This is a genomic window from Microbulbifer maximicatervae (SeqCode) (assembly GCF_052467065.1).
The window spans coordinates 4,525,375-4,640,717 of record NZ_CP174299.1; the positions used below are offsets into that span (position 1 = coordinate 4,525,375).

Sequence of the window (115,343 nt, forward strand, 5' to 3'; positions counted from 1 at the left end):
CATCGAGGAATTTGCACCAGACGGCAGCCACCTGCTGCTCTAATTTACCTCGCGGCGGGTTCTGCTTTGCCTGATGTTGCGCTATGGATTCATCGGCAAACTGCTGTAAACCGCCGCGATCAATTTTGCCATTGGCCGTAAGGGGTATTTCAGCGAGACAGCAAAGCTCACTGGGCAGCATGGCGCTGGTCAATCGCCGGGTCAGGAATTCCCGCAAGTCGCTCAAGGGTTCCTGCAATTGCTGCAAATCAACAAAGCACTTTTCTGAAGCGGTGCTGGATTTCGCCACTTTGGGCTCTGGAACTACAACCGCCACCACACCTCGCTGGGTCAGCAGAGCGACCGCTTGCGCAATCGCATTGTGCGCAGTCAGCGCGGCTTCAATCTCGCCGAGTTCGATACGGTGTCCACGCACTTTGATCTGGTTATCGGCGCGGCCCAAAAATTCCAGGCAACCATTTGGCCAGTAGCGGCCCAGATCTCCGGTACGATACCAACGTTCGCCTCCGTCTGTTACAAAACGTGCTGCGGTGATTTCAGCAGCACCTCGGTATCCAAGGGCAACGCCCGCACCACCGATCCACAACTCCCCTATCACCCAGTCAGGGCAATCTCGGCCCAGGGAATCCACCACTCTGAATTGCTGGTTGGCTAAGGGGTAACCATAGGGGATGGATCTCCAAGAGGGATCGACTTCTTTTACTTCAAAATTGTTGGACCAGATAGAAGCCTCGGTGGCCCCACCCAAAGCGATAAAGCGGCAACCCGGATTTACACGTTTTAACCTTTCCGGCAGGTCCAGGCTGATCCAGTCTCCGGAATTTAATACCAGGCGCAGCTCTCCCGCTGGAGTATCACCACCGGTGGTTAATAGCATATCCAAAAGGGCCGGTACTGTATTCCAAACAGTAACGTTATGTTGACACACCAGCTGGTGCCAGCGCTCTGCATCCCGCCGGGATTCCTCTTCAACCAATACCAGTGCACCACCTGCGGACAGCAGCCCAAAAATATCGTAAACGGATAGGTCAAAATCCAAGGCTGATACTGCGAGCACACGATCACTTTCGTTAACAGAAAAGCGCTCGTTAATGTCCGCTATGGTGTTCCAGGCACTTCCGTGGCTAATTTCAACTCCCTTGGGCTCACCGGTAGAGCCAGAGGTAAAAATGGTATAAGCGAGATCCTTTGTCTCACCCACTACGGGCCGGGATAAAGGGGCAACACCCGAGAGCACAGACAAGTCATCAATAACCAGCTTGGCCCTGGCAAGCTTGAGCACACGCTCCCTGCGAAGCGGTGGCTGGTCTATTCCCAGCGGCAGGTAAGCCGCTCCAGCGGCCATTACCCCAAGAACGGCAATAATCTGCTCCAGGCCCTTGGGCAATAAAATCCCGACCATATCACCGGGCTCAACCCCCTGAAGTTGCAGGTAAGCTGCCATTGCCAGGGCACTGTGGGCCAAGTCCCCATAGCTAATTTGCTCATCGTTCCAATACAAAGCCACGGCTTCCGGGCGGCTTTCAGCATTGTTAAAAAACTGCTCGTGTAATTGGTGGGAGTGAATTTTTTTAGCCGTGGAATTTACCCGCTGGCGTTGCTGCTTTTGCTCAGCTGGCAGTAGTGAAGGTATTGGCTGGTCCCAGAATTGTGGGTTGTCGATCAGGCGCTCCAGGAGCTGCGTAAAGGCTACAAACATGCCATCCAGGACACCGGGCGCAAAAGCGGCTTCCCGCGCATCCCAATTCACGGACAGGCCGCCTTTTAGCTCCATAACTTGTACGTCCAGCCAAACCTGTGGCCCTTGGGAAATAATCCAATTGACATCTCCAAAGGCACTGCGAACTGACTCGCCAAATAATTCTCCCAACCCAAGCGCACTGGTAAAGACAACCGGCGCAAACACCGTTTGTCCCTGTTGCCTGCTGAGGTCACGCAGCACCTCTACGCCGGAATAACTCCCGTGCGCTACATCCTGACGGAAGTTGTGTTGTAAACGCTGTGCACGCTCAACAAAGGTTCCACTCTGGCTGCCCTGCCAGGCAAGCAAGATCGAAGAAGTAAAGTCTCCTACCAGAGAGTTGACATCCCGGTGCAGGGATTCCCGGTCGAACAGGGGGAGATTCAGCAGGAAATCTGACTCTTCGCTATAGATCGTAAGCACTTCCGCAAGCGCCGCTGCCAGGGTCATGGATAAAGTAATACGGTGACGACTCGCAAATTCCGCTAGCTGGTTTTTCCGATCAGCAGACAGACTATAGTGGCGACGAACAACGCGACGAGTGTCCTTAGACTCAATACCTATTGCAGTGGGTAATTGAGGAGCGCCGGGCAAATCTGCCAGGCGATCCTGCCAGTGCGCCTTAGCCCGCAGCTTCTCAGCCTGCCGCCCTTCCTTTGAGTGAAGAGCGCTGCGGTCGGCCTGGTAGCGCGGATAACTGTAATTCAACGGAACCAGAGACTGCTCTGGTTCCAGGTAGAGCTTGGCCAAGTCATTCAATAACACGCGCAGACTAAAGGCATCTGCAGCTACCATATCCAGATTAATATGTAGGCGTGTGCCGCCAGCTTTTAATTCCGCAGGTAACAATGAGAGCTGTACATCAAAAACCTCGCCCTGCGATATATCCAGCTGCCGATGGGAGAGTTGCTCCCTAACAGCGATAAGACTCTGCTCCGCTTCTGCGGCAACCTGATGCCTGAAATCATGAACCTTTAAACCGGGCCAGCTCACTTCTGCGGGAATCTGCTGTCGACCATCATCGAGGATTTGAACACGCAGCATCCCATGCCGCTCGAATAGGGAGCGCACAGCCTGTTCCAATCGATCAGGTACTACATCCTGGCCATCAAACTCATGATAAAAATGTGCGGCAACGCCCCCTAAATATTGATTCGGGTCTCGTCCAATCCAATAGGCATGTTGCATCGGTGCCAAATCAAAGGAAGTGCCTTCATCAAAGGCTCCCGGCACAGATAAATGTTCACTGGTACTTTCTTCAGTTCCAGTAGCCAACTGAGGTAGAGAAAGCCAGGCTTCCAATTGAGGCACTGCAATAAGATCAGCAAATTTTACTTTGATCTTTTTCTGCCTTAATTTACCAGCTATCTTCATGATTTGTACTGAGTTGAGCCCCAGTGCAATTAAGTCAGCCTGCGGATGAATGCCATTAATATCGGCATCAATAGACTGACAAACTAAATCCTTTAACAAACTGGACGGACTGATTGGCTCTGATTTATTCTGCGGCTTCGGCGACAAGAGATACGCTCCTTATTGCGTCTCGGATAACACGCATTTTGATGCAACTTTCATGATACTCGTGGGTAGGAAGGGAAGCCTCAACCAGGCCGCAACCGGCAAATAGCGTTACCTTGCCCGGAGTAATAAGTGCAGAACGCAGTGCAACAGCAAACTCCCCTTCCCCCTCGGCATTGAGCCAACCAACAGGTCCGGCATACCAACCGCGATCCAGGCCTTCATTTTCACGGATATACTTCAGTGCTTTTTTCCTCGGCAGGCCTCCCACCGCAGCACTTGGGTGTAAATCCGATAAGATATCCAACAGATTTACGCCATCTTTCACAAAACCTTCCAGCGGCGTAAGCAAATGCTGAATTTGCTTTAATTTGCAGAGTTGGGGCGGTTCTGGTTCCGCTACGTTGTGGCAGTATTTGCGCAAAATAGAAAGGAGATGTTGGACAACCAGGTCGTGTTCAAATCGGTCCTTCTCGCTGTCAAGCAGAGATATCCCCAATTTGTAATCAGTTGCCAGGTCTTTTCCCCGAGGTGCGCTACCGGCCAAAGCCACTGTGCTAATACGCCCGTCTTTACCAGCCGCTAAGCGCTCAGGCGAAGCCCCAAGAAAGCAACTTTTTCCGCGGGAAAAGGCAAATAAATAGGCATCGGGGTAAGATTCTTGTAAATATCCGAGAATACTTCCCGGGCAGCAATCCGCGCTCAGTGATTCAGAACGAGCGAGAACTACTTTTTGAAACTCGTTGCGCTTGATTGATTCGACCGCACCAACTACACGCTGCTGCCAAGCTATTTGGCCTGCATAATTTTGGCTAAAATCAGACTCCACCGAAAACACATTGTCATTCGCAGAAAGGTCGGAGCTACGAGACAAAATATGCTGCCACCGCGCCTTCATCCGCTCCGCAGTCTGATTGCATTCTGTTTGATCGGTAACGATAAAATTCATTACCAGATAACTGCGACCCCCTTCACAGTAAAGGGCCAACTCGGGCAACGTAAGCGCCCCTGCGGGAAAGTCTTGCCACAAGGATGAGGAATCTTTTTGGCTATCAAAAGCAAACCCACCACACAAAACCGGCCGATGCCCCCCGCTTACCACAGCGGAGGACAGTAATTTTTGCCAATTGGCTTGGATTTCAGACCAAGATTCCCCTGGGGCACAACTAAATTCACAGGCAGAGCCAAAGGTCACAGCATATTCATCTCTAGAGGGCACACCCCACAGAGACGCGAATCTTTCATGCTGATAGCCGGTGGCAAACAACCCTATTGGGTTGCGTCTATGACATGGAGTTGAAAACGATGCCAGAACCTCTGGCTGCCCCCGGCTTACCCTGGACTTGGCTTCCTGCAAACAGGCTTCCAGGCCAGCATATTTAGAGCGGCCCTTCATACACCTTCCTCAACGGGCAAGCCGCGCTCAGCGCGCCAATGCAGCTTTTGTTGATTGATAAACCAATGAATAATCCCGGTAAAAAGCTGCTCTATATAATCTGCGGAAAGTTGTTCTTTCTCAGCCCAACGACGGCGGTCAATCAACATATCCGCAACCCGGTCTGGAGCAGGAATACTCGTTTCATCCGGCTTGAACTGGGCTGCTGACAAAACATACCCCATACGCCGCTGCAACAGCCTGATGATCTCTCGATCAATGGAATCGATACCTTGGCGGATCTCATTCAGATTTTCACACTCCATTGGTAGCTTCGTTGCTTGCATAGAAACTCCATCACCTAAGCTGTTCATCTTCCCATTAATAATGAAACGTTATAACATATCATTTATGAAATCAACGGGATGTTTGTTTTGGATTTGCGCGTCAGGGTGGAGAGAGTGTGTGCTGCTTGTTACTAAAGAGAAATAATTCGAACATCATTAAAAATAACGATCCCGGATTAATCGAAGTAGAGATCCGCCATCTATTGAACAATGGAGAATATAGAGCCGCTCAACAGCCCTATTCTCCCAACAATTAATTTCGATAGCGTTACAAGAAACAGAAATATTTTATACGGCCAACATAACTTCACATACAGTTAGGCCAAGCGGAGCTTCTGAACAATATGGCCAACCACCAGATCGGGGCAATCTGACAGATAAAAATGGTTACCTGCGTATTCATTCAATTGGAACTCACCATTGGTCCACTGCTGCCAACCCTGAGCTTCAACGGTACTCAACTCAGGATCATCCCGTCCTAGCATCGCGGTGATGGGGCAATCTAGAAGTTGGTCCGAGGACATATTGCTGGTTTCGATCAATCGATAATCCTGGCGTATAGCAGGAAGTAGTAGAGCCCTTAACTCAGGAATTTCCAATAATTCAGGAGAGGTGCCGCCAAGCTCAATGAGTTGTTGGCACAAAGATTCATCACTTAACTGGTGTATGTTTCCACTCTTTTGAAATTGTGGCGCTTCGCGCGCAGAGACAAATATGTGTTCAGGACCGTGCAATTTTTCGCGATACAAGGAGAGAGCCAATTCATGAGCAACTGTAGCTCCCATACTGTGCCCAAATACTGCCCAGGGTTTATCGATGACAGGTTTGATAGCCCTACTTAACAAAGCAATTAAAGTTTGCATATCTGCGGGCATAGCTTCATTACAGCGTTGCTCCCTACCCGGCAAACATACGAGAACCAATTCTATGGAATCTGGCAATAATTTCGCCCAGGGCCGGTAAAGTGATGCTGTACCACCAGCATGAGGCAAACACAAAAGTCGGATAGCCGCTTTAGGTTGAGGGCGAGGGATTTGTAGCCAAGCGCCGGACATAGATTTATCTCAATAAGAAATTTGAAGCCGTGAATACTAACTGTTAATTCTTAATTTAGAAATCTGAAGAAGATTCAAAAAATCACCCGCCTGCTCCACCCAAACATTTCAAGAGACCAGCATGGAAAATAATTTACTTAATGGTTACACGCCTCACCCAAAGGAACTAGAGGCTTTCTATCAGCAACAAGGAATTTGGGATAACCAACCTATTTGGGAGCTGATCACGCGTAATGCGAAAAACTTTCCCAATCGATGCGCAGTTCGGGACCTATCGGATCAATTAACTTACGCAGAATTGGTTAACGAGGCCGATAGTATTGCTGCAGGCCTGGTGGAACAAGGCTACAAAGCTGGGGAGCGGGCAATACTCCAGTGGAGCAATCAGGTAAGTTTTATCACTACTCTACTCGGTTTATTTCGAGCGGGACTGGTTCCTGTTTTAGCTTTACCTGCACATCGCCAAAATGAAATATGCCATTTTGCACAGGTCTCGGGCGCCAGTATCTATGTCGCTTCAGGAACGGAAAGTGATGAGAGTAGTCACAACATGATAGAACAAATTGCCTCGCAATCTCCGACCTTGCGAGGCATATACAGCTCAGATGAAAATGACACATTCCCTCCCCTGCCCAGAAGAGAGTGCCAAGGCTTCACCCCTGTTCCCGTAGACCCCAACGCCCCAGCTCTATTCCTCGTTTCCGGTGGCACTACAGGACTTCCGAAACTTATTCCACGCACCCACAATGACTATCGCTACAACATTACCTGCGCTACGGCTGCTTGTAATTTAGGAAAAGATGAAATCTATCTGGCAGTACTCCCCGCCGCCCATAATTTTCCACTGGGTTGCCCCGGCATTCTGGGCACGCTATCCATGGGTGGGCAGGTAATATTTACCAATGATGCAAGCCCGGACTACTGCTTCGAGCTGATAGAGCGTTACGGCGTAACCGCCACAGCCCTGGTCCCAGCACTGGCTCAAGTCTGGACTGCAGCGACAGAATGGGAAGATGCTGATTTAAGCTCTCTCCACTTACTTCAAGTTGGTGGCTCAAAGCTGAGTCCAACTGACGCCAATGCTGCGATAGATGCTTTTCCCGGTGCACTGCAGCAGGTATTCGGTATGGCCGAAGGGTTGATTTGTTACACCCATCGCGAAGATAACAATGAAACCATCACCAATACTCAAGGAAGACCTATGAGTTCCCTCGATACTCTAAAAGTGGTTGATGAGTACGGACAGGAAGTGAAAGCCGGAGAAGAAGGAGAGCTGCTTACTCGCGGCCCCTATACACTGAGAGGCTATTACCGTGCAGAAGAACATAACCGACGCGCTTTTACCCCAGATGGTTTCTATCGCAGCGGGGATCGTGTACGCATTCTGGACAATGGCAATATTGTAGTTACTGGACGACTCAAAGATGTTGTAAATCGGGGCGGGGAAACATTTGCATGTGACGAAATTGAAGAGCATCTACTCGCCCACCCCAGCATCCAACAAGCAGCTATCATCGCTTTGCCAGACCAAGAGATGGGAGAGCAAGTTGGAGCGACTATCGTATGTACGGATAAAGCGCCAAGCTTGCAAACGTTGCGCGACTTCTTAACCGAAAGGGGCCTGGCCAGCTTTAAGCTACCTGAGCAGCTTAAGGTGTTATCTCGTCTGCCGGCTACCGCAGTCGGGAAAGTTGATAAGAGGAAGCTCTTAGATCTTATCGATTAGTACTATTTGAGAGATTGAGCACCCATATTCATGAAAGTATGGCTTTAACCCATACTTTCATTTTAAATGAACAAGAAGTATAAATCAGAATATAAAGGATATACCAACTTGCAACACATTAAGGTTCCTTAAATCAAATTCTATATGGTCAAAGTCATTTATATAATACTCCCCCACCTTACCAACATTATGCAGCATGTATTCGGCACTTATACGGAAAGAGTTATTAAAGTTGTATCGCGCACCTAGACCTACATGGAAATAGCTTTTACTGAATTCATTTGACCCATAATAGTTACCACCAGCGTAAAATTCATCCATGGTATATGACCAGTCCAGCTGCGCAAAACTATAGCCCAACAACAAATACATGCAGGACCTGTCGCAATACCAAGATAAATCCAGAGTTCCTGTAATTGAAAATACATCCAAGCGATGTTTCTGATCGACCTGGTATCGCTCAACAACTGTAACTTCGTCATCAATATAATCGATATTTTCTACCGATATCGATCGCCCTAAATTTGTTCTGCCATAGCTAAAGCGAAGTTCAAACGGGTAGCCATTGAAGTCGATCCCGATATCGACGCTGCCCCAAGGCTCACTTCCTGAACTTGAGGTTTTGTAGTAACTATATTCGTAAAAATAATCGTAGTAGAAATATGGGTCATAAAATACCCCTACAGTACGATAATCCTGCTTAACCTCCAGCCTATTAACTCCACCATTCAGTGAAACATATGGACGAAACCCCCACGGGTTTTCTAGGCTACCATAGTCAGCAGCTATGGCTTCCATGGAAAAAATAAGTGTTCCAACAATGACAGCTGAGTGCAGGCGCATAGTAACCTCCTTGTCGCTTTACACAACTCAAACCCCACGCAATATCTAATACAACGATTTATCGATATGATTCATTGCCCTTTACGGCGTAACAAAACACTATTTGTCAACACTCTCATCTTAATATCGACAAATGACTTTCTTCTGCAATGAATAGCTATGGATTCAAAGCAAATCTATACTCCTATGAATTTAAAAGTAGCAGTAACTCCAAACTTCCAGGGCTCAATTTACTGCCAGGGTACCGAAAGGTCTTAACAATGTGACGAACGGGCATAAACCAACAATATAAAAGCGCAGCAATTAAATTAATACTCCCCGCCTAAACACTCTGAATTTCGATATAAACTACAATCAAAACTGACACTCTAATAGTACTGATACTTTTATATCGGACAACTCAAGGAGGAAGGCTGAAAATCGGAATACCCCGCGACCACTTATCTTTTCATGTCATTTGGCCAGCTATTTAGCACAGAGTTACACTCTATAATTAAGGTACAACTCAATAATTTCCTACACATTAAATCTTAGCAGGTGTTCTATACGCTTCAATTTCACCCTCAGACATGTCGCCAAATTGAGACAACAGATAAGCTCCTGTTTTAACACATAGAATTACCAATATAGGAAGGAGAGGGATTACAATTAAAACGGGAAAGGATTTTAGCGTATCCATATCGGCGTTAATAAATAAAAACACAATGGGTATCACCGTTAGCAACCCGCACCAAAAAACTCGATATGCCGGCATAACATTTGCCTCAGCATCAAGATTTTTTGTGACAACCCCGGTCAATGAATATGAAGTTGCATCCAAGGTTGTCACGCAAAACAATATCATTGACAGCAGAAAAATGGCTATCGCCAACTCAGGAAGCGGCAATTGATTTAAAATATCATGGGCGAGACGAAGAGGCTCTCCGTTGGAAAGCTCTTGCACTGCATTAACAGCTCCTTGATTCATAAGATCTACAGCATAAGTTCCCGCTATCCCAAAGATAAATGCGCTACTAAGCCCTCCCCCAAGGATCAAAGTTAAAATCACATCTCTCAGACGGTGCCCCTGAGAAATTTTTGTAACAAACACACCTACACCCGGCGAATAGGATATCCAGGTTGCCCAAAAGAAAATTGTCCAATACTGAGGGAAATGCGTACTCCCATATGGGTCTGTACTTAAGGACATACGGAAATATTCAGAAAACAATATCCCCAAACTATTCGTTACATTATTTGCAATAAGAGCACTTGGCCCAACAATAAACGTATATAAAAGCAGGAAAATTGCTATATAGATGGTCCACTCAGATATACGTGACATCCCCTTCTCAATGCCAATAAATGACGACAATGAAAAAAGGAGAGACAAACCTATGATAATGGCTATCCCTGTAGAAAGACTATCCGGAATACCCGTTAAGGCGCTGACATTATACGAAATCATTGGAATCGCAAGACCAAGGGTTAATGTCGTAGCCGAAAGCATGGTCACAATGAACAACAAATCTACACCTTTTTTCAACCACTCAGGCATACGATCGCCAAGCATGTTATTTAATACAGAGGACAACTTAAGGGTTCGATTCTTTTTAATATGAAAACTCACAGAAAAAGGGATCGCCACCATCAAATTGATAACCCATCCTGCCGACCCCCAGTGGAAAATATTGAAAGCCGTTGCGTACTCCATTTTAATCGATTCGGCAGAAATACCGAACTGGGGGTCCATATAGTAATGAATTACTTCAATATACACCCAATACATCGTCGAAGCCCCCATACCTGCACAGAGAGCCATAGAAAAAAGCTGAACAAGAGAATACTTTGCCTTCCCCTCTCCCAAACGAAGCTTGCCATATTTTGAAAATGCCAAAAACAAAAGGGCCAAGGTCCCTAAAAGAGTATACCAAAGAAATATTGTCCCTAAGTCAATTATAGTTAGAGCCAACATTTCTTTCATAAAGTCCTTGGTACCTTCAGGATAAATAACTGCAACAACACCAAGAAGTAAAACCAAAAAGAAACTAACCAATGTTAACTTCTTATCCATGATATATTTCTTGGCATCCGATTCCTGCATAGTCTAGATCACCCTACTCAAACACATATTGACAAAAACAGTTATCCTTTACCTTTTCCCAATCCATGGCTATTCCCAACCCATTTCCCTGAGGGGCATGGACATAACCCTCCTTATCGGTTCGAATAGACACCTTGCTCGCAAGCTCAAAAGCTTCATAAGGGAAAAACTGCTCAAAATAATTGCAATTTTTATGTGCAAGGGCAACGTGTAGGTTCGCAGCTTGTGTAAGCGTAAATCCCATACTTTGTATCTCTAACGTTTTACCAAACCCTTCCGCAATGGCAAAACATTTATTTAAAGGCGTAATACCTCCACAAACAGTGGCATCTAGGTGAACACTAGTCCAGGTATCCAAGTTCAACGCATTGGTTATCTCATGTAGTGTTAACAAGGAATTACTATCACTTAATATTCGTAAATCGAATTTATTAACAAGATCTTGATAAGTCCTACAATCAGAATCTGGAACTGGAGCTTCAAACCACTCCCAGTTGTTTTCACTCAACCACTTGGCCATGCCCATAGCTTCAGCAGGAGTATATAGAGAGGCTGTATCCAGCATGAAACGCACACACTTCCCTTCAAAACGTGCTTGAATTGCTGAAACTAATTCCATATCTCTCTCATATATACAAGAGCAATGAAATTTTATTGCTGTAAACCCCTCCGCTATACAATCTTCGATATATGTTTCGTATTCCTCCACAGTGTCAAACATAGGAGAGGATGCATAAGATTGTATTTTTGAGCGTGCCCCACCTAAAAGTTCATAAATCGGCATCTCAGCCTTTTTGCCTTTTATGTCCCATGCAGCAATATCAAAAGGCGATTTAGCAGGCAACCCGCCCCAAGTACACCGTTCCATTAACCAGTTATATAATTCCTCTGTCCTCAATGGGTTTTTACCCAAAATACCAGGTGCAATTGTGCGCATGGATTCAATAATACATCGATCAAAACCGTTCTCGGTATAACTCAATGTCGCACCAATACCTTCGATACCATTACTGGTTATAATGCGAATAACGTTGTTGGTGTATAACAACGGAGTTTGATTAGCAGTCCAACAAATTGGCGGCGCATTTTTATCGGCTATCGCATATAGCTCCACCCTGCTGATATGAAAACGATCCATATTCACATCCTTAAAAGCTATTAACTGGATCTCAAGGAGTCTAGTTCGCAATGCCCAGTTGTGCGTTGGTGGCACATACTTAGACTTACTACTAGGTAAAAACTACTCTTCGGATCGGGATACTATTTGTCAGCCAAACCTATAAGGAATAATTAAACACTCAATGTCCGCCGTAACTTCAATAGATCCTAATAACCAATGCAAACTTCGTACTCTCTTTTCCCACATCAGATTTACACAGTGATCTATAAACTAATACCCACTTGTAACTAAGTGGCAAAACTTGGCTGGCCATTAATTTTGTTTGCGCAAATCAGGTATATCATGATGCTCCCTCTCCACGGAAAGCGTATTCTTTCATTCGAAACCTGGGGCGCAGGTTCCTTTCATGGCACTTTACTAGCTTTTCTGGGCGCAGAAGTAGTCAATATTGAAGACCCCAAACAAGGTGGGAATCCACTTAGAAAAATGGGATCTATCTATCTTGATGAAGCTTGCGAAGACAATGAGACAAGTGAATCGACGCTCCACAACAAGAAGAGCTTGGCCCTGGATATCAGGGATCCCACTGGCAGGGAGGTATTCTTGAAGCTTGTGAATAACTCACATGCTGTTATCGACAACTTTAGAGGTTCTTTGCCCGAAGAGTTAGGCGTTACCTATGCTGACCTCAAAGTAGCGAACCCCAAAATAGTTTGTACCCATCTCTCAGGGTATGGCAGAGACAACAATAGAAAACACTGGCCAGGATATGATTTCCTTATGCAGGCAGAAACTGGTTGGATGTCAGTGACTGGAGAACCAGGATCTATCCCAACCAAAGTTGGCGTATCAGTAGTAGATCTCCTGGGGAGTGTCTATTCAGCCCTCTGTACAGTTTCAGGGTTACTGCGGACCGAAATCACAGGAAAAGGCGGTGATTTTGACACTAACTTATTCGATATAGCGCTAAATTGCCTCTGCTACCAAGGGTTATGGTTTCTCAACGAGGGGATAGTCCCAGGGAAGCAACCTCGCTCGGCCCACGCATCCCAAGCACCTTGCCAATTAGTAAAGACAGCAGATGGTTGGTTTTATGTGGCCTGCTTAACCCAGAAATTCTGGGAAATGCTTTGTCACGAACTAGGCTCCGATTTATTACAAACTGATGCCCGCTTTTTGACCAATGAAAGCAGGATGCAAAACAGAGAGCTGCTGACAGATGCTCTAGACCAGTACTTCCAGAAGAGAACAACAAAAGAATGGTGCGCTCAAATGGAGGGTAAAATCCCCTGTGCCCCGGTTTATGATATCGCCGAGGCGCTTAACAACCCCTATGTCCAAGATAACGACAAGACTGTATCAATTCCTTATACACGCAGTACAAGCCGTGACTCAATACAATTTATAAACGCCCCCTTCTCTATTCCCGACACTTCTCCAGTGCCTTTCCAGCAAGCACCACTTTACGGAGAGAACACTCGAGAGATCCTTGGTGACTTGGGTATCCCACAAGATGAAGTGGAGTCCCTGGCAAAAGCTGGCGTGATCTATTGCTGCTGAAATACATCGGTACTGATGAGGATAACTCCCAATTGGCCAGACCACTCTCTACCTAGGCGCCCTGTTACTACAATTTCCTCAGTTCCATCCGATACCTCACCACCCCAGGAAGACGGGATTGAACGGGAGCTACCTTAACGCTATGAACATCGGCCACCTGGATTGGAATGCCATTCTCGCCCACGCCCGCAGTCTTTCACCCTACGGTGGACCAGATATACCTGTTTCTGCCGTCTGTCTCGATGACATCCCCGTTTGTGGCCCCGTTGAACTGAAACATATCAGCCAAAATGCCGCTCAGGAACACGGAGCCATTATCATGTCTAGCGGCGGCACAACTGGAAAGCCGAAGCTGGCCTATACACCTTATCACCAGGCAATTCAAAGATTGCTGAAGGAATGGCGCCCGCTCAGCTCTCAAAGTGTTCTTCTTAATCTCTTTAATCCTGGGCGGCTATGGGGTGCACACTACTTTATTCAAACTCTGGCAGAGGCTTCCAAATGCACTATTGCACCTACAGGCCCCTTTATATCTGGTGAGGTGGAGAATTGGCTGGAACTTCTACGTAATATCGATGTGGACTCACTTGCTGGCGCACCCACAGGACTGGCAGATTTTGCCGAAGGTATACTAGATTCAGGTAGCCAACTCCCAATAAAGACAATTATCTGGATGGGGGAACCTTGGACCAAAGCAAAGTTGAAGGTCATACGTGAGGCTTTCCCTAATGCTGGGCTGTGGTGCGACTATGGATCGGTAGAAACCAATAGCATTGCTGTCAATTCCCCTGAGTGTGATTTGAACATATATCACCTTTTAGCGGACCAATTGATCGAAACTGACGATCAAGGCGCCCTGCTTACCCGTGTAGGTACAGGGTGGACGGTACCGATAGTGCGTTACCGATTAGGTGACCTAATCCAAAAAGCAACTTGTCCCTGTGGTCGTCCTAATGGCCTATCTATTCAGGGGAGAGCAGATGATAATGTCGATTTATGCAGCGCCCTTCTGGACCTCAATAAGATCATAGAGCTCACCTATGAATGTGAAGGCGTCGAAGAAGTTCAACTACTTCTCAGCGGCGGCCCCCAAACAAAAAAGTCTGCCGATTTAATAGTCGTTCAGTTCACAGGCACGGCAAGTGCCAACAGCATCTGTGAGCATATTTTGAACAACATTCACAACCTCGCCTCTGTTGTCAGACAGTACCCTCAGTCCTTCACAGTACAAAAAGCCGAGGGACTTAAGCGTATCGAACGCACCAACAAAGTTCCCCGGGTTATTTGGAGAATGAGCGATGGGAAATAGCGGTAGAACTCAAAGCATAACTCCACCTAGCGTATCCGACGGTCCTATGTGGGACCGTCTTATGGGAAACTATAATTTTGCCTGCCTGATGGTTTCTGCAAGGTTGGATATCACCGGGCTAATTGAATGCGGTTATGATTCCTGCGAAGCACTCAGTAAGGAATTGCAGCTCAGCAATAAAGGAATGGGCTTCTTTCTGCTGATTCTGAGTCATTTGGGGTATATCTGCTTCGACAAACAACAAGTGAAAAATACAGAGCTGGGGAAATGCTACCTCTCCAAGAATAGTCACTACTATTGGGGAGAAGTCTTACTCGATCCTTTTCAAATCTATGACATCAATCACCTGGATAAAAAGATACTCACCAGCTTACAAAGAGAATATGAGCTGGAATGTAAAGGTCGCTCTGTAACCGACATGTGGCAAAAAAATGAAATGGACAATGACTCGGCAGCAGCTTTTACTCATCTGATGCATTCGCAGGGGTTTGCCTCCGCAGTTGAGGCTGCTTCCTGCGGTATTTTTGAAAACGCTCAAACCCTACTCGATGCCGGTGGAGGCTCTGGAACCATTGCTCTCGCCTTCTGCGATACCTATCCTGAGCGCAATGCGCTGCTCTTCGACCTGCCGCCGGTTTGCGATATAGCAGCAATGTATATAAATAAGTTCAAGAAAGACCAGCAAATCCAGATAGTTAAAGGGGATTTCTTTAGAGACCCATGGCCTGAGGGGTTCGATGGCATTTGCTTTAGCAATGTGTTGCACGATTGGCAGCATGCTACATGCCAAATCTTAATCGACAGAGCCTTCGCACTTTTACCAAAAGGTGGGCAGGTATTTATCCACGATATGCTCTTCGATGATACTCGTTTAACGCCAAGCTTGTTCTGCTTTCATTTGTTTATGAACCACGGCTCCCAACTATACTCAGCCAAAGAGCTTTATCGGATGCTTGAGACAGCAGGATTTGTAAATCCTCAATCATACCAGGCACTCGGCTATTTCTCGGTATTATCGGCCAGAAAACCCTAGCCCTACCCTTATTATCCTATTTTACTTATATGCTATCTATCGCTACTTCCACGAGCACTTCGTTTTTTGATTACCATTTCGTCACCGACTGACTATTAGGGTATTAGATAGAAAGTGTTTAACCTTTAAATAATAGTAAATAGTTTTTGATTTAAGCATTATAAAACTATAACTTTGTGAGGTGCTTCTCGTTAATACATTTAAAGTAGCTAACAGGTTATATCTTTTCGATATCATTGCTTTCGCACTCTATTGCCCTTCAGGGGTTTATACTTGAAACATTTGAAGATTATTGAAGTTCCTGATATCCGACCTCACAAGGGAGATGTGTAGAAATAAACTTCATACGTTTAGAGACGCAAGTATTGCTGCATGCGATTACTTTTATCTCGGCAGTCGTAATAGAGAGCGCAATTAAATCTGTTTAAAAAATAACAAACTCAGGCGAACAGTAGGAATAATAATGAAAAAAAACTATTCATGGCCACTCTCGAAAGGGCTAAAGAAGATTTGTATCGCTCTATTTAGTTATATAACGTTGATGAGTACGCCTCTATTTGCAGAGACCGATCCTTATTCAATGTTGGTTCAATTCAACCTCTATTACGATTACGAGACAGAGCAAGGTACCAATGACCACGCAAAATATGCACTCGAGCTACAACGGCGCCTGACTTACTCAACACCAATTCGCTATACACAAGTCCTTGCAACACACAACAGTTATAACTCTGATGCCTATGGTGCTATCTGGGTAGGCTCTGAACAATCTGCCAGGGTTAAAGACCAAATTGATATTGGTGTTGAAATTATTGAGCTGGACCTGCATCAGTTCAGTGGTGAACAATATTTTTGTCATGGCTCATTCTATTGCAATTTCTGGCTTGATCCTCAACGCGTTCCTATCTCTACTGTATTGGGAGATTTGAGGGATTGGGCTTACAAGCAGGATCAATATGGCACTAACCGTACAGTAATCGTACATATCGAAAATGCGGTATCGTCCGGTGCCCAGGTAACTTTTAAAAATCATCTTATAGATCAGATAGGCCTGGAATACATTTACACTCCCCAAGACTATAGAGAGGACTTTCCCAATGGGGTTGAAGTCACGAGCTATAAACGAACCTCACTCCCCTCTCAAGAGTTATCACGGGAGACAGTCCGTAAACATGATGGTGTAAATGGAAAAAAGAGATTCGTATTTTTCTGGACAAAAAATGACAGCAATATTGGGGATGATAATGAGTCATTCGATGTAATATTCGATGGATGGGGTGGACTGGACAGACACTGGAAGAGTGGCGATGACGATTCCCTGGATAACTGGGATGACGGCATCAACACCGTAGAACACTATGATGTCAGTGCTACAGACAGCAGATTTCAAAATAAAGGACTATGGTCTTGGGGAGAGGGAGAACCCAATGATCATGGTAACGGAGAGGACTGCGCTGTTATCAGAAGCGACGGGCGCTTTAATGACCGCCAATGTGATCGTTCCTATTCATTTGCTTGTAAGAGACGGTTAAATGGCGAACTGCATGTAAACGACTTAAAAGATGATGGCGCTATCAATTACCCTGTTATGTGGTCACTGACTACGAGTAAGTCTACCTGGTCGAATGGAGAAAGTGAATGTCAGGCACTGGGTACTCAATGGCACTTCGATGTGCCTCGCAATATGATGGAAGCGCTCGCATTGAAAAGTAAGCTGGCAGCTGCCAGTGAGACAGCAGCCTGGATTGCTTATACTGACCAGGATAGTGAAGGTACAATTGAAGGTGACTTTATAATAACAACTGTAGATTACTAAAAAGATATTGTAGGGTTCTTTGTCTTAAGGTAATTAGAGATCTACTAACTTTCAACTTGATCTGACAGTTACCCGCTTCTTAGAAGAAGTCCTGTCAGATCAAGTTCAATCATGCCTATTTTTAATGTGAAAACATCTTATCTTTACGGCCCATCATCCTATAAAAATATTTAAAAGACCTCGTAATAAACAATCTGTGGTACAGGTAACGAGCTACCGATGACTCCTATTCTCAAGATTAACAGCAGCCCGCCAAATTTTAGCTATGAACTCTATAAGCGCTGTTCGGTCACCGGTACGCCCCTTTCCTTTATCAGCGGTGCAAACCTGAAATATGTTAAAGTTCGCCAAAACCACTCTAGCGGCCCCATACGAAATGCCTTAAGCCAAAGATCCGAATAGGCCAGCTGAAACAGACCCAGCAGCACACAGACCCCAAGTACTTCTATACGTGTCAGCTCACCATACAAACCCAATCCAAAGCCATAAAAAATATAGATGCAAATAAATGATTGAGCCAAGTAATTGGTAAATGCCATCCGCCCAACACTTTGGATCTTGCCTTTGATCCATAGGTGTTTACCTAATTTGAACCAAAGGCAGATCAAGCCAATATAACCGATACTGGTAAATGTGGACCCTACCAAATTAAAAATGGCACCATAGGTGAAGTAATCATCCATACTCCAGTCATGACTATAGTTCCAGATAAGCCCTATACCGGTCAATATCACCCCAATAGCCAACCCAGTAATAGCTAGTTTTTTGTAGGCAGACGAACTGGCTTGGCCACGTAGGATATCCAACTTAAACAGGCCCATTCCCAGCAACATCATAGCGGCAGCTTTTAAAATAATGGAGAGACTAAAGTAGGAAATAACGATTGCTGATTCCGGACTAGAAGCTAAATTACCAGCAACTAATCGACTCCCGACCAGATCCCAGAACCCTCCTCGATATATTTCTATATCTTGCTGGATCTGCGTTGTATCAGGGGCAAAAATGGCTGCCGTTGCATATCGAGCTTCTCCTGTTAGGGGTTCTATAAAAGCTCCTGTCAGATATGAGCTATATGCTGACAAGGCAAGAGTAATCACCCCCAATGCAATCAGCCAGCTTCCGCGCAACTTGCGTAACAAATAGACAAACATGGCTATAAAGGCATAGATCATCAGGATGTCGCCTTCCCAAATGAAGATGCCATGACAAAGGCCAATCAACAGTAGCCAGAAATTTCGACTGTAGTGAATTTTTGCAGCAGACTTATTCTGTTGCTCACGTTTCTCAGCTAAAAGTATGATGCCTGCGCCGAAAAGCATGGCAAAAAGCCCCATGAATTTTTGATCAGCAAACAAATGGAAAAAGCTAAAGAGAAAATCATTCAAAGGGCCATTCGGCAAATAGGCCTTTGGATTCAAATAAGCCGCCATAGGCATAGAAAAATTTATCATATTCATTAAAGGAAGCCCCAGCAAAGCGAATCCCCTTAACAAATCCAACTGTGATATTCGATCCTGCATATAAGCCCTTTTAAAACCAAAATATGATACGGATATAAAGAGGTAGAGATTACAGGAAAAGAGGACGAAATCGCGATATTTTTTCTGCTCGTAGGTACCAACTAGGGCCTTTCTAGGGAAGCTTTGATAAATGGACTTCTAGCCACCCCCATGGGATGAGAGAATGCATCTGAGAAAGAAACTTCTCGCGTGGAGCTCCATGACGCTTCAGATTATATGCGGCTTCGGCAAAGGCAGCTAGGGGCAAGATCTTGACGGATAGCGGAATACTACCAAGTTGGCTCGAAACTAATCAGAGGCTTCCTAACTAAGCTAAATATCAATTAACGTATTACTATCCAACATCGCCTTTGCCTGCTGAAATGCAGTTTCGGGTACATAAGGATGGGAGAAAATCCAAAACTGCCCACTCTCTATACCACTAGTAATTATATCAGCAGCATTTTCTGGCTTCATACCTTCAGAAACCACTTTGACAACATTGGCTTTAACTTTTTTCTCAACTTCAGACTCAGGGTGAATTACCGCTACACTTGCGGGTCTATTACGTGAAGAATCGAGAATATTAGTTTTCATAGCACCAGGACAAAATACAGAAGTTTTTATCGGCGAGTTAGCCAAACGAAGATCCCGTTCTAGACTTTGCATTAAACCTACTACACCGAATTTTGAAACATTGTAGGCCCCAAAGCACCCTATACCATATAGGCCAGATTCCGATGCTACAGACAATATGTGGCCCTCGTCATTCTGTTCGATATGAGGGAGAAATACATGAATACCGTTAATAGGCCCCCACAAATTCACCGATAAAATCCACTCCCACTCATCCATAGAGGTTTCTGCTATAGCCCCCAAAGGACCTATACCCGCCACATTACAGAGCAAGTGTACCTTATCAAAGTGCTTTAAAGCTCTATCAGCGATGTTTTGCACATCCCCAAGTTTAGATACATCTGCTTGTACGCAAATACACTCAGCACCTTCTAGTGCTATCAACTTGGCTGTTGATTCGAGATGACTTAGGGTATATCCGGCTAATACCAACTTCATTCCTTTTTCGGCCAAACGTATTGCTAAAGCCCGCCCTAGTCCACTTCCCGCTCCTATAACAACAGCAACTTTATCAGACAAATCCATAACTTTCCTTTTTACAATGTATTCAACGTGACTAGGAACTTTAGATTAAACAAATCCTTAAATAGTTGATATATAGCTATTCACAGAAATAAAAACTGAATAAATTGAACCTCTACCAATAATCTGAATAACTGCCAGGAATCTTATCCTTTAGCCCTTCAGTTAAAGTCTGTTTTGGCCATTTAAGCCACTTAAACTTTAATGAAGCTATAGATTAACAACCTAATGAACCGGGTATTGTATTTCTTTGGCAATCACCCACATTTTATAATCTGCAGGCATTTCAGATAAGTAATCGAGAGTTCGATAAATAAGATGTTTCTCCATTTCATCGACTCCAGAAGACTTGCTCCAGCCTTCTGCTGCTAACCGGTACATAAAGGTAACCAAAAGGAATTTCTGCTTGCTCGATAACCCATTTCCATGACCATTGATCATCATATGCATTGATACGAGGTCATAATCCAAGTCAAAAATTGACTCATCAACCTGGACGGATATCTGGGCCGAACGACCCGATACAGAATTCCCCCGCGCAATCACCTGCATTTCATCAAGAAAGAACGAGACATGAGCACTATTAGCGGCAGAGCTATTTTGATATCGGCCTCTTAGTGCCAAATCCCTTATCTGACGATTTGATATTTCACCCTTTAGCCAGAGTTCTGTCATCTGGGTAAACGGGTCGTAGTCCTCGCTCTGAACTATGTATTCATCTGCAAAGGGGGATAAGGAATAGAAAAGCGCGACAAGCCAAAAACAGATCCTTGTTACAGTCATTACAACTACCACTCGAAGTGAAGACCATGCCACGCGGTCGATTATGACGGGAAATCTATTAAATTAAGTATAATCAAGAATTATTGTAGGAACATTGATCGGGAGGACACTTGCACTCATTTACGGGCGAATCAACCGGGGGCTTAAATTCCACATTGATGGTAGCTTTTTTAGCCAGCCTTTTCTCTTGAAGCCTTTCCAAAGCCTCCTTCGTCATTGCGTTTATCTCTCCAGAGAGAAATTTATCGACAAACATTTCGGCTTCTTGATCCAGACTGTAATTACTACGGCCCATTCCCTCTCGTGAATTATATTTCGATAAGCTATAGGCCAGTAATATCTCTTGAGCTTCACTATCAAACTTTCTGAATAGATCTATGATCCAATTAGTTTCCAAGAGGTGTTCAAGAGCTTCAAGATTACCTTGAAGCTCTAAATAGATAGCGGCAAAGTCCTCACCGCCTTGAAGGATCCGGCCTATGTAACCAGCTTCCTCTTTGTGGAAATAATCCAATCTTGCCTGGATGTTTATTTCTTTGATGTCATTGGCGATAACATAGCGACCCAACTTTTCCACTTCAGCCACAGTCATACCAAGCTCATAAAGCTCCTCCTGATTCGTCTTTAACATATACCAAGAAGAGAGTACCCCTAGCAGTCTAAATGACGTCAGCCACGCTCGTTGCTTTCCTAAATCAATCTCGTACCACGCGGACTTTCTCTCAAGCCCATACTTACTGAGGTATGACAAGTCCTCCCCTCTATTAGCAGCTTCCCTAACAGCCCTCATTCGTTGCCAGGCAGCCCAGTTCCGCTCCCTACTCAGCACCCATTCACTGTTAATCTCTTCATTATGTTTATAGGTAGTCGCAAATAACTCCTCGAGAGATGTGCGTTTAGAATCTGCAAAAGAAGGTGCCGTCAATAAACAGATCAGAAGGAGGCAAACCGGAGGAGTTACTTTCATAGAGACACCTTGTGGTGCTGTTGTAGTGGCATTTATCGAAGGGAATCTACTAACTATCGTCAAGAAATCTCTGCCGAAGGGTTAACCTGTACCGTAATTACCCCTAATAGAAGAAAGAAAAACTTAGAAGTACCCCTTGGTCACATAGCGAAAGCAACCTTTGTCGTGCAACCGGCCTCTGGTGTATGATTTATCAGTAATGAAGAACTATTCGTCCACATTTCGCGCCAAGCTGATTGCCATGGCGGCCCTGCTCCTGCTGATGTTGCAGGTGCAGACTGTGCTCGCCTGCGAAATGATGGAGGACCCCAAGCCATCAGCGGAATGCTGCTGCGATGATATGGCCAAGGGGTCAGACTCAGATGATGACTGTTGTGGCTATGATGCCCAAGTCTCCCTGAAGACTTCGCTGGACGACCACCAAGTTGCCGTCACCGCCGCACACTTAAATCTGGAACTTCCCCAGTTGGCGCCACCGCCAACTTACCAGTGGCCCCAAATTCTCGCTCCGCCATTCGGTACGCCTGAATTATCTCCTACTGCGACAGAATCCCACCCCGGCAACCGAACCTGGCTTGCCACCTTGCGCCTGCGTATTTGATCACTCCCTTTCTCTCTGACTAGCGAAATATGCCCCAGCCCCAATTTGCTGGCGGCTTCAGAAAGATTGTTCTAGGAGTGAACCTTTTGATTTCCCAACAAGCTATAGCGGCCATTGGTAGCCTGCTCATTGCCCCGTTTATTGATAATGTGCTTTGCGCGCAGATGCCCCTTTCCTTCAATCAGGAGGGTGTCCTATGAGCCAGCAACGAACATTGAGCTTAATCGCCCTTATCCTGCTGTTAGCCGCTGCCGGCGCGGCCTTTTATTGGAAGAAAATTTCTACACAAGCCACAGCTCCAAATGCCGATTTTGTGCAAGCTGGCCCGTTCCAGATCGCCGTGTCTGTCGATCCGCTGCAACCCCAAGCGGGTAAAAACCAAATTCGAATTGAAGTTCGCAATGCTGACAATGAGCCGGTATCTGGAGCCGAAGTTCGCGCGGTAGCCGAGATGCCTGCCATGGGCGCCATGCCAGCTATGCGTGCCGTCGCCGATATCAGCGAATCCAGCCCCGGTATCTTCACCGGTGAAATTGAACTGGCCATGGTGGGCTCCTGGCCCATGGTGGTAGATGTAGCGACAGGCCACGATAAGCATGTCGATCTTGCCTTTGATATGAGCACCAATCGCAAAGGCCTGCGCCTAAAGTCTGCGCCTGAGGCCTCAGATACCGCCTATTACACCTGCTCGATGCACCCATCGGTGAGAGCTGCCGAAGCCGGTAGCTGCCCTATTTGCGGTATGAACCTGCAGCCTGTGAGCCACGATGAACTGCAAAGTGGCAGCATTGTGGTGGATAGCGGCCGACGCCAGGCCATTGGTATCAAAACCGGTATCGTCGAGCGACAGCCATTCGCTTTGCCCATTCACCTACACGGCCAGGTTACCTATGACGAAACCCGCTTGCGGGATATCAGCCTACGCTTCGACGGCTGGATTGGTGAGTTAGATGCAGATTTTGAAGGCAAGCAGGTTAAACGCGGCGAAGTACTGTTTTCTGTTTACAGCCCGGAGTTGCTCGCAGTCCAAGACGAGTATCTAAAAGCCCGCCGACGTGGCGACGCCCTGGAGAAAGCAGCACGAAGGCGTCTACTGTTGTGGGGTCTCTCTGAAGAGCAAATCGACTGGCTGGTTGAGCAACAAAAAGCGCAGGACTATATCCCGATTTTTGCACCCGCCAGTGGTGTGATTATTGAGAAGAATATTGTCGCGGGCTCTGCGTTTGAAAAGGGCGACAACCTGCTGCGCATAGCCGATCTCAGCCAAGTTTGGATTGAAGCCCACGCCTACGAAGATCAGTTGCCACTGATAGAAAAAGGCATGCCGGCCAAGGTGCGTTTAACCAACGTCTACCACGAGGAAATCCCAGCCACCCTCACCCAGATTGATCCCTTCCTTAATCACAATAACCGCAGTGCACGGCTGCGTGTGACCCTGCCCAATACCGATGGTGAACTGCGCCCGGGACTGTTTGCGGACATCATGTTGACTGCCGAACTGGGAAATCTCCTGGTGGTACCCAGGGATTCAGTATTGATCTCCGGCAAGAAACGCATTGTTTTCCGCGACTTGGGCCAGGGTCGTCTGGAGCCGGTGCAGGTACGCACCGGTTATGGCGACAGCGACAGGATTGTTATCCGTTCTGGCCTCCAGGCAGGAGATAAAATTGTCACCTCGGGTGTATTCCTGATCGCGGCGGAAAGCCGCCTGAAGTCGGGGGTACAGCAGTGGTAAATTCCGAACCCAAAGGGCTGATTGCCCGAATTATAGGGGCCTGCGCCGGTAAGCCGGGGATCACTTTGATTCTTGTAGCGATCGCAGCCCTGGCGGGATACCGGGCGCTAACCAGTGTCCCCCTGGATGCTATTCCGGACCTGTCCGACGCCCAGGTGATTGTGATGACAGACTGGCCGGGGCGCAGCCCTGACCTGGTCGAGGATCAAATCACCTACCCGCTTTCCACCGCAATGTTAGGGCTGCCCAAAGTCAAATATGTGCGGGGCCAGAGCTTTTTTGGTCTTAGCTTTGTCTACGCCATCTTTGAAGACGGCACTGATATTTACTGGGCCCGCTCACGGGTTCTGGAGTACCTCAACCAGGTAGCCGACCAGCTCCCAGAAGGTGTTCAGCCAAAGCTTGGCCCAGATGCCACTGGAGTGGGCTGGGTGTTCCAGTACGCGCTGGTTGATCGAAGCGGTAACAACGACCTGCAAGAACTGCGTGCGCTGCAGGATTTCAAGTTGCGCTATTGGCTCACTTCTGTCGAGGGCGTGGCCGAAGTGGCTTCCATTGGCGGCTACGAAAAGGAGTACCAGGTCCAAATCGACCCCCATCGTTTGCAGATGTTTAAGGTTCCGCTCGGCAAAGTGGTCGAGGCCATTCGCCGCAGTAACAACGACACCGGAGGACGAGTACTGGAGATCGCAGGCCACGAACATATGGTGCGTGGCCGGGGCTATATCCGCAGCGTTGACGATCTCGAAGAGGTGGTGATCGGGGTCAATGCGGCGAAGATTCCAGTGACTTTGGATCAGGTAGCGGATATTACCCTGGGGCCTGCAATGCAGCGCGGTATTGCCGAGCTGGATGGCGAGGGCCAGACCGTAGGTGGCATCGTAGTAATGCGCTACGGTGGAAATGCCCTCAAGGTTATTGAGAGAGTTAAAGAGCGTATCGAGCAAATCCGTGCAGGCTTACCGGAAGGCGTTGAGCTGGTAGTAACTTATGATCGCTCACAATTAATTAATAGCGCGATCGACAATCTCAAAAATACTCTGATTGAAGAGATGCTGGTGGTCGCCGCTGTGATCGCTATTTTCCTACTCCACGCCCGCTCAGCGTTGGTAGCTGTAATCACTCTGCCGATTGCAGTTTTACTGGCCTTTATTCCACTGTCCCTACAAGGGCTTACCGCCAACATTATGTCACTGGGAGGTATTGCCGTAGCCATCGGTGCCATGGTGGATGCGGCAGTGGTAATGGTGGATAACATCCACAAAAAGCTGACAATCAATGGCGATAAGGAATTGTCTCCGGGTGAGAAAAGAACGCTAATCGTTCGGGCAATGCAGGAAGTCGGACCGAGTATTTTCTTCTCCCTGATTATTATCACGGTTTCATTCCTGCCGGTATTCGCGCTCGAAGCTACCGAGGGCCGCCTATTCAAACCCCTCGCCTACACCAAAACCTACAGCATGGCTTTCGCCGCCCTATTGGCTATCACCTTGATTCCAGCGCTCGCGGTACTGCTAATGCGCGGCAAAATTCGCAACAGGGAAAACCCGATTTCCCGCGTTTTAGTCCATACACTACTGCCAGTGATCCACTTCTGCGTGCGGCAACGCAAAGTTGTAGCCACTCTCGCGATATTAGCTCTGGTTTCTGTGGCCTACCCCATTAGCAAGCTAGGTGGTGAATTTATGCCGCCGCTCAATGAGGGCAGCATCCTGTATATGCCTACCGCCCTACCCGGCATGTCGGTTACCGAAGCGGGCAAGGTGCTGCAACAAATGGACGAGGAACTGAAAGCTTTCCCAGAAGTAGAGCATGTCTTTGGCAAGATTGGCCGCTCCAATAGCGCCACCGATCCCGCACCGCTCTCAATGGTAGAAACCGTAATCACCCTGAAGCCTAAAAATGAGTGGCGCCCCGGCATGACTTGGGACGACCTGCTGGCGGAAATGGATGAAAAGCTGCGCTATCCCGGTATGCCCAATATCTGGTGGATGCCCATCCAAACCCGCACTGAGATGCTCGCCACCGGTATTCGCAGCCAGCTCGGCATCAAAGTGTTTGGAGATAACCTGGAGGAGATCGAACAGACCGCTTTGGCCATCGAAGAAGCACTGCGCAGTGACCAACGTACTTCGGAACAAACCCGAAGCGTCTTCGCCGAGCGTCTAACCGGCGGTTACTTCCTGGACTTTGATATCGATCGCGCACGGGCTTCCCGCCACGGCTTGAATGTACAAGATATCGAAGATGTGATCGCCGCAGCTGCTGGTGGCCTGGCCGCAACCCAGACCATCGAAGGCCGAGAACGTTACGATGTGTTAGTGCGCTATGCCCGCGACTACCGGGATACCCCTGAACAGCTTGAACAAATCCTGGTCCCCGCCTCTGATGGTTCCCAAGTGCCCCTAAACCAGCTGGCTGATCTGGACTTCCGTACTGGCCCGCCCATGATCCGCAATGAGGATGGGCAGTTGGTGGGCTTGGTATTTGTCGACTTGAAGGGCGATATCGGCGTTGCAGATTATGTTAATCGCGCAAAGCAGGTTGTTGCCGATCAGGTTAATCTGATTCCCGGGCAACGTATCGCCTGGGCCGGCCAATACCAATACCTGGAGCGCGCCAAGTCCCGCCTGCAATGGTTAGTGCCCCTGACCTTGTTGGCTGTGTGTTTCCTCCTGTATCTGCATCGAGGCAGGCTATCCGACACCCTGTTTGTACTCACCGCCATGCCAATGGCACTGATCGGCGCCTTCTGGCTGCTGTACCTGCTCGACTACAAACTGAGCGTTGCTGTATGGGTCGGCATGATTGCTATGGCTGGTCTCGCCGCTGAGATGGGATTATTGATGTTGCACTACTTATCTGCCGCTGGAAATAACTCGGAGCGTAGCAATACTGCGACTGTTGCCCAAGCGGCAGCTGGCCGCATACGTCCGATGCTAATGACCAGCCTGACACTGTTAATTTCATTGATACCAGTCATGGTTTCCGATGGCACCGGCGCAGATGTTATGAAACGGATCGCAGCACCAATGGTGGGCGGCACCATAACCACACTGCTGTTTGTATTGTTAGTGATGCCCGGGGTTTTCTATCAGTGGAAGGCCCGCGAAGGAAAGCAAAGCTGACGTTAGTAAATTGGGGCACCGGGTTTATGCTACCCAGTGCCTCAGTTCTCATTTCACAAGAAGATAATCTGGATAGAAGAGACTTTGACGGGAACAAGGTGATTCATAGGTTTCTTCAGGGTTAACTGTTAAAATTCCATACAGATTTTGTATCGCACAAACTGCAAAATTGCAGCGATCACAAAGGCTAAGTAGGTGACGATCACTTTCCCTACTGCTTGTGTAATACGCGTATTTGACATTTAACGACTCCAGGATTCACCTTGACTGCACCTTTTTCCGATCTTCCCCTAAACCCCGCCCTGCTGAAAAACCTGGCGTCACTCAACTACAAGTCCATGACCGAGGTTCAGGCCAAAACGCTTCCGATCATTCTTGACGGCAAGGACGTAATCGCCCAGGCAAAAACCGGTTCCGGCAAAACGGCCGCCTTCGGTTTGGGGGTGCTGCATCGGCTCAATGTCAGCCGCTTTAGGATTCAATCGCTGATTCTGTGCCCAACACGGGAATTGGCAGACCAGGTTGCGCAGGAACTGCGCCGACTGGCCCGGGCAATTCACAACATAAAGATTCTGACTCTCTGCGGCGGCATGCCTTTCGGCCCGCAGATCGGCTCCCTGGCCCATGGTGCCCATATCATCGTTGGTACTCCAGGACGCATCGAAGAACACCTGCGCAAAGGAACACTCTCCTTAGAGCATGTCGATACGCTGGTCTTTGACGAAGCCGACCGAATGCTCGATATGGGATTCCAGGACGTTATCGATACCATTCTGGCGCAGGTGCCAACTGGGCGACAGTCGTTACTATTCAGCGCTACCTACCCCGATGAAATTGAAAAGCTCAGCGCCCGAGTGATGCAAAAACCAGTGATGGTTAAAATTGACTCTGCCCATAGTGACGAGGTGATCGAACAACGCTTTTACAGAACTGAGAGTTTCGAGGATCGCCTGGAGATGACTCGGCGTGTCCTGCTCAATGATAAACCAGTCAACACCCTGGTTTTCTGCAACACCAAACGCGAAACCGATGAAGTAGCCAATGATCTGAAACAGGCTGGCTTCAATGTCCTCGCCCTGCATGGTGATATGGAGCAGCGCCAGCGCAATGAAACCCTGATTCGATTTGCCAATGGCAGCGCTTCAATTCTGGTGGCCACTGATGTGGCTGCACGAGGTCTTGATATCGACAAGCTGGATGCGGTTATCAACTTTCATATCGCCAAAGACCCGGAAGTGCACACCCACCGCATCGGACGGACCGGCCGTGCCGGTGAGCGCGGTTGCGCTTACTCCTTTTTTGCCGAGAAGGAAGGCCACAAACTGGTTCGTATGGACCTAACCCAGGACCCACTATCCGATCCAGATACACCACCACCCGCCAGCATATTAAGTGAACCCCCTTTCCAGGCACCGATGGCTACCCTGCAAATCGATGGTGGCAAGAAGCAAAAGGTCCGCCCCGGCGATATCCTGGGTGCCCTAACCGGCGGCGATCGCCCGATTAACGGTAAAGATGTTGGCAAGATCAACGTACTGGACATGACCGCCTATGTTGCGATTAAACGCAATGTGGCATCTCAAGCTCTTAAGAAAATTGAAAACGGAAAATTGAAAGGGCGCAAATTTCGGGTGCGGCGTATTCGAGGCTAAGTCGAGTGATTATCCCCTGGCAACGCCGGGGGAGGCTTCGGACGCGCTATGCTGCTCTGGGCATTATATTTCAAGAAGAATCATGAAGAATTTACTTTTTTGCTTGCTTTTATCTCAATTCCTATTCAAGCGATTGAGATAAGTAATTTCAAGTCAGGACTGATGTGTGGGATTAATAAAGATGACATGGGCTGGGTTTGTTTTGCGCAAGAGGAAATTAAAATCACAGGTCAAAGTTCATGCATTTCAAATGGAAATGAATTCAAATGTACTTGGTACGGATACTCAAACCCCCAATATTCAGTGTTAAGTGTGTCAGAAAATGCAAATATGAAGAAAGTAACCCAAGACGTTAGCTGTTCCTCTGAAGGAGTGGAGCTTTACAAATACAGGTTTATTTCTGTTTACTCGGCTGGAAAATAAGTAAATAGCAGGTCCTGCAACTCCGCTAGCCCGTTGCGGAGTGCCAATGAGAGAGCTAATTGGTGGGGGGAATATGGTATTTCTCTGTAAAATTATTGGACAGTTACCACCCAACGTTGGCTAGCAGAAAGCAAGCAGGTCGTTCAGAGAGCGCCAGGTATAACCAGGCCAGGCAAGATCGCTCAGTTGGGGGCCAGGCTGGACAATCTACGCTCTTTTTCGGTTGCCCTGTTCATAACTTTAAGCATCCAGGAGGTATTGCCCTATGTGGGGAGAATTGCACGAAGTAAAAAAAATAGTTGTTAAGTTGCCTGAATCAATTGAAGCCGGAAAAGGCAATAGATTGCTTCGTGAACTAGGGGCTACTCTTCATTACGATGTTTATAGTTTTGAAGCAAATTCAAGTGAAATTTGGCAATCGGATTCAGTTTTGTACCTCCACCTATTCAAAGAAGGCAGTGAGGTTGATGCGCAAGATAACTTCGATGAAATTCATATTTTTTATCCATTGGCAACTCGTCCAAGCTCAGATCAGTTGCTAGCGTTAGAATTATCATCAAACATTATTAGTAAATTTGGCGGTTCGGCCTCTTATCAAGACCAGTCGTTTTCGGTGCAAGGTGTACAGGCTGAATGGGATAAATGTAATAGTTTTTTACTCAAAGAGTGGGGTGAAGAGCCTGGTAGCCATTCACTCCGTAGAATGATTGAGGAAAACCATGCTTAACAAATACAAGCAGGTTACTACGGGCCTTTGGCCCCTCGCGGGACGGCTCACCTTGTACACTTTTTACAAAAAGAGCGCACAAGGTAAGCTGCCACCGTTATGAATCCGTTGAAATTACGAGTACTTAAACGAACTTGCTCAGAGTGTAAGAGAAGGACTCTGGAAATTCCATTGTTCTCGACAACTTTTATCTGCCGGAACTGTGTAACTATCTTTAAGATTCGTGGCTGGTTCAAATTTGTGCAGATTATTGGAGCGGGCTTCCTATATTTTTTGATACTTCAAGCGGCTCTGACGCTTCTAGAAGATGCAAGATTTAATCTAATTGGCTTTGTAGTGGTGACATTTTTGGTGGCACCTTTAGTCACTTCAGTTATATTAAAAACTTCGAAAATGTATCTCGCACCCTTGGAGCTAACTGGAGTAAAAAGCAAGGTGCGCGGTAATTCATAACAAGTCAATTCACTTCGCGCCTTCGGCGTCCGACAACTTACACTGAGGAGCATCATGCAAGGAATTCTTTCAGAAAATTTGATTCTTACTGAAGCGGCCATACTCGAAAGAGTCAGGCGTAACAAAGATATAAGCCTTTGCAGCCATGTCGACCATGCTAAATTAATCTATAGCAAAACTGGTGCTGAAAGCCTTAAACGAATCTACAGTGAATACATAAACCTTGCAATTGATGCAAAACTCCCTCTTTTGCTTGCAACTCCCACATGGAGGGCCAGCTCAGAGAGAGTTTCTCTAGCCAAGGCGCCTACGTCTATCAATGAAGACGCTGTTAATTTTCTTTCGAATATCTTGCCAAAAGAAGGAAATGTATATGTAGGAGGCCTAGTCGGCTGTAAAAATGACTGCTACAAACCAGAACAAGGCCTAACTTACAAAGAATCTATTTCTTATCATCGTTGGCAAATTGATAAGCTCGGAACCTCTAATGCTGACTACCTCATGGGAGTAACCCTACCAGCTGTACCAGAGGCACTTGGCATTGCATCTCTAATGTCAAAGCACTCTAAGCCATATTTTATTAGCTTTGTCATTGGCTCAGATGGTCGCCTTTTAGATGGCCATACCATTCAAGAAGCAATTTCACATATTGATCATCAGATTTCGCCTAAACCTTCTGGGTACTTTATTAATTGTTCTCATCCTTCTTTTCTAAACGCTTCAAGTCAATTACCTGACAGACTAATCGGCATACAAGCCAATGCTTCATCACTAACGCACAATGAGCTAGAAAATAGCGAATCGACGCACTCCGACAGCATATCCGAATGGGGCAACCATATGCTCCACTTAAATCAGAATCACGGATTCAATATATTGGGCGGCTGCTGCGGTACTGATTCAAGACACCTGGAATACATCATAAATAATCACAACTAACAAATTTAGCCTGCGTCTTTCCGCCTACGACTACCCTGGGCAGCCACTCTCTTGGATTGGCTATCATTGCAAACGGCATTAGCTGGACTGCTGGAATTATGAATAGGTGAAAGGAAGCAACACTGAGGCTCACAATTGCCTGAGCGCCTCAATTCTGGTGGCCACCGATGTGACAGTTCGCGGTCTGGATATCGCCAAAGGTCCGGAAGTACATGCCAACCGGACCGGCCGTGCTATTAAGTGCGGTTGCGCTGCTGAGCAAGCGGCTTCGTGTGAATCTGCCGCACTATCCGCTCCAGATACAACGCCACCGACCAGCAAATTAAGCATCCCCTTTCCAGACACCGATTGCCACCCTACAAATCGATGGTGATAAGAAGCAAAAGGTCCACCCCGAGGATATCGTGGGTGCCCTAAAGGTGGCGATCGTCCGTTAAACGGGAAAGATGTTGGCAAGTTCAACGTGCTGCACATGACCGCCTATGTTGTGATTAAGCAAAATGCGGCAGTACAAGCACTTAAGAACATTGAGAACACAAAGTTGAAAGAGCATCTGGTGCGACATATCAGGGGGGCTCTTAGCTCACTTACCAAAGTTGTAGGTCAGCTCAAAGAGGTAGGATTAGCCCAGAAAGCCTATAAATAGGTTAACCCTATCGTTTGGAGCTGCAACCGTGCCCAAAATACTGATTCCCGTCGCTGATGGTAACGAGGATATAGAAACCATTGCCATCTACGACATTTTGAGCCGAACGGATGCAGAGCTGGCACTGGCATCGATTATGCCGAGTAGACGTATAACTACCCTACGCAATCTTGTTATTGAAGCCCCCTACTCCATAGAGGATTGCTTGGACTCCACGTGGGATCTAATAGCCCTACCAGGCGGCAAGGAAGGTGCCGAGCGAATGTATAGCTCAGCCCCCCTAATAAAGCTCATCCGTGAACAACTTGAATCGGATCGCTGGCTAGGAGCAATTTGTACCGCTCCAGTGATCGTTCTTGGGCGGCAGGGGCTGATAACCAATTTTACGGCCACTTGTTACAAGACGTTTCGCGGCGAACTTAGTCAATATGTGAAGGAAACCAGTGATCAAAGAGTAGTGATCGACCGGAATTTAGTCACCAGCCAATCGCCCGGTACCGCTATAGAGTTCGCTTTTGAACTCGTCACCTGCTTATTTGGGAAAGATCTATCACAGTCAATTGCGGAGACAGTGAATGTTTATCTACCGCCTAAATAAGCCAGCTTTATGCCTGCTTTGTTTAACTCTGTAGAACTAATAAATACTCGGGTACTGCCTTAACACTATCGCCTGAGGAGAAGACTTGATTAAGGTATACCACTAATCTGAACGTAATATACCTATAGTATTGTGATGCTATCACACTGGATAGGCGTAAAAAATTGCAAGTAACTGAGCGTTTTGCATTCATCTTATTCACAGCTTTCAGCACCGTCAGGCAAAAGACCTGGATCCGGTGTATTGCGTTTCTCCGATAATGCTCGAATCTACTCGGACAAAGGTCTGCAAACCTTAAGGTCCCTTGGATAGTTCCTGGTACACACCACTGACAATGCCGACTTTAGCTCCATTTCAGCAGACGCAGTCTGCATGGAAATTAAACTAAGGCCCGCCTTTGTCGCAGGCATTTCAGAATCTTCCAAAACCATCTCTTTGAGACGACATATATCTTGTGTAGACCTCATTTTCCCCAAGCTAAGAGCAGCATAAGCTCTTGGGATTTCTATACTAGAGCCTAGCATTGATCTTACATAATTTAGGTACTTATAATCCTGGTCTCTGGCTTTTTTCCATATCAATTCAGCTAAGAGTATCTTGACTTCGTGAGACTTTACTAAATCTTCATTCCACCCGTTTTCCTCCGCACCCTTATAGTCGAACGCCTCTATTAATTCTTGTACCTGCTTATCATTAAGACTTCGATAATAACGTAAACTGACAAGAGTGCTTAAGGCTTCTTCAAGCTCTATATCAGGGTCACGCAGAACATTTATAATGCCATCAATTCTTTTTTCGATTTTTCCAGCAGACGCCCCCTGGGATTTACCCATACCTGCGATCGGAAAGATGGATACGAGAACAGAAAATATATAAACAATAACTCTCATAATTTCTCAATTTTTATTGCGTCAATAAAAGTCTAGCAGACCAATATTTTTTATCTTAAGGGATTCTATATTTCAACCGAGTCCATTTCAGTAATCGCCAAAAGTACCCACCATGCTTACAAGAAAATCAGCTTTTCTGGTATTTCTGCCTAAATTGACTGGGACTCATCCCCACATGCGACTTAAATACACGTCGGAATACTGCATCATCGGAATAGCCTAATTCTTGCGCAACACTGGCAACTTTATTGGCTGGGTTTAGTAAAAGGCTGCGAGCGTACTCCATACGGACGCTATCGATAAATTGTTTGGGTGCTTGCGCTGTTAACTGTTTTAGCCGCCTGTGTAATGTTCGCTCGGATATCGACAGTTCTTTTGCAAGCAACTGGCTGCCTAACTGTTCACCAAAATATTGACGAACCACATTTTCAGCTTCCACCAGAAACTGATCTTTTGATACCTGGTAGCCTTTTGGTACATGCAAAGTTTGCGAACGCGGGGGGGAGTCCACAACGGCGAGATCAGCAACTTTGGTAGCGACTTCATCGCCAGCTAGCATCTTGATCACTTGTAGAGTCACATCCACCCAAGATAAAGGGCCACCCGCTGTCACAATATTTTGATCTACTAATAACCCACTGGCCCATAGCGGGCAGGCATTGCTAAAGCGGGATTTCAACTCATTGTGTAACCACCAGGTGGTTGTGCATTGTCGTCCATTTAGCAAACCCGCTTCACCCAGCGCCAAAACGCCACTACAAGAACCCGCGATAATTGCCCCGCGCCTATATTGGGTTCGCAACCATTCGCAAGTCGGCTGGTCCAGTAACTTTTCAGAAGGCACACCAAACTGGTTGGGCATAAATCCGGGGACTATCACGGCATCGCAACTGGATATTTGTGATACCCCATAGCCTACAGCAAAGTGCCTGCCCTGCCCGTCTACAATGTCGGCGCCATCAGCACTGGCGACTATGATTTCGGGGGACCAGGATTGTTGATAGGCAGGGTCCAGGGAGTGCTGGCTTTCAGATAAGCGGAGGCCACCCAGGGCAAACATATCTTGAACGCCAGCAAGAGCCGACGGCAAAACTCCTGGCATAGATAAGATGACTATCTGGGCCATAAATCCTCAAAGTGGCGAATTTTGTCTGATCATTGTCTTTTTGGACACTGATAGTCAAGCCTGAGCTTCCCCTAGGATACTCATCACCAAACAACGTGAGAGAAAACAATGACTGAAGCTAAGCTGGCCATCGTGGCACTGATCGACGCCAAAGCGGATAAGGCTGATGAGGTAAAGGCGCTGCTCACCTCAGCCCAACCGCTCGCTGTGGAAGAGCAAGGAACCCTGAGCTGGTATGCCGTACAAATCAACGCTACGCGATTTGCTATTTTCGACACGTTTAGCGATGAAGACGGCTTAACTGCACACCTTAACGGCAAGATCGCTGCAGCATTGCTTGGCAAAGCGGATGAACTGCTCGCATCAGAACCACAAATTATGACTGCGGATATCCTCGCATCTAAAGTCTAAGGAAGCCTTGAAAAACCGGGAGCTGGCTTTGGATACCCCTATCGTCTTTATCCACGGAACCAATGCCGGCCCCTGGACAATGGAGAACTTCCACCAGCATTTTGAAGAGGAAGGATTCTATTGTCACAGCCCAAGCTACCGCTACCATGAAGATCTAAAGTCAGAACAAAATCAGCAACACCTTAAAGGACTGAGTATTGCCGACTACGTTGATGACATCCGGGCATTTGTACAATCTTTAAATCAAAAACCTGTTGTAGTCGGCCACTCCCTGGGCGGTGTTATTGCACAAAAATTGGCAACTATGGATTTGGCACGGGCAATCGTATTGCTTAACGGAAGCGTGAACTGGGGAATACTGCCCACCACAGAAGAAGAGCGTGCGCTGGGCAAGTTGTTTATGGCTGCGGGTGAATTTTGGAATGATGTCCTGTTACCGGATTTCGCGACAATGGCGAAATTCGGGTTGAATAAACTTAATCCAGACAACCAGCACAAGGTCTTCGATCGATTGGGTCCTGAATCTGGGCAAGTCCTATTTGAATTGTTCTTCTGGATTTTTGACAGCAATAAAACAACCAGGATTGACTATCAAAAAATCAATTGCCCCACTTTAATAGTTTCGGGAACCGATGACCTGGCAATTCCCCCTTCCACAGCACAGTTAATCGCGGAGCGGCAAGGTAAAAATACCACCTTTTACCGGGCAGAAGGTTATGGTCACTATTTAATGCTGGAGCCAAAATGGAAGCGGATTGCGGAATTCTGCAGCACGTGGGTAAGCCAACAATTTCAAAAAACCACCTCCACTAGCAATAAATCACTGTGAACCCTTTACTACACCAAACCCTTAATCTGCCTCCTCCCTTTTCTCAGGTGAGATACTCGGCTAGATAATCAATCAGCAGCCTGACTTTCGGCGCGATATATCGATTTCCGGGGTAAACTGCGTATACCCCTTCATCCCTATCTTCGAGATCACTTAAGAGGGTGATTAATTTTCCTTCAGCGATATATTGCTCGACGTAATAATCTGGCAACTGCACAACCCCCAGGCCTTTAAGCGCAGCATCTAAAAGCGCCCCACCGTTGTTGTAGCGAAGGCTACCTTTGACCCTAAGGTTTTTTTCTCCTTCCCTGGTACTGAATCGCCAGTAATCCAGTGTACCCAACAGGCAGTTGTGCCTGTTCAATTCCGACAACGAGTGTGGGGTCCCGTGCTCTTCAAGATAATCCGGTGAGGCGCACAGATGAATTCGCCGGTCCGCCAACTTTCTTGCCATCAAGGTTGAGTCCTGCAACTTACCCAGGCGTATGGCGATATCGTAACCCTCATCTATAAGGTCAACCTGGCGATTGGTGAAATAGGCATTGACCTCAATCTTGGGGTTTTGAATCACAAAATTATTGATCAGAGGTGCAACCTTCTTTTCAGCATAAGTGACCGGTGCCGTCAGTTTGATTTTGCCCTGTGGGTGGCTCTGTAATTGAGTTACTGCTCGTTCCGCCGCCTCCAGCCCATCGAGCACCCCCCGGCAATGCTGGTAAAAAAGCGTACCTTCCTGTGTCAGTGACACCTTACGCGTGGTTCGATATAGCAGTTTGACATTCAAACGGCTCTCCAAAGCACTGACCTGGCGACTGACCTTAGCAGTAGAAATAGCCAGCCGCTGCGCTGCGAGGGTAAAGCTCTCGCTTTCAGCAACATAAACGAACTCCGTAATGCCTTCCCAGTCTTTCATTATTGCAAATATGTAAAAGTAAGTTTCAAAAACACCCAATTATAATCAATTCTGCAATCAATATAATGGCTCCCCAGTCGTCACAGCGAGGCCAACCAACACCAGGCCCTGAATGACATGATTTAACAGCGAGTAATCTTATGTCTGAACAATTTTTCAAGTCGAAGGCCGCTATCGCTTGGGGGCCTGGGCAACCGTTATCGGTCGAAGAAGTGGATGTCATGCTGCCAAAGGCTGGTGAAGTATTGATCAAGGTCATTGCATCGGGAGTGTGTCACACCGATGCTTTCACCTTGTCTGGCGACGACCCGGAGGGCAAATTCCCCTGTATTTTGGGCCATGAAGGTGGCGGTATTGTCGTGCAGGTCGGTGAAGGGGTTACCAGTGTCAAAGCGGGTGATCATGTTATCCCCCTATACACCCCAGAATGTGGCGAGTGTAAATTCTGCAAGTCCGGCAAGACGAACCTCTGCCAAAAGATCCGTGAAACTCAGGGCCAAGGCCTGATGCCTGACGGCACCACACGCTTCTATAAAGATGGCAAGCCCATCTATCACTATATGGGCTGCTCTACATTTTCGGAGTACACCGTACTGCCAGAGATTTCACTGGCAAAAGTAAATCCGGCTGCACCTTTAGAGGAAGTCTGCCTGCTGGGTTGTGGTGTCACTACTGGTATGGGCGCTGTGATGAACACCGCCAAAGTTCAAGAAGGCGATACTGTTGCGATTTTTGGCCTTGGGGGCATTGGCCTTTCGGCGATTATCGGAGCTGCCATGGCAAAGGCCTCGCGAATCATTGCCATCGATATCAATGAAAGCAAGTTTGAATTAGCCCGCAAACTGGGGGCGACGGACTGCATCAACCCCAACAACTACGATAAGCCAATTCAAGAAGTCATTGTCGAACTCACCGAGGGCGGTGTGGATTACTCCTTCGAATGCATCGGCAACGTCAATGTGATGCGCTCCGCTCTGGAGTGCTGCCACAAGGGCTGGGGTGAATCGGTCATTATCGGTGTAGCTGGTGCCGGCCAGGAGATCTCCACCCGTCCGTTCCAGCTGGTAACAGGCCGAGTTTGGCGCGGGTCCGCATTCGGCGGCGTTAAAGGACGCTCCGAATTACCAGACTACGTAGAGCGCTATCTGAATGGCGAATTCCAGCTCAACGACTTTATCACCCACACCATGAGCCTGGATGACATCAATAAATCTTTCGATCTGTTACATAAAGGCGAAAGTATCCGCACCGTCATTCACTTCGATCAATAACCAGCAATGATCAATTGGGCCATCCCTTGGAGGTGGTCCAATTAGGGCTATCCATCATGTCTATTGAAAATATCAGTGCCAACCGGAGTTTTGGCGGCTGGCACAAGCAATACCTTCACGACTCTCAGTCACTTAACTGCAAAATGCGTTTTGCTATTTATTTGCCACCGCAAGCTTCACAAATGCACAAGGTTCCGGTGCTCTACTGGCTGTCAGGTCTGACCTGTACCGATGAGAATTTTATGCAAAAGGCAGGAGCCCAGCGGATTGCCTCCGAACTAGGGATAGCCATCGTTGCTCCCGACACCAGTCCCCGTGGAGAATCTGTTGCCGATGATGAAGCCTATGATCTGGGGCAAGGTGCTGGATTTTATATCAACGCCACCCAAGCGCCCTGGAGTCGCCACTACCACATGTATGATTATGTGGTGGAAGAACTGCCAGCACTTATCGAGACCACCTTCCCTGTGACAACACAGCGCGCCATTGCAGGACATTCAATGGGGGGCCATGGTGCACTGATGATCGCCCTACGCAATCCAGCAAGTTATGTTTCCGCATCAGCCTTCAGCCCCATCAGCAATCCTTCTCAGTGTCCGTGGGGACAAAAAGCCTTTGAAACCTATTTGGGCAAAGATCGGGATAGTTGGCGAGACTACGATAGCAGCGAACTGCTCAAAAATGCCGACAAGCCTGTGCCGATGTTGGTGGATCAAGGGGAAGCCGATAGCTTTCTTGTTGAACAGCTGAAACCCGAGACGCTCGAAGAAGCTGCCAAAGCAAGCAACTACCCGCTCCAACTTCGCCGTCATTCCGGTTATGACCACAGCTATTACTTTATCGCCAGCTTTATTGAGGAACATCTTCGGTTTCATGGAGGCTTTTTCAATCAAGCACTCAAGGGATAATAGTTGATGCCCTCAAGAAAACTATTGCGGTTGGCTGGAGGAGAAATCAAACTACAAGTGGGCCACAATGGGCCCATCTGCAGATAAACATTTAGGTTTCGCTATCAAACCACAAAGTGACAAACACTACCTCTGCACAATCTGAATTGAGGGCTGCCACTTGAGCTTTACTCTAACTCCTCCAACAGTTGAAGATGTTTGATTTCTGAAGACATAGAGCTCAGAGGCCTGCTGAGCTTCCTCCATAAATAAATCTCTGTATTGGTCCTGAACTTCCAAGTCAATGACCCGGGCATTAAATGGAATTCCACTGGAATTAACATCAAACTCCACGGTGGCTTCCGCACTCACGCCCATCATTTCCAACTCCTTAGAAGGGTAGCGGGGAAAATGGGATTTAATCACATATAAAGACTGATCAATATTAAAACTATGCGTTGCCTCGGAGTCAGGAATAGAGTAAGGAAGTAACTTTATATTTCTTTTCGGCATCTTCTTTAGGGCTTCATCACGAGCCTCAGCAGATGTACCGACGCCGGCATAATGATAGCGAACAATGTATTTAACATCTTCGACAAGTTTACCATTTGTCTGGAATGCTACATTCTTAACGAGGAAGGTTGCATCTTCAACAAACTGATCCTCAAATCCCCCGGAAGTAACAACTTGCAAAGCTTTAATATTCGAAACTTCCCCATCCTCGGCTACATTAAATTGTAGTAACACTTCCCCCTGTACTCCCGCGAAGAATGCTTGACGCGGGGGCTGGAGATATACAGAGGAAAAGGTTCCCAAGTTCTGCAACCTTGATTTCTCTCCCGCCACAGCTTGCCCCCAGACTATCGACAAGCACCCGACCAACAGACAAAATCCCTTAGTTGTAATATTGAGTATTTTAGAAGGTATAAACTTGTTCTTCATTCTTTCAATCCTTGTAATCATTGTTCTTTTATCTCCATAATGTGACTGAAGAATACCAAAATCAGTCTTCAACTCATTGGTTATCACCATAGTTTTGGCATATTCCAAACGGTCAGATTTTACTGCACTCGTAAGCACAATTTCGTCACATGAACACTCTTGAGATAAGCGAAATCTATATAGCACAACCCATGCCAGCGGATTTATCCAAAATGTAATAACCACAATTAAAGCTAACAAATTCCATAAGTTATCGTATCTTTTTGCATGCACCTCCTCGTGTGAAAAAATTAATGACAACTGCCTATTACTGTAAATTTGATCATAGTTCTCAGGCAGCACTATTTTCGGTGAAACAAAACCAATCAAGATAGGGCTTGATATATTCCTGGATGTGTAGAATTTTTCTCTATAATTTTCTTCAAAAGAAAAGCCTGAGCGTGGCGCCAAGGGTAAAAGACTAACTTTCAGAAAACTCATAGCCAGTATTGACAAGAGAAATACAAATCCAGACCACCAAACAACGCCTATCCAATCAACCGAGCGAGTTTCAGATACCGGGCTCAACACCTCAGATACAGAGTCAGTGACATTACTATAACCATTGCTGACGGCTTGAATTGTTGGTGCCGCTTGCTCGAACTCTAAATTAAAAGTATCAGAGGCTGCCAAATTGGCTAACACTAAGCATACTGGGATCAGCAAATACAGCTTATATACAAAAACAGAACCAAGACGTTTACTAAGAAGCTGATCACTGAGTAACACTAGAATTGCAAGAAATGAGAAAAAAAGTTGCTGCTGAAACACCCAGCTACTCATTTTCCTGCTCCCAGTTTCTAATTAACTCCTTTAATTCCTCAATATCATCTCGTTTAAGTTCACCACTGGAGGCAAATCCAGAAAAGAAAAGAGATACCCGCCCTTCAAACAAGCGGTCCAGAATACTCCGACCTTGCTTTAACTGATACTCCCCCCTCTCAATGCAAGGTGAATACAAATAACCTCTATCTGCTTTTTCAAAAGAAAGGGCGCCTTTCTTAACTAAACGGCTGATTAAAGACCTAACCGTTTTCTCTTGCCATGACTTGCGCGAATGCAACCTCTGATATAGCTCACGCGCCGTAGCAGGCGCCCCTTGCCACATCGCCTCCATAACTTCGAACTCAGCATCGGTAATCTCCATTTACGCTCCTTGATTACATTTGTAGTCCGGTGACTACAAATGTAATCCAAGTACCCAAACCCTGTAAAGCGATCTTTTGAAAATAATTCCCAAAGATCACACAAAGTTAAACTTAACTTTCTATTAAGCGAAATGATTATCCTAATAACTGCCTAAGGACAACAAAGGTAAATTTCTACATTGGGGCCAAATAGGTGTGAGGTCATATAAAAATATTGAGTTTGCACCCCTTGATGTATCTAGCCATTGATAGTAACGGCGCTCTGGTGTCGCTTTATTCCCTCTAATTAGTTGCACCGTGTTCAGAGGACGCTAATTTGAAAACTGGAAGCTCATATTCCCTTTCAAAGTAATCGCCACGGATTTCCCCGCTGACATTTAGGTACCAATATTCTCTATCCCCACAATAAACACTGGTACTAGATTCAGGTAAGCCCTCTGGGATATCAAAACTAAAATAGACCCTATTCCCCACAGCAGTAGCCTTTAGATTACCCTGTATCATTTTTTCCCAATTCACATACTCACGTTTTCTAGCATCTTTTCCCCTCCCCTCTGTTACACACGCGAACTGCTTTAATTTGACACGAATAGATTTATCGGTTAGCGCTAGTAGTGGAGGAAATTGAATATACCCGGAAACCTTACCTCCTATACGGCCAGGAAATGGCCGCATAACAATAGGCACCCTTCCAATTGCCTTATATCTAGACCAATTAATGATTGGCACAATTATAAATAAGCAACTGACAACACCTAATATCAAAGCTATTAGCCCGTCAGAATTCCAGTTCGATAGAAACGTCAACCCTATAAAAATAAAGATCAACCCAAGCAAGAATACTAATACTCCGCCCCACAGTTGTTTTTTAAGGATTACTCTGGTTTCAGATAATATACCTTCAGAACTCCACTTATTTTTTGCCAGCCATGGCTTTCTCTCAATTAACTTAGGACTCTGCCTTTGCTCCTGAAGAGTATCTATTCTAAGAACAACTACTCCGATAAGAATAAAGACAAAGCACACTGATCCTGGAACAATAATCTCTGACCATCGCAATCCTCTATCCAATACTGAGTCATAGGGATCATTTGGGTTATACCAGCCACTAAACGTGCCTTTCTGCCTCTTATACTTCTGAAGTGTGTCATACATGATTTCATGGTAGTAACCTCCTGCAGAATCATCAGACTCTGAATGAATATCAACTCGATTGCCCCAGTAGGTTTTACCGTTTATATAATACTCATAACTGGCAACAACCTGGCGATAGGTACTGTGCCCATCCTGATAAACCTCTAAATCTATATCAAGAAGTTGAGCATCCATTGGAAGCCAGGTTGACATCCTAACTTTGTCAACTATTGGTGAAAGCGCCCATAGATATAAACAGGCGCAACATAGAGTTTGATAAGTAATAAAATATAATAAAGACTTCGGTGATATCTTAGCTTTATTTTTTATCCGGTCATCCATGAAAAAACACCTAAAACAACTTCAATCACTACTGGAGGCCGTCAACTCAATTTATCTAGTCCGTAAAAGAAACTTAAAAAATAGCGAAATAATTAACAAAATAATAAAGGCTGAGTCTAAACATAAACAGCGGATTAATTATTATATTCAAAATAATTGCTGTATAGTATCACAATCGAGGCATGTCAGATATGAGGTCTAACTTATCGCTTTTCCCTGTGAGTAACATCTCAATTTAAAAAATTCTTAGGTCCTACCCTGGAGTTCGCACCACCATCAGCCTCTCCTCGGTCATATCCGCAATAGCCCAGCGTACCCCCTCCCGACCAAGCCCCGAATCCTTAACACCACCATAGGGCATATTATCTACCCGCCAGCTGGGTACATCACCAATAACCACACCACCCACTTCCAAGGTATCCCAGGCTTGCTGGGCCTTGTAAAGGTCACGAGTGAATATGCCAGCCTGCAGACCAAAGGCACTGTCATTCACCTTGTCTAAAACATCATCAAAGCTATCGAAAGGCTCCAGAATTGCAACTGGGCCAAATGCCTCCTGCTGTACAATGGAGCAGTCATGGGGCACGTTTTCCAATAGCGTTGGATCAAGCATGGCGCCATCTCGTGTACCTCCACAAAGCAGGGTTCCCCCGGCTTGAATCCCCTCTTCCACCCAAGTATGCAAGCGGGTAGCCTCTCCCTCAGAAATCATTGGGCCAATAAATGTATCTTCTGATCGAGGATCGCCTTTCTTAAGCTTTTTGGTACGCTCAACCAGACGTCGCTTCAGGTCTTCATATAGACTGCAATGTCCATAGATCCTCTGGACGCCGATACAGCTTTGGCCCGACTGATAGAAAGCACCGAAAATCAGCCTCTCTACAGCATCATCAAGATCTGTATCCCGATCGATAACGCAGGCTGCATTACCTCCCAACTCCAAAACCACTTTCTTTCGCCCCGCTCTGGCCTTTAGGTCCCAGCCCACCGCCGGTGAGCCAGTAAAGCTGAGTAGTTTGAATCGATCATCCACAGTAAACAGCTCTGCTCCCTCTCTATGGCAAGGCAATACAGAAAAGGCACCTTTCGGCAGCTGTGTTTCGGCCAGAACTTCAGCGATAATCAATGCCCCTATGGGCGTGCGGCTTGCGGGTTTCAGTACAAAGGGGCATCCAGCAGCGATGGCAGGCGCCACCTTGTGAGCAGCAAGATTCAAAGGGAAATTGAACGGCGATATAAATGAGCATGCGCCCACCGGTACTCGCCTGATATATCCACGGTAGCCCCGTGAGCGCTTGGATATCTCAAGATTGATAATCTCACCATTGATACGCACTGCCTCTTCAGCGGCCACATGAAATGTATCGATTAGACGCAGCACCTCGCCCCGCGAATCATGAATCGGCTTACCAGCTTCAATACACAACGCTTCGGCCAGCTCTTCAAACCTTTCCCGAAAACGTACAACACAATGCTGTAAAACTTCCTGGCGGGTGTAAGACGGCAAATTAGCCATCGATTTTTCTGCCAAAAGCGCCCAGTCGATGGCACTGTCAATAACCTTGGCATCAGCCATTGCAACCCGGGTAGCTACTTTCCCTGAATACTTGTCAGTAACTTCCAGATCGGTGTTGGCATGCACTGCTTCATTGGCCAGGTAGTAAGGGTAAGATTCTTGCAGCAAAGTAATATCCTTTTACTTGATGTCTTGATCTATCAAGAGCGCCCCAACGCCAGATACAGCATTGTGCCCATCGTCGGGTATAGATGACCCGCAGGCATATATCAAATGCGTGTTCATTGGCTTATTAGTTTTGCTACCGGGGAAGGACTTTCTTACTCGTACAAGCTAAATATGATGAAGAGGGGATAGAAATAGTGGAATCTTGTGAAGTTGGGGGCAAGCGCCCCACAACTTCATATTGACTGGGACACAGCTACTTTTCGGTTAACCACATGCCAACAGGCTCATAATTAAACTTCTTATATACCGCTTTTTCGGTATCCGGGTTATCACTCTTCTTATCGATGTTGTATACGGTCCAGTTCAATTCATTGACATTGAATTCAATCACTGCATATCCATAGATATTACTAACAAAATCTTTGATATGTGGGTTATTGACCTGAACCCCGCCATTTAGCAATGATGTAAACACACTGCCAACATCAATACCTTTCTCAATCGTATCGTTCATATTGGGAGAAGATATGGAAGGGGTCATCAGCTCAACGCCGACCAGGTTGTCGTAGTCCCAGTTGCTAATTTTGCTGAAATCAACTTTCAGGTATGAAGCGATACTGGAGTGGAGGTCCCCTGTCAGCACTACAAAGTTATCGACATTACTGTCCTTAACAGATGACAGGATTTTTTCCCGCTCCCACTGGTAACCATCCCAGGCATCATAATTGGCATACACAAGAGAGCGTCCCAAAATAGTACCAGCCAATTGTGCCAGCAAAGTCTGGTTCCCCCACACTTTCCAGCGGGCACTGGAGTTAACAACTCCATCAATCAGCCAATCCCGCTGAGTCTTACCCAGCATGGTTTGGGTATCTTCTTCATAATCTGTGCACCAGTAGTTTTCCCAAGCTGTACCATCCTTGCACGGCTCCTTGGTCCTATAGGTGCGGCTATCTGTCATATACAGATCAACCAAGTCACCGAACTGGAAAGAACGATAAATCTGTAAGTAGTCAAAAGCGTGGCTTGCGGATTCATCGACTTTTACCCGTGCAGGGACATATTCGATCCAGGCCTGCTGAGCATCGCGACGCAACTGGCGCAGCTGGTCAGGGTTGTTATCGCCGGTCTGGTAGGGATGAGATGGCACACCCAGAGTATCCCGCTCGTAATCCCAGTATGCATTGTCTGCAGTTTCATGATCATCCCAGGTGATGATAAATGAATGCATTTCCATCGCTCGCTGCAGGTTCTTGTCCTTGCGATACTCTCTGTAAATATGGCGATAGTCCTCAAGATCCATCGCAACAGAGCCGCCAGAAGGCAGAGAGAGCGAATGCACTATCGAGCTTTCAAAGCCTTCGTACTGGGCATATTCATAGATAAAGTCACCCAAATGCAGTACGCAATGTACATCTTCGTCCGCGATATGGTTGTAGGCGTTGTAATAACCGGTGGTGTAATCCTGACAGGTAACCACAGCCATCTTTAGATTCTCTAGGCTACCGGTAGGCAGTGTGTGACAACGCCCAACGCGGCTACTGACAGTCCCGTATTTGAAGCGGTAATAGTAACGTTGGTCAGAAGATAAGTAGCCTTCCAGATCAATGTTAACGGTGTAATCACGGTCTGCCGTGATATCACTAGCATTAATCTCAGCACTTAGAATTGGCTGAGTAAATTCCTCATCCAGCGCAACATCTACATACAGAGACTGGCCCGCGATATAGGAATCAGGGTTAATGTGCGTCCAAAGAACCACTCCAGTTTGACTGGGATCTCCCGAGGCTACTGATAAATCAAAAACAATTCCGTCGTTATCAATTTGATCAGCGAATGTGGTGCCGCCCAGTACAAAACGTGCATAGGTTTCACTATCAGTGTCTGCGAGAGAACGGACCGTAAAGGGGGTCAAAAGTGCGACACCCATGGCCTGGACAAAGGTTCGGCGGGAGATGGTCATATATAAACTTCCTGTTATCGTACGTATGAAGAATCGGAAAGGGAGCGGATTCTATAGAAGAACGTACCAACAAAGAAGTTTGACTTTTTAGCTAGTAATCTCTTTTTCTCTCAAAATTAACACTTATGGAGTTAATACACAAAAGTCATATTAAGGGAAGTAACCCCCCCCTCTCCTTCAGCTATAAACTTGAAAAACTAAGCGTTGCTAGCCATTAACAATCTGAAATCATCTCTGGCCTGAGATAAGCAAAAGCGTGCTGTACATAGTCGGCTTTACCTAAGGAGACACCTTGAGCTCTCAGGATTGCATAGGCCGTGTTGATATGGAAATAAAATTGAGGTAGCGCCCAGTCTCTGGCATATTGCTTATTAGTCATATCGAAAGTCATCCCATTCGGGAGCTTAATCGTCACAGGCTCATCGACTGCTACCATCACTGTTTCTGGCGTAACGCTTTTTAAAAATGCCAGTGCCTCTCGAATTCGCTCTTGAGCTTCGGAAATGGACCCGGGGTTTTCACCAGCTCCCTGCCCTTCACGAGCCAACTGCTCCAGAAAATCTGGAAGCGCACGCCGCCCCAATCGAAATATTGCCTCTTGCGCCTGTAAGCAACTAAACCGAACTTGGGATGATAAAGGAAACATATCTGGAGCAAGCCTCGCTTTAAGGAGTGCTTCAGACTCATCTTCTGGAAATTCTGTTTTTGCCTTATCCAACCAACTAGAAAGTGCTTCCAATAGTTGTATATACGTAGGTAACAATAAATCTGTAAGGTTCATAATGTGTTTCCACTGGTTTTTATAGATAAGCGACAAAATATATCACTGGTAGCATTCTAAAATAATAAGGGAGGCACAAGCATAATCTAGTGTCTTCTTGCCTCCATATCTAAGCTAAATTCATAAGGCGTCAACTCGAGATAAATAAATGCTCAGGATACTCAGATATATTGCTGCTAGTTTAATGGTATTGGTGTCACTAGCGAATGCTGAATCTATTGACGTCGCAGTTAATGGCACGCTAATGCGTGGATTCGCCCTCGAAAAACATATGCTTAAAAACCATGCCACTTTTGTACGAGAGGCTAAAACGGCGTCGATCTATCGCATGTGGTCAATTGGAGACAAATACCCCGCAATGGAAAGAGTTCTCAACGGCGGCACATGGATTAAACTGGAGATCTGGTCGATTCCGCAAGCCAACTTGGTCAACCTATTAGAGGAGGAAGCCAAAGGATTGGTTTTAGGTAAAGTTGCTTTAGCGGATGGAACACAGGTATTAGGCATACTGGGTGAAAACTATATTGTTCAAAACCAGAAAGATATATCCAAGTGGCATGGCTGGCGAGCCTATACGGAGAGTATGGGTATGAGTAGTAATAAAACCGGTCAGTAGCACTAATATCAAATATTTGATTTAGACAATCGAAATGAGTACACATACAGAAGTCGCAGTGAATGGACCATTGATGCGTGGCCTGGCGTTAGATAAAAATTTAATACAAAACAATGCAACATTTGTGAGAGAGGCTAAAACAGAAGCCATTTACCGGATGTGGGCAATCAAAGGCGAATATCCTTCGATGCAGAGAGTGCGCACAGGTGGAACATGGTTCAATGTTGAAATTTGGTCCTTACCCAAGGCCAACTTAATTGAAGTACTTAATTTAGAAGCGGCGGGACTAACTTTGGGTAAAGTAGTCTTAGAAAATGGCGGGCAAGTTTTAGGGATATTAGGAGAAAACTATTTGACTCAGCAACAAGAAGATATTTCCCGATTTCATGGATGGCGCAACTATATACAACAGAAATCTAAAAACTGACGTTGAAGCTGCTATTATTTGGCCCTAAACAATACCATTAGGTAGACAATCTACTCAGTCTATATCTTTGGGCGATATAGCTGCCTACCACGGCACGGTATTCCCACCCACTCTAAGCACCCTGCATCCAGAATCGTTACTACCGCCCCACCTCTCGGGTCTTCGCAAAAGGCTATATTCGTGGGTCGCTTACCACAGGTGAGTATACGTTCGGCCACCCTTCCCTCACCATCAAGAACGGTCACATCACCTTGGCCAAACACTGCACAATACAATCGCCCGTCACTACCGAAAGCCATCCCATCTGGCCCTACAAATCCCTCTGGCGCCCCAACAACTACATTGCCGAAAAGCTCCCGTTTGGGGTGCGTTAACGAAGCGAGATCGTAGCGGTAGATATTGCCGCTAATAGTCTCCCCTACATACAGCTGGCCCCGATCATCAATGGCAATACCGTTGGGAAAACGCAATCCGGAATCAAGCTGTCGCAACACATCTCCATTGCGAGGATCTATCTCTAATACCTGTCCATAGTAGCGACAAGACCGGCAATCAGCTCGAATCACCTGCCCCTGAACAAAAATATCCGGGTCAATCCCGGAGTCTGTTATGTAAAGTAAGCCATTTTCACCAAAAACCAGATCATTAGGCCATAAGTAGGGCTGATCTTTTGGTCCGTCATAAGCTTCAATAAGATCCCCATTTAGCCCCATGCGAACAAGCTGCTTACCCCCTCCATCTGCAACCAATAAATTGCCACACCCATCGATCGCCATGCCATTAGGACGTCTAGCACAATATCCTATCTGTTGATATCGCCCCTGCAAGTCAATACGGCTTATACAGTTTCGACCCGATGCCATTTCAGTGACATAAATGCGGCCATCAGGCAGACAGACGGGCCCTTCTGGTTCTTGTAAGCATCTACATAGTACTTGTCTTTCCATGCTAACGGCCACAGACTCGAGTTGGTTAAAAAGGCATCATTTGTGATACGAGGGCGTATCAACGCCAGGAGGGGCTAGTCCAGCCAACCTAATACGTTTCGCCAAAGACTCTCCTTGAACTCCTTTCGGAAAAACCCAAAGTGGCCTATTGATGTATTTCCAATAGAGCTGGTTTGAATAACCTCAATATCTGTATTCGCATTACAGTAAAAATCTCGCAATGCACGGACAGCCTTCTCTGGTGCAAAGTCCTTATCATCATCTATTAGCAGGAACTTCATATCACACTGCAAGCGCTCGAATCCCTCACGAATCGGCAGACCATGCTGATCGACAACATAATCCTTATGTCGAGCCCAGAAAGCCCATTCACGAGCTATTCCTGCAGGTAGGTTCTCTCCCCCCCAAAGTACTCCAGGCACCCATCCCAAAACATTCGATAGCAAAGGAAATGCGCAGTACCATCCGAATAATAGCTTTGGCTGATACCTTGCATCCCAATGCCCCCAATAGCCGCTCTGACAAGAAACACAATACACACTCGCAAACCGGGTATTATTTGACGCAAGACCTACAATTTGACCGCCGACACTATGGCAAATACAGTGCCACTCCAAGCCCTTAGTCCGTTTGCTACACCAATCAATCACTGCCACCAAATCGCTCTCCCCCCAGGCTCTTAAGGTCAGTCGTTTGTCCCTTTGATTCTCGATAGCGGACTTTCCGATACCTCGGTAATCATAAGTAAGAACCAAATAGCCATTCCGGGCTAAGAAACAAGCAAAATCCCGATAGTAGCTCTGCTTAACCGCCATAGCAGAATTAATAATGATGCCGGCTTTGGGCACCTCACTCGGCGAGAATAGCCTTGCACCAAGCACTATCCCATCGTTAGTGGGGATTTGCTGTGCCTCAATCATCTATTCAAAGGTTCCCCCGTGTAATTCAACACAAACTATTGGGTAAGTTAAAATTCCGCCCAATACTTCCGGTCTATCGCAAGAGATGTAATTAACAAGCTGATTCCTAACAGGTATTTCCTCCTTCCAAGAGCAGTAAATTGACTTGAATATTCACTTCTCGACATTTACCACCCCCTAAAGACTAGAGCAAGTTAAAAGCCTTAATTATATAGCCCTATATAATTAGATTTGATGTTCCAGTTTATGAATTGAAAGGAGGTAGCTTTACCAAAAAGTCAAATAACATGGCAGACTATTGCTCTAGCTTTCCACTATTTCACCTACAAATGTCCATGTGAGCTGCACAAAGATATACCCTGCCAATAATCCTCATATTCACTATCAAAAGTGCTAAAACTTCTAAGTACTCTAAAATGCAAGGATCAGGTTTGATAGTCGATCAATCCAGTCGCCAAGTTAAGGAGATTCAATTTATCGCTTATCTTATATTTCACCTGATTCACTTAAAATGATTTTGAGCTATAGACAACAGGAAGTTTAGGTGCATGTCCGATCGATTCAGTATTATCATGCCATGCTACAATGATTCTGACCTTCTGTATAACCTATTACAAGGCTACACTTTACAAACCTTTCCAAAGGAAAATTTTGAAATAATTATTATAGATAATAACTCGCAAGACCCCGATATCTTGTCATGTTACAACCAGTTTAAGAACCACCTTACATTTACTTTACTATTCAGACCTCAATTACCAGATCCATTCGCACTTAACTCAGCGCGAAACTTAGGGGTAAAGATTGCTAAACACGAGTGGTGTGTATTTACAGATAGTGACTGTATCCCCGCCCCGAACTATCTGGCAGAGATTCAAAAAATAATCAATGATTATGGGCCTGGCATCTGCATGACTGGGATAAGAGAATTTATTCACTCTAAAGATATTGTCCCAGCAGAAATGGACGGCGACGGCAAGTACCTTGACGCATGCCCTAGATTTAATAGCCCATCAAATTATGGGTTCAGTAAAGATAGGCGCCTAGGGAAAATAGAGAAATTACCCAATACAGAACACCCCTGGGGGCACTTTTATGGCTGTAATATGGTATTTAAAAGGCAGGATGTCATTAAGGTTGGTTTTTTTGATGAAAAATACGATGGAACCTGGGGTTACGATGACATAGACTTGGCTTATCGAGTTATCAATGATCTCAAAGTACAGCCAATTTTTATGAAAGAAGCCATTGTCTACCACCAAGACAACATAAATTTAACAGAGACAATCAATGGCAAGAAGAACAAAACTAAAAATTTGAGCAACCCAAACTATCAATATATCTGCAAGAGAATTTCCGGGTATTATGAGTTTAGTAATCGCGAATTCAAACGATTTGGGCTAACAACTACTGCAAGCTAACAATTGACCTGAGTGACCAACTTAAACGCGCCTAAATATTATTATACATTTTTCAAGCATCTATCAGATATCTGATAGTTCAACCTCACTAGAGAAAGTTTTCAGAAACAGAACAACCTTATCAAGAGAGAAAATGGCCTCATTAACAGCAACCTCAATATGATAACCATCAGAAGCTTTACTAATAACAAAAACCAGTGCATCTCTTGTGATTGAATAGGTCGCGATACAGTCGACCTCTCGAGCAGGCAAATAACTAAATGTAAAGTCTTCGTTAATACTTGATGTAACTTGCTTCTCAACTTTTAACATATTGAGGAGTACCATTGCATAATATGCAATATGGTACCTTTTTAATAGGTATATTTGATACCTAGAGAGTTTATTTAGAGAAAAATAGAAACCAGACGCCGTATTTCCTACCCCAGCCAGTCTTTCACCCTGATCCGGAATGTTGTGAATAAACTCTTGGGTAATCAATATGTTTGCTCGCTGCCTTTCGAAAGTACTGACAAAATTATCTATAAAAGATTTCAAAACACTTTCGAAAGATATCTCGCTAGATTCAACTTTAGCTGATACCAATACGATGTCATCGAGATCTCCTTTTATACAACCCTTTTCCTCCAAGAGAAATGGATTTGGCTTGTTCTCCTTCCTATTAAACATTCTCAGACTTAAACCTATAAATAAAGCTTGGACCAGCCCTATAACTCGGTGAAAATTTGAGTGTTGCCCATTACCCTTGTATATATGCATTATTGAAGAACAATATGCATCTGACTTTTCCTGATCTTTCTTCAACAAGCAATTGGCATATTTAGAAAAGAGCAGGCCAGTGTAACCAGAAAAAAAATCATGATTTGCTACAAAGCATACAGATGTGCTATCAAAGTGGATGTAGAAGGGGATCTTTTCAACCTCCAACCTCTTATATAGGACCTTCCTCCCAACGACACCTGTCAGCTCTTCCCTCAGCGCCTCAATCTTTTCTAAGTAAAAGCGTTTCGGGTGAGGCGCGGTAGTCAATGCAACTAAGTCATAGAGCTTGTCTAGACAATCAGTAATTTCATCTTGGTTAGTTCTAGTTACAACATTTATAAGTAAAGTAGATACACAGCCATAACCTTTTAGGTGCTGCTGAACAAAGCTCTCTGGTGCTTCTATCGGCGTGAATAATCTGGACAGAAAGTTGGATTTATCAGCCACGATATCACCTTAAAAGGGAGGGTTTGCCACTTAAGTCGATTACATATCATTTAAATTTAGTCAACTCCCCTAATGGCTACAATTACTTCAAGAGTTTCCTTTGAGTAACTTAGCATAAAGAAGACGTAGAAAAATATAAGACAAGTAATGATTATCAACCGACATCTCTTAACACACTGTATATGTCCTGGGATCCGGATCTAAATAATAATTAAAGAAAAACTACACGCCCGTAGATTCCTGATAGGGTTGTCGCAAGACGCACATTTAGTCAAGTTGATTTCTTAAATTTAAAACTGACAAAGCCTTATCCGATGATAAGTTGTATCATCCAAAAAATTGGCAGACCAAGCTGCCAAAGTGACTCAACAACTCTTTGAGATTGCCCTATCCCCACTTAGAGATAATGAAAGGAGCGATCAATATTTAACCTTAGCTGGTGAGGCTTTACTGAGACAGATTTTTAGCCTTCCCCTAAGTCAGGTTGGCGCCCCATATTGATGCTAGCTCTATAAAGGCTAGGTGGCGCCAATAAAAATTGTGAGATAGCTACACCTTGTTGCTCAAATACTGATTACCAAGCGTTCATGCTTTTAATCACTTTCACTCTAACAGTAACTTAAATTATTTCTGCAGTGGGCTCAATCCTGAATTCTGTTGCATGTGCCCACTTAGCTCCAGAAAACCTTAAAATGCTATAAATTGTTTGAGTCTGTTGAGTAAAGCATTGCTCTGCTTCAATACCGTCAAACACAATGGAAAATTGTTCTTTTATATGAAAGGTAAATATTACAATACTCAAAGAAAACATCATTAAACTCAATATATCACCTTTACTCTAACCTGAAACGCATATTGAATTATGTAGATAAGGAAGGTTTAAATTCCTTTAAATCTGGGGTGTAAGTATATTTGTGATCCTGGTAAAATACTTATAGCATATGACACCTATGCTTTCTCAGACCTACCCACACAAATACATAGGCAAGGTAGATTTCATTGAATACCAAAAATAACCAGTGGCTTCGATACCTATTAGACTAAAACACCGGTCAGTAATAATGAGCCAGAAAATAAGTAGCTGGTATAGCTCAAGCGCTAGCTGAATACCACATCTATACAGTCCAATATCCCCCCCCAGAGCTCAAACTTGACAGGTGCAAATCCTACCGAGGCACCCTCCTCCATTTTTCAATGGGCGCTCGATTACATTTTGAATGCGTCAATTAACTGGAGCGAAAAAATCATAAAAAGCAATTTAATCTACCAAACGGCGAGATTCAATGTATTTAGTTGCCTTCAGGAGTGACTAAACTAATGCACTATGGAAATGCTATTTGTTTACTTGTTGCTCGGCGTCATCGCGGGTACTGCGGCAGGCCTCTTGGGGATTGGTGGAGGCTTGATCATCGTGCCTGCTTTGGTGTTGATTTTTTCTGCCACGGGTATCTCCCCCCAGGTACTGACCCATATGGCGGTGGGGACCTCGTTGGCAACCATTATCGTGACTTCAGTCAGTTCGGTCTGGGCTCATAACGCTAAAGGTGCCGTTGACTGGCACCTATTTTGGATTATGACTCCTGGGATACTTGTAGGGTCTTGGCTGGGCGGCGTGACAGCAGACTTGTTACCTGGTGCTTGGTTGCAGCTATTAATTGGCGTATTTGCCATATTTATGGCCCTGCGTATGGGCTTAGGTGGATTGGCCCCGACAACCTCACAAGAAAATGGCGGTCACTTACCCGGGGCAGCACCCTTGATCTGTTCGGGGGGAGTAATCGGCTGGCTCGCAGCGATCTTTGGTATTGGTGGAGGGGCCTTGGTGGTTCCCTACTTATCGCACTTCGGTACAAAAATGCAGCGCGCTGTCGGAACCTCCGCTGCCTTTGGTCTGCCAATCGCTATTTCTGGTTCAATCAGCTTTGCAGTGCAAGGGTGGGACAATCAGTTACTACCTAAGTGGAGCAGTGGTTATATTTACTGGCCGGCTTTTCTGGGAATTGTACTTACCAGCGTGCTCTTTGCCAGGCTTGGCGCCAGCGTTGCTCACAGGATATCTGCTAAGTGCTTAAAGCTGTGTTTTGCCTTACTGCTTTGTATTATCGGGGTTCGTTTTATCTGGCAAAACTTCAATCTACTATCTCGGCTAGGCTAGACCTACTCTCTGGGTTGCTTTTAACGGATCGGAAGTAAATAGTCTATTCCCTCCAAGCATCTATTTTCAGATGCTCGCAATAGCCATTATGGTCTTAAAGACTCCCGGTCGAATTACTCTTGCCAGCCCTTCGGATTACGCGACTGAACCATACTTATAGGGAATTAGTAACACAATGATTGGTATTTACCCCTAATGCATGCCTACCAAACATTATGTACTCAAAGTGGCAAAGATTATTTTTAGCCATTGACAATCTCTACTTTCAAATTAGGAAAGACTTCGTTCCGCGTTAAACTTGCCAGCAGGTAATTGAAATTTTAAAGATGGAACTCTATTAAAATATAGGCACGAAAAAATCATATTGAATTTTACACTCAAGGTAGAGGACATGTAGACCTCAGACAAGAATACCGTGTTGCCGAGAGCACAGCGCCTATCTCGGCACAGCCCACTATATCAATCAGGCACTGACCATTTCTGAACCGGAATTTTTTGAGGCTTTGCGCAGACTTTGTGAGATAGTGGGAGCAGTACAGAAAACTTATATTTGGTTCAATAAATGCTGACATCTTAGCGCGGGCTATTGCCGATGCTTCCTCCCCTGCGCACGCTGCAACTTAGTTCAAACCGTTTAATACATTTACCTCCAGCCGCATCAGCTTTAATGGAATTTATTCCGGTAATAGATTAACCCCCTACCCTTTCACTCTTGAAATCCTTATCAAAGCGCTAGCCAGAATTATTGGTAAAAACTATAGAGTCAGCAATACCAATTAAGATAACAGTCGCCCTACTTGCCCTTCGACAAAAATTCTAGTGATTCCATGTAAAGCTTCTTCAGATGCTCAAACAGAGGGACTTCACCAGATTTCCTATCAAAATAATGCCCCTTTAGAGAAATTATTAAGTAATCCACAGAAAGGTAGATCAAGAGAACTAGAATGGCGCTCCCAATTCTAATAAGTCAAAAATGAGATTTTGTCGACAATTTCACAGATAACAATCGATTCCAATCGCACATTTACGGGCAAACTTATGAGCAAGCTATTCAGCAAGAAAACTTTGGCACTGGCATTTACAGTCATACTGGCTTCATGCGGTGGAGGTGGAGGCTCTTCTTCAGATTCGGACCCAGCCCAATCATCTGGCGACAATGGCGGGGGCCAAGGCTCTGGAGACGGAGGCGGTTCAGGTAGTGGTAGCGGCTCTGGGGATAGCGGATCGGGGACCCTTCCAGACAACGAACCTGGCACCGTGACTGTTGGCGATATAGAAACGGCAGATCTTGGGTTTGCACAGATTACTTCCCGGGATATCACATTGCCGAATGGCCAAACCAATGCCGAAGAAGTCCATGGACTCCCACACTATATAGCCAGAACAGATAGTAACCAGGATGACAATCTACAGTCTGTACCCATGCGAAGTTACACCACAGCTTGCGCAACCGACACTGATAGACCCAGGATGTTTGTTTCCAAAACCCTTAGCGAAGGTAGTGGAGAAGATGAAACCACTTATGGCACTGTTTATGAGCTGCAATATAATCCTGAAACTCTAAGCTTCGACCAAACCGGCAATACCACAATTCTAAAACAATGCTACGAAGCCCATGGTATCGCAGCTAGCGCTGATTGCTCACGGGTTGCGGTCTTGTGTAACACTGAATACCAGGCAAGCGAGCGCTATGATGTTCAAGGGGATCTGGTTGAGCAATACGGTAGCGACTGGATGAAGATGGAAAATAATATCAGTGCTATTGACGGACGTATTGAAAGGGATATCGGCCTGATGATATCTACCAATCACAGTCAATACATTGGCTATTTTACGGACCATCCCACACTAAAGTTCGAGGACTTCCTACCTGGGCTAAAAGAAAATTTCCCCGAGACCGACTTCGGCGATTCCCCGACCTTTAAGACAATTAAAGGTAACGAAATGCAAGAGGAGATGGCTTACATTGTCGATCAACTCTCTGATGCCGACTATAACGCTATGGTCGAGTATATTCGCGAGAATGGCTATAAATATAATGATCAGATCTGGCTAATGGAGTGGGATAACTTAGCGCTTAGCGAGAAGCCTGCGGCCTACGTTGTAAACAAGATGCACGGTGGTGGCCACGCCGGAGCCCAAGAGCTTATCTATGTCGAGAATGATAGCCAAGGCCGCACCAGCTACGCCTTCTCAGTAACTGCTCGGGTTTTTGATAGCAGCTATGGTGGCTCCCACTATTCTGCTGGAATGACTGTTATTGATCGCGATAACTGGTCCTTAAATATGAGTGGCAGTAATAACAGAGGCTGGTATTGGCTTTGCGGCTACGGTCATGTCTTGAATATCCGGGCATTTTATAATCCTGGTACCGAAAAATATGGAGCGATTTGCACTAGCGATGGTGGTCAATATAATCAATCGCGCGGATTAAATACTATTGCCATCAAAATGGAGGATATTTCTTCTACCAGTAGATTTGAAGGTTACTACAATTACCTGATCCCCTCCGACAATGCATTTTTCTCTAACGGAGGTGGACATACTGTAGTCCCTGTGGATGAAGATACTAACTTATCTCTCATCGTCTCCCCCAAGTACATTGATGATGAGGAAATGAATCGCTTCCTGCAAAGCGAATACGGCATTGATACCAGCACTGAAGGGCCTTTTGACCAGCAATGCTCATCCGATGATACGAACTGCTTCTTTTCCTACATGTCAAACAGCGATAATCCAACCATTTCAAGACAGGGGCTACGCAGTGGGGATGCTCTGGAATCCTCATCCCTGACTCGCATTGGTATTGCTAAAGTGGATGGTGAAGGAAGTATCGAGGGGGAAGGCTTTAAATGGCTTGTAGAAGAGCCCGACTGTCAAATCAGTGATCCACAACTTATCGACTTGAAAAATGGGCGTTACCTATTTGGCTATGCGCAATTTCAGTGTATTTCCGACAACCTTTCTTATAACCGGAGTTCCGCTAAAAATGGGGCAATGCGGATGCTTGTTCCGAAAGCCTACTATGTTATGGAAATTGATGCAGACCTAAATGTATTGGAAGGCCCTGTAAAGCTGACGAATTTTGGTTGGGGCGGACTTGACGAACCTGTCTTCATGGGCAACGGTAAAGTCGCTTGGTCATATATCAAGAACCCTACAATTGATAGTTACGGCGGCGGCAAGCAGAACGTTTGGCAAGCGATGATTTACCACTCAAATAGCGCCAATTGATTCATTCATAAAAAGTAAAACTAGCTGTGATAAAAATAGAGGCTTTTGCTTTCTATTTTTATCACACAACTGTTAGACCTCCAGAAGCTACAAAGATAAAGAAGTGCTATTCATCCATTTATCGATCGATGGCAAATCCTTGTCGAGTATAAACTCAAAACTATTGTTCCTTCACACAATGACTACTGGATCGGCAGAATAATACGGCACCAGATCAGTGTAATTGCCTGAAACTACGTACCCAGATGCAAGTATGCTAACCTCCCACCTAAATAAAATAAGTCACTGAACTACAAAAACTGAACCGCTCTTTCTTCATTGAGTATTGAATTTAGAAGTCGCTAAGCAATAAGGAAATGGCTATTACTGTTCATGTCTGGAAGCAAAAGACCGGGGATGTCGGACATGCTTCCATCACTATTGATAACACCTATATCAGCTACTGGCCCTCTTCAGTATCAAGGAAAAAGGACTTTAAAATCGCGCGATCGCACAGCCCTCCTTTCCAAGTGGTTATCGAGTTGATAGACGCCTCGAGGGCGGTGATGCGGATCAGAATATTCTTATCGATGAGCTGAATGAAACAAAAATGATTGAAGCCTGGGAAAACTTCAAGGTCGAGCAGAAGCATTACAATATGAAGGATCAGAATTGCTCGACGGTCGTTGCCTGGCTACTTGAGACTGGCTCAGGATTCACATCACCCTGAAAAGGTGGAATCAAGATCAGTGACTGGGCAGCGAGCCCTATTTACCGTATTCTCTTCCAGTTACGCTTTTTTGGTAATCATATTGATATGTGGACCCCCAATGATGGGTTAGCTTATGCGCTACAAATTCGAAGCCAAATAACCTCATGAGCCTACCGCTATTCTACTCGCCAAATTACAACATCAGCTTGCCGCTGCTTTCCAGCTTGCACCCTTTTGATGGCTGTAAATATGAGAAAGCATTGGCACTGATTAATGCCGAGTCAGAAGCGAAAATTGAGTTAAAAGTTGTTTCAGAGCCTCTTAGTCAAGACTGGCTATTATCTGTACATACGCAGCCCTATTTAGATAGCTTGCATCAATCGAAAACACTGGCTCGCGTTATAGAGATGCCGCTACTGCGCTTGCTGCCCGCAGGCGTATTAAATAAATATTTCATGAAGCCAATGCGCTTTGCAGCTGAAGGCACTTGCTTGGCGGTACAGGAAGCCTTGAGTAAGAAATCCTCTACCTTAAATCTCGGTGGAGGCTATCACCACGCATTCGCTGGTCACGGTGAAGGGTTCTGTGCTTTCGCCGATGTAGCCATTGCTATTAATCGTGCCCGCGAACAGCACCTGCTCTCACCAGATGACAATATCTGGGTAATTGACCTTGATGCCCATAGAGGGAATGGGTTTGCTGATTGGGCCATGGAGGACCCCAATATACATATCTTTGATATGTACAATATGCAAGCCTACCCCGGCTTGCACTCCGATGAGCAGGAATCTCGCTGGCCATTTTTAGTTCCCCTAAAGCAAGGAACAGATACTGAAGATTACCTCAGTCGGTTGGAGTCGGAATTTTCGGACTTCATTAAGCAGAGCCCACTGCCTAAACTGGTTATCTACAATGCAGGCACAGATATTATTGCCCAGGACAATCTGGGGGGGCTCCAGGTCAGTATCGATGGGGCCAGAAAAAGGGACCAATGGCTGGTTGACCAGATTCAATCGCTGGATGTGCCTATGGTCACCGTAACCAGTGGCGGCTACTCCGAAAACTCCTATCGTCTAATAGCAGACTTAGCGATTTACCAGGCAAAAAAGGTAACAAATTGAAGTTCTGAAGAGGCCTCTGTTATTGAGGATAATGGCCTAGCAAACAACCACTCCCTAACCCACCGGATTTTTGAGTATTTAGACACTTGATTGACGCAGGAGTACTGAGCGTCAGGTTACTCTTTGAGCTCTTTCGCCCGCAACCAAGCCAACCCGAGACCAGCAGCAACCGTAATACCCATGCCTATCACACCACGGATACCGAATTCTGTGCCAAACATAAAACGATCAGCTAACACACCGACGAGGATCGCACTGTAAAACAGTGCCCCAACGAGGTAAGCAGGTGCAACACGATTAGCGATCGTGTAAGCAAGATTCTGTGGAACAAACAGCAGTGCGGGAATCGCGAGAATCCATAGCGACGATGTTTCTACCTTCGCCCCCTCCCAGAATACAATAGATAAGCTAAAGACCAACATCCCAACAGCGAAATAGAACATGATGCGCTCAGGTGGCTCGGTCCGGCCTGCGACACCGGTTGTGATACTACCCGCTGCACGCGCTACTCCCGCCAGCAACGCAAGGAGTGAGTAGGGATTGAAAATGCCCTGAACACTGTGCTGGATCAAAATGAGGCATACGCCCAAGAATGCCAGTATAGCAAGAAAGATAATGGCGATACTAACCCGGTGACCGAGGAATACTCGGGCCACCAACATGGCAAAGAATGGATTCGTGCTTTCCAGCACCAGGGCATCTGCGATGGGTATGCCCTTGACCGCCCAATAGAAGGCAGCAAAATAGACAAAACCTGATATGGAGCGAAGGATAAGGATCTGGGGATTCACCGGCCTTATCCCCGCCACCCCTTGTCGCATCAGAAGAAACATACCCGACAATGGAGCAAGCAATATGACCTGTGCAGCCAATAGTAGAAATGGACTAAGGCCTGCACCAGAACCCAGCTTACCGGCAATACCAAGACCCCCCATCAACACTCCGCCGAGAAGAGCTAACCCAACACCCAGGGAATGATTTTGATAAGTAGATGGCAAACTGTCACTACCTTTGGCAAATAGAGGTCAAACCTGCCTGAGAGGTAATAATGATGACTTCATTTATGCATCGGGCAGGTCATTACAGAGCAGAGCACTATGTAACATTAGCCCTCCGATTGATTCATTTCCTGTTGGGCTGACCAAAGATTTTGGCGCAGTAATTACTTGCCTGCCGGCGTCAGTTTCCCTGTTACAAAAAATATGAACGTCATAATATGAAAGTTGAGTTTTGACCACTTTTAGATCAAGAGTATTAATCCTGTCCCCAGTTCTACCCCAACAGATATACAGCGTAAGCGACTGTCGGCACTTCCTTTCCACCAGACCTAATCCCAACCCAATATCTCGCTACTTCTCCTTGCGAAACCTATGGGCTTTATCGCACAAGGATGGTTGGTAGCCCTAAATTACTTCAAATTGGCGGTGGAGCGTAAGAATCTATAGACGCTCGCTTGAATATGGAAATTGTACCTACACCCTATTTATTAAACTCGCGTTATGCCTTGCCGATCGCTAACTTGTATAAATATCACTGCCCTCGGAAAATTCTCTTAGTGTCTTCATATATTTTTCCACATACTTTAGAGCGCTTTCTTTGCTAACTAGCGGTTCGCAATATCCAAAAACAAACACCCCTTCTCCATCTATTGTACAAGTCACTAGCATTATGGGGTGCTCTCCATGTGTTTGAACGGTCATAACCACACCAAAGTCAAATAACGTCAAAGGGCCCGTATACTCACCTATATCCCCTACATTGGATACGCAAATCCCAGATGGAAAGTAATCTTTTGCAGCACTAGAAGCTTTAGCCAAATGTTCGATCTCAACAAGGCTGTAATCGGGCACAAGTGGAGGTTTAAAAAAATGCCCACTTCTCAACTGCAAATAGACTTTTCTTTGAATTAAACGCGCGAGATCTAACAAGTCGAGACTAGTTTCATCTGAGGATAAGGATATAGTTAATACAGTTGTACATTCCCCGATAACATCTCGATCTATCTGGCGTTTACACAAGTACTGTGCATTTATAGGTAACATTAACTCTGTTGTTGAGCAGAAACCTGGTAATGACCGGGCAGCGATAACAGCAATGGCATTATAAATAGAGGTAACCTGAACATTCCCATGCTTTGAAAGTAAGTGTAAATGGGAGCATAATTTTTTGGGGAGGACACGATACATAGAACATCCCTTTCGAAGGGAAGCGTTTACTGCCTGCTCTACAGGCCACTTTGAAGAAACATCATTTTTGTCACCAACTGCCGACTTTCTTTTTTTAAGATGCTTTATGGAACTAACATAATCCACCACCGATTTTTGCATTATCGAAGCAGAGAATTTATCTTCCGCCCCCCCTCTCAAGTACCGATCCAAATCTCTAACCAAGAGTAATAAGGAGCGTCCATCCATGGCAGCATGGCTTACCATAAAAGCAATCCACTTTACTTCTTCATCCTCATTCACATAAACCGTGAAACGATAAGTATACTTATCTAGCTTAAGAACTTTACTTCCTAATCGCTTGAACTCTTCCTGATAATTTAAAGGCAATGCACCATGCTTTATTTCAAAAGGTATCGCCTTAAAAGCTACATCACAGAACCAATAAGCATGATGATTTTTTTCTATACGAGAACGGAGCATTGGGTGCAGGTTATGGAGGTATTCCATTCCCTTTAGCAATTCTTCGACGCCGAGAGACTTACATGCCCTGAAAAAGACAGCCAGTTGAACCGCACCGTTTGACTTTTCGGTCAACTCTACAAAAAGTGCCTCCTGAGCCCCAAGCTTACGAAAAGGTTTTACTTTTTTCATTGCAGGCTCTTCCCAGTAGGGAGATCACTGCCGACAGTATAGAACAAGAAAGCGCTATTGCCACATAACATCTATAAAAATCGATTCAAGATAACCACGAGACATGCACAAAAAAACATAGCTGTAAACGCCAAAAACAAGGCTCACATAGCTTAAGAAACTTGCAAATCGCCTAGAAAACCCACATCGCCGCACTCCAGATATACTCGAATATAGTTAGACAAAAATAAAACTATACGCTAAACAACCTTCACCGCCATCTACATTCAGTCGAAGTACTAAAGCTTATATCCGTATATCCTAGCAACAATAACTGGGCACGAAGTTGATCAATGGCAACTGGAGTGGGCCGATAATGGCCAGAACAGGTGTTAACAAAAACTATCTTTCCACCCTCCGCAACAATCTCACCCGCAGCTGCAACACTGCCTCCTGCCAGAAACGTCGAATGAGCAAAGACTGGCTTTGGATAAAAGTAACTTGAATATATATTCCCATTTTTATCCATAACATAGATAGCAGCTCTACCATTATAGTCTTCTGCCTGTTGTGCACGCCTAGTATCAAAAAGCTCACCAGTAGAGTCATAAATCTTCCCATCCATCACCGATAGTTTCGTCCCCTCTCTCTGGAGATCGGTGTAATAAATAACATATGCAGGACACATATATTTAAATTTTTCAAGACACCTTACATCTTCACCCTTGTATTTTGAATGAAGCTCAAAAAGCCTGTAGTTTTTTATTTTTGAATTACCATGTACCGCAACACTAGAGCTACTTTCATTAGCCCTATTCGTATCGTTCATAGTAAAAGTCCACAGGGAGAAACCTTCTGGTGCACACCTGCCCCCATTCACCCCATGATAATTACATGTATTTTCACCCGACCACCAGTCAGTTGGTCTAGGTAATACACTATTGGAAAGACCTACTTCCATTAAGTATTCTGGCATTTCATTTACTTTACTGCTCTCAACTATAAATGCCCTATCACGGTAAGTCATACCGCTTGAGGGCTGACCACAATGGAGCGCAGTCAAAAGCACAGCAATAACTTTCTTTAGATTCTTGACGACCATTAACGGTAACTCTTTCGCAACTGTAAAGGGCGGGAGAATACAGTGGTCTTAAAACGCACTGTGAATAGGTGTTTATGAGCTTTCAGCCGCCATTTATGCCTATATTGTCCCGCACGCGCTATATTTTCCTTCGCAAATTTAGGGTATTCAGTCATCAAAACCCACTTTAAGATGAGCACCCAAGACTAAACAGCAGGACCTGATACAGAAGAATAAATAGTGGGGCGACCTCCAAATCAAAATAGAAATGGTCTCCCTAGATGCTCAAGCCGCAGCATTCAACCAACTTAAAGTATCCCTCCACAAACTATCTTCGTAGCGCGCCGTGAAGAAACCAAAATGACCTATTGGCTTTGTATCCACGGCTTTAGCATTCACAATCTGTATTTCAGTATTTGCATTACAATAGAACGCCTTGAGAGCCTTCACAGCCTGCAGTGGAGCAAAATCTATATCATCATCTATGTATAGAAACTTCATATTGCACTCTAGACGGGAGAAGCCATCTCGTACGGGGCTACCTCTCTGGTCAACAATATAATCTTTATGGCGCGCCCAGTAGGCCCACTGCCGGGCAACACCTGCGGGTAAACTTTCACCTCCGAGGAAAAGGCCTGGAACCTGCCCCAAAATATTTGATAAGAGCGGTATCATAGCGAACCAAGCAAACATTATTTTGGGCCTCTGACGCAATCCCCAGTGACCCCAATACCCGCTTTGGGAGGATACACAGTAGACACTAGCAAGTTGGGTATTGTTATCTGCGAAGCCAATAATTTGGCCCCCTACACTATGCCCCACACAATGCCAGGTTAGCGTTTTGTATTGGCTAGTAGACCAATCGATAACAGTGGCCAAATCGTACTCTCCCCACGCGCTCATAGATAGTCGGGAGTCTCGTTGATTGGCAACCGCAGACTTACCTATACCTCGATAGTCATAGGTCACTACCAAGTAGCCATTCTTAGCCAGGAATTTTGCAAATTCAGCATAATAGCCCTGCTTGACCGCCGTAGCCGAATTTATGATTACCCCCGCTTTAGGCGGACCTTTTGGTGAAAATAGCGTTGCCCCGAGAGATAGGCCATCCTGAGTTACTATTCGACATTCTTCAATCATTACTTGAGACCTCCATGTCTTGGTCTAATACAAAATTTATGAGAGGACCCAGCACCACATCTGGAGCCTCCAGCTCAGGGAAATGTCCAGCTTCTGCTATGCGTAGTAGAGAGGCCTCCGGGATCATATCCAAACTTGAATGCTTACAAGTACATTTATGAGAAAGGTCCCGCTCCCCCCAAAGAAATAAGGCTCTCACTGTTAAGGGTTTGGAGAAAAGAGTACCCTGCAAAGGAGATTCGCCGACTAATAATCGTTGAAAAGCTGACGCCAGATTAAAAGTTGCTCCATGTTGGTAGGCTTGTTGGGCCAATTCATTAAACGGTGTGATCAGCTCACTCCTCCCTAGCGCAGCTTCAAACCAGGCAAGTGTTCGCTTACGTTTCAGAGCTTTTAGCAACAGCTGACTTAAAATTGGCTTGCTCAGCAATCCTCGTGGATCTCTCCCCTCCTTCCATCTCAACATTTCTCCCCAGCTCGGTACTTGAGATAGCACTATGTGGTCAAGCAAATCTGGACGCTTGTACGCAAGTGCAATTGCTCCAAAGCCGAGTACGCATGGAGCAACAAGCGTCACACATCCAAGGGCAAGGTTTTGTAAAAACACCTCGGTAAGGCTAACCAAAGATGCAAAGTTATAATCAAGACTCGTTGAAGGAATGGAAAAACCAAAGCCAGGTGGTTCAAATATTACAACGGTGAAATCACTTGGAACTTGGCTTACAAGATAGTCATAATGCTCAATAACAACTGGCGGATCTGCTTCAAAAACAATTACACGGCTGCCTCGCCCTATCTTTCGATAGCGAATCACACAAGAGCCCAAATCCATAAACTGAATACCATCTCTTGAGTGAGCTGCGTACCCTTTAAGGGTTTGACTTTTAAGCAAACTCGGCACAAAGCCATCTATAACTGCCGATATCATACTCTGGCCACCTGATTACTTTAGATACTCAATCAGATAATCCTAGGGAAGTGACAACACTGCGACAAATGGGTTTTTCCTTAGGCTCAGGCAAGAAAATCTTGTCTGGGAAAATAAAGCTAGGTGATTAACCTTCTAGGGAATGGACAACTTCTATAAACCAGCGAACAAATCCTTCAATAATTTCGTTACCCTCCAATGACTTGCTAAAGGCAAGATACAAAGGAGCCAGCTCACTGAATTTTTCAGGGTAGAGTAGTTCAAGCTCTCCAGATCTGACTTTAGGCGTTAGTGCGGGAAAGTATCCCATTGCGACTCCCAACCCTTGCTCGGCCATCTCGAGTACGGGTTGTAAGCCATCACAAGTCAGCGTCTCATTGAATTCAACTGATAAGCCCCAATCTGCCGACCATCTTTGCCAACCCAGCTTATCTGTAGACAATTGGATCTGATTTGCTCGATCGCTCTTCAAGTAACCCGGCGCGCAAACCGGTGAAATTCGCACCCTTGAGATCTCCCGGTAACACAAATCATCATTCGACTCCTTGTCATAACGTATAGCAACCTGCAGCTCGCCAGGGTCTATGCTGGCGCGGGCGATTTGAGACTCAATACTAATACACACTGTGGGGTATAGCGCTTTAAAGGATTTGATATTTGGGGCGAGTACTGTATTGGTCAGAAATGGAATACTGTGGATGGTAAGTGTTTTATTTTGATCCCGCGCAAGTAAATCCAAAGTTGCCCTTCGAATCACTTCCAGTGCCTTGGCAATTTTCAGATGGTATTCCCTACCAATACCCGTAAGTTCAATAGTTCGATTGAAACGAATAAATAGCTTGGTTTGCAACTCCGCCTCCAGCGCTCGTATCTGGTGCCCAACAGCGGAGGGTGTTACATGAAGCTCTTGTGCAGCGTCCTTGAAGCTTAAGTGCCGAGCGGCTGCATCAAAGGTTACCAGCAAGTTAGTCGAGGGAAGTTTCCGCATGAAGAATACTGTGATGCCATACCATTATTTTGTGAATGGCAGATTATCATGGGTACTACAGGCTCCCTCAACGTGTTAGCTGCCAAAATTGAGGAGAATCTAGCCCAAAACAACCCCTCCCGTTGGAGCGGTTACGCTTGAAAGCAACTCCAAACTCACCTCCCTCCTGCAAGCCCCTCTATCTGATCTAATGTAAACACATCCCCTCCCCGATCGTGTGAGCTACACCCATGAGAGATGTCGCCGTTGTTGCCTATTGCCGAACTGCCATCGCCAAAGCCAGGCGGGGTGCGTTGAATGAAACTCACGGTATTTCTATGGCTGCCCATGTCCTGAGGGAGGTGGTTTATAAGGCGGGTTTAACGCCACAGGAAGTGGAAGACGTTGTGTTGGGGTGCGGCTTACCCGAGGGAGCTACCGGGCACAATGTCGCGCGCAACGCGGCACTGTTTGCCGGCTTTGGGTCTCAAGTGCCGGGTTTTACTATAAATCGCTACTGCGGCTCTGGCCTTAACGCGGCTTCTATTGTGGCCAACCGTATTGCCGCAGGCGAAATGCAAATTGGGGTGGCCGGTGGCGTCGAGAGTATCAGCCTGGTGCAGTTCAACTTGAACCTGAACCATTTTGTCTATGAGCCCCTACAAAAGAAAGTGCCGGCAGTTTGGTGGACCATGATCCAAACGGCCGACTATGTCGCCGATCAATACAACATCAGTCGCGAAGACCAGGATCGCTATGTGGTTGAATCACAAAAGCGTGTTGCCGAAGCTCAAAAGGCCGGAAAGTTTGCCGAGGAAATCACGCCGTTTGATACAGTAATGGCAGTGAAAGATAAGGAGAGTGGCGAAACCAATCGCCTGAAAGTCACCTTGTCAGAAGATGAAGGCCCCCGCCCCGGCACAACCATGGAAGCCCTCTCTGCGCTGGAGCCCGTAAACACAGGGGGGACGATAACTCCCGGTAATGCGTCCCAGTTATCCGATGGGGCCGCAGCGGTCGTCATGATGGATGCTGAACTGGCAGCGCAGAGAAACCTGCCTATTCTGGGGCTATTTCGCGGCATGCAGCTGGGAGCGGTAGCGCCAAAAGAGATGAGTATTGCGGTGGCGCCAGCGATCAGTCGCCTTATGAAACGCCACCAACTCACCCAGGATATGATTGACCTTTGGGAGCTACATGAAGCTTTTGCCGTAACCACCCTATACAACCAGGCTGAACTCAAAACCCCTTGGGACATTACCAATGTTAATGGCGGTGCTATTGCGCTCGGCCACCCCTACGGTATGTCGGGCATCCGCTATCTGGGTTCAACGCTATTAGAATTGGGCCGGCGCGACGCCCATCGGGCAATTATTGGTGTCTGCACTGCCGGCGGCATGGCGACGGCTGCTTACTTAGAGCGATAAGGAGTCGCCCCATGAATACCTGGAAGCCTATGGCTGCCCTAGTATTATTGCTACTGCTCCCCTTGGTGGGTTATCTACAGGAAAATATGCAGGGGGTAAAATTTGACACACTGGTAGAAGCGACCAAGGATTGGGCCGGAGATACCCTACCCCAATATCCAGAGGGGCAGCCAGAGCTCTCTGTGGTGCGTGTGACAATTGAGCCCGGCGCACGGCTACCAGTGCACAAACACCCCGTACCTAATAGCGTCTATGTTGCCGAAGGCATTTTAAAAGTTACCCTCGTTGACCAGGGTAAAAGCCTAACTTTGGATGAGGGGAAAGCCTACGTTGAAGTCACCGATATGTGGCATTTTGGGCGCAATGAAGGCGACAAGCCGGCGACACTTATCATTTTTTACGCTGGTGCTAAGGGAATTCCGACAACGGTCTTTCAAAAAGATAATTAGGAAGCACCCTACTCTAATAACTTGCCAATGAATTGGCAGCTAACTGACGCGCAGCAGGGCCTCTCTAAGATAGCCAGGTAATGGGGTCTTTAGCTTTTCAGGGGATGACAGGGTGACATAGGTAATATTGGCGGTGAACGCTAGTATCCCATTATCCAAAAAGCCTTTCGTTTGAAACGTAAAAGAGTGATTACCAATATCCGCAACAGAAACATGGATACTTAATTCTTGATCCCAGGTTACAGGGGATAGAAATTCCAGGTTAAAAGCTCTTACAGGTGTAAGAAAACCCAGTTGTTTCATTCTGGCGATAGCAGGCCCTTCAAGCAGAACAGCCATTGCATCATGAGTTGCCTCAAGTGCAAACGATGAGAACCTTGGGGTGTATACGATTCCCTCGGGATCACAATCCCCGAACAGTACTTTTCGTTTGACTGTTATCATCGTATCAACCCGATATTTCTTATCTGGGCTGGAATTATATGTGAAGGTCCCCGCTCCATTCCTACCAAACCACCTACCCAAATCCATCATTGAGAGATCAAACCTCAAGGACCAAATATGGATAATACAGTTACTTCTGGTGGCACCAGGAAACGTACTGGCAAAATACTGGTCCCTACCCCAGGGCTTACATAGAGGTGTTTATCACCTTCAACAATATGCCCAATAGCAAAACGCTGCCCGTAACTTGAAGGTACTATGGGCCGCCCAATAAACGGCAAGTAGACCTGGCCCCCGTGAGTATGCCCGGCGATAGTCAATGACAGCTCCGCAGGCAGTTCGGGGAAAATATCCGGATTATGAGTGAAGGCCAATATCGTCTCACCTTCATCTATCCCCTGCATTGCTTTTTTAACATCGTGAGGCCCCTCCCAAAAATCACTGATTCCCACTAGTCGTAATTTACATTCGCTACTAACCAGACTTACTGACTTATCCTCAAGCACTGAAATTCCCTGGTTTTCAAGGGATTGCTCAACCCGCGCTGCATCAAGCCACCAATCATGATTTCCCAATACGGCAAACACCCCCATCGGGGCCTTGAGTTCTTTAAGAATTCCCGCTGCATCCTCCGGCGGAACAAATTTACCTCCAACAACCCCCTGAATAACAAAGTCACCGGGTAGGAGAATAAGGTCGGGTTGGCTTTTATTAACAGTCTCAACCAGGTTTTGTAAGCTCTTCCGCCCCTTGTAAGGGGAACCTACATGCAGGTCAGCAAGTATCGCGACCCTTAGCCCGTTACATTCCTTTGGCCAGGTATCTACGACAATATCATCTTCATTAATTCGGAAACTTGCTGGCTCAACGATAAATGCCCATACGGCCAACAACAAACCAATACAAAATAATACGATAAAAGTTATACGCCACTTACTCAAAACAAGGCCCAAAATTTACGACTAACACTCATTATTATTTGCCAGATGGCCATGACAGCTACAATCTGTCAGCTCCCGCATAATGTCACAGGCATTAATTGCCTGGCCACCCTCACATCGATTGCGTAAATCTACCAAGCTTTTTCGCAACTGCTTGAGCGATTCCAGTTGTTTTTCGACTCTTTGAATTTGATCATCAACCACGCTATCAATATCAGTGCAGCTTTGCGATGGAGTCTCTTTTAATCTCAACAGGTTGCGAATATCCTCGAGGGGGATATCCAGAGAACGACAGTGGCGAATAAAACGCAGTTGTTCCAGGTGAGACTCTGAGTAGAGCCGGAAATTACCCTCTGAGCGAGCGGGCTCTGGCAGTAGCCCTGCCTGCTCGTAGTAACGAACCGTTTCCACTTTGCAGCCCACTCTCCTGGCAGCTTCACCAATTTTGTAAGCCATGCCACTCCCTCTTGACTCTATAGTTACTAGAGGGATTGTAATACTGGCTCACCGACTGATCTATCCGAGAGTGAATAATGGTCAAGCGCGATTCCAGCTGTGGCTGCAGCGGGGCAACCCAAGCCGCAACCATGACGCCGATTCAAAACACCAATAACAACAGCGACAAAGGTGACCTGTCCCTGTTCTCCATCAGCAAGATGGACTGCCCCACTGAAGAGGGGTTGATACGCGCCAAGCTCTCTGGCATGCAGGGAATTTACCAGCTGGACTTTAATCTGGTGCAGCGAATCCTACAGGTGCGCCACGCGCCAGGTATGGAGAGCAAGATCCTCAACACCCTAACCCCTCTTGACCTGGACGCACGCCTGGCCACGGAAGATGACATCGATTCCGCGCCACCTGCCACCCATGCAAACTGGTGGTTATTGGGCGCGGCCGGTTTGGCGGCGATTGCCTCCGAGGTCGTATTCTGGTTACAGGGGGGAAACAATTGGCTGGTAATGATACTGGCCCTGGCCGCTATCGCTGGCGGCGGACTCACGACCTACAAAAAGGGCTGGATTGCGCTCAGCAATCGCAACCTGAATATGAACGCGCTGATGTCCATCGCGGTCACCGGCGCCCTGCTTATCGGTCACTGGCCCGAAGCGGCAATGGTGATGGTGTTATTCACCCTGGCAGAATTAATTGAAGCCAAATCCCTGGATCGTGCCCGCAATGCGATTCGGGAGTTAATGGACCTGGCCCCGGAAACCGCCACCGTACAGGGGCCAGATGGCGAGTGGGTTTCCATGTCAGCCAAGACTGTTCCGGTTGGCACAACCATCCGGGTGCGCCCCGGCGAACGTATCGCTCTAGATGGGGAAGTAATACGCGGCAATTCAGCAGTAAACCAGGCCCCAATTACCGGAGAGAGCCTTCCGGTAGACAAAGGCCCTGGAGATGAACTTTTCGCCGGCAGTATCAACGAATCCGGGGCACTCGAGTACCAATCTACGGCTGCTGCCAACGATAACCTGCTCGCCCGAATCATTCATGCGGTGGAAGCCGCACAAGGTAGTCGCGCGCCAACCCAGCGCTTTGTCGACCAATTCGCCCGCTGGTATACACCCCTGGTATTTGCAGTGGCACTGGCTACCGCAGTAATACCGCCGCTGATTTTTGCTGGCAGCTGGATGGAGTGGATCTATCGTGCACTCGTGCTACTGGTCATCGCCTGCCCCTGCGCACTGGTGATCGCAACTCCTGTCACCATCGTAAGCGGCTTGGCATCGGCCACCCGCCACGGAATCCTTGTCAAAGGCGGGGCCTACCTTGAGCAGGGGCGCCACCTTCGCTGGTTAGCATTGGATAAAACTGGAACCATCACCCAAGGCCTGCCAACCGTCACGGATTTTAAAGTGATAGCGCCAATGCCAGCGGAAGAGGTACAAACCCTGGCGGCGAGCCTAGCCGAGCGTTCCGATCATCCGGTATCCAGGGCCGTACTTGAGTTTGCCCAGATTCCCCACGAACGCCTACAAGAAGTGGATAGTTTTGAAGCCCTGGCCGGGCGCGGCGTCAGGGGCAGAATTCAGGGAGATCAGTGCTACCTGGGTAACCACCGGCTTATTGAAGAATTGGGCATTTGCTCCGCCGAGCTGGAGCGCCAATTGGGAACCCTTGAGGAAGAAGGGAAGACTGTTGTGATGCTGACCCGGGAGAACTCCGTTCTGGCGATATTTGCTGTCGCCGATACCGTGAAGGAATCGAGCCAACACGCCATTGAGAGCCTTCACAAGCTGGGCGTGAAAACACTGATGCTTTCCGGGGACAACCAGCACACTGCAGATGCGATTGCCAAGCAAGTCGGCATCGATCGGGCTGAAGGCAACCTACTGCCGGAAGACAAGCTCAGAGAGGTGGAGGCTCTATCTGGAAAAGGCCAGGTTGGCATGGTTGGCGATGGCATTAACGATGCCCCCGCCTTGGCACGTGCTGATATAGGGTTTGCTATGGGAGCAACGGGAACCGACACAGCAATAGAAACTGCTGATGTGGCCCTGATGGACGACAATCTGGGCAAGATCGCCACCTTTATCCAACTATCTCGTTCAACGGCCCATATTCTTTGGCAGAACATTATCTTGGCGCTGGGCATAAAAGCGGTCTTTCTAGTGCTTGCTTTTGCCGGAGAGGCAACCATGTGGATGGCTGTTTTTGCCGATATGGGGACCAGCCTGCTCGTGGTTTTTAATGGGTTGAGAGTGATGAGGAAATGAGCCGGTTTGATATACGGCTTTTCTAGTTAACCGTACTAATTCAGCAATACAGTCTTTCCGTTAACTCCGCTAGATACCGGATAGATTACTTGCTATTTAACAGCTACAGAGAAAATCTATAGGGTGTTACACTTGCCATTTCAATAAGTGCAAAGAAGATTAATAGTTTTGAACAAATTAGCCCTGATATCTATTATTTTTCTTCTTTGCAGTTGTACTGACTCTCCAACAAGCAAAAATTGCAGCTCTTACGACGAATGCCCCCAGTACATTGACTTTTATAAATCCAGCATTGAAGACAGGGAAATGGCAAGAGAGAAAGGCGGGCCTGTTTCTGTTTACAAATCACTGCCAATATACCCACAAGAAGCGCTGGAAAAGCAGATGGAAGGCTACGTAATTGTTGAGTATGACATTAATAAAAACGGCGATCCGGTAGACCCCCGAGTTATTAAAAGTAAGCCCTCGGGTTTCTTTGAAGAATCTGCTATCCAGACAGCAAAACACTTTAAATATGAAGCAACTCCAGAAGAATTCAATAACATTAGAACCAAAGTCATTTATAATATTGCCGAGAGTCAACCTGATAGCCAAGAAACATTTTTTGCATATTTATTGTGGCTAGCGATTTAGTTATTTTTATACAAGATCGCAAGTATAAGTATTTACAGCTCTAGCCTTCTATCAAATGCTTGGAGTAATATCACATGCAAATCGTAATACCCCTTATCAATTCCACCAGTGTCTAAAACTAATAAGGCTACGGGCCAGCAAAAAAGGAACCAGAAACTGGCCACTCATCTGAAGTGCAAACTTTGGCCAGAAATCTATTTCTTCAGAGAAGAATGACAGTACAAGATTGCCTGGAAATAAAAATGTACCGAAATACGGCCAACCCCCACCAATTATTTTCCAGTTATACGCAAATGCCAGTAAGCCGATAGTCAGGGAAATTCCCCCTACAACCAGCGAAAACCGTAATCCTTTATCGCTAATCAACATTGCAACCCCTTGCTTCATATAGATTACTTACCTCGAACAACCTCTTTCTTGATGTAAACACCCAACCTTTTGGCGAGACGCACCAAGTTCCCTCGGTCTACCGATAGTAATTTGGCCGCTTTACTCCAGTTCCCATCGGTCTCAGCTAGAGCACGCCCAATGAGTTCGCGCTGATAGTTTTCCGTTTCCCCCCTTAAATCAGTAGCCTCAGACAGCGACTCTACCGGTTTCCGCGGAGGCTTCTGAATAACCAAGTCATCGGGAATTTCAATTTGTGCTGCAGTAATGGCAACAATAGCTTCTGGAGAGCTACCTTTGCGGGCCCTAAGGGCTGCGCGGCTGATAATATGTTCCAGCTCGCGAACATTACCCGGCCAAGCGTATCGCTGTAGCTTATTGGTGGCCTCTGTACTGAGACGCAACTGACGAAAACCCAGCTTCCTGCGGGAGCGCTCCAAGAAGTAGTCTGCCAACAGCAGGACATCATTACCCCTCCGACATAGCGGTGGGACTTCAAGGGGATATACAGAGAGGCGGTGGTAGAGATCAGCTCGGAAAGTACCGTTTTCAATCCCTTTGCGTAAATCCCTATTAGTCGCCGCTACAATACGAACATCTACATGCTGTACCGTATCCTTACCTACCGGCTGAATCTCACCACTTTGCAATACACGCAACAATTTGCTCTGCACCACAAGCGGTAACTCGCCAACCTCATCCAGGAAAATAGTGCCGCCGTTCGCCAGTAAAAATTTACCGGGCCTCTCACGATCTGCGCCGGTGAAGGCCCCTTTTGAGTGGCCAAAAAGTTCAGCTTCCGCCAGGGTTTCAGTCAGGGAAGCGCAGTTCAAATAGACTAAGGGCTTCTCCTTGCGAGCCGACAACCTGTGGACGGTACGGGCCACCAGCTCTTTCCCCACTCCCGTTTCACCGAGAATCAGCACGTTGTAATCCGACCCAGCCACCAGCTCTATCTCACTGCGCAGGGACTGCATTTCCTCGCTCTCACCAATTAATTCACCTCCATCCCGCTCCAGAGCCTGCTGGGTCAGATCTTTCACCAATTGCTCGGCATGCTCGGCGGAGTGTGACAGGGCCTTTAGCTCTAAAGCTGTGCGTAAAGTGGCCGCAGACAGCGCGGCTATCAGCTCCAGGGTTCGATCACTGATTCGGGCATAGGCATCCGCAGACATGCTATCCACTGTTACCAGACCAATCAGATGGTTATCTGAATAGAGAGGCAAGCCCATACAAGAGTGCACGGGAAGATCTCCCTCCCTATCCAACAGCAAACCATCGAAGGGATCTGGCAGCTGACAGTCAGATGGGAAGCGGACCGGGTGTTCCGAGGCGCAGATTTGCGCAAGCCGTGGATGCTCATCAATCAGGAATCGCCGCCCCAGAGTCCTTCGGGCAAGCCCCTGAACTGCGAGAGGAGTGAGTGTATCGCCGTTGAGCCCAAGCAAGGCAACGGCATCGCATTTGATCGCTTTGCGGATAGTAGACAGCAGGCGCTCAAAGCGATCGCTGTTGTTAAGGCTGTTAGCCAGGTCCAGAGCCACTTCGAGCAGTAAGGTTGCGTTGGTATCTACCATAGCCAAATCAGTCCAAAAGACCTTTTAGAGTCATTATGACACAGTAACCATAAAGGTCAATTTGACACACAAATACCAAGAATAAACCATAACCCCTTGTTTTTATTGGCATTTATATTTGGCATAGCAGTTGCTAAAGATAGATTGACGCCGTTTGAATCTGAGGCCGATATGCTGAATACGGAAAACCCCTTACTGCGTGAGCGTTTCAAGCTTCTGCTAAAAGCCGGTAACTTTACGCTGCTTCTGTCAGTTCCCCTGCTTATTCTGACGATTGTTATCTGCTATCCCCTATCGCACTTATTTTCAATTCCCGCGCAAGTCGCAGGACATATCTTCATGGTGATTAGTGCGACGTTTCTAAAACTGGGCTACATAGGTCGTGTGGTTGCTCAATACAACCTGGACCTTGAGGTTCGATAAAGGCTGAACCACCGCCTCCAAATTCCCCCTTCCTAATAGCAGCGAATAAATCAACCCAGAGCCCCTGCTGGCTCTGGGGTTCAGCATTGCCCGACACCTCAAACCACCGTGGACTATACTGACAGTCTCAGAGATAGCATTTCCTTCTAGGGAGACTTATGGCTGCCCCTCTGGTTGAGCCAAGGTCTCTTTTACAGGCTCTATAGCATAAAGGGCCAAAGTCAGGGGGTATCAAAATTGGGCTTAGCCTTTATAAGCAGTGAGCTGATATCCCTTACCAGTGAATGGAAGCCAAGTGTAAGACCAACCTTCCATGCTCGCCCCCTAGTCCACCCAAGCGAGGTACCGCGAGACACTCGCTGTTCTCCTAATAAGATCACTACCACATCACAGATAGGTAACAGCAATAGCCGGGGTCTATATTCGCTTATTCAGGAGCAGACCTAAATGTGGGAAATGATCGATGATGGAATTACTTTCTTTGCCACTCAGAGCTACGCCACCCTCTTTACGATGTTTTGGATCGTGGTGGTATTGGAATTCCCTAGATATTTAATGTCGTTTTTTACCTCGGTATTCTTTTTCGCCACAAAACCAGAGTACGAGGAGGACATTGAATCCCTGGGCAGACTCACTGCAGTCATCGCCGGTCACAACGAAGAAAACTCTATTGAAAAGTGCGGCGAACGCTTACAGGAACAAAGCTATATCCCCTATGAAGTCATCGCAATCAGCGATGGCTCCACAGATAAAACCCGAGACGATATTCACTACCTGCAAAACAAGGGCCGCTTGGATGGCGCTCATGCAACAGAACTGCGTGGAGGCAAGGCCTCAGCCCTCAACTTAGGACAGAGATTTTCAACTGGCGACTTTATCGCATCAATTGATTGCGATTGCACCTTCGATCGCCACGCTATGAAATACGTGATGCAAGGCTTTGCAGATCCCAGGGTTGGCGTGGTTTCTGGTAATGTAATTGTCCGAAACTCCACAGAAAATATACTCAGCTCATTCCAGGCCATTGAATATGTAATCAGTATTTGCTTGGGGCGACACTCTCTAGCGATGCTCGACCAAATGTGTTGTGCCTCCGGTGCCTTCAGTGCTTTTAGGGTATCCGCAATGAATCAAATTGGCGGCTTTGATGCCGGCGGAGGAGAAGACTTAGATATCACCTTTCGTTTGCGGGATTACGGTTGGAAAGTGGAATTTGCACCTGAGGCGATTTGTTATACCGATGTTCCCACCAGCATAACCGTTCTAATGCGCCAGCGCTTTAGGTGGGAACGGGATGCTATTCGTCTTCGCTACCGCAAGTACCTGCATTTTATTAATCCGTTCCGCCAAGGAATGCAGCTAAAAGAGTTTTTTCACCAATATGAATTCCTGGTTTTTAATGTTATTGCCGCAATAGCTTTACCAGTCTATTTAATCTGGCTATTCGTGCGTTATGGCGAAAATGCCTGGTTTATTTTGGCTGGGGCCCAGGTTGTATTAATTGCGCTCGATACAATTACCTTTGCTTTAGCCTCTTATGCGACTCCAAAAGTTAAATCACTTCCCCTTTGGCCTTATATTCCAGCTTACAGCATCTTTTATGTAAACTTCATGAGAGTTGTTCGACTCTACGCATATGTGCAGGAGTGGATTTTTAGAACATCCTATAAAGATTCTTTCGCACCACTAAAAGTCCATCGTGTTCGCGAGTAGTTTTTATGAAGGCTCTGCGAAAACGATTACGCCCTGATAGTTTCGAAAGTGAACAGCGAAAAACCCGGGGTTCTGCAAGCCGTCGAATATATTTAGCCATGCTAATCCTATTTGGTATTGGCGTTATTCGCTATATATGGGGTGACTGGTTTTTACTGCGAAGCGATGGGTTAGTACTACGCGATCAAAGCGTTATTGAAATGGGCTACTTGGTAAAAGTGGTAGAGGTTGCCGTAGATGAAGGGCAAGCTGTTCGAGAGGGCGAGCTACTCTTAAGGATTGAATCAATGGAGCTACTGGAGCGAATCGCCGATCTCTCCACCCGCCAAGCTAACCTAATACAGATTTCTGCTGAATTCACTTTATTGGCAGAGACTGCAAAAAAACTACTCACTCCCGCCAAGGAGCGTAAAGTACAAATTGGCCGAATCGTAGATAGAATCAATAAACTTGCAAATAGAGGAGTAGTCAGCGAAGTCGGTTACCAAGATGTATTGAAAGATAACTTCGAGGCCAGTGAGACCCTGGTAAAATTACAAGTTGAAAGCGCCACCCTGGAAGGAAAACGTAGATCTGTTGATGAGGCAATTTATCGCTCCGAACAAGCGCTAAGAAAACTGGAGGAGCATTACAATAACGGTATTATTCAAAGCCCCACTTCTGGTCTAGTTGGGGCTTCAGTCCCCCATGTCGGCAATGTCTATGATGCTGGGGAGCCCCTTATGTCTATCTACACCGGGGAAGCCTATGTCCTAGCCTATCTACCCAATCAATATCAATTCGTGATCAAGCCTGGAATGGAGGTATTGGTTACTGGTGGACGCTTTAAAGACAAAGGGGTACTTGTAGAAATGATCCCCCTCTCAGCCGCACTACCCCAGGAGTTCCAAAATACATTCAAGCCCACATCGCGTAATCAGTTAGCGAAAATAGTCTTACTTGACCCATCAAAATTTCCGGTGAACGAGAAAGTTACCATAACCCTAAAGATTGACTGGATTGATGTCATTATTGATAAATTTATTAATTAACTTCCCCAGATGACGACTACCTTCTATGTCATACAATTATTCCTAATTCCTGCCAGGGACGTAGGGCACCTATCCCTGCCTATTGCCAATTTTTCACCTATCTTTTCTTAAATACTCAACAATCTATTCAGTTAAAGGGACGCCATATACACTACAGGCTACACAGTTACGTATAACTGGCATGAAATAAGCTAAAACACTCAGTTAATCTTTCAAACGCCAGCTGTTATATAGGTGTGGAGGAATCAGCATCTCCTTTTTAAGTGACGAATATAGCTTTTTTCGCTGGCCCGGCGACTCTAAGGTGACATCGCATACTGGTGAATCCAAAGACGCTATTTTAATTGAGGAGCCAGCATCAATAGATGACCTGACGCATATATGGCATATGCGTGGTGGCTTGTATCTACTCCCGGTTATTGATCTCACTGGAACAGTCGGCGAAAAGGCAGATCTGGATTGCTCAAAGCTTAGTGCGCAGGATATGCCCGTTGTGAGCCAGGTTATTGACGACTTTCACTATCGGCGCGCGCAAGTCCACCTGGATTTCCACACCACTCAGAAAGATAGCGACAAAATACTAGCGCGATTATTTGTATCTGGCGTAAGTCTCTCGCCGCACTATAGCCCCAACTCCAAAGCTACTGTTGATTTTAATATTATCCTCGATAGCCCGACGGTTGTGACGGAATGTGAAAAACTGATCGAATCAGGATTTCTACAGGGCAAGTTTTTCGATCGACGCCATATCTGTAACGGCTGTGGGGGTTCTCAGTTTAATGTCCGTGAAGAGTGCGCGGTATGCAGATCCTCTAACCTTACCGAAGACTTCTATCTTCACCATTTCAGCTGCGCTTATTTGGGTCGTGAAGCTGACTTCAGGGAGGGTGAAGACCTGATTTGCCCCAAATGTCGAAAGGAGCTTTTACACTTCGGCAGTGACTACGACAAACCCGGCACACTGCTTATTTGCAATGCTTGCGGCCATGCCAGCTCAGAAGTGGAGATAGGTTTTTTGTGCCTCAACTGCCAGAAAGATACCGACAGCGAATCCATACGCACCGGGGATATTCACAGCTACGACATTACGGAACGCGCCAGTAGCTACCTAAGAGCTGGCTATGCATTTCTCGATTTTACTGACCATAACCCTATGTTCGCTGACCTACCCTTCACCCTGATCGTAGAACTCAACCAGGCGGCAAGAGCATGGAAAGAGAACAAAACAAATTTTTGCTTGGTGAATATCAACTATGAACATGCTCATGAACTCGAAGTCGAGCATGGGCCCCGACAAGCAATGCAGAGCCGCCGCCAATTCATAGAGAACCTTCATGGAGTTTTATGTAGAGCTTACGAAGGTATACGGAAAGAGGACTTTATTACCGGGAAATATGAAGATTATATGGTTCTACATGGAATAGCTAAGGAGGACATACTTGAAGATCGCAGAGAAATGATCAAGATTGCCATGTCCTCCATAAGGCTGGATATTGGCCCCTACTTTAAAGTACTCGGGCCCGAGGAGCTTGTTTAAAAGAAAGCCGCCCCCCCTGTCACAATCACCTTACCCGAGCCGGCTAGCGCCTACAACTTACTCGATAACTCCCTAATTTCATGGTTCAGAATACGGTCGTTGTGACTGTAATCCACGGGCACATCCACGAGATGCACCCCACCCGCCCTACAGCATTTTTCTATCATCGGCTTAAACTCATCCGTGGCCGTTATTCTGTGGCCATGAGCACCATAGGATTTTGCATAGTCGACAAAATCAGGGTTACCAAAATCCAGACCAAAGTTATCAAACTCCATCATGGCCTGCTTCCACTTGATCATACCGTAGGCATCATCGCGCAAAATAAGTACGATAAGGTCAAGCTTTAATCGAACTGCCGTTTCAATCTCCTGGGAGTTCATCATAAAGCCCCCATCCCCACAAATTGCGACCACACGGCGGTCTGGACACACCAACTTGGCAGCCATTGCCGAAGGCAAGCCCGCCCCCATCGTTGCCAGTGCATTGTCGAGCAGCACGGTATTCGGGGCTAAAGCAGGATAATTCCGCGCGAACCAGATTTTGAACATGCCATTATCAAGCGCAATAATGCCCTTCTCCGGCATCACTTCGCGGAGATCCTTTACCAGTCGTTGCGGACGAATTGGGAAAGTGGTGGTATTTGAGCCCTCCTGGATATGCTTTTGAAGCGCGGCACGGATACGGTGCGCATCGGTAAAGCTCCAGTGATCCTGGGGTTCCAAGTGCTGGTCCAGCTGCCACAAGCTGTTGGCAATATCGCCAACCACCTCTATCTGCGGGAAGTAGACCGGATCCACCTGCGCTGAATTGAAGTTGATATGTACAACTTCCGGGCCACCGGGACGCATAAAGAAAGGGGGTTTTTCTACAACATCGTGACCCACATTGATAATCAGGTCGGCCTGCTCAATGGCCCGGTGAACAAAATCCCCATCCGATAGCGCGGTATTGCCAATAAAGTGCGGGCCCGATTCATCAATTACTCCCTTTCCCATCTGAGTTGTGACCACCGGAATACCCAATTTGTCGACAAACTTGCGCAACATTTTGGCGGTTAATTTACGGTTTGCGCCTGCTCCCACCAACAGCAGAGGTTTACGGGATGCCTCAATCGCTTCTGCGGCTTTGCGCACCGCCTTCTCTTCGGCAATTGGCCTGCGGTTATAGCTGGGTTCCAAAACCGGCATGGTGGAGTGTTCACGGGCAATATCTTCAGGAAATTCCAAGTGGGTTGCCCCCGGCCGCTCCTCTTCCGATTGCCGGAAGGCTTCACGGACATGAGCAGGCACATAGTCGCCCCCCACAATGGTCTTGGTGAACTTGGTCAGCGGACGCATCATGTCAACAATATCAATAATCTGAAACTGGCCTTGCTTGGAACTTTTGATAGGTTTTTGACCAGTGACCATCACCATCGGCATTCCACCGAGCTGGGCATAGGCTGCAGCTGTCACAAGGTTCGTGGCTCCCGGACCCAAAGTAGACATACAGACACCTGGTTTGCCCGTAAGCCGACCATAGGTAGCAGCCATAAAACCGGCACCCTGTTCATGGCGCGTGACAATTAGTTTTATCTTTGAACCCCGCAAAGACTCCAGCATATCCAGGTTTTCCTCACCAGGAATCGCGAAGATATACTCAACACCCTCTTTCTCCAGGGCACGAATAAAAAGGTCCGATGCTTTCATTGGGGAGGCTCCTGTAGTCCCGCCTTACTAACAATAAGATCCCCGCCAAAAGAGCTGCTTTTATAACTGCCTGACACGATTGCTCAATTACGCGGATACCTCTCTTACATCTCACTTTATCGGCTTGTAAGTTTGCACCCTGCACAGTAGCTCACATGGTGCCTTAGCAATGTATTGCTAAGATCAGTCTCAGGGAAAATTAATTTCTTGCGCGCTGATATCCACCATCCAAGTGATGACAGCAAACTCCCTGATAAGTCTTAAATCACTGCCTTTGTATGACACCGGATGATAAGAGTTGCAAATGGAATCTCGCTCAGAAGGCGCAAGAAAACACTGGGTTCTATCACTTGCCGCTCTCGGGGTTGTATTTGGTGATATCGGCACTAGCCCACTCTACGCATTTAAACTGATTTTCCACCCCCGGTTTGGAATTCCCCATAACACCGAGACCATTATTGGTGGGGTCTCTGCTGTCTTCTGGGCACTTACCCTCATTGTCACTATTAAGTACGTCATATTGGTAATGCGCCTGGATAACCGAGGAGAAGGTGGGATCATGGCGCTGATGACACTGGCCCTGGAAGCGACAAAAGGGCGAGAATTATTAAGAAAGCTCATTATCGGCGGCGGGATCTGTGGGGCGGCACTATTTTTTGGTGATGCCGTTATCACACCAGCCATCTCCGTTCTCTCCGCAGTCGAAGGACTGGAAATAGTCAATAAGACTCTAAAACCGTTTATCCTGCCAATTTCTATCGGCATACTCTTTGGATTGTTTTTTGTACAGCGCTTCGGCACCGAAACCGTGGGGAAACTGTTCGGCCCGATTACCGCCATCTGGTTCTTAGTTTTGCTGCTCGCGGGCCTTTACTGGGTGCTCCAGAATCCTGTAATTCTCCACTCCATTAATCCCTTGCATGCTGTTAGCTTCCTCACTAACCATGGCATGGCTTCATTCTGGATATTAGGTGCAGTATTACTGGTGTTTACCGGAGGAGAGGCCCTATATACCGACATGGGGCATTTTGGACGCATGCCTATAAGAATTGCCTGGATAGGTTTGGTTTTCCCCGCCCTGGTGTTGAACTATATGGGACAGGGCGCTCTACTTATTAGTGACACCTCTGCGGTAGACAACCCCTTTTACCGGATGTACCCGGACTGGTCGCTCTACCCAATGATTATTCTTGCAACTGTAGCAACCTGCATCGCTTCCCAGGCCTGTATCTCGGGGACCTTCTCCCTGACAAAACAAGGAATCCAACTTGGCTTGATGCCCCGTTTTGCCATCCGGCACACGTCATCAGCACTCGCGGGACAAGTCTATATGCCCGGTGTCAATTACCTATTAATGACAGCGGTAATACTGGTGGCAATTCTCTTTGGAAGCTCAGTTCACCTGGCTAGTGCTTATGGTGTGTCAGTGAGTGGCGCAATGTTGATTACCTCCTGCATTGCAGCAATCGTGTATCGCCACTACCTCAAATACAATCTGCTAATTTGCCTGGCTGTCGGCTCATTCTTTGCTTTTATTGATTTTGCCTTTGTTACTTCAAATCTGGCAAAGATTGGCCACGGGGGGTGGTTCTCTATAAGTTTAGCCGCCTTTATTGCGATGCTGATGATTACTTGGCGAGATGGAAAAAAAGCAATAAATTGTTACTTGCAGGGTAAGAATTATAAATTGGAACCCTATTTAAACTCACTTTTTGATAATCCCCCATTACGAGTACCTGGAACTGCAATATTTGTGGGAACCAATCAACTCTTTGTCCCTCATGCCCTAATATACAATTTGAAACATAACAGTGTTCTTCACGAAAAGAACCTTTTCCTAACCGTTACGTCAGCGAACACCCCAAAAGTACTCCCAAAGAACCGAGCAATCATTAGCAAGATTAGAGAGGGATGTTTCAGGCTAATATTACGTTATGGATATATGGAACGCCCAGATGTCGAAGGAGCCATAAATAAACTCAACAAAATGCACCTTTTGGATATAGATCCAAGTAAGTCTTCTTTCTTTACCTGCCGCTATAACATATTTCCTGTTAAAGGCGGCTATAGCAAAATGGCAAATTGGCGAGAGCGGATCTTTGCTGCAATGGTAAGGAATTCAAGCAGTGCTATTGAATATTATCGTATCCCGGCTAACAGGACTGTCGAAGTACAAGAGAATATAATGATCTGAATTGACAAGCTATTTTATCAAATAACTGACGAGCTTATGAAACTCACCTTAGAGTATAGAGAGAAATAGTTAAAACATGCTGATCATACCAGCCTGCTTCCTTTACGGCTAATATGGAAGCAGGCTGTAGGCCGAGGAACCCCTAAATATCTAATTAGAAAGCACAAAGATATTCAGGAGCTCCCTACCCCATAATCAGTTCGCTTCACTCTTAAGTATAGAGGCCATATCACCGGACCAACGGCCGATTACTTGTGTTAGAGCTTTATTTAGCCCTGCCATTGAAGAGGAGTTGAATTTTTTAGCTTCTGGCTGGCTCAAGAACTTCTCATATTTCGCTAAGCTTGCATCGTCGAAGCCTTGATAAGTTTGCACGAAAGAGAGAGTAACAAATTGCTCAACATTTTGACGCATCTGGGGCTTCATTGCTTCCATTTGTGCCTTATAAGCATCTAAATTGATCTCTTGGCCGGGAGCCATCACTGCCATCACTGCAGAATAGACAGCTATACCCGTAGAGGCCTGCATCTCCATCGCCATATCGGTAGCACCAACAAGCTGATCAATACGAGTTGCCATTTCAACGCGCTTTGTGTCAGCCATCAACTGCTGTGCATTAGCCATCAAATTCTGGAATGCCTCTTCAGAGCTTCCTTCCTCTTCAGCCTTAGTAATTTTCTTACCGATATCTGACTCATACCAAGCCAATAAGACCTCAACATCTTTATCGGTCAAAGAAGTACTCAGTGACGAGCGCACTTCATCCATAATGATGGACGGCAAAATTGTATTATCTGCACTTTCAAGAATCTTTTGCAGTTTATCCTGAGGAATTGGTGCACCCTGCTGTACGCCTTCCGCAAATCCAGATTTTACTAGCTCAGGAAACCCCTCAACCTGCTTGGTGAAACCCGATACAAGCAGAAGCTTATCCAAATTGGCTACTTTATCGGCGGCCAGGCATAATGAGCAAAAGGTGGTGATAAATAAAGCAAATATAACTTTTACAGTTTGAGTTCCCATAGGAAGCCCCATATGAAAGTGAATTTGATCGCCATTATGCCGATTGACTCACAACAATCAATCAAAAAGCCCTAACCATTGCAAAACAGACGTACCACAGCTTTGCTATAAAGAGCCTAAATAACCCCCAACTCAGATAGTTTCTTTCTGGCAATTTCAATTCTTTTCTTTTGTACTTCCCGAAAACTGCTGCCATCTATGTTAATCGCAAAATAATGAATATTGTTATTGGACTCTATAATTCCAATATACCAGCCTAAAGCCTTATTTTTAGCTATTGGCCCTCCTCCTGTTTTTGCATATAACTTATAGGTATCAGTCTCCTCTACCAGCATCACTTCTTTAATTTTATCTATAGCTGACTGCGATACAGGTAATTGACCAGTAAATAAACGTTCCAGGAAGTCTACCTGCTCCAACGCGGATATTTTGATACTCTCATTGAGCCAGAAGGTATCAATACCAGACGAAGCATCCCGATTACCATAATTAAAACCTGCCAAATACTGATTCATTCTCTTCGCGCCAATCTCCGTTGCTAATTGCTGATAGATCGGAACCGCTGAATTTTGAAATGCTTCGCGAATTGTCAAAGGTCTTTCTGACCAGATTGTAGGCCACCACCCTTTAGCCGGGTATTTGTCATGATTATAGGTTAGCTCTTGTAACAGGTTCTCAACTAAACCCAAGTCAAGTGCAATAAGGGTATTTGGAACCTTAAAAGTAGAGAATGGTGTGAACTGCCTGGCTGCCCTCTCCCTATTAATTACCGTATATTCTGAGGTCCGACTATTCTTGAGCACAAAAGTACATAACTTGCTACATGAGCCCCCATCTTCTGCAATCACCGAGTTGCTGACACCAAAAACCAATATTGCAGCATTGATAAACCATATAAAGTGTTTCAACCGGAATCTCCTTGATTTAGAGTGCGTAATACCCGAGGAACATCAATAAATTTAATCCGGATAAACTGGGTAATTAGCACACCGAAAAGTACCTTTCGGATATTGGGAGGAGTTACTTGGCAAGTCAAGTAACTAAGAGACTAACAAACAGTCCTTATTAAGTAATAACTGTACCATCATTTAGAATTTAGGAAATACTGCCAACTGAACAAACTAGGCTTGGCGTTTCCTATTGATAAACGCCAAACCTTTTGTGTAAAAAGCGAGCAAAAATCTAGCTTTGGGCCATCTTAATTTCTGCGGTCTGAGTTATTCCCCATATCCCACAGAATTGGCTGATCGCCACCCATAATCGTTGAAGGCATTTGACCATTCCATTGCTGCGCGCGGATATATTCAACCAAGGTATGGTTTCTGGCAATCGCATCAGCTTTTGCTTTAATCGCTGCGGCTTCCGCTTCCCCTTTCTCCAGAATCGCAAAAGCTTCCGCCTCGGCCTCTACACGAATCTTATGGGCTTCACCATCTGCTTTAGCTTTGGTGGCATCACGGCGCGCATTAGCAGTATTCACCTCACGTTGCGCTTCCAGTTTTTGACGTTCCAATTTATGCTTTTCGGCAGCCGCCAGGTTCAACTCTGTCTGCTTGGTTTCAATAGATTGGATGTACTTGGGAGGCAAGCTGATGCTCTCAATCTGTACATCTCCCAATTCCATAGGCAACCCCTTGGTTTCCTCCTCCAAGAGTTCCTCAATACGTCGAATTGCTGCATTCCGGTTCTGGATAATCTGCTCTGCCTTGAATTCAGCCAAACCAGCTTTACTGGCGCTTCTCAGCCTGGGATCGAGAATCCGCTGTTCAAATTGTTCCAAACCGCCATATTGCTTATACAAATCAATGGCTGCACTGCGAGTTACCGTCCAGTTCACCGCAGTCACTGCTTTTAACGGCATTTGTTCTGCAGTGGCGGCATTCATCGTCTCAACATTTTTCCGGGTTCTTACTTCGATTTCGACCACATTGTCCATAAATGGGACTTTCGTATGAATTCCAGGATCAACCTGTGAGATTGCCTTGCCAAATCGCTTTACGATTCCTACGTGACCCTCATCAACTGTGAAAACGGTCCCCATGGTGATAGGGATAATCAGTAATGCAACACCAGCGAAAATTCCCTTCTTAAGATTTTCCACAAACTTTCCTTTAACTACTTACATCCAAAAATGGTTCTTAACTTCAAAGATGAATACATAAGCGGATATTCTTTAATCCCTATATTTCTAAACCAGAAGGGAGTACCAAATAAGCCCCACTAAAATTCACTCAAAATGACCCGCAGGATAATATAGATAATTTTTCAATAAAAAAAGTGTGACGTTTCACTTCCACATATCAGTGGAACGAACTCTTTGAACCGAAATATAGAAGTAAGCTTCAACTATCCAACCGTGATCTTGTTTGTAGATATTTAGCGCACAATAAAATCGCATTCGCAATTTCAAATGCTAGATATACGAATAAAAACCGCCTTTTAAATTTGATCAAATACTTGAAGAGACACGTATACACAAAAATATATGTCAAAATATTTTTGGCCCTTCATGAATAAAAGATATAGGAGAGATACGCCTAAAACCACTACCAGATGAGCACTTATTACTTATGCAAATCCAGCTATGCCTCACCTAAGCAAGAATTGTGCGCCCGATAAAGCCTTGCCATTCAATCAAGCTCTCAATCAACGCTATTATCCATTGGCAATCACTTTCTCTATCAATAAGTAGAGGCCTTGACAATGAGTACTTCAGATTCATCGGACAAAAATGGCCCTGTCGAGGCCAACCCATACAAGTGGCCATATAATGGGGATCTCAGGCCAGAAAACACCGCTCTCGTGGTTATTGATATGCAGGTGGACTTTTGCAGCCCCGGCGGCTATGTCGACAAGATGGGATATGACCTGGAGGCAATGCGCAAGCCCATCGAACCCATCCAGCAAGTATTGAATGCGATGCGGGCAGAAAACTACCATATTATGTACACCCGGGAGGGGCATCGCCCCGACCTTTCTGACCTACCTGCAAACAAACACTGGCGCTCACGACAAATTGCTGCAGGTATCGGCGACCCGGGACCATGTGGACGTATTTTAGTCAGAGGGGAACCTGGTTGGGACGTGATCCCTGAACTAGCGCCCAAACCTGGTGAGGTCATTATTGATAAGCCAGGCAAAGGTACCTTCTTTTCTACAGACTTCGGGCTAATACTCAATCTTAAAGGGATCGATAACTTGATTCTCGTGGGCGTTACAACCGACGTATGCGTACACACCACCATGAGGGAAGCAAATGATCGAGGATTCGAGTGCCTGCTTCTATCAGACTGCACTGGGGCTACCGACATCGGCAACCATGAGTCGGCTCTCAAGATGATTACTATGCAGGGAGGTGTCTTTGGCGCTCATACAGATAGCCATAAACTTCTGAAGGGACTAGCGGAAGCATCTAATACCAAGTAAGTAAAAAATATATTGTAGTTGGGGAAGAGCTTGTTACTGAGATCGCTCTTCCCTAATGGCATTTGAAATCAAGCGGGCTCCGTAATTTTCAGATCGCCAGCATATGATAAAATGAATCCCACTAAAAACATGTGCACACTGACACTGAACTGATACTGCCCTTCACTCTCTGTTTCATAAGCCTTGACTTTGGGCCAAAGAAACTTTGGCAAAGGTATACCTAATAGCTTCGTTTTCGAAAACTGATATTCAAGTGCTCCGTCGACATTATGAGCGGTAAACTGTATTTCCAAAGGGCCGAGCCTTTCCACCAGGTAATTTTTTTCTAAATAAAATGATGAACTCATCTTGAACCCATCGAAATCTCTCACCCAATCCATCCGATCGGAAAAGTGTCCACAATCTACAATTAACTGCGAACTTGAACTCGCCTTCGGAAATCGAAATATTGAACAAATAGTATTCGCAATAACTCCACCTCGCTTGACCACAACAGAGCCCTCATACCTCTTCACCCCAGTGTGTGCAAATTGGAGTAGTGGAGATAATTCATTGAATGAGGACCCCATATGAGCAGAAAGTATGTTCAATATTCACTCCTATTCACTTCCTTTACCCGCAGTACCATCTATACAGGTAACTGGCAGGCTGCAAATATTCAACCTGCCAGCGCACTCTCATTCAACTCGATGACTAAATCAAGCTTATTTGCTATTCGCTCTCAGAATAGCGCTCATAGCCCGGTGGGCGTCAACGAACCCAAGCCCGGTGTTGTGATCACCTAACCAACTGCGGCGAGCATTATCTTTCAATGATTTGCTCACTATTTGAGCAGCTTCTACCCTGCTAAGGCCATAATAGTCTGCCATTTCAAGGAGCAATAGACTGACAGCCGCTAGTTGAGGCGCGGCAAAAGAGCTACCAGACTCAAAGTTTTGACTGGAAGCTGAATATACTGCATCGCCGGCAATAGCAAAGCTCTGCCTAATAGCCAAGGGGTTGTAACCCGGAACCGTCGCCGTAAGTGAGATCTCATTTGAGAATGGCTGGAGGTTGATTGCAAAAAACAAATTCTCAGCACCGGCCTGCCCTTCGTTCTGAGCAAGGAATGCCCTGATTAAATCCAGGTCATAGGTAAAGAAGCTGCCGAGTGGTGGTAGCTCCAAGCGCTCTCTCACATCGGTGTTGTTATGCTCAAGATCTGTACCTGTATTCCCCAGTGACTTGGTAAAAATCTTACTTTGTAAAATAGCGGAAAGATGCTCTGCAAACTCTGGGTCGAGTTGGTCATTGGTGATATGAAATGCACGGCTCATATTGATCACACTAATGTCATCTCGATACCGCATATAGGCCATTGCATCATTATAAGTTTTGCTCTCGGCACTAACGGGTACAATAGTCGCCTTCGGAGCAATATCCAAAATGATATCAATTACGGTGTTACCATGAAGGAAAGTAATGGGATCACCAAATGCAACTTCTGCTTCAATATTGGGATACTGTTCGCGCTGCTCTTGTAAGCGTGTCGGATCAAACAAATCAAAGACAGCAATTACCATACCCTCGCCATCAAAGCGTTTAGTCAAAATTTGCTGTTTCAGTTTATAACCGGGTACATGGGGAAGCAGTAACTCATTAATTGCCAACCTGAAGAGATTCAGGTCAGCAGTAGCCGCATCAAATTCTGACCTATACTGATTCTGGTAATCTTCTGGCTGAAACGTGTACAGAAGCTCGGCTAATACAATAAATTCTGTGATTGACTGACCCCACTTGTGCATCAGCAGCTCATCAACCATATAGTGGGATTTTGCCATTCCCGAATATTGATCAAAATCAGCTGCCAGATACTCTTCAATAATTGGAGTTACCGGCTCTTCCCAAGGCCAGGGGGTTAATTCTTTCACAATCTCTAAGGAATCTCTGGCCTGCTCAATATCTGGGGTTGAAGCAAATATATTGAGGCTACCCAGCAACATTAAGATTGTTAGTATTATCCTATTCAAAACTATTTCCTTGTCATGAAAAATTATTAGATAGTGTTTGTAGGCTGCTACAAGCCACGGGATAAAAATAGTCCCAGTGACAGGAAAAGCTCGCAGCCTGGAAATAGGATCACGAATGGTGTGGAAAGGCAACAAAGCAAATATATATAGAAATTACAAAACTAATATCGCCCATAAAATAAAAGATATTCGGTTACCTCTGACATCAAAATCTAGAGAAAGTCTTACTCTGAATTTGGCTCGGCCTCAGCTTCTAGTCAATGCAGAAGATCACTATCCCCCAAAGACTGGCGGCATGCACTTATAGCGGGAATAGCAGCCACAATTAATGTGCTTACCAGTACTAAAGCTAAAAGCACAATCGTATGTTCGCCTATAACAACGCCGTCCAAATAGATTCCAAATTTATCTGTCAGAATTGGCTCAACCAGCCAGCCTCCCATTATCAATCCAGAAACAGCAATTGTCGCACCTAAAAGTAAAACCAAAAATGCCTCAGTCTGGATCAATAGGAATAAAAACAAAGGGCCAGAACCTACAGTTCTCAGTAGTGCTATCTCCAGTCTGCGCTCGCGCATCGTGGAAAGTAGTAAGATACATAAGCCAAGCAATGCAGCCAAAACCACCATAGCTGAGACAAAAAATAATACCTTTTCTATACCACCGGATATCTGCCAAAGCTCCGATAGTGCAATGCCCGGCAATATTGCCAGCAGCGGCTCCTTCGAATATTCGTTTATTTTTCTCTGTACCTGAAATGTAGCTATAGGGGAATTAAGCCCGAGTAAGAAGGCAGTAATGTTATTAGGCACCAGATCATCGTGCTCCGCATCAGCACCATGAACGGCTTCCAGTCCCGCCAAGCTTACATAGAGTGCTCGATCTACTGGTGTACCAGTAGGCTTGAGTATGCCACTAACGATAAAGGGGTTTTCACCATGCTCTGTGAAGCGCGTTCCAACCAAACCGTGCGCCAATGTGAGAGTGTCATCAAGTTGGTAGTTGAGTTCCCGAGCGACCTCCGCCCCCAATATGACACTAAAAGTATCGATAAAATTCTGGCCGGTTGATAGCTCCAATGGCCTCTTATTCCCATACCGATAGTGATCGAGAAATCCCGTTGAGGTTCCCACCACCCTGTAACCTTGGTGCGAATCCCCCAGGGATAGGGGTATCGCCCAACGTACCTGGGGTAAGTGAGTAAGTTCCTGGTAGCTATCCCATGAAATATGATTGCTGGCATTCCCAATATGGAATACGCTGTATAACAAGAGATTCAATTGTCCCGTAGGTGCCCCAACAATAAGGTCTACCCCTGACACAGTTCGACTAAAGCTGTTTTTAGTATGGCTTCGCAACTGCTCGATCCCCAACATTAGAATCAAACTGATTGCTACAGACAATACGGCCAGTGACACACTACCCTTACGCTGCATCAGGCTTTGCCAAGCAAGTTTAAAAAACATCGGCTAAAGCCTCCGGTGCAGTGTCCCACTCGGGCCTAAGTTTCCAGGCAATATTTATTTCGCGCATATCCATAACCAGAGGGAAGTGTCGTTCCAAAGAGCTATCGTGGCTGACAAAGATCAGAGTGCATTTCTTTTGCTGACATGCAGTCATCAACAACTGGACAAAAGCATCTCTCGCTTCAGGGTCCAAAGCAGATGTAGGCTCATCAACCAGCAATAACTGCGGTTCATTGATCAATGCCCGCACGATTGCCACCCTCTGTTGCTGTCCGACACTCAAGCTGGCCACTTTCTTGGGTAAAATTTCCTCTCCTAAACAGAGTCCCGTTAGCAGCTCATTAACCCTGCCGCGAAAATCGCCACGGAAACCAGAAAAGTGGGTAGCGACACGAATATTGTCCTCCACACTCAAATAGGGAATTAGGTTAAAGCGCTGAAATACAACGCCAATATGTCTCGCCCTGAAGCGATCCCGCTTGCGCTCACTCAGTGTACCCAGTGGTTGACCCAGAACCTTAAGGCTTCCAACTTTTGTCGACAGAATACCGGCCAGGAGGTTCAGCAGTGTTGATTTACCACTACCGGAGCGGCCACGTAAAAATACCTGCTCACCGACAGGTACTGACCAATAAGGGACCTCTAAAACCGAAGGACCTGTACGATAGGCGAAGCGCAGCTGCTCCACTTCAACCGCTAGTTTCAATTTCGTAGTGAAAGCATTCATCTTGCACCTCATTTGCAGCATGGATTTTTGCAAACAGATATATAACGATATATCAAATCATTTAATACGATAAATAAACCCCAGCCATGAACAGATATCTCTTCTCATCAGCCTGCACCCTGGCAATCGTACTACTCGTAGCTGGCTGTGATAGCCCAGTTGAAACCAATCAAGTTTCAGCGCCAGTCGCTGAAGATACTCAAGTCAAACAGGTAAGTATCAATTATCGTGAAGTCAGCTGGGAAGAGTTAATCCCAAAAGATGATCTGGATGCGTTACTCAACCCACCAGAATACATAGATGATATTGTTGAAGGCTCCACTGCCGACTCAATGCCTAACTCATCAGCTATTGCCACTACGAGCGAAAATGAAAGCCGCTACCAAGCCGCTTTGACTTCCACCCGAATAAAACCAGAGTTCGACAACCAACAGATACGTATTGCTGGGTTTATAGTTCCAATTGAATTCAATGACGAATTAACAATTTCCAATTTCCTTTTTGTTCCCTACTTCGGAGCCTGTATCCACCTGCCGCCCCCACCCCCAAATCAGGTTATCCATGGCAGTTTTCCTGAGGGAGTTCAAGTTGACGCTCTGTATGAACCTTTCTCTATAGAAGGGAAACTGAGAACATTGAAAATAGAAAGCGAGTTCGGAACTGCGGCTTACAGTATGGAAGTGGATAACATTCAACCTTACACAGAATAATGTCCCAGGCGAGCGCTGCTCACCCGAGGACACTACTTCATCGATTGCCGGCTATTGGCCCATCTCCCGAACCAGGTATCCGGCACCGTCGATATTCTCCATTACCCAGAGAATGTAAGCGATGTCGACATGAATCGCCCGGGTGCTATCGGTGAAGTCCCAATCAGCATTGATGCTATCGTATGTTCCGTCAAATACGACTCCCACCAGCTCGCCGCGACCATTCATTGTCGGAGATCCTGAGTTACCGCCCGTAATATCTACGGTACTTAGGAAATTAACCGGTACTGAATCCAGCTGCTTTTCATAGTAGCGGCCATAGTTCTTCTTATCGATCGCTTCCATCAAAGCCTTGGGAGCATCAAAGGGGTCCTCGCCGGTATACTTTGCCTTAATACCACGCAATGTTGTAAAAGGTACAAAGCCTTGTTTACCGTCATTACCATCTGCTGCCTCTTTAATTGTTCCAGCTGGTGGCTCATAGCCTTTAACCAGGCCATAAGTCACGCGAAGAGAGCTATTTGCATCCGGGTAGACCGGCTTACCTAGGGAGTGGTAATAATCTATCAGCATCTCCATATACTGTGGGCGCAATTGAGCGAAGCGCCCTTTCATGGACTCCTCATGCTCTTCACGCGTAAGCATGTCTTCGTACATGGCCACTGCCAGCTGGATAAACGGGTCTTTGCTCTCTTTAAAGTCTTCAGGCTTTTTACCGATCCACGCTTCACGTACCTCGACATCGGAAAGCTCTGTTTCCTTATACATTTTGTCGAGAGTTGCCTCTAAGTCAGTATTGCCTTTGCCGATATTCAAGTAACGATCAAAGCTGGCTATACGCTGCTCCTTAGGGAGCGCCTGATAACGGTCCAGGAAGTAAAGCCAGATCTGTTTGTCGACTGATGGGTGATAGCTGCGCTCTATACGTCGCATGCCCTCTTTGAATCGGGTTAGATCCCGTTCCTGATAACCCGGCTTGCGCTCAGCATCCGGTTTTTCGTTCTCTTTGGCCAATCGATACAGTTTGCTCGCGGCACCCAGCATGGCTGAACGATCCATATAATCGATGGCCAGGTCCTGCTCACGGGTTGATTCTTTTTCTACAACCAGCGCCTCGAGATCATCGATCGTCGACTGGTATTTTTTCTCGCGGGCCTTGTCTGAATCCACCCAAGCTTGCAAATCTTTTTCCAGCTTTTCTTTACGCTGCAATAGATCGCTACGCTGGTAACCCTCCATCATGCCGGTAAAGTTTTTAGAGTAATTATTCAAACCTGCCACGAGGCTTGCATACTTTAACTCTGCATCTTTATTGTCGGCAGTTGCCGCACCAATCGTTTCCGACCATTCACCCAGCACCCGCTGCATGTTTGGGTAATACCAATTAAAGTTACTTTCCACTTCCTGGGCGGTGCGATAGCGATTAGTGCGGCCAGGGTAACCGGCAACCATCACAAAATCGCCTTCCTTAGGGCCTTTTGCCGCTACGGGCAGGTAGTGCTTGGGCTCGTAAGGGACATTATCTTTAGAGTAATCGGCCGGTTTACCATCTTTACCCACATAGGCGCGGTAGAAAGCGTAATCGCCAGTATGGCGAGGCCACATCCAGTTATCGATATCGCCGCCGAATTTGCCAATCGAAGACGCCGGCGCATGAACCAAGCGCACATCGCGGATTTCCAGCTGCTTGACCAGGTAGTAGTTCAAACCGCCGTAGTAGCTATAGACCTCACAGCGATGGCCCGGATCTTTTTCACACTCGGAAACCAGCGACTTCTCCGCTTCTTCGATTGCGGCAAAACGTGCAGCACCATCCATCTCATCTGTCAGGCGTTCGTTAACCTTGTCCGTTACTTCGTTCATTGCAACGGTGACGTAGACGCGGGAGCCCGGTGCAGCAGGCAGCTCTTCAGACAAATCTCCGGCCAGGAAACCTTCAGCCAGTAAATCCTTGGATTCAGTTGAATTGTATGAAATTGAACCGTAGGCGCAGTGGTGGTTGGTAATCACCAATCCCGTGGGGGAGACAAAGGAAGCGGAACATCCCCCCAGGCTGATCACCGCGTTCATTGGAAATTCGGTAAGCTTGGTCATGCTGGCTGGGTCCAGCTCCAGGCCATGAGTGCGAAGCTCTTTGGACAGCTCAGGCAACTGGTGAGGTTGCCACATACCTTCAGTCGAAACACTCTCTTTCTCTGCGGCGAGGCTGGCGCAACTCGCTCCAGCAAATAATGCAGCAGTTGCAACCCCGTAAACAATAGAATTATTTATTTTCATATTTACTCAGCAATATTTAAAAAATAACAGGTTAATTTTGGGTACTTCCCAACGCTAACCCTGTCTTTTCCGGTACACCGAAAATTCACTCATAAACACGGCAGGCTGACAGAGTAACACACCCTCCCCGGCTGCAGGCCGGCACGAAGCTGCACCCCTAGCTAAATCCTGCCAATCATTGCCATTATTTCCCTGGCTCCTCCACTAAAGTGGGATAAACCATAAATACACAATTGATATACTATATCATTTTGATTCAATCAAATCTGAGCAAAATGTGAATTACGACGACAGCAAGAAAGAAATCTGCGATAAACAGTTTTGCTGTTAAAAAGAACATCGCCGAATAATCTACTTGCGCCAGGCGGTGGGCAATACGCCTCACCAAGGTTCCCTCCAGCTGTCAGAACTCCCGATGAATTCGGTCTTCAAGCTTGATTCACCCCAATATTGGAAGTTGCTAGGATGACCACCCCCCAATATGATATGTTATATCATAACTTGCATTGAGGAGTGGGTAGTGCGAGTGAGGAATTTAGGTATTGCAGTGCCCGCCACAGCAAAGAGCAAAGCAATTAAAGCCTCTGAAAATAGTTTTTATTGGCCGAATTTACTTAATTGGAGATTAGTTTGAGCCTGACTGACTTTACAGAAAGAAGCCATGAGACACTTATCACACAAAATCCAAGTGCTGAACTGGCTCCGAAAGAGGAAGGACTGTCAGAGGCAGACCTGCCAAATACCCGTCGGGCCGTATCTGCAGATAATGGAGAAGTTTTAGCAGATATTTTCCAAGCTGATATCAATATGGCCATCTGGCAACGGGAACTGCCCAGTAGCATAGCCAGTGATTGCCGCACCCTCTTAAATAGTGGTGTACACCCCAACCGCAGGATTCTATTACCCACCTCCAAGATCGAGCGCCTCGGTGAAGCATTGCCAGAGCTTGCTCCCTACCCGCACTTGTGTGCTGATATCCAGCTACTGGCAGACATGTTCAGTTACCTATTTGAGCTAAGTGGAGTCGGTATTCGTTTAACAACCCTGAACGGTGCAATGTGCCCCAAGTTTCATGTAGATCGGGTGCCCTGCCGATTGATTACGACATATTTAGGTACGGGTACAGAGTGGCTGACTCCAGACTCTATTGACCCAAATACGCTCGACTTAAAGGCTAACCACGAATTCCCTCCAACTTCCATCAATCACCTGGCATGCGGCTCGGTTGCCCTTCTCAAAGGCGAACTCTGGGAGGGCAATGAAGGGGCCGGTCTAATCCACCGCTCGCCGAGTGTCGAGCCCGGCCAACTGCGACTGCTACTCACTTTCGATTTCGGGTCCGCCGACGAGTAACTAGCGTGCACTTGGACGTAAAAATCTTATAAGGAATAACTCATGAAACTTACTGCGAACCTTTTCGCACTGATGACCCTATCTAACCTGGCCCATGGGATTTCCGGCCAGGTATTAGATTCTTCTGGAGAGCCCATCTATGGCGCTAGTATTGAAGTCGCGGGAAGTAGACAGCAGGCACAAACAGATGCGCAGGGCCGATTTTCACTTGAGGTGAATACTTCACAGCTCCGCGAGATCCATATCAATGCCCCGGGGCACAGCCATAAGACAGTAATTTTACAAGCTGGTCAGGATGAGCCCCTGAAGGTTACCTTGCAACACACTGTTATCGAACAAATTGACGTAACAGCCACGCCATTACATGCTTCCACTATTGAATCAGCACAACCAGTAACAGTGGTAGCCGGTGGAGAGCTGCGTCGAAAACAAGCCTCCACTTTGGGAGAAACCCTCAAGAATGAAGTAGGGGTTCATTCCAGTTACTTTGGACCAGTAGCCAGTAGTCCCATTATCCGCGGACTCAACGGCCCCCGCGTTCTGATTACCCAAAATGGGCTCGATAGCGCTGATGCCTCCCGAGTTGGCCCAGACCATGTCGTCGCCACTGAGACCATTACTGCAGAGCAGATAGAAATCCTGCGGGGGCCTGCCACTTTATTTTATGGTTCAGGAGCCATTGGTGGCGTAGTCAATGTTGTAGATGAGCGGATCCCTACCTCTAGTGAAAACAGGACCGCTTACTCGCTGGGCAGCAATACCGTGGCAGATGAGCGCGAAGCCTCGCTGGCTCATACCGGCGGCAATGATCAGCTCGCGTATCACGTGGACAGTTTCTGGCGCAAAGGTGACAACTATGAAATTCCCACCTCAAGCGACTATGGCGAAGAATCCAGTGGGGTATTAGAGAACAGTGACTCAAAAAGCAAAGGGTTCAACATCGGTGGCAACTGGTTTTTAGATAATGGTTCAATCGGCCTTGCCTATGGACGCCTGGAGCGAATTAACAGTATTCCCGGGCACAGCCATTCGCACGCTGAAGAACATGAGGAACACGAGGAAGATGAGTCAGAGCATCATGACGAGCATGAAGAAGAGTTAGAAGTAGTCTCTGACTTGAAACAGGACCGCTGGCAATTGGCTAGCGAACTGTCACTGGATAACCCATGGTTGAGCGGCCTGGATGCCAGAATTGGCTACACAGACTACGAACATTCTGAGATCGAAAACAACGCTATCGGTACGACATTCAGTAATCAAACACTGCAAGCACGGGTCAACCTGCTGCTGCAAGATATGGCCGGCTGGCGTGGTGCAATAACCCTGGAAAGCAAAACCACCGATTTTGAAGCAATAGGCGAAGAGGCGTTCACTCCGCCGAGCACAACGGAAAGCTCAGCGATTGGGCTAATACAGGAAAAGCACACGGGGGAGCTCCTATGGCAGTTAGGAGCCCGAATCGAAAGAGTCACTATCGAAGCCACCGATGATGACTGGGAGGGGGGAAATCTCGATAAGTTAGCTTTTACACCCTATAGTTTTTCTGCCGGCTTGGTCTGGGACATTGCCGCTAATTACAATGCCGGCATCTCTTTTACCCACGCCCAGCGAGCACCCAGTGCCGCTGAACTTTTTTCTTATGGTCCCCATATTGGCACCAGCACCTTCGAAGTCGGCGCACTATTTAGACTGGATGACACAGAAGAGCCCTATTTTTACTACGAGAACAATGTTGAGGAAGAGGTTTCCAACAACATTGACCTCAGTTTTCGCCGGCATTCCGGAAATATCGGCTGGGTGCTGAATCTATTCTACAACCAGGTTGATAATTTCTACTACGAGCGAAATACGGGCTACACCAGCGAAGATATTGAAGAGCATGGTCACGATGAGGAAGAAGAGAGTCACGATCATGGCGAATTACCCGTTTATGTCTTCGATCAAGCTGATTCGACACTCTACGGGCTAGAAGCTGAATTTGCCTGGCAAATATCCAAGCCACTCACATTAACACTGTGGGGAGACACTGTTCGTGGAAAGTTAGATGACGGAGGTAACCTGCCTCGCATTCCACCTGCACGATTGGGCAGTATGTTAAGTTATAGCTCCAATGGATGGGATGCAGGAATTGAGATTACGCACGCGTTTGAGCAAAACAAAGTATCAGAACTGGAAACCAGCACCGCTGCTTACACACTTTTGAATACTGAGCTTGCATACACTTTTCAAGGAAGCCAACACGACCTCACCGTTTACCTGAAGGCTAACAATCTAACTGACGAGTTAGCTTACGTGCATTCATCCTTCCTAAAGGAACTTGCTCCACTGCCGGGGCGGAACTTTAGTGTTGGATTGCGAGGCATGTTTTAGTCAGGGAAAGGCTTTAGTCAATCAATCAAACCACCAGCAGTAATCATTGCCGGTGGTTTTTCCATTTTATAAATTGCCCTCAATAAGAACTTAGATAAATCCCTGCGTTTTCACAAGAACTTCCCTTAGGGCCCGTAGGCACCAAGAAAATAATTAGGAGTTATTATGACCCAGCCAGTAGTACCAGAGAATTTCAACGCTTGGCTACATTGCATTACGGTAGAGTGCGGCATCGAACTAACACCAGAATTTGTTGATGAGCGCATCAATGCACTGCAGGACAACAAGAATTACCACACCCGTAATTTTATTCTCTTATACGGGCAAGAACACCACCAGAAAGTACTCAGCTGGTTTAAACAAGTACGTGAAGGAATATAACCCCGGAGACAACCAAAAACCACCAAAAACAAAGGACACAATAGCCTCGACTGGCATTATGTGACTCCAGATTAATAGTTTTATAAGGAAATCCAAACACCCTACCCATCGATGCGGATAATTTAAGAAAGATTTACATCTAGCTATTACTCCAAGCTAAAACAACCATAGCGACCTCAACTCAACTGCCTTTACAAGCAACATGAAGCCGTTAATAACATCCAGAAATTGATACCAGAGATCACAGTTACTCAAACTAAAGATCTGAAACGGAAATTACGAAAATGAAACCCCTGATACCAAGTAGGGTTTTACGACTTGCCGCCCACAAAGCACGGCCATTTAATCAAAAAATATAAAATAAAGAGTCGCATCTAGAGATTGCCATTAGCCGACTAAAACACAGCATTACAAATAGCACTTTTTTCTAACAGTTAGGTCCGCCATTCATTTATCATGGCTTCAATGCGATTCATTTGGTGCATTAACATTTAGAAAACAACTTCTAAGCATAAAAATAAGGAACAAAAATGCCACTAATGACCTTAATCCCTGAGGGGCAAACACCAGGTAGAAGAACGCGTCTGTTAGCTGAGGCGATGGGAAATGCGAAACCCGCTTTCATGAACGGCACTCTGACAGGGCCAGAGCTTTCCCTTTATACAAAACTAAGCAGTTTGCAATGCTGGGACGCTGCGCTCTACTGTGCCTGGAGCGCCAAGGGTGTAAACTGCCCAAGTGTAACCATGGACAACAAAAACTATAATGTTACTGGTAACAATAACTACAATAGAATTTTTGGAGCCACCCCCAGAACCCGATCAGTTAATACTCTGCACGATTTAATGACCTTGCCGGAGGGCTGTTTCGTTGGTTTTCTATCAAATTTAGGAGTTATGAGACATGTAATGATTCATACCTCAAATGGTCATGGAGCAGGCAATAAAAGTGACTGTGTTTTTACTGATGGAAATACAGGCGGTTGGGAGCTACTAGATATGGCTCATTTTTTTGGTAAAGATAGTAATCATAACGGCAACTCCCATACAACCATGATATATATGCCGGTAACGGGGCAAGTAATTTAACTTTTCTCAAGAGTGGACGTATAGCCTATTGAGCTATTCTGCTTTTGACTGCATCAGTTCAGATTTGATCTGACAGTTACCGGTTTTCAAAAGGTCTTCTGTCAGGTCAACCCTGAACTACAGCTCTTCAGACAAGCACAAAATTAGATGCTATCTGATAAATTTCCAGCTTATAAGGCAAACTCTACCCTACTCCCACCTGGTTTTAAGGTGTAACTTTGGGTTTTCTTACCTCGATTGACATTTATAGTATTCACTTGATCCTGCTCAATTTCCATGAGCATTGATTGCTTAACACACAATTTTTTGCTGGAAATATCTACCAAAGGTATTTCCTGATATATCCAGATGTCATGAACATCGGACTCCACACCTACCCAATTGAGCTTCAACAACTCACCATTTTCCTGGCTAATCTGGAATCTTGAATTGACATAGCTCTCCATCTGTTTTTGTGCTTCATTCAATTCTTTACTGGCACTTATTGATAAGGCCTTTTCAATATCAGCAACAAAAAAACGATGGGAGACCTCCAGTGTTTGAGTGCGCTCGTTTACGGAGAGGTCGGTCAAACCAAAATGATAGCGATGTGCATTTGCCTGGAGTGTAAATATCGAGGTCGTTACTATCAACAAGAAGGAAAATAAAACTTTCATCAATTACTACCACAACACAATGAATGTTTCAGGTGGATACGTTAAGTAAAGAGCACTAAGTGCAGCTCTCCAGGCCCACTGCCGCAGAGCTGCACTTCTTCCAAGGCTTAATCTTCCTCTTTAAGCTCTACGTCCCAATCCTTCATCAAGTTACGCGGCTTCTCATCCTTAAATAGCTCCAGGCGAGACTTGATAATTCGGCGTGGGTAGAAATTGTTCTCCACATTAACATCTGCTGTTTCCCAGTGGGGGTCGAGCACTACTGACTTGAGTACCTTGCTCTTGTCCCGCACCAGCATTTTGGAAGTTTTCTTAGCATTGCGAGTCCAGATTTCCGCAGGGATACGTAAGTCCTCAATACTTCCATCTTCATATTCCAGGCGCAGGAGTAACGGCATTACCAGGCCGCCAATATTGCTAAAGTCCATTACATAGACATTGCTCTCTACTTTGAGCATGTCCTTTTCCCAGTCCTCAAGCCCTTCAAGTTGGCTTTGGTAGCTATTGCGGTCCGCATTGGAGACATCAAATTCATCGTGCTTGTTGTAGAAGTCTTCCAGCTCCGGCTTACCATCAACGATGCGAGTCAGCTTTCGTTCGCGGTTTTCAATTACAGTGATAGTGTCTGGCTCATTTTCATGCTGGGCCCGTTTCCAGGGACCTTCCACTTCAGGGTTCTTGGTGCCTACTGTGTAATGATGGACCGCATCAAGGCTGATATCGACATTATCGGTAGTATAGAACCAGCCACGCCAGAACCAATCAAGATCCATACCTGATGCATCTTCCATAGTGCGGAAAAAGTCCGCAGGCATAGGGCGTTTGAACTTCCAACGCTGGGCATATTCCCGGAAAGCAAAATCGAACAACTCACGCCCCATAATGGATTCACGCAGGATATTCAGTGCAGCTGCAGGCTTACCGTAGGCATTGTTACCAAGCTGAAGCACAGATTCCGAGTTCGTCATAATCGGAACCTGGTTTTCACTCTTCATATACTCGACAATTTTTCGTGCATCGCCACGGCGGGATGGATACTTCTCTTCCCATTCCTGTTCAGCCAAGAACTGTACGAAGGTATTCAGGCCCTCATCCATCCAGGTCCACTGACGCTCATCAGAGTTAATGATCATAGGGTAATAATTGTGCCCCACCTCATGAATGATCACAGAGATAAGCCCATACTTGGTGCGGCGAGAGTAAGTACGCTTGCTGCGGTCCTCCTCATCAATTTCAGGGCGCGGACCATTGAAGGTGATCATGGGGTATTCCATTCCCCCCACAGGGCCATTGACGGAAATAGAGACCGGATAGGGATAGTCAAAACTGTAGCGGTTATAGATATCTATTGTATGAATAATGGACTCTGTTGAGTACTTGTCCCACAGTGGAGTGCCCTCTTCCGGGTAGAAGGACATAGCCATCGTATCGGTTCCACCCTTCTTGTAACCCTGTGCGTCCCACAGGAATTTACGTGACGAAGCCCAAGAAAAGTCACGTACATTCTCAGCTTCAAATACCCAGGTTTTACGCTTATTTGAACGACTTTTTTCGTTCTCCAGCGCTTCATTCTTAGTGACAATCATCACAGGCTTACTGGCTACTCGAGCCTTTCTCAAACGCTCGCGCTGCTTGGAGGTCAATACATCCTTGGGATTTTGAAGAACACCGGTTGCAGCAACGATATGATCTGCTGGCACTTCAATAGCAACGCGATAATCCCCAAACTCCAGCGCAAATTCGCCGCGTCCCAGGAACTGCTTGTTTTGCCACCCGCTAACATCGTTATATGCAGCCATACGAGGGAACCATTGGGCTATCTCGTATAAGTAGTTATCGTCGCGCTCAAAATATTCATAACCGGAACGCCCACCCAGTGCTTTCTGCTCAATAACCTTGTAAGCCCAGTCAATCTGGAAACTCACGCTGGAACCTGAGGCCAGAGGCTGGGGCAAGTCAATTCGCATGCCGGTATCGACAATAGTATGGCGAAGCTCCCTACCCCGAGTGTCAGCCACTTTAGTAATCTGGTATCCGCCTGGGAATTCACCGGATACTACTGCACGACGAAAACTCTTAAATGGAATGGTGTCCGGTTCAATAGCTTCCATATCAACCGGCGTCGCCAAATTACCAGAGGAATTTGGCTTGAAGCGATTTTGATCCAGTTGCACCCATAAGTAACGCAGGGTATCCGGCGAATTATTGGTGTAAGTGATGGTCTCTGAAGCAGTGATCAGTTGCTTATCATCGTCTAGTGAAACCTTGATATCGTAGTCCGCCTGCTGCTGCCAATAGGCATGACCAGGGGCTCCCGACGCTGTTCGGTAACTATTCGGTGTCGGCAGCAGTTCCTCCAGCTGGCGGAACTTATCACCGGTTACATTTAGGGGATCTGCGGCAAAGCTGCCCGAGGTTCCGGACATAGCAAGCCATGCCACAGTTAAGCGGCCGAGTAATTTTATATTCATTGGTTTACTTCAGAGATTTACGTCAGATTAAAACTTTACGGAATACGGCCGCGAAAAAATGACCGAATTTATGCAAAAATTTCTAATAAGCCAGGCCAGATTTGAATACCTGGCCATATAGCTATTTGGATTCGTAAAACACTTTTGTTTCGGTACCCTGGTTATCCGCCAGGGCAGCGATCCAGGAGCTCTCCATTGCATCCCAATCCAAACGCGCTTGGTTAATCGCCTCTACCCGGCTTTCCAATGTGTCATCCAGCTCTAAAACTGTAAGCACTTTGTCAGCCTTATTAAATCCAAATACACCTTGCTCGGTAATAAATACCCCCTTGATTCTCTCAGCGTCAGTGCCACTGAATAGTGAAAAGAGCGCATCATAATCAAATATAAATTCAGGGCTAAAACGCCAGCCACAGCTGTAGTAACCCTCTCCGCTATTCTCTGAGCGGAGATAGCCACACTCCGGCAATAGCTCAATCTCATCCGCCGCCTGAGTTACTGGGTGGTGGTGGTCACTCCCCGACGAGACCTGAAAACTGCAGGGCAGTTGGAGCCAATCCAATTCGATACGCCCCTGCTCCACCACTTGCAGCGGTTTTTCAGCGCCCTCACCTAAGAACGAGAGAAATCGCTGAAGGTTTTGCAAGTCTTCGGGGCCGTAGAGATCAGACTTATTAGCCACTACCAGATCAGCAACTTCTAATTGCTGCCGAAAAGTCTCACTGCGTAAGTAGCGGTCGTCTTCAATACAGCGAGCATCGACCAAAGTTAGCGTACCGCGAAGGTCCAACACACCGCCGCGCACTGCATCAGACAAAGCCGCCAGCACCTCTCTAGGGTGCCCCAGGCCCGTCGGCTCAATTATTAATCGATGGGGCCTGGCCTTAGCCAGTAACTGGTTTAAAGCGACCTGCATCGGCAAACCAGCAGCACAGCACATACAACCGCCAGGTACCTCTCGAATATAAATATTGCCTTCCTGTTCTGGTTCAAAAAGTGCGCCATCAACGCCCACTTCTCCAAACTCATTGACCAGAACAGCCCAGCGCTCATCAGCGGGCTTACTTTCCAGGAGATGCCGGATAGCCGTTGTCTTGCCGACGCCCAAAAAACCAGTGATAACGTTGGCAGGTACCCCGCGTATTAACTGACTAGCTGCCACTAAGCTGCATCCCGGCTGCACTCATCACAAACACAATCCAGCTCCAATTGGGATGTCTGGAGATGATATCCAGCACTTTCAACCGTATCCCGCAATGCATCAATGACTTCGGGCCTAATGCCAATTTCCCGCACTTTGCTGCAGCGATTGCAGATTAAAAACTGTGGAGTCTGGTGGCTGTGGTCACAGGCAATATGAGCACAGGCCAGGTACTTGTTTTCTGAATTGAGTTTGTGAACCAGGTTCTCTGCTGCCAGAAAGTCCAGCATTCGATAGACTGACATGGCGGGAATTGAGTCGCCAAAGTCACCATTGTAATGCTCCGCTATTTCATAGGCAGAGAGCGGAGTTTTTGACCGCAACAACACGGTAAGAACGTTCTTACGCTTTTCAGTCAGGCGGGCACCTGAACTGCGACAGGTTTGTTCCGCCACACTCAGGGTCTGTTTGATTTGGGATGCTTTCATAGCCTATTTCATTTGCAATTTGTTGTCTTTACCAGTGAGCAGTTCAGCCCCCTGACGACCGGAGCTGATCCATTGCACTGCAATCCCATGAATACCGGGAAACCTCTCAAACAGGGTAACAATGACACTGTTGAACTCTGCCAGATTATCACACTTGAATTGGTAACTAGCACGGAAACCACTGTGCACTGAGTTGTCACTGGTAACTTCTGCGCTATATGGCGCCTTAACTTCCACACTTAAGGGATGGCACTGAGCACCGACAAACTCCAAAAAATGGTCTGGCTTGGATAGATTAAAAGCAACCTGTTCTAACAGCCGCTCTTGAGCATCGTTACGTGGCGCATGCTCAAATCCCACCAGGTCGACTGTGGGCGACTCCAGCTCGACACTGATTCTGTCTGCTTCGGCCACCAGGTACATCATCGCCTTACCGTGAACATGGCTTCCCACCTCTGCAGCCACCGGGCCAGCCCAAAAAAACACAACGAACAATGCTCCTGCAAGCCTCATGATCTTCACCTATTCGACAAGAGCGCCCCGATAAATCAAGCGCTGATTTACCCAGTGGGCAACAATCAATAAGCCTGCACCAAGAACACTGGCAACTAGCTCCCATACCCCCTCGATATATAGCGCACCAACCAATAGCAATGCCCCGGAGAAACCAACAATCATTACCGCGTAGCGCTGATGGCGTCGGCAAGAGGCTGGGAAGCTGGCCAAGGCCAGAATTACCACGGGTACAAGCAACAGCAAATGGAGAAACTGGTCCTCTTGTAAAGCACCCAATATCCCCAAACCTCCCAATACCGGTAACAAAGGAGTCAAAAGACAGTGCAGCAAGCAAAGCCCAGAAGCCAAAATTCCTAAAGTATCTCTCACAACAATCCTTTTAATCTACGAGAACCCAAGACAACCACATACACTTCAGCCAACATGATGATATGTTATATCATCAATTTAATATTTCAAGTCAACGTGAGCTATGGAACAGGGGATTCATGGAATGCCAAAAATCAGTGAGCAAGAACTGCTGGGGATGCCCGCCTCAGACTATATGAACGAAAAACAACTATTCTTCTTCCAGCATCGTCTAATGGAATTGAAAAGCGACCTAATGGCAGAGGTTGAACAGGGACAGCAGGCTATTGCAACCACGAACCTTGCCTTAGCTGATGACCTGGACCGAGCGGCCGCAGAGCAGGAGAACCAGCAACACCTACGCTTTACCGGCCGCAAGCATCTACTTCTGCGCAAGATCCAGCGGGCATTAGAGAAGATTAAAGATGGCACTTACGGGTACTGTGAGATAAGTGGGGATCCGATCGGTTTGCAGCGACTGCTATTAAGGCCCACTGCAGAACTCTCTTTTGAAGAAAAAAGTCGCCAGGAAATGCTGGAACGCAACTACAGCAAGCAAAGGTAAGCACCATACTCGGCCTCACGCTTTGCTGTGACTAGATATAACACGGTAGCACCTTGAGGAATGGAGGTTTTCATGCTGCCTTAGAGGATAGCCGACAGCCTTCTCAACCAAAGAAGGGGTTTAGTGGTCACTTTAGTTATTCGGCAAAACCCTAGACTCCCAACATAAGTGGCACACGCTAGCCTAGAAGAAGTACAAGCCGGCTCAAGTAATTAGTACTCATCTTGGGCGTACGCTGGTTCGAAACACAATACCTCAGCAGACTCCTAAGCCCCCTTCGCAAAACAAGGGCAAAAGTTGGAAAAGCCCTAAATTATGAACGAAGTACCCCCCAGAGCAGGTTTACAGGCAGAAGAACTGGTTGCCTATATGGCACATATCAAAGGCAAGAGAAAAACGAATAATCCTGCGAGTAAATTACGGCAACCTCCTAAAGTCAAAAACCATGAAAACCAAAGTATCTCTAATTAAAGTACTCTCCATTACCTTAACATGCTTAGCTACTTCAGCCTGCTCCCAAAGGATCGCAAGCTTTATAGACAACGCTGAAGATTATTCTTTTAACAACAGAATAACTGCCGATCAAATTAAAGACTTAGACTTCAAAAAAGACAAATATTGCCCACTGCAAAAAAAGAACTGTATTAGCTATTACTATGCTCCACCTTTAACCGATAACAAACTTCAGTACTCCGTAAAGCATGGAGAAGGCGACAAAGAGAACAATGTTAAAATCGATTTAACCAGAAACTCTATGGAGCGGAGTTACGATGGTACCGTAATCTTATTGCATGGATTTCGCACCTCCAAAGATTTTATGATCAATTCAGCTTTATACTTCCGTTTTCTTGGGTTTCAGGTTGTTGTTCCAGATCTTCTCGGTCATGGTGATTCAGGTGGCAATAAAAAATACGGAGTGGATGACAGCAATTATATTAACCACCTCATTGACAATTTAATTAAAGAGGGCGTCATTAAAGATGAGGATATTTATATTCTGGGAAATTCGATGGGTGCATTAACGGCAGCCCATATTTCTTTCCAACGACAAGACATTAGTGGAATTATCCTTTCGGCCCCAATGCCATCATTTGATGAAGCTGTGTACAATTATGCAAAACGTGACCACCCACTACTTAGCAAAATTATCCCTGAAAAAGACTTTCGCAAGGGTGCAATTCTGGCTCTAGAGAAAGCCAAAATCAATCTGGATGACACGAAGATAATACCACTCCTAAAGTCCTCCAAGGTTCCAACACTACTAATACTCTCAGATTCAGACCAAATATCTCCTTATGTGGATTATGAAAACTTGAAAAAAGACAATGTAACGTTAATTAAAATTACTGGCAGATATCACCCAAGCATGAATACAATAGGAGAAGTCGAACATAAAGAAATTATTAAATGGCTTAACAGCACTCAAAGTTAGTTACACAAAAAATTGAGAACAAATTCCTATTTTATCTTTGATGTCAGTTTAGTACTATTCCGTCGCCCCCCTTACAACCTTGCGCATCCCACGAGAGCTACCACCTGAAGTAGAAACCCCTTGTCAGACTTTCAAGTAGATTAATGCTCTATGAATTGCTCCACAAGCTTATGGTGAGCTTGACTAGATTGGAGCACCTCACTTGACTGCCGCCTGGATAAATGTATTTGTTTCCGCACACACCCTCTCTCTGTATATATTGAACACCTCAAATATACACAGAATCATCTACTTTACCTAAAAGGACCGCTCCAAGAACGCTGTTGACAACCAGCCTCCGGAGAAGTAGTGGCTACTTTTCAAGTAACCACAGACATCGACATAATAACTCTATTAAGCATTGTACCAAGGTGGAACGATCCACTGACCAAAGTGCCAGTCGCGAGGTACAAATCTTCCATACCCTTGCCCCAATCGGTCGGGCTTATTATTGGTAGGGTTCATTGCCCAACCCTCTGCCAAAGTGACATGGACACCATGTATTCTACACATTGCGATAAATTCTCTAAAAGCCTGCAAAGTTTGAATAACCGCTTCACTGCGAGCAGGAGTAAATGCAATAAGGGGTAAATCTATATCGTTCACATATGGGCGTGCGGCTTCATCACTGTGCCATAGTACATTTCTTCTGGGGAATGGCCCCCACTGGCCAGTTCCAGCTCTCGGGCTGCGGATACCACCGATAGTGGAATTGAGAGTCTGACTTACTTCATAAATCCGATTAGTTATATTACCCAGCTTGGTGCCTTGCCTGTGAGTAGTGAAATTTCTCTCCAATTGATTTTCGATATGCTGGCGCTGCGACCAAGCTTGAGCAGTGCCGAGAATACGGCGATCATCTCCATATCGATCAAACTTCTTTGCGCCCCGCTTAAATGGCCAGATAGCAAACAGATCATAATCTCCAGTAATCGCGTTGAGGGGATGCTCATTTCGAAAATGACGATGCTCAACAGGGTTAGTCATTGCCAGTAGCGGCTCATACATATCCTTGTACTTAGTGTCATACTGAACAACAATGTTGCCACGCTCCTGAATAAAGCCTGACTGCCTACTTTTTTCCTTATCAATATAGACACCCCACATGTCTCCCAAGCATGTGTTAACCCTGATAAGTGAGTAATGAAAAGTAATGCCACTGAGGTGGCTGGCTATACCTTCGTAACGATCTTGAGTTTTTCTTGTAACATTGATCTTTCCGTTCTGAATCAGCCAATCAACCCGTTCCTGATGCAAGCGAAGCGGTGTTGTTGATGCAGTCCATCCCGCGCCAGAGTTGTTATCAGTGAATGCCTCTTGATGCTGGGCGCGGTTATAGGCCGCTTTTCTCATCCCGTGTTTATTTAACCGGGGGTCTCGTAAAACAAAACCAGCCATCGGCCCCCAATCACATGACTTCCCATGAATCCTAAATCCCTTTGTATCATATCCCTGCTCAAGTAATTGAGTACACGTTGGCCCTGTTGCGCGAACGATGATAACGCAACGATGAGAAGCGGCCGTTGACTTAAATGCATCAGCATGAGTTACAGGGCAACCTATAAGGTTTTGGCGTAATGCAGCATTGTTAAATATAAGATCCATATATCAACTTCCTTTTTTTGGGGGCTTACACTTGAGTCTAATTAAGTTACACAAACATAAGTCACCGGATAAATTTGGGGAGCTTTGTGAAAGCAATAAATTAATGGGCAAGAATCCTAAGAAATTATTCTGGCCTACCCTCAATACTGGAATTCTAACTTTCACTAATAAAGACGAAGGGTTAAAACTCCATGGCCACCTTTTTAAACCTGTATCTATTTATAAACCAATATCCGTGAACTTAAACTGAACCAGACTTGCGAGCTTTAAAAACTTAAGCATTTCGATTTCCGGACTCTTTCTATGCCCTATCCTGTATGTACAAATACATGGCCAAAGCATCATTATCTATTACCCCAAATGAGCTCCAAGCCCCAATAGCCTCTCAGTTTAAAAGTTACATAGATTCCACTTTCTCGGCTTTAGAATTTGGTCAGACATTTTTAGATTTTGGTCTTTTAAATATAGGCATGTAGAGAAAAGACGCGCGTGGATTGCTCGGCGCAGGAAGCCTAAAAACTCGTAGCCACCGGCAGCTTATACCTAGAGAGCCTCTGCCCGGTAATTCTTCTCACTGCAAAAGCAGATGCCATTACGTAACATTTAAGGTTGCATGAACGCCTTCACTCATGTAACTTTTAATGTTTCTAGAGGTTGGGTTTGCAAAATTAGTCTCTGACGCTTTACGTTACCAAAGGTGCTGCAAATGACTGACAATTTAGAGATATATAACTTTTCCTGGGCGCTCTATCCGCGCAGGATACATATCTACCTTTCCGAGAAAGGGTTGGATATCAAATCAAGGGAATATGACCCCAAAGTCGAGAAGAAATGGCCCCCGCCGGAGGTACTGGAACTGAATCCCTATGGCAAACTTCCAATCCTTAAAATAGATAATGAAAATTCAATTACAGAATCCCTCGCGATCATTCACTATCTAGAGAAAGTATTCCCAAACCCAAGCATGATCGGGGAAAATGCGATCGACTATGCCAACGTTATTAGGTTAACCACCATGGCAGATGAAGCCAACACAATTTTGGCAATCTGGAACCATAACATCAGCCCGGTATTTCAGGAGCGAGAACTACAGTTTAAAGATGCCGGATATAGTGGAGCCTACTATTTCATTAAACGACTGGATGTATTAGAGACCGCTATCAATGAAAGTCACGAATTTATTTACGGGAACTCCCCCACTATTGCCGACTGTGTCACATTCCCTTTAATCATGTTCCTGGATGAATTTTATGATGTAAGGCTGCCCCGTCGTTTCAAGAAGCTCAATGCCTGGTATAAAAGGTTTAAAACGAGAGATAGCATTACTCAGCAAAACTATGTCGATCAATACCCAGATTCGCTATTAGAGCTTTCCAGGGGGCTGGAAAAACAAGGGGGATTTTTCTTGGAAGACATTTGCAACAAATTAGAAAAAGATTTATTGAATTAGCCTTACATACCCTCTGAATTCTATAGATAACACTCAAAGCTTACCGATATAGATCAGAATAAAGTTGTAGCCCAAGTGAGGAAGTCTAATTTTCTCTAGCTTCCTCATTCTTTAATCAGCCAGTTTATCGCCCCCAGATCGGAGGATTTCCGATTTTTTCAATGAGAAAATCAATAAATACTCGCACTTTGGATGTTAGAACATTGGATTTGGGGTAAACGAGCCAAATCGCCGATTGATCACTTATATGATATCCAGGGAGTACTCTCACCAAGGAACCCTCATTAAGTTCGGCCTTAATATTCCAAAAAGAACTCATACAAATCCCTACCCCGAATTTTGCAGCTATACGCATACTGGCGCCATCATCACAAATCACTCGGGGTTTACTGTTAGAGGGGGGGAATTCATAAGTGCTCCGATCACTCATTGATATCAGTTTTCTTGGCTTTGAATTAATAAAGGCCAACAGCTGATGCGCAACAAGGTCTTGTGGTTTTTCAGGAATGCCGTATTTATCCAAATAACTGGGAGAAGCGCATAGAACTCGTTTATCATCCGCCAGCTTCCTACCAATTAAACTGCTGTCTTCAACCGCATAATTGCGTAGTGCCAAATCAAAGCCGCCCTCGATAAGGCTGACTTGTGTGTCTGAGAGCTTCAGCTCTATGTTGACTCCAGGATACCTTTCCAGGAATTCAGGCAGGATAGGCGCGATAAAGCGCTGAACGAAAGTGCTCGATGCCGCAAACCTGAGGGTTCCGCTCACGGAGGAATTTCCACGCCCCAGCGCAGCAAAAGCCGCATCCTCTTGTGCGATGATCTCCCGAGCAAAAGGCAGGAACTCCTCCCCCTCTATCGACAGAGAGACCTTGCGGGTAGATCGATGAAATAGGTCCGCCCCCAAATGAACTTCGAGCTTGGACAAGCGGGCACTGGCAACAGAGGGAGCCAATCCAAGCCTCCGCCCCGCAGAGCTTATATTCAGCATCTCCGCAGCCAGTACGAATAGCCGAACCCCATTTGTATCCACTTATTATCTCCAAAAACCGAATTCTGATTCTATTTATACGCCGTTTATACATAGATTCCAATGCTTTAGCCTTTAATCACAGATCGAGCCAGCGTCGATCGATGACTGGCCTAGGCTTTCTGGGAGGTAAAAGATGAGTGTAAGAGTGCTTATGAACGGCGGCGCAAAAAATGGCCAGGTCCAAGCCGCTGATAGTGATCTAGTTAGCACCTTTGGCCGCCAAGCCTCTCCTAACCGAGAAGCATAGGAGCTACCTCAGTGCACTCTCAACACCAAGCTCAAGGTGGCTCTTTTGCTAGTATCAATGCCGGTTACAACGCTGTATTTAGGCCAGGTAAGCTCACGGTGGGACTTGTGGTTCCCATAGAGAATTACGCCACGAATCCGGTTCCAACAATGCTTAATCATGTTGAAAAGGTTCGGCTTGCGGAAGAACTGGGGTTTAGTGCGATTTGGCTTAGAGATGTCCCCTTCAATGTGCCTTCTTTTGGCGATGCGGGTCAAACTTTTGACCCATTCGTCTACCTTGGGCTGCTCTCAGGCCAGACATCGAAAATTGCCCTCGGCGTAGCCAGCATCATTTTGCCCTTACGTCACCCAGCGCATATCGCAAAAGCTGCTGCCTCTGTTGATCAAATCTCAGGCGGGCGCTTAATTCTAGGGATCGCCAGTGGCGATCGTCCGGAAGAATATCCTGCGATGAATGTTTCATATCAGGAGCGAGGGAAACTGTTCCGGGAGAGCTATAAATATATTCGCCGTGTAGCAGAGCCCTACCCCCAACTTCAGAGTTACTTTGGAGCAATTTCGGGCGAACTAGACATATTGCCCAAACCAGAAAAAACAAAGCTGCCTTTATTGATAACGGGCTCCTCTCAGCAGTCCCCAGACTGGCTCTTTAACAACGGGGATGGTTGGATCACCTATCCTCGTCCACATATCGCGCAAAAACAATTTATTGGCCAATTGAGAGATAACTCTGCCATTAACAAGCCAGTGATGGAACCTCTCTATATTGATATAACTGAAACTCCGGATGCCCTACCACACCCCATACACTTGGGATATCGACTGGGAATTAACCAATTATATCAATACCTCAAATCGCGAGAAGAGATCGGAGTTAACCATGTTGCTCTTAACCTCCGATTTAACCGGGTAAATATTGAAGAAATACTTGGAACAATTTCGGAATTAATTCTCCCACATTTTAATGAAAAGGAATAACAAGTGCGAAAGACCATTTTGTTGACAGGCGGTACTGACGGTATCGGATTAGAAACTGCAAAAATACTGGCAGCAAAGGATCATACTTTGCTCTTACATGGCCGCAGCGATACAAAACTAGAAAGTGCAAAAGAAGCAATAAAGCAAAGCTATCCCAAGGCCCATATAGATACATTCCGAGCAGACTTATCCAATTTATCAGATGTGTTAGCACTGGCCTCAATGGTAAAAATTCAATATTCAAGTATTGATGTTCTTATCAATAATGCCGGCGTATTTAAAGTACAAAACCCAATAACCGACACGGGTTACGATGTTCGTTTTATCGTAAATGCTATTGCCCCCTACCTGCTAACGAAACGGCTATTGCCGCTTTTTGGCACTGACGGTCGCATTATCAATCTGTCTTCTGCAGCGCAAGCAACTGTGAACCTCGAGGCGCTCAAAGGTCACCAACAACTATCCGACAACGACGCTTATGCCCAAAGTAAACTGGCTCTCACTATGTGGACCTTTCAACTAGCCCGCTCACTTGGCGACAAGGCCCCGCAATTTATCGCAATCAATCCCGCCTCATTTCTGGGTAGCAAAATGGTGAAAGATGCTTACGGAACTCAAGGGAAAGACTTAAGTATCGGCGCCAGCATATTGGTACGGGCGGCACTCGATGATGAGTTCTCAAACGCTAGCGGTAAATACTTTGACAATGACATAGGCAACTGGTCCCAGCCACATCCAGACGCGCTAGATGAGAAAAAGAGAAAGGTACTTATTGAAGAAATTGAGAACACTCTCGACAAACTCAGCATTAAAAATACCTAAGACGTTAACGCAATCAATTAAAAGGAATTCACCATGAAATATGAAGGTTTTACCACATTCTCGGCGATGCAAGATGACGGAATCCTAACTGTGACATTTGACTTTGGTCCCGTGAATGTCCAAGGGCAAGAAATGCTGGCCGACTTAAACAGCCTGGCAATGCGCCTGGAACGGGATCGAGAAACCAAAGTCGTTGTGTTTCAGTCGGCAAATCCGGAAGTTTGGGTATGTCATTACGATACTGAGTTACTGAAAGATATGTCTGACGAAGCTGTATCTCGCGAAGAAGCCCAACTATTGGATTTACAGGCTATCTGTGAACGCATCAGTAAGGTGCCCCAAGCAACGATCGCCAAACTAGAAGGCTTCGCTAGAGGTGGTGGCCATGAACTGGCCTTGGCACTCGATATGCGTTTCGCAGCCCGAGGAAAATATAAATTCATGCAAATGGAAGTGGGTATGGGAATCCTCCCCTGTGGGGGAGGCGCATCAAGGATGGCTCGGCAGACAGGACTGGGTAAAGCGCTGGAGATTATTCTCAGCGCCCGTGATTTCGATGCTGACGAAGCGGAAAGCCTCGGCACAATCAACAAAGCACTAGAGCCAGATGAAATTGGCGAGTATGTCGATAGCCTAGCGAAGAGAATCGCTCAATTTCCAGCAGAATCAATCAATGCTTGTAAGCAGGCGGTCTATGAGTCCA

General features: G+C 46.2%; 96 protein-coding genes (2 of these 96 only partly in view). 45 read left to right on the forward strand and 51 right to left on the reverse strand.

The window, feature by feature from the left end:
* The 4 genes from ACJJI1_RS20040 to ACJJI1_RS20055 form a co-directional block, all read right to left on the reverse strand.
* Window positions 1-3,262, reverse strand: partial view of a non-ribosomal peptide synthetase gene (locus ACJJI1_RS20040; protein ID WP_444957779.1) — the beginning only. Its footprint begins 3,362 nt before the window's first position; 3,262 of the gene's 6,624 nt are visible here — the first part of the coding sequence; the start codon lies at window positions 3,260-3,262; its stop codon lies off the left edge, out of view.
* Window positions 3,240-4,655: an isochorismate synthase gene (locus ACJJI1_RS20045; RefSeq protein WP_444957780.1), complete on the reverse strand. Its 1,416-nt coding sequence runs from the start codon at window positions 4,653-4,655 to the stop codon at window positions 3,240-3,242. The genes ACJJI1_RS20040 and ACJJI1_RS20045 overlap by 23 nt, the downstream gene beginning before the upstream one ends.
* A complete protein-coding gene (locus ACJJI1_RS20050; RefSeq protein WP_020415350.1) occupies window positions 4,652-4,981 on the reverse strand; it encodes an isochorismate lyase in 330 nt (109 codons plus the stop codon). The genes ACJJI1_RS20045 and ACJJI1_RS20050 overlap by 4 nt, the downstream gene beginning before the upstream one ends.
* A gap of 317 nt (window positions 4,982-5,298) precedes the next feature.
* Complete coding sequence (locus tag ACJJI1_RS20055) at window positions 5,299-6,036, reverse strand: thioesterase II family protein (protein WP_444913889.1); 738 nt, start codon at window positions 6,034-6,036, stop codon at window positions 5,299-5,301.
* A gap of 121 nt (window positions 6,037-6,157) precedes the next feature.
* Here ACJJI1_RS20055 and ACJJI1_RS20060 point away from each other — a divergent pair, with 121 nt between their 5' ends.
* A complete protein-coding gene (locus tag ACJJI1_RS20060; RefSeq protein ID WP_444957781.1) occupies window positions 6,158-7,762 on the forward strand; it encodes a (2,3-dihydroxybenzoyl)adenylate synthase in 1,605 nt (534 codons plus the stop codon).
* Window positions 7,763-7,846: 84 nt separating this feature from the next.
* Here the strand turns inward: ACJJI1_RS20060 and ACJJI1_RS20065 are convergent, their stop codons facing one another.
* From ACJJI1_RS20065 to ACJJI1_RS20075, 3 genes are all read right to left on the reverse strand, one after another.
* Complete coding sequence (locus tag ACJJI1_RS20065; RefSeq protein WP_444957782.1) at window positions 7,847-8,605, reverse strand: putative outer membrane beta-barrel protein; 759 nt, start codon at window positions 8,603-8,605, stop codon at window positions 7,847-7,849.
* A 523-nt stretch (window positions 8,606-9,128) separates the two neighbouring features.
* Window positions 9,129-10,688 (reverse strand): BCCT family transporter, encoded by a 1,560-nt coding sequence (locus ACJJI1_RS20070; RefSeq protein WP_444957783.1) that lies wholly within the window; start codon window positions 10,686-10,688, stop codon window positions 9,129-9,131.
* 13 nt (window positions 10,689-10,701) lie between these two features.
* On the reverse strand, window positions 10,702-11,826 hold the full coding sequence (locus ACJJI1_RS20075; RefSeq protein WP_444957784.1) for a mandelate racemase/muconate lactonizing enzyme family protein: 1,125 nt from the start codon (window positions 11,824-11,826) through the stop codon (window positions 10,702-10,704).
* Between the two features lie 324 nt (window positions 11,827-12,150).
* Between ACJJI1_RS20075 and ACJJI1_RS20080 the strand changes: the two genes are divergently transcribed.
* The 4 genes from ACJJI1_RS20080 to ACJJI1_RS20095 all read left to right on the forward strand — a co-directional run bounded on the left by ACJJI1_RS20080 (window position 12,151) and on the right by ACJJI1_RS20095 (window position 17,526).
* Window positions 12,151-13,368 carry a CaiB/BaiF CoA transferase family protein gene (locus ACJJI1_RS20080; RefSeq protein WP_444957785.1) on the forward strand — a complete coding sequence of 406 codons (1,218 nt, stop codon included), beginning with the start codon at window positions 12,151-12,153 and terminating at the stop codon, window positions 13,366-13,368.
* Window positions 13,369-13,486: 118 nt separating this feature from the next.
* A complete protein-coding gene (locus ACJJI1_RS20085; protein WP_444957786.1) occupies window positions 13,487-14,677 on the forward strand; it encodes an AMP-binding protein in 1,191 nt (396 codons plus the stop codon).
* Window positions 14,678-14,738: 61 nt separating this feature from the next.
* Window positions 14,739-15,710 carry a methyltransferase gene (locus tag ACJJI1_RS20090; protein WP_413662071.1) on the forward strand — a complete coding sequence of 324 codons (972 nt, stop codon included), beginning with the start codon at window positions 14,739-14,741 and terminating at the stop codon, window positions 15,708-15,710.
* A gap of 463 nt (window positions 15,711-16,173) precedes the next feature.
* Window positions 16,174-17,526, forward strand: coding sequence for a lectin-like protein (locus ACJJI1_RS20095; RefSeq protein WP_444957787.1), 1,353 nt, complete (start codon window positions 16,174-16,176; stop codon window positions 17,524-17,526).
* A gap of 272 nt (window positions 17,527-17,798) precedes the next feature.
* Here ACJJI1_RS20095 and ACJJI1_RS20100 read toward each other — a convergent pair whose 3' ends face one another.
* From ACJJI1_RS20100 to ACJJI1_RS20115, 4 genes are all read right to left on the reverse strand, one after another.
* On the reverse strand, window positions 17,799-19,046 hold the full coding sequence (locus tag ACJJI1_RS20100; RefSeq protein WP_444957788.1) for a DUF418 domain-containing protein: 1,248 nt from the start codon (window positions 19,044-19,046) through the stop codon (window positions 17,799-17,801).
* A 312-nt stretch (window positions 19,047-19,358) separates the two neighbouring features.
* Window positions 19,359-20,186: an SDR family NAD(P)-dependent oxidoreductase gene (locus tag ACJJI1_RS20105; protein WP_444957789.1), complete on the reverse strand. Its 828-nt coding sequence runs from the start codon at window positions 20,184-20,186 to the stop codon at window positions 19,359-19,361.
* A 222-nt stretch (window positions 20,187-20,408) separates the two neighbouring features.
* Complete coding sequence (locus ACJJI1_RS20110) at window positions 20,409-20,966, reverse strand: hypothetical protein (protein WP_282932883.1); 558 nt, start codon at window positions 20,964-20,966, stop codon at window positions 20,409-20,411.
* A 73-nt stretch (window positions 20,967-21,039) separates the two neighbouring features.
* Window positions 21,040-21,933 carry a hypothetical protein gene (locus ACJJI1_RS20115; RefSeq protein ID WP_413662075.1) on the reverse strand — a complete coding sequence of 298 codons (894 nt, stop codon included), beginning with the start codon at window positions 21,931-21,933 and terminating at the stop codon, window positions 21,040-21,042.
* A 199-nt stretch (window positions 21,934-22,132) separates the two neighbouring features.
* Between ACJJI1_RS20115 and ACJJI1_RS20120 the strand changes: the two genes are divergently transcribed.
* The 9 genes from ACJJI1_RS20120 (at window position 22,133) to ACJJI1_RS20160 (ending at window position 32,835) form a co-directional block, all read left to right on the forward strand.
* Window positions 22,133-22,534, forward strand: coding sequence for a hypothetical protein (locus ACJJI1_RS20120; RefSeq protein ID WP_413662076.1), 402 nt, complete (start codon window positions 22,133-22,135; stop codon window positions 22,532-22,534).
* A gap of 196 nt (window positions 22,535-22,730) precedes the next feature.
* Window positions 22,731-24,269, forward strand: a complete 1,539-nt coding sequence (locus tag ACJJI1_RS20125) for an efflux RND transporter periplasmic adaptor subunit (protein ID WP_413662077.1) — start codon at window positions 22,731-22,733, stop codon at window positions 24,267-24,269.
* Window positions 24,263-27,397 carry an efflux RND transporter permease subunit gene (locus ACJJI1_RS20130; protein ID WP_444957790.1) on the forward strand — a complete coding sequence of 1,045 codons (3,135 nt, stop codon included), beginning with the start codon at window positions 24,263-24,265 and terminating at the stop codon, window positions 27,395-27,397. The genes ACJJI1_RS20125 and ACJJI1_RS20130 overlap by 7 nt, the downstream gene beginning before the upstream one ends.
* A gap of 263 nt (window positions 27,398-27,660) precedes the next feature.
* Window positions 27,661-29,049, forward strand: a complete 1,389-nt coding sequence (dbpA, locus tag ACJJI1_RS20135; RefSeq protein ID WP_444957791.1) for an ATP-dependent RNA helicase DbpA — start codon at window positions 27,661-27,663, stop codon at window positions 29,047-29,049.
* 48 nt (window positions 29,050-29,097) lie between these two features.
* Window positions 29,098-29,472 (forward strand): hypothetical protein, encoded by a 375-nt coding sequence (locus ACJJI1_RS20140; protein ID WP_444957792.1) that lies wholly within the window; start codon window positions 29,098-29,100, stop codon window positions 29,470-29,472.
* 265 nt (window positions 29,473-29,737) lie between these two features.
* Window positions 29,738-30,199 (forward strand): hypothetical protein, encoded by a 462-nt coding sequence (locus ACJJI1_RS20145; protein WP_444957793.1) that lies wholly within the window; start codon window positions 29,738-29,740, stop codon window positions 30,197-30,199.
* A gap of 507 nt (window positions 30,200-30,706) precedes the next feature.
* Window positions 30,707-31,591 carry a homocysteine S-methyltransferase family protein gene (locus ACJJI1_RS20150; protein WP_444957794.1) on the forward strand — a complete coding sequence of 295 codons (885 nt, stop codon included), beginning with the start codon at window positions 30,707-30,709 and terminating at the stop codon, window positions 31,589-31,591.
* A 106-nt stretch (window positions 31,592-31,697) separates the two neighbouring features.
* Window positions 31,698-31,964 (forward strand): hypothetical protein, encoded by a 267-nt coding sequence (locus tag ACJJI1_RS20155; RefSeq protein ID WP_444957795.1) that lies wholly within the window; start codon window positions 31,698-31,700, stop codon window positions 31,962-31,964.
* Window positions 31,965-32,265: 301 nt separating this feature from the next.
* The gene (locus tag ACJJI1_RS20160) at window positions 32,266-32,835 is read left to right on the forward strand and encodes a DJ-1 family glyoxalase III (protein WP_444957796.1); all 570 of its coding nucleotides are present in this window, start codon (window positions 32,266-32,268) and stop codon (window positions 32,833-32,835) included.
* A gap of 269 nt (window positions 32,836-33,104) precedes the next feature.
* On the opposite strand, the gene ACJJI1_RS20165 is transcribed toward ACJJI1_RS20160, so the two are convergent.
* Both ACJJI1_RS20165 and ACJJI1_RS20170 read right to left on the reverse strand, forming a co-directional pair.
* A complete protein-coding gene (locus tag ACJJI1_RS20165) occupies window positions 33,105-33,725 on the reverse strand; it encodes a hypothetical protein (RefSeq protein ID WP_444957797.1) in 621 nt (206 codons plus the stop codon).
* A gap of 127 nt (window positions 33,726-33,852) precedes the next feature.
* Window positions 33,853-34,851, reverse strand: a complete 999-nt coding sequence (locus ACJJI1_RS20170) for a GlxA family transcriptional regulator (protein ID WP_444957798.1) — start codon at window positions 34,849-34,851, stop codon at window positions 33,853-33,855.
* 108 nt (window positions 34,852-34,959) lie between these two features.
* Between ACJJI1_RS20170 and ACJJI1_RS20175 the strand changes: the two genes are divergently transcribed.
* Window positions 34,960-35,262, forward strand: coding sequence for a putative quinol monooxygenase (locus ACJJI1_RS20175; protein WP_444908198.1), 303 nt, complete (start codon window positions 34,960-34,962; stop codon window positions 35,260-35,262).
* Between the two features lie 28 nt (window positions 35,263-35,290).
* Window positions 35,291-36,091: an alpha/beta hydrolase gene (locus ACJJI1_RS20180; RefSeq protein WP_444897431.1), complete on the forward strand. Its 801-nt coding sequence runs from the start codon at window positions 35,291-35,293 to the stop codon at window positions 36,089-36,091.
* A 43-nt stretch (window positions 36,092-36,134) separates the two neighbouring features.
* Here ACJJI1_RS20180 and ACJJI1_RS20185 read toward each other — a convergent pair whose 3' ends face one another.
* A complete protein-coding gene (locus tag ACJJI1_RS20185) occupies window positions 36,135-37,004 on the reverse strand; it encodes a LysR substrate-binding domain-containing protein (protein ID WP_444957799.1) in 870 nt (289 codons plus the stop codon).
* Between the two features lie 140 nt (window positions 37,005-37,144).
* Here ACJJI1_RS20185 and ACJJI1_RS20190 point away from each other — a divergent pair, with 140 nt between their 5' ends.
* Together ACJJI1_RS20190 and fghA are read left to right on the forward strand one after the other, a co-directional pair.
* A complete protein-coding gene (locus ACJJI1_RS20190) occupies window positions 37,145-38,275 on the forward strand; it encodes an S-(hydroxymethyl)glutathione dehydrogenase/class III alcohol dehydrogenase (RefSeq protein ID WP_444957800.1) in 1,131 nt (376 codons plus the stop codon).
* Window positions 38,276-38,331: 56 nt separating this feature from the next.
* A complete protein-coding gene (gene fghA / locus ACJJI1_RS20195; RefSeq protein ID WP_444957801.1) occupies window positions 38,332-39,183 on the forward strand; it encodes an S-formylglutathione hydrolase in 852 nt (283 codons plus the stop codon).
* A 126-nt stretch (window positions 39,184-39,309) separates the two neighbouring features.
* On the opposite strand, the gene ACJJI1_RS20200 is transcribed toward fghA, so the two are convergent.
* The 6 genes from ACJJI1_RS20200 to ACJJI1_RS20225 all read right to left on the reverse strand — a co-directional run bounded on the left by ACJJI1_RS20200 (window position 39,310) and on the right by ACJJI1_RS20225 (window position 47,195).
* The gene (locus tag ACJJI1_RS20200) at window positions 39,310-40,926 is read right to left on the reverse strand and encodes a M56 family metallopeptidase (RefSeq protein ID WP_444957802.1); all 1,617 of its coding nucleotides are present in this window, start codon (window positions 40,924-40,926) and stop codon (window positions 39,310-39,312) included.
* The gene (locus ACJJI1_RS20205; protein ID WP_413662093.1) at window positions 40,919-41,290 is read right to left on the reverse strand and encodes a BlaI/MecI/CopY family transcriptional regulator; all 372 of its coding nucleotides are present in this window, start codon (window positions 41,288-41,290) and stop codon (window positions 40,919-40,921) included. Before ACJJI1_RS20205 ends, ACJJI1_RS20200 begins: the two co-directional genes overlap by 8 nt.
* A gap of 283 nt (window positions 41,291-41,573) precedes the next feature.
* Window positions 41,574-42,767, reverse strand: a complete 1,194-nt coding sequence (locus ACJJI1_RS20210; protein WP_444957803.1) for a DUF3592 domain-containing protein — start codon at window positions 42,765-42,767, stop codon at window positions 41,574-41,576.
* A 253-nt stretch (window positions 42,768-43,020) separates the two neighbouring features.
* Complete coding sequence (locus tag ACJJI1_RS20215) at window positions 43,021-44,451, reverse strand: aldehyde dehydrogenase family protein (protein ID WP_444957804.1); 1,431 nt, start codon at window positions 44,449-44,451, stop codon at window positions 43,021-43,023.
* 253 nt (window positions 44,452-44,704) lie between these two features.
* A complete protein-coding gene (locus tag ACJJI1_RS20220; RefSeq protein ID WP_413662096.1) occupies window positions 44,705-46,414 on the reverse strand; it encodes an alkaline phosphatase D family protein in 1,710 nt (569 codons plus the stop codon).
* Between the two features lie 214 nt (window positions 46,415-46,628).
* Window positions 46,629-47,195, reverse strand: coding sequence for a DUF1993 domain-containing protein (locus ACJJI1_RS20225; protein WP_444957805.1), 567 nt, complete (start codon window positions 47,193-47,195; stop codon window positions 46,629-46,631).
* Between the two features lie 148 nt (window positions 47,196-47,343).
* Between ACJJI1_RS20225 and ACJJI1_RS20230 the strand changes: the two genes are divergently transcribed.
* Window positions 47,344-47,811, forward strand: a complete 468-nt coding sequence (locus ACJJI1_RS20230) for an allophanate hydrolase-related protein (RefSeq protein WP_444957806.1) — start codon at window positions 47,344-47,346, stop codon at window positions 47,809-47,811.
* Window positions 47,812-47,845: 34 nt separating this feature from the next.
* A complete protein-coding gene (locus ACJJI1_RS20235; protein WP_444913137.1) occupies window positions 47,846-48,238 on the forward strand; it encodes an allophanate hydrolase-related protein in 393 nt (130 codons plus the stop codon).
* Between the two features lie 59 nt (window positions 48,239-48,297).
* Here ACJJI1_RS20235 and ACJJI1_RS20240 read toward each other — a convergent pair whose 3' ends face one another.
* Together ACJJI1_RS20240 and ACJJI1_RS20245 are read right to left on the reverse strand one after the other, a co-directional pair.
* On the reverse strand, window positions 48,298-49,185 hold the full coding sequence (locus tag ACJJI1_RS20240) for an SMP-30/gluconolactonase/LRE family protein (protein ID WP_444957807.1): 888 nt from the start codon (window positions 49,183-49,185) through the stop codon (window positions 48,298-48,300).
* 74 nt (window positions 49,186-49,259) lie between these two features.
* Window positions 49,260-50,105 (reverse strand): alpha/beta hydrolase family protein, encoded by an 846-nt coding sequence (locus tag ACJJI1_RS20245; RefSeq protein WP_444957808.1) that lies wholly within the window; start codon window positions 50,103-50,105, stop codon window positions 49,260-49,262.
* Between the two features lie 548 nt (window positions 50,106-50,653).
* Here ACJJI1_RS20245 and ACJJI1_RS20250 point away from each other — a divergent pair.
* Entirely contained in the window at window positions 50,654-51,526 is an 873-nt protein-coding gene (locus tag ACJJI1_RS20250) for a glycosyltransferase family 2 protein (RefSeq protein WP_444957809.1), read from the forward strand.
* A 63-nt stretch (window positions 51,527-51,589) separates the two neighbouring features.
* Here the strand turns inward: ACJJI1_RS20250 and ACJJI1_RS20255 are convergent, their stop codons facing one another.
* Window positions 51,590-52,735, reverse strand: coding sequence for a hypothetical protein (locus ACJJI1_RS20255; RefSeq protein ID WP_444957810.1), 1,146 nt, complete (start codon window positions 52,733-52,735; stop codon window positions 51,590-51,592).
* A gap of 1,324 nt (window positions 52,736-54,059) precedes the next feature.
* Here ACJJI1_RS20255 and ACJJI1_RS20260 point away from each other — a divergent pair.
* From ACJJI1_RS20260 to ACJJI1_RS20270, 3 genes are all read left to right on the forward strand, one after another.
* On the forward strand, window positions 54,060-54,890 hold the full coding sequence (locus tag ACJJI1_RS20260) for a sulfite exporter TauE/SafE family protein (RefSeq protein ID WP_444957811.1): 831 nt from the start codon (window positions 54,060-54,062) through the stop codon (window positions 54,888-54,890).
* 1,038 nt (window positions 54,891-55,928) lie between these two features.
* A complete protein-coding gene (locus ACJJI1_RS20265; RefSeq protein ID WP_444917256.1) occupies window positions 55,929-58,124 on the forward strand; it encodes a hypothetical protein in 2,196 nt (731 codons plus the stop codon).
* An 855-nt stretch (window positions 58,125-58,979) separates the two neighbouring features.
* Window positions 58,980-59,936, forward strand: coding sequence for a histone deacetylase family protein (locus ACJJI1_RS20270; protein WP_444957812.1), 957 nt, complete (start codon window positions 58,980-58,982; stop codon window positions 59,934-59,936).
* A gap of 116 nt (window positions 59,937-60,052) precedes the next feature.
* Here the strand turns inward: ACJJI1_RS20270 and ACJJI1_RS20275 are convergent, their stop codons facing one another.
* From ACJJI1_RS20275 to ACJJI1_RS20300, 6 genes are all read right to left on the reverse strand, one after another.
* Window positions 60,053-60,871: a DMT family transporter gene (locus ACJJI1_RS20275; protein ID WP_444957813.1), complete on the reverse strand. Its 819-nt coding sequence runs from the start codon at window positions 60,869-60,871 to the stop codon at window positions 60,053-60,055.
* Between the two features lie 579 nt (window positions 60,872-61,450).
* Window positions 61,451-62,755: a hypothetical protein gene (locus tag ACJJI1_RS20280; RefSeq protein ID WP_444957814.1), complete on the reverse strand. Its 1,305-nt coding sequence runs from the start codon at window positions 62,753-62,755 to the stop codon at window positions 61,451-61,453.
* Window positions 62,756-63,005: 250 nt separating this feature from the next.
* The gene (locus ACJJI1_RS20285; protein WP_444957815.1) at window positions 63,006-63,836 is read right to left on the reverse strand and encodes an IQM protein middle domain-containing protein; all 831 of its coding nucleotides are present in this window, start codon (window positions 63,834-63,836) and stop codon (window positions 63,006-63,008) included.
* Between the two features lie 264 nt (window positions 63,837-64,100).
* Window positions 64,101-64,955: an alpha/beta hydrolase family protein gene (locus tag ACJJI1_RS20290; RefSeq protein WP_444957816.1), complete on the reverse strand. Its 855-nt coding sequence runs from the start codon at window positions 64,953-64,955 to the stop codon at window positions 64,101-64,103.
* Window positions 64,948-65,883, reverse strand: a complete 936-nt coding sequence (locus ACJJI1_RS20295) for an alpha/beta fold hydrolase (protein ID WP_444957817.1) — start codon at window positions 65,881-65,883, stop codon at window positions 64,948-64,950. The genes ACJJI1_RS20290 and ACJJI1_RS20295 overlap by 8 nt, the downstream gene beginning before the upstream one ends.
* 127 nt (window positions 65,884-66,010) lie before the next feature.
* Window positions 66,011-66,871, reverse strand: coding sequence for a LysR substrate-binding domain-containing protein (locus ACJJI1_RS20300; protein WP_444957818.1), 861 nt, complete (start codon window positions 66,869-66,871; stop codon window positions 66,011-66,013).
* Between the two features lie 230 nt (window positions 66,872-67,101).
* On the opposite strand from ACJJI1_RS20300, the gene ACJJI1_RS20305 reads away from it, so the two are divergent.
* Window positions 67,102-68,277: a thiolase family protein gene (locus ACJJI1_RS20305; RefSeq protein WP_444957819.1), complete on the forward strand. Its 1,176-nt coding sequence runs from the start codon at window positions 67,102-67,104 to the stop codon at window positions 68,275-68,277.
* A gap of 11 nt (window positions 68,278-68,288) precedes the next feature.
* Window positions 68,289-68,726, forward strand: coding sequence for a cupin domain-containing protein (locus ACJJI1_RS20310; protein ID WP_444957820.1), 438 nt, complete (start codon window positions 68,289-68,291; stop codon window positions 68,724-68,726).
* Between the two features lie 39 nt (window positions 68,727-68,765).
* On the opposite strand, the gene ACJJI1_RS20315 is transcribed toward ACJJI1_RS20310, so the two are convergent.
* The 3 genes from ACJJI1_RS20315 to cadR form a co-directional block, all read right to left on the reverse strand.
* Window positions 68,766-69,170: an acyl-CoA thioesterase gene (locus tag ACJJI1_RS20315; protein ID WP_444913153.1), complete on the reverse strand. Its 405-nt coding sequence runs from the start codon at window positions 69,168-69,170 to the stop codon at window positions 68,766-68,768.
* 104 nt (window positions 69,171-69,274) lie between these two features.
* A complete protein-coding gene (locus ACJJI1_RS20320; protein ID WP_444957821.1) occupies window positions 69,275-70,111 on the reverse strand; it encodes a metallophosphoesterase in 837 nt (278 codons plus the stop codon).
* 21 nt (window positions 70,112-70,132) lie between these two features.
* Window positions 70,133-70,567: a Cd(II)/Pb(II)-responsive transcriptional regulator gene (gene cadR / locus ACJJI1_RS20325; protein WP_444957822.1), complete on the reverse strand. Its 435-nt coding sequence runs from the start codon at window positions 70,565-70,567 to the stop codon at window positions 70,133-70,135.
* A gap of 77 nt (window positions 70,568-70,644) precedes the next feature.
* On the opposite strand from cadR, the gene ACJJI1_RS20330 reads away from it, so the two are divergent.
* Together ACJJI1_RS20330 and ACJJI1_RS20335 are read left to right on the forward strand one after the other, a co-directional pair.
* Window positions 70,645-72,831, forward strand: coding sequence for a heavy metal translocating P-type ATPase (locus ACJJI1_RS20330; RefSeq protein WP_444957823.1), 2,187 nt, complete (start codon window positions 70,645-70,647; stop codon window positions 72,829-72,831).
* A 168-nt stretch (window positions 72,832-72,999) separates the two neighbouring features.
* Entirely contained in the window at window positions 73,000-73,464 is a 465-nt protein-coding gene (locus ACJJI1_RS20335; RefSeq protein WP_444957824.1) for an energy transducer TonB, read from the forward strand.
* A gap of 96 nt (window positions 73,465-73,560) precedes the next feature.
* Here ACJJI1_RS20335 and ACJJI1_RS20340 read toward each other — a convergent pair whose 3' ends face one another.
* A complete protein-coding gene (locus tag ACJJI1_RS20340) occupies window positions 73,561-73,833 on the reverse strand; it encodes a hypothetical protein (protein ID WP_444957825.1) in 273 nt (90 codons plus the stop codon).
* 23 nt (window positions 73,834-73,856) lie between these two features.
* Window positions 73,857-75,428 carry a nitric oxide reductase transcriptional regulator NorR gene (norR, locus tag ACJJI1_RS20345; protein WP_444913158.1) on the reverse strand — a complete coding sequence of 524 codons (1,572 nt, stop codon included), beginning with the start codon at window positions 75,426-75,428 and terminating at the stop codon, window positions 73,857-73,859.
* Window positions 75,429-75,572: 144 nt separating this feature from the next.
* On the opposite strand from norR, the gene ACJJI1_RS20350 reads away from it, so the two are divergent.
* The 4 genes from ACJJI1_RS20350 (at window position 75,573) to ACJJI1_RS20365 (ending at window position 80,132) form a co-directional block, all read left to right on the forward strand.
* Window positions 75,573-75,851, forward strand: coding sequence for a hypothetical protein (locus tag ACJJI1_RS20350; protein WP_444957826.1), 279 nt, complete (start codon window positions 75,573-75,575; stop codon window positions 75,849-75,851).
* Window positions 75,852-76,298: 447 nt separating this feature from the next.
* Entirely contained in the window at window positions 76,299-77,564 is a 1,266-nt protein-coding gene (locus tag ACJJI1_RS20355) for a glycosyltransferase family 2 protein (protein WP_444894014.1), read from the forward strand.
* 5 nt (window positions 77,565-77,569) lie between these two features.
* On the forward strand, window positions 77,570-78,595 hold the full coding sequence (locus tag ACJJI1_RS20360; RefSeq protein ID WP_444957827.1) for an HlyD family secretion protein: 1,026 nt from the start codon (window positions 77,570-77,572) through the stop codon (window positions 78,593-78,595).
* A gap of 304 nt (window positions 78,596-78,899) precedes the next feature.
* Entirely contained in the window at window positions 78,900-80,132 is a 1,233-nt protein-coding gene (locus ACJJI1_RS20365; protein WP_444957828.1) for a TackOD1 domain-containing metal-binding protein, read from the forward strand.
* Between the two features lie 50 nt (window positions 80,133-80,182).
* Here the strand turns inward: ACJJI1_RS20365 and ACJJI1_RS20370 are convergent, their stop codons facing one another.
* On the reverse strand, window positions 80,183-81,823 hold the full coding sequence (locus ACJJI1_RS20370) for an acetolactate synthase large subunit (RefSeq protein WP_413662143.1): 1,641 nt from the start codon (window positions 81,821-81,823) through the stop codon (window positions 80,183-80,185).
* A 304-nt stretch (window positions 81,824-82,127) separates the two neighbouring features.
* Here ACJJI1_RS20370 and ACJJI1_RS20375 point away from each other — a divergent pair, with 304 nt between their 5' ends.
* The gene (locus ACJJI1_RS20375; protein ID WP_444957829.1) at window positions 82,128-84,017 is read left to right on the forward strand and encodes a potassium transporter Kup; all 1,890 of its coding nucleotides are present in this window, start codon (window positions 82,128-82,130) and stop codon (window positions 84,015-84,017) included.
* Window positions 84,018-84,212: 195 nt separating this feature from the next.
* Here the strand turns inward: ACJJI1_RS20375 and ACJJI1_RS20380 are convergent, their stop codons facing one another.
* From ACJJI1_RS20380 to ACJJI1_RS20390, 3 genes are all read right to left on the reverse strand, one after another.
* Window positions 84,213-85,040 carry a DUF2059 domain-containing protein gene (locus ACJJI1_RS20380; RefSeq protein WP_444957830.1) on the reverse strand — a complete coding sequence of 276 codons (828 nt, stop codon included), beginning with the start codon at window positions 85,038-85,040 and terminating at the stop codon, window positions 84,213-84,215.
* Between the two features lie 116 nt (window positions 85,041-85,156).
* On the reverse strand, window positions 85,157-85,948 hold the full coding sequence (locus tag ACJJI1_RS20385; protein WP_444957831.1) for a penicillin-binding transpeptidase domain-containing protein: 792 nt from the start codon (window positions 85,946-85,948) through the stop codon (window positions 85,157-85,159).
* A 290-nt stretch (window positions 85,949-86,238) separates the two neighbouring features.
* Window positions 86,239-87,141, reverse strand: coding sequence for a prohibitin family protein (locus tag ACJJI1_RS20390; RefSeq protein ID WP_444957832.1), 903 nt, complete (start codon window positions 87,139-87,141; stop codon window positions 86,239-86,241).
* A gap of 602 nt (window positions 87,142-87,743) precedes the next feature.
* Between ACJJI1_RS20390 and biuH the strand changes: the two genes are divergently transcribed.
* Window positions 87,744-88,466, forward strand: coding sequence for a biuret amidohydrolase (gene biuH / locus ACJJI1_RS20395; RefSeq protein WP_444957833.1), 723 nt, complete (start codon window positions 87,744-87,746; stop codon window positions 88,464-88,466).
* A gap of 68 nt (window positions 88,467-88,534) precedes the next feature.
* Here the strand turns inward: biuH and ACJJI1_RS20400 are convergent, their stop codons facing one another.
* From ACJJI1_RS20400 to ACJJI1_RS20415, 4 genes are all read right to left on the reverse strand, one after another.
* A complete protein-coding gene (locus ACJJI1_RS20400) occupies window positions 88,535-89,035 on the reverse strand; it encodes a DUF4166 domain-containing protein (protein WP_444959402.1) in 501 nt (166 codons plus the stop codon).
* Window positions 89,036-89,170: 135 nt separating this feature from the next.
* Complete coding sequence (locus ACJJI1_RS20405; protein WP_444917271.1) at window positions 89,171-90,475, reverse strand: S8/S53 family peptidase; 1,305 nt, start codon at window positions 90,473-90,475, stop codon at window positions 89,171-89,173.
* Window positions 90,476-90,732: 257 nt separating this feature from the next.
* On the reverse strand, window positions 90,733-91,941 hold the full coding sequence (locus ACJJI1_RS20410) for an ABC transporter permease (protein WP_444957834.1): 1,209 nt from the start codon (window positions 91,939-91,941) through the stop codon (window positions 90,733-90,735).
* Window positions 91,931-92,668 (reverse strand): ABC transporter ATP-binding protein, encoded by a 738-nt coding sequence (locus tag ACJJI1_RS20415; RefSeq protein WP_444908153.1) that lies wholly within the window; start codon window positions 92,666-92,668, stop codon window positions 91,931-91,933. Before ACJJI1_RS20415 ends, ACJJI1_RS20410 begins: the two co-directional genes overlap by 11 nt.
* Before the next feature lie 86 nt (window positions 92,669-92,754).
* On the opposite strand from ACJJI1_RS20415, the gene ACJJI1_RS20420 reads away from it, so the two are divergent.
* The gene (locus ACJJI1_RS20420; RefSeq protein ID WP_444957835.1) at window positions 92,755-93,378 is read left to right on the forward strand and encodes a DUF3299 domain-containing protein; all 624 of its coding nucleotides are present in this window, start codon (window positions 92,755-92,757) and stop codon (window positions 93,376-93,378) included.
* A gap of 51 nt (window positions 93,379-93,429) precedes the next feature.
* On the opposite strand, the gene ACJJI1_RS20425 is transcribed toward ACJJI1_RS20420, so the two are convergent.
* Window positions 93,430-95,655 carry a S46 family peptidase gene (locus ACJJI1_RS20425; RefSeq protein WP_444957836.1) on the reverse strand — a complete coding sequence of 742 codons (2,226 nt, stop codon included), beginning with the start codon at window positions 95,653-95,655 and terminating at the stop codon, window positions 93,430-93,432.
* Window positions 95,656-96,285: 630 nt separating this feature from the next.
* Here ACJJI1_RS20425 and ACJJI1_RS20430 point away from each other — a divergent pair.
* The 4 genes from ACJJI1_RS20430 (at window position 96,286) to ACJJI1_RS20445 (ending at window position 100,847) form a co-directional block, all read left to right on the forward strand.
* Window positions 96,286-97,008 carry a DUF1826 domain-containing protein gene (locus tag ACJJI1_RS20430; protein ID WP_444957837.1) on the forward strand — a complete coding sequence of 241 codons (723 nt, stop codon included), beginning with the start codon at window positions 96,286-96,288 and terminating at the stop codon, window positions 97,006-97,008.
* Between the two features lie 42 nt (window positions 97,009-97,050).
* Window positions 97,051-99,378, forward strand: a complete 2,328-nt coding sequence (locus tag ACJJI1_RS20435) for a TonB-dependent receptor (RefSeq protein ID WP_444957838.1) — start codon at window positions 97,051-97,053, stop codon at window positions 99,376-99,378.
* A gap of 165 nt (window positions 99,379-99,543) precedes the next feature.
* Window positions 99,544-99,759, forward strand: coding sequence for a hypothetical protein (locus tag ACJJI1_RS20440; RefSeq protein ID WP_413662157.1), 216 nt, complete (start codon window positions 99,544-99,546; stop codon window positions 99,757-99,759).
* Window positions 99,760-100,289: 530 nt separating this feature from the next.
* The gene (locus tag ACJJI1_RS20445) at window positions 100,290-100,847 is read left to right on the forward strand and encodes a hypothetical protein (RefSeq protein WP_157953999.1); all 558 of its coding nucleotides are present in this window, start codon (window positions 100,290-100,292) and stop codon (window positions 100,845-100,847) included.
* A gap of 170 nt (window positions 100,848-101,017) precedes the next feature.
* Here the strand turns inward: ACJJI1_RS20445 and ACJJI1_RS20450 are convergent, their stop codons facing one another.
* From ACJJI1_RS20450 to ACJJI1_RS20475, 6 genes are all read right to left on the reverse strand, one after another.
* The gene (locus ACJJI1_RS20450) at window positions 101,018-101,503 is read right to left on the reverse strand and encodes a DUF6702 family protein (RefSeq protein WP_444897483.1); all 486 of its coding nucleotides are present in this window, start codon (window positions 101,501-101,503) and stop codon (window positions 101,018-101,020) included.
* Window positions 101,504-101,610: 107 nt separating this feature from the next.
* Window positions 101,611-103,974, reverse strand: a complete 2,364-nt coding sequence (locus ACJJI1_RS20455; RefSeq protein WP_444957839.1) for a M1 family metallopeptidase — start codon at window positions 103,972-103,974, stop codon at window positions 101,611-101,613.
* Between the two features lie 121 nt (window positions 103,975-104,095).
* The gene (locus ACJJI1_RS20460) at window positions 104,096-105,136 is read right to left on the reverse strand and encodes a CobW family GTP-binding protein (RefSeq protein ID WP_282933006.1); all 1,041 of its coding nucleotides are present in this window, start codon (window positions 105,134-105,136) and stop codon (window positions 104,096-104,098) included.
* Window positions 105,136-105,603 (reverse strand): Fur family transcriptional regulator, encoded by a 468-nt coding sequence (locus ACJJI1_RS20465; RefSeq protein ID WP_282933007.1) that lies wholly within the window; start codon window positions 105,601-105,603, stop codon window positions 105,136-105,138. The genes ACJJI1_RS20460 and ACJJI1_RS20465 overlap by 1 nt, the downstream gene beginning before the upstream one ends.
* Before the next feature lie 3 nt (window positions 105,604-105,606).
* Window positions 105,607-106,116: a ZrgA family zinc uptake protein gene (locus ACJJI1_RS20470; RefSeq protein ID WP_282933008.1), complete on the reverse strand. Its 510-nt coding sequence runs from the start codon at window positions 106,114-106,116 to the stop codon at window positions 105,607-105,609.
* A 9-nt stretch (window positions 106,117-106,125) separates the two neighbouring features.
* Complete coding sequence (locus tag ACJJI1_RS20475; protein WP_413662162.1) at window positions 106,126-106,488, reverse strand: MerC family mercury resistance protein; 363 nt, start codon at window positions 106,486-106,488, stop codon at window positions 106,126-106,128.
* Window positions 106,489-106,612: 124 nt separating this feature from the next.
* Here ACJJI1_RS20475 and ACJJI1_RS20480 point away from each other — a divergent pair, with 124 nt between their 5' ends.
* A complete protein-coding gene (locus tag ACJJI1_RS20480) occupies window positions 106,613-107,032 on the forward strand; it encodes a TraR/DksA family transcriptional regulator (protein WP_444913174.1) in 420 nt (139 codons plus the stop codon).
* A gap of 445 nt (window positions 107,033-107,477) precedes the next feature.
* Window positions 107,478-108,464, forward strand: a complete 987-nt coding sequence (locus ACJJI1_RS20485; RefSeq protein ID WP_444957840.1) for an alpha/beta hydrolase — start codon at window positions 107,478-107,480, stop codon at window positions 108,462-108,464.
* A 393-nt stretch (window positions 108,465-108,857) separates the two neighbouring features.
* Here the strand turns inward: ACJJI1_RS20485 and ACJJI1_RS20490 are convergent, their stop codons facing one another.
* Window positions 108,858-110,108 carry an anthrax toxin-like adenylyl cyclase domain-containing protein gene (locus tag ACJJI1_RS20490; RefSeq protein ID WP_444957841.1) on the reverse strand — a complete coding sequence of 417 codons (1,251 nt, stop codon included), beginning with the start codon at window positions 110,106-110,108 and terminating at the stop codon, window positions 108,858-108,860.
* Window positions 110,109-110,814: 706 nt separating this feature from the next.
* Here ACJJI1_RS20490 and ACJJI1_RS20495 point away from each other — a divergent pair.
* Window positions 110,815-111,558, forward strand: a complete 744-nt coding sequence (locus ACJJI1_RS20495; protein ID WP_444908139.1) for a glutathione S-transferase family protein — start codon at window positions 110,815-110,817, stop codon at window positions 111,556-111,558.
* 124 nt (window positions 111,559-111,682) lie between these two features.
* Here the strand turns inward: ACJJI1_RS20495 and ACJJI1_RS20500 are convergent, their stop codons facing one another.
* Window positions 111,683-112,591, reverse strand: a complete 909-nt coding sequence (locus ACJJI1_RS20500; RefSeq protein ID WP_444908138.1) for a LysR family transcriptional regulator — start codon at window positions 112,589-112,591, stop codon at window positions 111,683-111,685.
* A 258-nt stretch (window positions 112,592-112,849) separates the two neighbouring features.
* Here ACJJI1_RS20500 and ACJJI1_RS20505 point away from each other — a divergent pair, with 258 nt between their 5' ends.
* The 3 genes in view from ACJJI1_RS20505 to ACJJI1_RS20515 are tightly spaced (at most 33 nt apart) and all read left to right on the forward strand, a layout consistent with a single transcriptional unit that may run on beyond the window.
* Window positions 112,850-113,818, forward strand: coding sequence for an LLM class oxidoreductase (locus ACJJI1_RS20505; protein WP_444917282.1), 969 nt, complete (start codon window positions 112,850-112,852; stop codon window positions 113,816-113,818).
* A 3-nt stretch (window positions 113,819-113,821) separates the two neighbouring features.
* Window positions 113,822-114,640, forward strand: coding sequence for an SDR family NAD(P)-dependent oxidoreductase (locus tag ACJJI1_RS20510; protein ID WP_444957842.1), 819 nt, complete (start codon window positions 113,822-113,824; stop codon window positions 114,638-114,640).
* Window positions 114,641-114,673: 33 nt separating this feature from the next.
* Window positions 114,674-115,343, forward strand: partial view of an enoyl-CoA hydratase/isomerase family protein gene (locus tag ACJJI1_RS20515; protein WP_444957843.1) — the 5' portion only. Its footprint extends 176 nt past the window's final position; 670 of the gene's 846 nt are visible here — the first part of the coding sequence; its start codon is at window positions 114,674-114,676; its stop codon lies off the right edge, out of view.

Coding starts and splice junctions, on each gene's coding strand:
- ACJJI1_RS20375 (WP_444957829.1), top strand. CDS start 82,128: ATGGAATCTCGCTCAGAAGGCGCAAGAAAACACTGGGTTCTATCACTT.
- fghA (WP_444957801.1), top strand. CDS start 38,332: ATGTCTATTGAAAATATCAGTGCCAACCGGAGTTTTGGCGGCTGGCAC.
- ACJJI1_RS20220 (WP_413662096.1), bottom strand. CDS start 46,414: ATGACCATCTCCCGCCGAACCTTTGTCCAGGCCATGGGTGTCGCACTT.
- ACJJI1_RS20495 (WP_444908139.1), top strand. CDS start 110,815: ATGACTGACAATTTAGAGATATATAACTTTTCCTGGGCGCTCTATCCG.
- ACJJI1_RS20065 (WP_444957782.1), bottom strand. CDS start 8,605: ATGCGCCTGCACTCAGCTGTCATTGTTGGAACACTTATTTTTTCCATG.
- ACJJI1_RS20410 (WP_444957834.1), bottom strand. CDS start 91,941: ATGTTTTTTAAACTTGCTTGGCAAAGCCTGATGCAGCGTAAGGGTAGT.
- ACJJI1_RS20235 (WP_444913137.1), top strand. CDS start 47,846: ATGAGTACACATACAGAAGTCGCAGTGAATGGACCATTGATGCGTGGC.
- ACJJI1_RS20485 (WP_444957840.1), top strand. CDS start 107,478: ATGAAAACCAAAGTATCTCTAATTAAAGTACTCTCCATTACCTTAACA.
- ACJJI1_RS20190 (WP_444957800.1), top strand. CDS start 37,145: ATGTCTGAACAATTTTTCAAGTCGAAGGCCGCTATCGCTTGGGGGCCT.
- ACJJI1_RS20230 (WP_444957806.1), top strand. CDS start 47,344: ATGCTCAGGATACTCAGATATATTGCTGCTAGTTTAATGGTATTGGTG.
- ACJJI1_RS20465 (WP_282933007.1), bottom strand. CDS start 105,603: ATGAAAGCATCCCAAATCAAACAGACCCTGAGTGTGGCGGAACAAACC.
- ACJJI1_RS20110 (WP_282932883.1), bottom strand. CDS start 20,966: ATGACTGTAACAAGGATCTGTTTTTGGCTTGTCGCGCTTTTCTATTCC.
- ACJJI1_RS20360 (WP_444957827.1), top strand. CDS start 77,570: ATGAAGGCTCTGCGAAAACGATTACGCCCTGATAGTTTCGAAAGTGAA.
- ACJJI1_RS20205 (WP_413662093.1), bottom strand. CDS start 41,290: ATGGAGATTACCGATGCTGAGTTCGAAGTTATGGAGGCGATGTGGCAA.
- ACJJI1_RS20370 (WP_413662143.1), bottom strand. CDS start 81,823: ATGAAAGCATCGGACCTTTTTATTCGTGCCCTGGAGAAAGAGGGTGTT.
- cadR (WP_444957822.1), bottom strand. CDS start 70,567: ATGGCTTACAAAATTGGTGAAGCTGCCAGGAGAGTGGGCTGCAAAGTG.
- ACJJI1_RS20245 (WP_444957808.1), bottom strand. CDS start 50,105: ATGATTGAGGCACAGCAAATCCCCACTAACGATGGGATAGTGCTTGGT.
- biuH (WP_444957833.1), top strand. CDS start 87,744: ATGAGTACTTCAGATTCATCGGACAAAAATGGCCCTGTCGAGGCCAAC.
- ACJJI1_RS20380 (WP_444957830.1), bottom strand. CDS start 85,040: ATGGGAACTCAAACTGTAAAAGTTATATTTGCTTTATTTATCACCACC.
- ACJJI1_RS20425 (WP_444957836.1), bottom strand. CDS start 95,655: ATGAAAATAAATAATTCTATTGTTTACGGGGTTGCAACTGCTGCATTA.
- ACJJI1_RS20060 (WP_444957781.1), top strand. CDS start 6,158: ATGGAAAATAATTTACTTAATGGTTACACGCCTCACCCAAAGGAACTA.
- ACJJI1_RS20310 (WP_444957820.1), top strand. CDS start 68,289: ATGAATACCTGGAAGCCTATGGCTGCCCTAGTATTATTGCTACTGCTC.
- ACJJI1_RS20225 (WP_444957805.1), bottom strand. CDS start 47,195: ATGAACCTTACAGATTTATTGTTACCTACGTATATACAACTATTGGAA.
- ACJJI1_RS20455 (WP_444957839.1), bottom strand. CDS start 103,974: ATGAATATAAAATTACTCGGCCGCTTAACTGTGGCATGGCTTGCTATG.
- ACJJI1_RS20280 (WP_444957814.1), bottom strand. CDS start 62,755: ATGAAAAAAGTAAAACCTTTTCGTAAGCTTGGGGCTCAGGAGGCACTT.
- ACJJI1_RS20175 (WP_444908198.1), top strand. CDS start 34,960: ATGACTGAAGCTAAGCTGGCCATCGTGGCACTGATCGACGCCAAAGCG.
- ACJJI1_RS20145 (WP_444957793.1), top strand. CDS start 29,738: ATGTGGGGAGAATTGCACGAAGTAAAAAAAATAGTTGTTAAGTTGCCT.
- ACJJI1_RS20275 (WP_444957813.1), bottom strand. CDS start 60,871: ATGGGGGGTCTTGGTATTGCCGGTAAGCTGGGTTCTGGTGCAGGCCTT.
- ACJJI1_RS20075 (WP_444957784.1), bottom strand. CDS start 11,826: ATGGATCGTTTTCATATCAGCAGGGTGGAGCTATATGCGATAGCCGAT.
- ACJJI1_RS20120 (WP_413662076.1), top strand. CDS start 22,133: ATGAAGAACTATTCGTCCACATTTCGCGCCAAGCTGATTGCCATGGCG.
- ACJJI1_RS20250 (WP_444957809.1), top strand. CDS start 50,654: ATGTCCGATCGATTCAGTATTATCATGCCATGCTACAATGATTCTGAC.
- ACJJI1_RS20400 (WP_444959402.1), bottom strand. CDS start 89,035: ATGGGGTCCTCATTCAATGAATTATCTCCACTACTCCAATTTGCACAC.
- ACJJI1_RS20240 (WP_444957807.1), bottom strand. CDS start 49,185: ATGGAAAGACAAGTACTATGTAGATGCTTACAAGAACCAGAAGGGCCC.
- ACJJI1_RS20165 (WP_444957797.1), bottom strand. CDS start 33,725: ATGAGAGTTATTGTTTATATATTTTCTGTTCTCGTATCCATCTTTCCG.
- ACJJI1_RS20290 (WP_444957816.1), bottom strand. CDS start 64,955: ATGATTGAAGAATGTCGAATAGTAACTCAGGATGGCCTATCTCTCGGG.
- ACJJI1_RS20270 (WP_444957812.1), top strand. CDS start 58,980: ATGAGCCTACCGCTATTCTACTCGCCAAATTACAACATCAGCTTGCCG.
- ACJJI1_RS20450 (WP_444897483.1), bottom strand. CDS start 101,503: ATGAAAGTTTTATTTTCCTTCTTGTTGATAGTAACGACCTCGATATTT.
- ACJJI1_RS20080 (WP_444957785.1), top strand. CDS start 12,151: ATGATGCTCCCTCTCCACGGAAAGCGTATTCTTTCATTCGAAACCTGG.
- ACJJI1_RS20100 (WP_444957788.1), bottom strand. CDS start 19,046: ATGCAGGATCGAATATCACAGTTGGATTTGTTAAGGGGATTCGCTTTG.
- ACJJI1_RS20045 (WP_444957780.1), bottom strand. CDS start 4,655: ATGAAGGGCCGCTCTAAATATGCTGGCCTGGAAGCCTGTTTGCAGGAA.
- ACJJI1_RS20315 (WP_444913153.1), bottom strand. CDS start 69,170: ATGATAACAGTCAAACGAAAAGTACTGTTCGGGGATTGTGATCCCGAG.
- norR (WP_444913158.1), bottom strand. CDS start 75,428: ATGGTAGATACCAACGCAACCTTACTGCTCGAAGTGGCTCTGGACCTG.
- ACJJI1_RS20170 (WP_444957798.1), bottom strand. CDS start 34,851: ATGGCCCAGATAGTCATCTTATCTATGCCAGGAGTTTTGCCGTCGGCT.
- ACJJI1_RS20440 (WP_413662157.1), top strand. CDS start 99,544: ATGACCCAGCCAGTAGTACCAGAGAATTTCAACGCTTGGCTACATTGC.
- ACJJI1_RS20070 (WP_444957783.1), bottom strand. CDS start 10,688: ATGCAGGAATCGGATGCCAAGAAATATATCATGGATAAGAAGTTAACA.
- ACJJI1_RS20300 (WP_444957818.1), bottom strand. CDS start 66,871: ATGCGGAAACTTCCCTCGACTAACTTGCTGGTAACCTTTGATGCAGCC.
- ACJJI1_RS20355 (WP_444894014.1), top strand. CDS start 76,299: ATGTGGGAAATGATCGATGATGGAATTACTTTCTTTGCCACTCAGAGC.
- ACJJI1_RS20140 (WP_444957792.1), top strand. CDS start 29,098: ATGCTGCTCTGGGCATTATATTTCAAGAAGAATCATGAAGAATTTACT.
- ACJJI1_RS20105 (WP_444957789.1), bottom strand. CDS start 20,186: ATGGATTTGTCTGATAAAGTTGCTGTTGTTATAGGAGCGGGAAGTGGA.
- ACJJI1_RS20490 (WP_444957841.1), bottom strand. CDS start 110,108: ATGGATCTTATATTTAACAATGCTGCATTACGCCAAAACCTTATAGGT.
- ACJJI1_RS20125 (WP_413662077.1), top strand. CDS start 22,731: ATGAGCCAGCAACGAACATTGAGCTTAATCGCCCTTATCCTGCTGTTA.
- ACJJI1_RS20055 (WP_444913889.1), bottom strand. CDS start 6,036: ATGTCCGGCGCTTGGCTACAAATCCCTCGCCCTCAACCTAAAGCGGCT.
- ACJJI1_RS20150 (WP_444957794.1), top strand. CDS start 30,707: ATGCAAGGAATTCTTTCAGAAAATTTGATTCTTACTGAAGCGGCCATA.
- ACJJI1_RS20265 (WP_444917256.1), top strand. CDS start 55,929: ATGAGCAAGCTATTCAGCAAGAAAACTTTGGCACTGGCATTTACAGTC.
- ACJJI1_RS20285 (WP_444957815.1), bottom strand. CDS start 63,836: ATGGTCGTCAAGAATCTAAAGAAAGTTATTGCTGTGCTTTTGACTGCG.
- ACJJI1_RS20185 (WP_444957799.1), bottom strand. CDS start 37,004: ATGAAAGACTGGGAAGGCATTACGGAGTTCGTTTATGTTGCTGAAAGC.
- ACJJI1_RS20420 (WP_444957835.1), top strand. CDS start 92,755: ATGAACAGATATCTCTTCTCATCAGCCTGCACCCTGGCAATCGTACTA.
- ACJJI1_RS20415 (WP_444908153.1), bottom strand. CDS start 92,668: ATGAATGCTTTCACTACGAAATTGAAACTAGCGGTTGAAGTGGAGCAG.
- ACJJI1_RS20200 (WP_444957802.1), bottom strand. CDS start 40,926: ATGAGTAGCTGGGTGTTTCAGCAGCAACTTTTTTTCTCATTTCTTGCA.
- ACJJI1_RS20340 (WP_444957825.1), bottom strand. CDS start 73,833: ATGTTGATTAGCGATAAAGGATTACGGTTTTCGCTGGTTGTAGGGGGA.
- ACJJI1_RS20210 (WP_444957803.1), bottom strand. CDS start 42,767: ATGGATGACCGGATAAAAAATAAAGCTAAGATATCACCGAAGTCTTTA.
- ACJJI1_RS20295 (WP_444957817.1), bottom strand. CDS start 65,883: ATGATATCGGCAGTTATAGATGGCTTTGTGCCGAGTTTGCTTAAAAGT.
- ACJJI1_RS20470 (WP_282933008.1), bottom strand. CDS start 106,116: ATGAGGCTTGCAGGAGCATTGTTCGTTGTGTTTTTTTGGGCTGGCCCG.
- ACJJI1_RS20115 (WP_413662075.1), bottom strand. CDS start 21,933: ATGAAAGTAACTCCTCCGGTTTGCCTCCTTCTGATCTGTTTATTGACG.
- ACJJI1_RS20090 (WP_413662071.1), top strand. CDS start 14,739: ATGGGAAACTATAATTTTGCCTGCCTGATGGTTTCTGCAAGGTTGGAT.
- ACJJI1_RS20435 (WP_444957838.1), top strand. CDS start 97,051: ATGAAACTTACTGCGAACCTTTTCGCACTGATGACCCTATCTAACCTG.
- ACJJI1_RS20330 (WP_444957823.1), top strand. CDS start 70,645: ATGGTCAAGCGCGATTCCAGCTGTGGCTGCAGCGGGGCAACCCAAGCC.
- ACJJI1_RS20095 (WP_444957787.1), top strand. CDS start 16,174: ATGAAAAAAAACTATTCATGGCCACTCTCGAAAGGGCTAAAGAAGATT.
- ACJJI1_RS20480 (WP_444913174.1), top strand. CDS start 106,613: ATGCCAAAAATCAGTGAGCAAGAACTGCTGGGGATGCCCGCCTCAGAC.
- ACJJI1_RS20050 (WP_020415350.1), bottom strand. CDS start 4,981: ATGCAAGCAACGAAGCTACCAATGGAGTGTGAAAATCTGAATGAGATC.
- ACJJI1_RS20260 (WP_444957811.1), top strand. CDS start 54,060: ATGGAAATGCTATTTGTTTACTTGTTGCTCGGCGTCATCGCGGGTACT.
- ACJJI1_RS20305 (WP_444957819.1), top strand. CDS start 67,102: ATGAGAGATGTCGCCGTTGTTGCCTATTGCCGAACTGCCATCGCCAAA.
- ACJJI1_RS20445 (WP_157953999.1), top strand. CDS start 100,290: ATGCCACTAATGACCTTAATCCCTGAGGGGCAAACACCAGGTAGAAGA.